The following is a 115,343-nucleotide window of genomic DNA, read 5'->3' on the forward strand; positions in this document are numbered from 1 at the left end:
ATCAATCCTAAACATATCGGGAAAAAGATAAAAATGATAATTCCCCATTGCAAAATGGCATTTGTCCGTTCGATATCTGTATGGGTTAAACTGACCTTATGTATGGCCTGTATGAATAAAAAAGTCATCGCAATTGGTCCCAGGGCCATCCAAACTAATCCTAAAATTCTTTTTAACTTATTCATAATTTAATCGATAACGTTTTCATCTCTTTTATTTGATAAATAAACCGTTCCAATAACCAGGCTGAGGGCTGCGATTCCGATTGGATACCATAAACCAGAAAGTGGTGTAGCCCCTTCAAAACTTGCAATTAGTGTAGCGATAAATGGTACTAAGCCTCCAAATACGCCGTTGCCGATATGATACGGTAAAGACATTGAGGTGTACCGGATTTTTGTTGGGAAAAGTTCAACAAGGAAAGCAGCGATAGGTCCATATACCATCGTTACAAGCAATATTTGAAAAAATATTAAGCCAATAAATTTCCAGAATACTGGCGTTGATAACACTTTATCTTTGATTATGGCCTTTGCTGGTATAGTTCCATATTTTATAGAAATGGTATCTGCCTGTACTTTATTAAATGAAGCCCCATTTTTTAATGTAATCTTCGTTGTTGATGTGTATAAGCTGTCGTTTGTATTAGGAATAAGTTCATGTTTTACCTTCGGCATCTGATAGGTAGCGTTTGTCAAATTTGCTTTTGAAAAGTCTGTATCGTCTAAAAATGTTTGATAAATCGGTCTGTAAAATACTATTCCCAAAAGCATACCTGAAAGCATAATCCACTTTCGGCCAACCTTATCGCTCCATGCTCCAAAAATTACAAAAAATGGTGTAGCAAAGGCAATGCCCCAAGGAGGATGTAACGCGAATCGTTAAAATCGAGTTTGCAGGTGTTTTCTAAAAAGGATTGTGCGTAAAATTGCCCGGTATACCAGATTACGCCTTGCCCCATTGTTGCACCAAAAAGTGCAAGTAAAACCATTTTAAAATTCGCCTTATTATTAAAACTTTCTTTTAATGGATTTTTAGATATTTTCCCCTCCGATTTCAATTTAGTAAACATAGGTGATTCATGCATTTTCATACGAATGTAAATGGACACGCCAACCAATAGAATTGATAATAAGAAAGGAATGCGCCAACCCCATTCGCCAAAAGTTTCCGCGCCTAAAATGTTTTTGGTAATAACGATTATACCCAGAGAAAGAAATAATCCGAGGGTTGCCGTTGTTTGAATCCAGCTGGTAAAAAATCCGCGCCTGTTTTTTGGTGCATGCTCGGCCACATAGGTTGCTGCGCCGCCGTATTCACCCCCAAGAGCCAGGCCCTGTATTAACCGCAAAATTAAAACTAAAATTGGCGCGGCATAACTAATTGTTTTATAAGATGGGATTAAGCCGATTAGGAAGGTAGAACCACCCATTAAAACGAGCGTAAGCAAGAAAGTATATTTTCTTCCGATTAAATCACCAAGCCGACCGAAAACCAATGCGCCGAAAGGACGAACAATAAAGCCCGCAGCAAATATGGCAAGTGTATTTATCAGGGCCGACGCCCCGGCATCTTCAGGAAAAAGTTGGTGGCCTATTATTACAGCCAAACTCCCGAATATGTAAAAATCGTACCATTCTATCAGTGTTCCTAAAGATGATGCGCCTATAACTTTAAAAATACTGGTTTTGGGTAATGCTTCGCTCATAAAGTTAGTGATATTTGGTTTTTCTAAGATAAACATTTAAGGCTTAATCGAAAAGCGCGTTAAATTTTTCTCAAATAAAACATTTCATCATTAGTTTTGTAGTCATACGAAAAATAAATTTATGCTTTTAGTACAGAACATCAGATTATCAAGAATTTTACGGAATACCTGGCATGTAGACCTAATTATGATTGCCTCCTGCACGGTTGCCTATCTGGTTCGGGAATATTTAATTGCGCATCATTTTGAAATTCCATCAATTATACCTACCGTTCTTGGAACTGCAATCGCATTTTTTATAGGTTTTAATAATAATCAGGCCTACGACCGGTGGTGGGAGGCAAGAAAAGTTTGGGGTGCTCTAGTAAACGATTCCCGTTCATTTACAAGAGCCCTAATCAATTATGTGGATGATGACAGCGGCACCGTTAAAAAAATGATTTACCGACATATCGCATTTCTATATGCTTTAAAGGCAAGTTTACGTGGAACTGTTGATGGGATTAACATTAAATACCTCACTGAAGAAGACTTAAAGGAAATTGAAAAGCACAGCAATAAGCATAACGCACTCTTAAACATTCAATCCAGAGACTTACAAATGCTTTCTAAATCGAATGCAGTTGATGGGTTTAGGTTTATAGAAATTAACGAAATGTTAACCCGTTTTTCTGATTCAATGGGTATGAGTGAAAGAATAAAAAACACAATTTTTCCAACTACTTATTCATATTTGACCAAAGTTTTTATCTGGCTCTTTGTTGTGTCATTTACTTTGGTTATCAGCCAGTCTGCAGGTATCGCATCTATATTTCTGGGTTGGATGATTGGTTTCGTGTTCGTTTCTACCCAGGTAAATGGCATGAGCCTAATTAATCCATTTGAAAATAATTCGGCAGGAATTCCCCTAAATCAGATTACGAGAACAATTGAGATTAATTTACTTCAAATGTTAGAAGAAGATGAGATTCCCGAACCAGTTAAGCCCATAAATGAAGAATATGTTCTTTAATTTTTTTTAGGCGTGTTTCTTAATTTAATCGGTTTTTTACTGTTTTTTTTCATTTTGAGGTTAAGCATTTCCACCAAAACAGAAAATGCCATTGCAAAATAAACATAGCCTTTAGGTATATGTTGGTCTAAGCCTTCGGCCAGCAATGAAACACCTATCAATAAAAGAAACGAAAGCGCCAGCATTTTAACTGTCGGATGGTCATTTACAAAGGAACTTATGGCGCCTGCTGAAAACATCATAATAATAACGGCAATAACGACAGCAGCAATCATGATTTCCAGATGTTCTGCCATTCCAACGGCTGTGATTACTGAATCCAGAGAAAATACAATGTCAAGAAGTAAAATTTGAACTATGGTTCCCCAAAACGAATGTGGTTTTAAGTTACCTTCGTCATCTTCTTCACCCTCTAATTTGTTGTGTATCTCATGTGTGCTTTTATAAATCAAAAACAATCCGCCAATTATTAAAATCAAATCGCGGCCGGATATTGCTAATTTTTCAAACCATTCACCACCTTTTATGCCAATCCAGCTTCCAATGTTAAACAATGGAGCGGTAAGACCCATTATCCAGGTTAGTGATAGTAATAGGAGTACCCGGGTGATCATCGCTAAGCCTAAGCCTAGCTGCCTTGCTTTTTTTTGTTGATTTGCCGGAAGTTTACCCGAAAGAATAGAAATAAAAACAATATTATCTATGCCTAAAACGATTTCCAGAACTGTAAGTGTTAGTAATGAAATCCAGGCTTCTGGCGTACTTAAAAAATCCATAGGTTATTTATCTGATGAAGCGAAGATATAAAAAAGCTGTTTGAATTATTCAACACTTTTTTCTTGGCTTTAGTTTTAAAAGCAATATCATTCTTAACTTGTTGAAGCAATTATCAAACAGCTCTTTCTGGCATTCCGCATGCTCAAATGACCAAGCTAAAAGAAAACAGATTTACGAGACAGCCTCTTAAATCTGTTTATTTAAACATATTACTTTGTTTTTTATTTAAATAATTTACGGCCGTATTTAGTGCGGCATCTTTATTATTCATAAAATCCTTAATTGTTGGAATTACTTCAATATCTGGTTTCACCCCGTTCCCTACAAATTCACGCCCGTCTGGGTAGGTGTCCTTTTTAGTACAAACCCTCGCCACGCCACCGCCGGGAAGATCAAAAAGATAAGGCTGGCCGGTACTTCCAAAAGAGCTTTGACCAATTTTAATCATGTGTTTCTGGTTGTCTGCATATATTAAAAAGTCTTCAGCAGCAGATGCTGTATTGTGACCAATTAAAAGCACTGTAGGAATAACCAATCGCTTTTCTGTTAATCGATTTTTTAATGGGGTATAATCAAAGTTATAGAAGTAGTTATCCTGATAGGTCAGGAGCGCTTTTTTATTCCATGCATTATTGATAGTATCTTTTGTTGAAGTATATTTACCCCAAGCTTTAAAAGCAGAATTCAACTGTCGTGTAGCGTATCGCGAGCCATAGAGTAAACTATCATTTGTTAAGTATTTTAAAATGTAACTGCCTATTCCTGTGCTTCCTCCTCCGTTATTTCTTAAATCTACAATTAATGCTTTTGCCTTATATAATTCGGGTAATTTAGAAACGAACATAGAATCGATTTTTTCATCCCCGAAAGAGTTAAGTGAAATATATGCTACACTGTTCGGATACCACTTTAGCTCTAATAAGGATGATTCGCCTGGAAATGCCGGATAGACTTCCTTTTCCTCGGTGCGCTTATGGGTAAGTTTTAATTCTAAAAGCTTTCCGGTAGGTTTTTTAATTTTGACGTCAAACTGCGTGCCCTCAAGTCCTTGTAATAGTTTGCTAACGCTATAATCCAGCAATACATAGTCTGTTGAAGAGGAAATATATGGTGAAACACTTTCGAGAATGTAATCTTTTGTTGATTTACCGTTTATTTCAACGACTTCACTGCCTATAGGTATTTCATTCTTTTTACTAAGATTTACATGTGTAATTATAGCTTTACCTTCAACGTTCTCAATAAAGAGCCTGTAATCACCAAACATAGTATTTAAGGGCTCGAAATCTTTACCACTTGGCATATAAACATTGGAGTGACCGTCCTTCAGCGTAGCACAGAATTTTTGTAGTTCAAGGTAATATTCGTAATCTGATTTAGTTTCTTGAATTGAATTGATTAACGATTTGTATGTGCTATCCCACTTAACACGATCTATTTTGTTTAGATAGACAAAATTATAATTTACTTCTTGCCAGAATTTAGATAGTCCATAAATTTTTTCGGCCTTAGTTAGTTTATTGGATTGAGAAAATGTAACCAATGGTAACATTAAAAATAGGAAAATTTTTTTCATATTAATTTAGTGTGTTTGATAATCCGTCATTCTCAGATTTTATTTCATGGTGAAGAATCCGTCTTAATTTACATGATCCATAATTTACAAAATAAATTAATTATAATCCGAGTTATATGTGCATTTATCGTATATCTGAAAAAATAAAAATCCTGTCAAAACGTTGACAGGATCTGCTAATTTGTTTGGTTTAAATTCTTATTTAAAAGTTACCGCTCCGTATTCCGTTTTTATAATAACGTTAGCCGTCCCCCCGTTTCCAATCTTACCACTATATTTTTTATCCTCGTCGTCGTCGCTTATGAGCCTGGATGTTACATTAGACCCATATTTAAAGCCTGCGTAGGTTGTAGAAACTGTAAAAGTTGCGTTGTAATTGTCGCTGAATCCCAAACCTACACTTGCATATTCTCCTATAAAGTTAAAATTTTTACAGGCAGGTGCGATTTCGTTAATGGTTAGCCGGTTATAGTCCATATCTATCGAAGCATCGCCGTTTAAAGTGCCAAGCGTAACGTTTGTATATTCAGTTTTAAGAGAAAGCTTACCAATGTTTGCTAAAGTTAGGCTACTATAGCTTTGTTTAATAACTGTATTCCCTTTAATATTATTGATATTAACTTTTGCATATTCGCTATTCAACAATAAATTACCGCCGATAGAACCAATCGTTAATCCGCCTCCATATTGAACCTTAATGTTGGCAGATTTTGAAATTGTATTTACGTTTACCGGAACATATTCTGCATCCAATTGCAAGGTGCCTACTGAGCCGATGCTAACACCACCACCATATTCATGTTTAACAACTGCTGTATTTATATTCTGTACGGTCATTTTACCATACTCTACATTGAGATAATTGTTGGTGCTATTCAAATTGCCCGCAGTTAAATTTCCGTATTGAACTTTTAACGAAGTAGGCCCGGAAAAATCGCCAAGGTTTATACTTCCATATTGCTGCTGCGCTGTTAATGGATTTACCGAGGGCATATAAACCACGTAGTTAACTTTAATTTCCCTCCTCCAGGTGGTAACACCATTCCTCAGTTTCCGCCCATAATTGCCATTTCTGTCATTCATATTTGTGCGCACCGAAACCAGATCGCCTGCCTTATTGGCTTCAATACTCACCTCGTCAATCAATTTCTGGACATCATTATCCGAATTGCTGTAAGCTTTAATTTCTACATCAATCTTCACTTCTTTCCTGTCCCAGGTTTTTATTAACATAGAACCATACTGATTGTTAAGACTCACTTTATCAGTGTTATCTACACTAAAGGTTTTACTAAAATTTTTGGTTCGTTCTGCGTCACCAACTACTTTTGTCTCATCCGCAATGCGGGCAAATGTGTTGGTTTTTGAGTTTGTAGTCGTATTAACTGCATAAGTTTCTACAGGCGCGTTAACGACGACACCTTGTTGAGCACTTGTTTCTACGGCGATGAAAGCCATTAAGGCTAAGAATAATTTTATTGTTTTCATGTTTTGTTAGTTGTTAAACATTTAGCTCCTTAAAATCTGCCGGCCGGTTCTAAGTGAAATAAATGTGGTGAGCGCATGTTGTGTTTCGATTCTTATATCTGGTTAACTTTTTTATAATCATCAACCTGGTTTATAATTAATAACTGTTGCTTTAATAAGTTTAGCTGTATTTCACGGTTTTTAACCATTGCCTTAACTACAAAAACCTGATTTGGCGTGGTCGGCAATTCGGCTTTTAACCTTTCATAATCATCATCCAGTTTCTTCAAATCATCGGTAAACTTTTTATACAAATCCGGGTTCGCGGATGCAAAAATTGCAAGGCTGTCTCTCTTCTCGGTAATCAGGCTTGTGAACTGAATTTCTTTTTTTGCCGCCGCTGCATTAACGTCAGCGATTTCTAAATCGTGGTTTCGCGATCTTCCTGCGTAAAACCAAACTAAACCGAAAACAACTATAATAGCCGCTGCTGTACTCATCCATAAATAAAGCTTTATCGACTTTTTTTTACTTTTCCGATCTAACTTCTGTTTGGCATCTAATTCCAGTTCAATTTTTGCCCAAAGGCTTGCCGATGGTTCAAAAACATCGAAATCTTTCCGATTTATTTTAACAAAGGTTTCTAATCTATTATTCATCTCTCATCCCTTTCTGTTCTAAAATACTTTTTAATTTCTTTTTTGCCCGCATGTATTGGGTGCGGCTGGTATTTTCACTTATTTTTAAAATATGTGCAATTTCCTCATGATCGTAGCCTTCTAAAAGGTATAAACTTAACACCACACGGTAACCGTCGGGTAATTGCGTTATGGACTGTCTAATCTCATCAGCCTGTAATTGCACTTCATATATATCTGCGGTAACTTCATCAGGAACTTCCGAAACTTCATCTGTACTCACAAATTCAAACTTTCGTTTACGTAGGTAATTAATAGATTTGTTTATCACAATCTGTTTTAACCAGAGTCCGAAAGTGGTTTCCTGCCTGAAGTCAACAATTCTGGTGAAAGCATCCAAAAATGCTTCCTGTAAAACATCTTCAGCCTCTTCCTCATAATTTAAAATTCGCAGCGCCACATTATACATCGCTTTTGCATACAGTTTATACAATTCAAACTGTGCTGCTCTGCTGCCACGCATGCATTCTTTTACAAGTTCCAGGTTTTTATCTACGTAAACGGCTTCCAAAATTTCGAATATTCTGATTATAAGACATACGGGATTTTCAAACGTTGCATCAAGGTAAAAAAAAATTAAACAAAGTGCTGCGTACTGAGAAGGCTGCGAAATGCTAAATAGATTGTAGCAATACAGCAGTCAATGGGTTCCGGCTACGCTTTTGCTACAATACTTCAAACTTTTCGATAAAAAGCTATGTTATTGTTAAAAATTATTGCCGCTAATCGGGTTAATTTTTAAAGAAAGTTAATCGCAATAAATCAAAACCTCCAGGCGAAATCTATGGAAAGTGATGCGACACTTCATCATAAATTTGAAATCCCTGAAACAAAGGATTAACTTCATACTATGGAAACCGATTTAATAATTTCTACCATTAACGATCTACATAAAAAAGCAAATTCTGCTTTAGAAGATAAGGATGCTGCCAATTATCTATCCGTTTTTGATGATTCACTCCTCTATACGAATGCAGATCAGACTAAGCTGGATAAACAGGCATATTCAAACGAAATAGAAAAATTTTTTAGAAGAACGAAACGAATTGAAACAAGTCAGTATCGCATAAAATCATCGTTTGAAAATGATGTTTTCACCGAAAAAATCGCCCGTAAATCAATAATTATCAAACCAAATTTATTGGTGCTATCTAAAAAGCAAACGATCCAGACAGAAGAAATTTTTCATTGGAAAAACATCAATGGTGAATGGAAAGTTTTTGCGGTTGATATTGTTTTAGAAGAAAAGTATTAATTCGACAACTATCTTTTCGATAGAACTTTCTTAAATCTTCCCTGCCAATCTTTAAAACAAAATCGGTATTTTTGCCGCTTAATCTAGAATTACAATATGTTAAGAACGGTAACCTGCGGTGCATTAAGCCTTGAAAATTTGGGCGACAGTGTAACCCTGTGCGGTTGGGTGCAAAAATCAAGAGATTTAGGCGGTATGACTTTTATAGACATTCGCGATCGTTATGGTATTACTCAGTTGGTTTTTAACATGGATGACAATCGTGCGCTTTGCGAAGCAGCACGTACATTAGGCCGCGAGTTTGTTATTAAAGCCACCGGTATAGTGGTGGAGCGTAGCAACAAAAACCCCAAAATGTCGACTGGTGATGTAGAAATCAAAATTTCGGCATTGGAGGTTCTGAATGCGGCAAAATTACCTCCGTTCTTAATCGATGATGAAACTGATGGAGGTGATGAGTTGAGAATGAAATACCGTTACCTGGATTTACGCCGTAATCCGGTTCGTAATAATTTGGTTTTACGTCATAAAATGGCACAATCGGTTCGACGTTATTTAGATGCTTTGGATTTCATCGAAGTAGAAACACCGGTTTTAATTAAATCTACGCCGGAAGGTGCAAGAGATTTCGTGGTGCCAAGTCGTATGAATGCCGGTGAATTTTATGCTTTACCACAATCACCGCAAACTTTTAAGCAGTTGCTTATGGTTTCCGGTTTCGACAGGTATTTCCAGATTGTTAAATGTTTCAGAGACGAAGATTTAAGAGCCGACCGTCAACCTGAATTCACACAGATTGACTGTGAAATGTCGTTCATCGAACAGGAGGATATCCTGAATACTTTCGAAGGGCTAATCCGTACGCTTTTTAAAGAAGTCCGTAATTACGATTTACCTGAAGTTCCGCGCATGCAATACGCAGATGCCATGCGTTTATATGGCTCTGACAAACCAGATACCCGTTTTGCAATGCAGTTTATAGAGCTTAACGATTTGGTAAAAGGCAAAGGTTTTCCAGTTTTTGATAATGCAGAATTGGTTGTAGGGATTAATGCCAAAGGTGCTGCAAGTTATACCCGTAAACAGTTAGATGAGCTGACTGACTTTATCAAACGGCCTCAAATTGGCGCGACCGGATTAATTTACGCCCGTCATAATGATGATGGAACCATTAAATCTTCTGTGGATAAATTCTTCAATGAAGAAGATTTGAAACAATGGAGCCAGGCTTTCGAAACGGAAAAAGGCGATTTGATTTTAGTACTTGCCGGTTCAACGGATAAAGTACGCAAGCAATTAAATGAACTTCGCTTAGAAATGGGTAACCGTTTAGGCCTGCGCGATAAAAATAAATTCTCTGCGCTTTGGGTTTTAGATTTTCCTCTTTTAGAGTGGGATGAGGAAACTGAACGGTACCATGCCATGCACCATCCCTTCACATCGCCAAAACCAGAAGATATCGCTTTGCTAGATACTGATCCGAAAAATGTTCGGGCGAATGCATACGATATGGTTATCAATGGAACCGAGATTGGTGGTGGCTCCATTCGTATTCACGACAGAGCATTACAGGCTTTAATGTTTAAGCATTTAGGTTTCAGTGCCGAAGAAGCTCAGAAACAATTTGGTTTCTTAATGGATGCTTTCGAGTTTGGCGCGCCTCCGCATGGTGGCATTGCCTTTGGTTTTGACCGTTTAACTTCAATTTTTGCAGGTTTGGATTCAATTCGTGACGTAATTGCATTTCCGAAAAATAACTCAGGAAGAGACGTAATGATTGATAGTCCGAGTAGCATCGATGATAAGCAACTGAAAGAACTTAAAATTAAAACAGATTTATAGTTCAATTATTCGTTAGTCATTGCTCAATGGTTATGGCGTAGATATTATTTTTAAAAAGGCCAGATGTATATAATAAAGCCTCAGGATTTAAAAATCCTGAGGCTTTATTATAATTCATTTTAACGTTTTTCTTAATAGTAATTAAAGAAATGAACCATTGAACTAATAAGTTTCACTATCTGGCGGAATCCCGTAATCAACAAATTTCTTTGCTTTTTTTTCAGTCCTCTTAGTGAAGAATCCTTTTACGGAATTGAAAATTGCAGAGATATGTTCGGCATCTAAAGATTTTCCAACCTTACCGGAAATCAGCCCTACAGCAGCCTTTGTTAAAAAACCCGCACTTCTGAATAAAGTTTTATTCATGAACATCGGTAATAACAGAGACATTGCTGTGCCACTTAAATTCAATTTATCATCGACTTTAAAAAGATTACCTGGTTTAGCGTACTTTTTAATTAGTGCGCCCAATGTAAACTGACGAAAAAAGTTACTGGTATCTGCTTTGAGCATATTCTGTTTAAGTATATACTCAACTTTTAATTCAATTTTTTTTGCCTGCAAATCGTCGAGACTTCTGATGTTTCTATAGTTTTTCATCGTCTTCCTCCTTATCTGCGAGTTTATCAAAATATTTTCTTATCGCCATGTTTATAATAGCCTTCTCTATGTATTTATCCTTAGTAAGGTAAACGATTATGGCCAATAAAATATAAATTAGAGACACACAACCAAATCCTCCAGAATAACTATTAAGCACATCTGATAAATAAAGCGCAAGCGTTACAGAACCAAATAAAAAAGCCAATATAAAGCATACTATAACAAAGGTGTTTGTTACTAAATCCGCGAAAATTTTTGAACCTTTTTCTACGAGATGAAGCCTGGTATATTCCACCCTGGCTTCTAAAAAGCCTTTTGCATCATCTATTAGATCTTCAATACTTTTATCTTTATTTTCCTGCATAATTCGGATGAATTTTAGCTTGCATTCTTTAAGCGATTATTTATTTATGCGTGTTCTACGTCGTCACTGTATTCCTCTTCAACACTTCTTAGCTTGGTTTTAATAGAGTCAACTACCTTATCTTTTAAACTAGAAAGATTATTGATTTCGTCTGCAGCTTTATCTTTTATTGAATCACCCAGATCTTTCAATGATTGACTTAATTTATCACGCGTTTCTTCACCTTTTTCAGGTGCAAATAAAATTCCTAGTGCGGCTCCTGCAGCTAGTCCAGCTAGTAGTGCAACTACAACTTTTGAATTATCGTTCATAATAATGTATTTTAAGGGTTTAATTTTTTTAAGGGTTTTCTATTAACAATAAGCTATAATTATAACTCTTTATATTCGTTATTTGTTTTAATTCTTTCTAATCTTTCTGAAGCAAGCGTACTGGTTTCATAAATTTTAACGAGTAAAATAAAATAAGATAATAAAAGGGGGCCGAAAACTAAACCTAGTATCCCAAATAGTGGAATACCAATAATTACGCCAATTACTGTTATTATCGGATGGATATTGCCAACTTTTTTTGCTATCATAAATCTGAGAACATTATCAATGTTGATTATAACGACAAATCCAAAAATTAACATTGCCCAACCCGCAAAGTTATTTCCATTTGCTATTTGCAATATTGCCGCTGGTACGAACACTACTGGTGGTCCTAATATTGGCACAAAAGAAATGAACGTAGTTATAACGCCCCAAAAAATGGGATCCTTATAGCCAAGGATGAAAAAGGATAAGCTAACCAGAGCGCCTTGAACCAGGCAAATTAAACCTTGTCCAATAACATTTGCGAAAGTCGTATTTCTCATTTCATCACCGAATCGCAATGCATTTTGCTCTCTGAAAGGTGCATATTTAATAAGTGAGGCTTCGAAATTTTTACGCTCTGTAAGCATAAAGTATAGTAAAAAGTACATCACGAGCAAGCTGAGAATAATATTTACCGCACTTGAAATCAGTGATGGAAAAAGTTGAGTGGCCCAGCTACCTAAGCGATTCATACCTTCTTGTATTAAGCTTTCGTTTATTTTTACGGGAATTAAATGCTGAATTTTTACAAGTAAATTTCTAAAGAAAATCTCATTATTTCTTAGCTCAGATATTTTGCTGATAACCATACTGCTCAGCGCATAAAAAGGCAGTACAATTAGAACAATGCTAATTGCTATTAGTAGTATTGCGACTAATTTTCGGCTCCACCCTTTTACTTCTGCCAGATATATATAACCCGGTCGTATAATGGTGTATAAAACGAGTGTGCTTAAAATGGCGCTAAAAATCTCCTGTAGTGAATATGCGATGAGCAGCCCAAGTGCTATTATAATAACAAGATTAATGTTATTTCTTTGTTTATAAGAGAACACCGACATATATAAGTTGCTTGCTGTATATTAATAACAAAATGGTGAATTTTGTTTGGACATCAGTATTAATTATTGTGTTAGCTTTTTTTAGCCTTTATTTTATTATAAAGTGTTTTTCTATCGATACCGAGTATTTTAGCAGCTTTAGTTTTGTTGAAGTTTACTTCTTCTAACACACGTAGGATGGTTTCAAGCTGTGCTTCCTGAGCCACGTTTTTTAAGTCCCTTGGGTTGTCCAGATACTTCAATTTAAACTGGTCAAACGTTTTTTCGCGGTTGTGATTTTTTGCATAGTTTACCAGTTCTAATGGTAAGGCGTCTATTTGAATTTCATCGCTTGTACTCAACAACGCAACTCTTCTAATTACATTTTTAAGTTCACGAACATTTCCCGGCCAACTGTAATTTAGAAGGCAATTTTTAACTTCCTCAGAAAACCCTTTTATATTTTTATTTAATTCATTATTTGTGATGGTCAGAAACTTCTTAGAAAAAATCAAAATATCATTTCCCCTTTTCTTGAGGGGTGGAATGTGGATGGAAAACTCATTAAATCTGTGGTACAAATCTTCCCTGAATGTTCCCTTTTTGATTTTATCAGCTAGATTTTCATTTGTTGCTACAATAATCCTAACATCCAGTTCGATTTCCTTTGTGCTTCCAATTCTTTTTATTTTGCGCTCCTGAACAGCTCTTAACAGAGTTGCCTGGATATCGTAAGTTAAATTTCCGATCTCATCAAGGAATATTGTGCCTCCATTAGCTTGCTCAAAATGACCTATTTTAGTATGTAAAGCGCCTGTGAAAGCCCCTTTTTCATGCCCGAAGAATTCACTTGCGGCAAGTTCTTTTGTTAACGACCCACAATCCATCGCAATGAAAGGTTTGTTTCTTCTCAAGCTATGTAGGTGAATTGTTTTAGCAACATATTCTTTACCAGTACCGCTTTTTCCGGTAAGAATAACACTATATGACGTGGGCGCTATAAGTTCTACTTGTTTTAATAAAATAACGGATACTTCACTTTCACCTTCAACATAATCGGAATGATTGCTATTGTCGGCAGCAGGCAGAATCCTTCCGCTAGAAGAACTGGGCCCATTTAATGGAAAAGGAGTTTCCAACGACCGGTTAATTGTGTTTAAAATCTCATCCGGGTATATTGGTTTTGTAATATAGTCATAAGCACCAAGTTTAATTAATTCTACAGCGATTTTAATATCTGAATAGCGGGTAATTATGATTACACAAGTTTTTACATGGTCTTTTTTTACCTTAATTAGGATTTCTTTTCCATTGGTATCTTTAAGCCGGTAAGCACACAGAATTAAGTCAAATGGCTGTTTGGATAGCATTTCCATTGCGGAATTTCCCGTAGCGGCAGTATCCACTTCAAAACCATTTCGGATCAGGAACTTCGATAATGATAGTCTGATATTGACATCATCATCTATTATGAGAATTTTTTTATTCATTGCGAGAGTCGTTGACTGCATAAATAGATAAAAAAAATCACAACCTGAAATTTCTCTAGCAACAAATTGACTAATTAATTAGACAATTTTATTTTCCAGTAAAAATGGCCTTTCTTTTTTCTACAAAAGCTGATACACCCTCTTTAAAATCAGCAGTTTCGAAACATTTTGCAAATTCTTCGATTTCAATTGCATAGCCATTTTCTTCATTTAAAGAAGCAACTATGGATTTGATTGCTGAAGCGATGGCGAGTGGTGCTCTTTGTTTAATTACATTCAGTATCTCCTCCGCTTTATTGATTAAATCCGCCTGTGGAACAACATAATTTACTAAACCGATCTTTTCGGCTTCTGCTGCCGTTACCATATTTGCAGTCGTAATTATTTCAATTGCTTTTCCTTTTCCAACCAGTTGCGTCAACCTTTGGGTACCTCCATAACCTGGAATCAGCCCTAACGTCACTTCCGGCAAGCCTAATTTAGCATTTTCAGATGCAATTCTGATGTGACAAGCCATCGCCAGTTCCAATCCGCCACCCAGGGCGAAGCCATTTATTGCAGCAATAAAAGGTTTCGGAGAATTTTCTATGGCATTAAAAATATTTTCATGGCCTCTTTTTGCCAGTTCCTCACCTTCTTTTGCATTGTACTCTGAAAATTCCTTAATGTCAGCACCGGCAACAAATGCTTTTTCGCCAGCACCAGTTAAAATTACACCCCTTACCTCATTCGTTTTTCCGGCGAATGCAATAACATCAGCAAGTTCATTAAGCGTGTCCTTATTTAATGCGTTTAGTGCTTTCTCACGATTTATAACAACGTATAAAATATTTTCTTTTAATTCTGATATTAAATTTTGATAAACCATAATTTAAAAAGTTCTGTTTTTTTCGACCCAATTTTGAATGTACTCTACTATGCTCGCCATGGTTGTTCCCGGTGGGAATAATTCTCCCACACCCATCTGGCTAAGTTTTTTCCTGTCGGTCTCCGGTATGATTCCACCACCGGTTAGCAATACATCATCCAGTTGTTTTTCCTTCATAAAATGAATAATTTTTGGGAAAACGGTCATATGAGCGCCTGATAAAATGGAGATTCCAATGGCATCAACATCTTCCTGCAATGCGGTATTAACGACCATTTCCGGTGTTTGGCGAAGGCCAGTGTAAATTACTTCCATGCCTGCATCACGAAGCGAGGTGGCAATAACTTTTGCGCCACGATCGTGACCATCAAGCCCAACTTTTGCCACTAAAACACGTATTGGCCGGTTTAATACTTTGCTCATAATGAATATTAAGTTGATGTAAATGTATCGATTTTTCTTTTACGGGAAATAGAGAATAGGAAACAGGAAATAGAATCCCATCAATTCTCTATATCTGGTTTAACAACCCCTTACATTTATCTTTTAGCTCCTTTTCGTCCCTATTCCCTATTAACCATTATCTATTTACTATTCCTTACATAATTACGCTCAAACTTTTTACATTTGCATTCCTAATTTACAGGTTTTATGAGTGAAGAGAAGTCATTGAACTTTATTGAAGAAATTGTTGAGAACGACTTAAATAGTGGCAAGTATGAAACTTTGGTTACGCGGTTTCCGCCGGAACCTAACGGTTACTTACACATTGGCCATGCTAAAGCAATATGTCTAAACTTCGGACTAACACAAAAATACGGTGGTTACACCAACCTGCGTTTTGATGATACCAATCCGGTTACGGAAAAAACGGAGTACGTAAATAGTCAGCAGGAGGACATTAAATGGTTGGGTTTTAACTGGAAACATGAACTCTATGCATCAGATTATTTTGATCAGCTGTATTCATTTGCCGTGAAACTAATCGAAAAAGGCCTGGCTTATGTTGATGAAAGTTCTGCGGATGAGATTGCTGCACTAAAAGGAACCCCAACAGAACCTGGTCAGGATAGCCCATATCGCAATCGTAGTGTTGAAGAGAATTTAGATATTTTCACCAAAATGAAAAATGGCGATTTTCCTGATGGCGCTTACATTTTAAGAGCGAAAATCGATATGGCCAGTCCGAATATGTTAATGCGTGACCCGATTATCTACCGAATCAAACATGCTGAACACCATCGTACGGGTAATAAATGGTGCATTTATCCAATGTATGATTTTGCTCACGGACAGAGCGATAGTATTGAAAACATTACGCACTCCATCTGTACTTTAGAATACGTTTCCCACCGGGAGTTGTACGATTGGTTTATTGAAAAATTGGAAATTTTTCCATCCAAGCAATATGAATTTGCCCGTTTAAATCTGACTTCCACTGTAATGAGCAAACGTAAGTTGCTGCAGTTAGTTAATGAGAATTTAGTTAGCGGTTGGGACGACCCACGCATGCCGACAATTTCCGGTTTACGGAGAAGGGGTTTTACACCAAAAAGTGTTCGTGAGTTTTGTGAGCGTATTGGCATTGCTAAACGTGAAAATCTAATCGAATTAAGCTTATTGGAATTCTGTATTCGTGAAGATTTAAACAAAACAGCCAATCGTGTGATGGCGGTTTTAGATCCAATTAAATTAATCATCACCAATTACGAAAAAGGTACTGAAGATTTAATCGGTGAAAATAATCCTGAAGCTGAAGATGGGGGTGGTACTCGTATAATTCCTTTTAGCAATGAACTTTGGATTGAACGTGAAGATTTCATGGAAGTTCCTGCGAAAAAGTGGTTCCGTTTGGCACCTGGTGCTATGGTCCGCCTTAAATTCGCTTATATTGTTAAGTGCGAAGATTTCGTAAAAGATGAAAACGGAAACGTAACGGAAATTCACTGTACGTACATTCCTGAATCAATAAGCGGAAGCGATACAAGTGGAATTAACGTAAAAGGAACAATCCATTGGGTTAGTGCACAACATGCAAAAACCGCAGAAATTCGTTTATACGACAGACTATTTACTTCTGAAACACCAGATGCTGAAGAAGGTGATTTCAAGGATTATTTAAACCCTGAAAGTTTAACCATTTTACCAAAGGTTTTCATAGAACCAGCCTTAGCTGAAGCTGATTTAGAAGGTCGATATCAGTTTATTCGTAAAGGGTATTTTTGTTTAGACAGAGATTCTACAGCAGATAAATTGGTTTTCAATAGAACGGTTACGTTAAAAGATACTTTTAAGAAACCGAATTAAAGCCCCACCCAACCCTCCCCAAAAGGGAGGGCTTTGTAAATCATACACACGGATGAAAACCGATTCATCCGTGTTTTTTTATGCTTATTTTGCGAGGCTTGCCACAGAAACACAGAAATCACGGAATATTTAAATCCAGTAAATTCCTTGGCAAACTCTATCCCTAAATTTAACTACGTTAATATTTAGTATAAATATTGTACAACACTAAAATATCTACAGGAGTTAAAGTCTTAGTGATATCTGATTGTATAAAATGAATTTTAAAGGCTTCGATGGCGGCGGGCAGGTTAGCGGTATTGTAACCAATATATTTGAGGGCTTTTTCTGTATCGAAGTCTGCTGGTGGGTTTTTCAGAACCTCATCGTACCAAAATCCAAAACCTTTATCGGCCAATCTTTTCCAGGGAAAATTTTTAGGGTCGTTTTTACGCCCTGGCGCAATATCTGCATGGCCAATAAAATTCGCCGTTGGAATGTTGTATGTTTTTTTCAGGGTTGCCAGCAACTTAATGAGGCTATTAATCTGCGCATCCTGCCATACATCGCCTATTCCATTGTTATCCAGTTCAATCCCAATTGATGAAGAATTCAAATCTGTATCCTTGCCCCATTTGCTTATACCGGCATGGTTAGCCCGAAGATAATCGTTAACCATATGCACTACTTTTCCATCCCGGCCAATTACATAATGAGCACTTGTTCCGGCTCTGGTAGAATGAAATGTTTTTATGGTTTGATTCAAGCTATTCTGAGCAGTATGATGTATAATTACAAAGTTTGGCTTTCGTATCCCAAAATTCACCGAACCGATCCATTGTTGGTTTGCAGCATTTATTGAATCGTAAAGCTGGCCTTCGGGTGGGGCTGCCAGAATAACCTTTGAAAAGCCTTTAGCTTTTTCCTTATAAATTTTTTCTGTAACTGCGTATTTGTTTGTACTGCATGCAGAAACAAATATTGAAAAGATGATTAAGAGCGTTGAATGGTTATTTGAAAAACGATTTAATCGCATAAGGTATTTTTTAATGTGGTGAAGGTACAAAGTTATGGTAAAGTTCAGCCTTTGCATCAAACTTTATACAAAGCTTTCAAATTTTACTAATTTAGTAGCGATATACATCTACAATGAAGAAATTATACAAAGCAAATAGACTATTGACTGCGCTAACATTATCGGCAGGGTTATTTTCAGCCTGCACAAATACAACCAAAACAGCAAATGATAAAACCGCTAATGTTGTCCAAAAAGATAGCTTAATCAACTACGTCGCCCAACGTTTACCAATTTATGAACGGGTTAAATTATCAACGAATTTAAACCAGCTAAGTATAAACGATCGCAAAGTGTTACCACTACTTATTCAGGCGGCCGAAATTATGGATGAGTTGTATTGGAAACAGGCTTATCCTCAAAAAGATAGTTTATTGGCGTCGATTAAGGATGAAAAAACCAGAGATTTCGTAAACATAAATTATGGCCCTTGGGACAGATTAAATAACGATAAACCTTTTGTCGCCGGAATTGGCGCAAAACCGGAAGGTGCATCATTTTATCCTTACGGGATTACTAAAGAAGAAATTGAAAAATCTTCGTTGGCAGACAAATTTGGTGCCTATTCGGTAATTCAAAAAGACAGCACCGGAAAGCTAAGTACCATTCCATATCATGTTTTATTTGCGGCTGAACTTCAAAAAGCATCTTCATTATTAAAACAGGCAGCACTGATAGCTGATGATGCCGGGTTAAAAAAATACCTCAATTTGAGAGCTGATGCTTTGGTGACGGACAATTTTACTGCGAGTGATTATGCATGGTTAGATATGAAATCCAATGGTTTGGATTTAATTATCGGCCCGATTGAAAATTATGAAGATAAGCTCTTCAATGCGAGAACCAGTTATGAAGCTTATGTTTTAATAAAAGACAAAGAATGGAGTAAACGCTTGGCGAAGTATGTAAAACTACTTCCCGAATTGCAAAAGAATTTACCCGTTGCAGCTAAATATAAAACCGAAACACCAGGAACAGATTCTGAGTTAAATGCCTACGATGTTGTTTATTATGCAGGTGATTGCAATGCTGGTTCGAAAACAATTGCAGTAAATCTACCTAACGACGAAAAAATTCAGCAAGAGAAAGGTACCCGCCGATCACAGCTAAAGAATGCCATGCAGGCTAAATTCGAGAAAATTTTAATGCCGATTTCTAAAGAGCTCATCGATGCTGAGCAGCAGAAATACATTAAGTTCGATGCCTTTTTTGCGAACGTGATGTTTCATGAAGTCGCCCATGGTTTAGGCATTAAAAAAACAATTACCGGAAAAGGTTTCGTTCGTGCAGCATTAAAAGAGCAGTACAGCTGGCTTGAAGAAGGCAAAGCGGATGTTTTAGGCTTATATATGGTTACCGGATTGTTGAAAAAGGGCGAATTGCAGGGTGATATAAAAGATTACTACACAACATTTATGGCAGGCATTTTACGTTCTGTACGTTTTGGTGTGTCAGAAGCGCATGGAAAAGCAAATATGCAATGCTTCAACTACTTTAAAGAAAAAGGTGCATTCGAACGTACTGCTAAAGGAACTTATAAAGTGAGCTTCGATAAATTCGCATCTGCGATGAATGATTTAAGTGCTTTCATTATCATGTTGCAAGGTAACGGAGATAAAGCGGCTGTAGAAAAAGCGCAAAAAACGATGGCAGTTATTCCCACAGAACTGCAATCTGATTTAGACAGGTTAACCAGGAAAAACATACCTGTTGATGTTGTTTTTGAACAAGGTGTTGACGTATTGGGGATGAAGTAAAAAATATTTAACTTATAAATAACTAAGCCACAGTCATCTGAGGCTTTTTTTTTGCGAAAAATAATTCTTTAAAAAAATCCTGTAACCTTTCCAAAAAATGGTCGTCTTAATAATAACTAAACGTTGGAAGCCCTTCGTTTCCAAAAACTAAGCTTTAAATAGATAGCAAATTGATTGAAATACATTTTATGTGTTATAGAAATCGTTTTGCCGGAATTTTTAGAACAAAAGACCTAAACAAATGAAAAATTTTTACAAAATAGCACTGATTATCACAGCCATTTTTTCTTCGGCGAGCATTTTTGCACAAACAATAAGCAAAACGAACGTAACAGGTACCATTTTAGATGAAAATAAAAAACCAGCAGATTATGTAACCGTTGTACTTTTAAAAGCTGCCGATTCGAGCGTAGTCAAAACGGCATTAACGGATCAGAATGGGAATTTTGGTTTTACCGTTTCTGATAAAGGAGACTACTTCTACAAAGCAAGCAATATGGGTTACAAAACGATTAAAAGTAAAGTGATATCCATCTCAGAAGAAAATCAAAGAGTAGATTTCGGGTCTGCCCAACTGGTTTCAACTTCACAGAATTTAAAGGAAGTTACCGTTGCAGTAACCAAGCCATTAATCGAAAGGAAAATGGATAAAGTCGTGATGAATGTTTCCAGTAGTGCAGTAATGACAGGTTCCAATGCCCTCGAAGTTTTGCAAAAAGCACCAGGTGTTTCCGTCGATCAGAATGATAATATTTCAATGCAGGGAAAGCAGGGCGTGCTCATTCAGCTAGATGGAAAACAAACCTATATGAGTAGCGCAGACGTTGCGAACTTGCTTCGGAACATGCAAAGTTCTGAAATTGAAACCATCGAATTAATTACCAATCCATCATCAAAGTACGATGCTTCCGGAAACTCGGGAATTATTAATATTAAAACCAAAAAAAGTAAAAGTGGCGGTACAAATGGAAGCGTAAATGCAACCGCTGGTTATGGTAAAAACTTCCGGGGGAATGCTGGTTTAAACTTAAATCACAGAACCCAGAAATTGAATCTTTTCGGCAATTACAATTACGGAAATACGGAGCGGGAAAATCTTATTACAATCGATCGGATTTCGAATGGCACACCAGATACTTATTTCATGCAAGCAGGTACAAGCCGTAGAAAACAACAAAACAACAACTTTAAAGCAGGGTTAGATTTTTTCATCGATAAAAAAAACACAATTGGCTTGTTGGTGAACGGCTATTTTAATCATGGGACTGAAGCATCGATGAACAATACTTTAATTGGCCCGTCATTTCAACAAGTCGATTCTTCTCTAGTTTCAAACAGCCTGCAGACGAATAAATACAACAATCTGTCTTATAACTTAAATTACAAATCGATTCTGGATACTGCAGGTTCCGAACTTTCAATTGATGTAGATTATTCAAAATATGATGGCAACGATGGTTCTGATTATGAAAATGATTATCTGTATGCGAATGGTAGCAGAATCCGTCCGATTAGTTACACCAGGAATAATACACCATCCAAAATTGATATCAAAGCATTCAAAGCTGATTATAATGTTGGCTTGAGCAAAACTGTAAAGCTGGAAGCGGGCGTTAAAAGTAGTTTTGTTAAAACCGACAACGACTTACAAGCAGAAGAATTGGTAAATAGTAACTGGCAGAATGATGTTCGCCGCAGCAACCAGTTCATTTATGATGAAAATGTAAATGCAGCCTACACAAACATTAATAAACAGTTCAAGAATACCAGCATTCAATTCGGCTTAAGGGTAGAGCAAACGAATTCAAAAGGCAATTTAGTTACTACGAATACGGTGGTGAAACGCAGTTACTGGGATTTTTTTCCAACGCTATTTGTACAACAGACACTTTCTAAAAATAACCAGCTTGGTTTTTCATACAGCCGGAGAATTGATCGCCCCAGTTATGATGCTTTAAATCCATTTGTATATTATTTAGACCAGTACACATACAATAAAGGAAATCCATTCCTGAAACCTCAGTATACCAATAATCTCGAGTTAAGTTATACATTCATGCAAAAATATATGCTCTCAGTTGGCTATAGCAGAACAACCGATGTAATCACCGAAGTATTGTTGCCAGATGAGGCACAGAAAGCCTTGTACCAAACCAACGAGAACTTGGCGAAAAACATCAGTTACAATGCGAACTTGAACGTTCCGGTTAAGGTAAATAAATGGTGGTCTATGAATAATAATTTGAATGTTTTTTACTTAAGTTTCGAAGCGCCAGATTTGGCTGGGTCTCCATTAAAAACGGGTAAAACGTCATTCCAGTTTAAGTCTCAACAAAGTTTTACCATTGTAAGTGGTTTTACGGCAGAGTTGAATGGCAGCTATGAATCACCGCTTGATTACGGAACTTTACGGATAAAATCACGTTATTCAATAGATGCAGGTTTGAGCAAGTCGATGATGAATAAAAAGGCAAGTTTAAAACTGGCTTTATCCGATATATTTAACATGTATAAAAATGATTTATCGAGTGGCTACCCGGGTTTGAAATATGAAGTTCATCAAAAAAATGAAAGCCGGATTGGTAGGATTAGTTTTACTTATCGCTTCGGTAAAAATGAAATTAAACCTGCCCGTCGCCGTGCCACCGGTACAGAATCGGAGCAAGGCAGGATGAAGAATTAGATTCAAATTTTTCCACTCTAATATTTTATGCCGTCGGCTTACACCGGCGGCTTTTTATTTATGGAAACGTTCTTTTGAGGGATAATTTATTTTATAAAAATCAATATGAGTGATTTGTAATTATTTCTTTTGCCATACACTACAGTCTTGCCGCGGTTCACCGCCGCCGAAGGGCTCTTTCTTTTTGGCATCAAAAAGATCAGCTTAGCTAGCTTGAACACAAACGAAAAAAAATATAAGCCAGTAAAAAAACAAAAAATGCCGGCTGAAAATTTATTCATGTATTAATATAATTCTTAATGGCATTCATGAGGGCTACGCCGTTTTCTTTTGACGCCAGTTGGGTGGCCGTTGCAGTGCGACCCGAAAGATTTGTTATGCCGGAATATTTCGACTGAATTTATTATTAAATAATATTGTATTCGATAATCTAAAACTTAAATATCACGCTCATTTATTAATTAAATTCGCTCAATAAAGGCAATGGCGTATCCATTAAAACAGTCATCTACACAACCTTTAGGTGTAAAGCCGCACCGGGATATCATTCCGTTGTTTTTGGATTCGAAACTTGTTGCTCCATCATCTCTTTTTATTAAAAATTCAGTTTTAGCTTTTTCATAGATTTCATCCAGCGTTAAAATTACTCCATAATTTTTATGGCTATTTAGTTCTAGTTGATTCTCCACCCATTCTTCATGTATGGTGATTACATTGCCTGGATGTTTAACTGTTTGAGCCACATATGCCCTTTCTATCGCTTTACCACCCTTAACAGTTATAGTAGTTTGTGTAGATAAACCTGTCCATGATTTGGTAACCAATTGATATTTATAATTGTTGTTAGCCGAGGCTTTAAAATCGAGCCAGGTATCAAAGCTTTTATCAAAATCCTTTCTATGTTCAATTGTTTCCTTTTTACAGGCGCTTAGCGTAAATGCTAACAGTAATACGAATACATTCAGGTTCCTTTTCATAGTTGGTTTTACTAATGCAAACGTTAATGCCAGGCATAACGCTACAGGGAAGTTACCTGAGAAAATCGGCGTTAAGAGTTTTTATGATGAGAATATTTATGTTACTTTAGTTTGAAATAATAATCTCTCCTAATCTATGAAACGGTTTCTTCTATTTGCGCTCATATTGAGTTCATGCAAAATCTATGCTCAATTTAATGTAAACGGTAGCTTTGAACAGCTTAATAATAAAGGCGTACCAAAAGGCTGGCTATTTTCCTTTAACGATTTGCAGAAAAAAGCATATCCTGCATTACTGGATAGCAGTCAAAAGGTCGAAGGGAAATATAGTCTTTCAATGGAAAAAAAAGGAACAGAATCTTCCTTTGGAGTTATAGACTATCCGGTCACACAAATTTTCGAAGGCAAAAAAATCGAGCTGAAAGCGTATCTTAAAACAGAAAACGTATCCAAAGGTTATGCCGGTTTGTGGATGCGGCTTGATGATAAAAATGTAAAAGCACTTGCTCTCGATAATATGGATAAAAGGGGCATTACGGGAACTACGGAGTGGAAACAATATGCGATTAAACTTGATTACAATACACAGAAAGTTAGGGCCTTACACTTCGGTGGATTATTGACGGGAGAAGGAAAAGCCTGGTTCGATCATTTCGAAATCTTTATCGATAACAAACCCATCAGCCATGCGCGGTTAAAAAAAGTAATTATCCCTAAAGCTGATCTTGATACTGCTTTTGCAAATGGATCGGGAATAACAAATATTAAGCTTAACGATCAATTACATACAAATTTAATGGTGACAGGCCAGTTTTGGAGCTTTTTGAAATATCACCATCCTGCTGTTGCTAAAGGAGATTATAACTGGGATGCAGAATTATTCAGACTGTTGCCATCAGTTATTCAAGCCAAAAACAAGGATGAGTTAAACCAGTCGCTTGAAGTTTTTTTAGATAAGTTACCGAAACCAGCTCCATGTAAAAACTGTAAATCCATTACCAACGAGGCCTATGAAATAAAACCAGATTATGGGTCACTGTTTGATAAATCCATCATAAAAGAATCGCTTTTGGAAAAACTGATCTTTGTAAGAGATAATCGAAATACAGGTGAACATTATTATGTTGAAATGGCTTCTGGAATTGGTAATCCCGAATTCAAGAATGAAAGGCCTTATCTGAAAATGACTTATCCTGACGCTGGTTATCGATTATTATCGCTCTACCGCTATTGGGCAATGATTAATTATTTTTTCCCTTACAGAGATGTGATTGGCCAGGATTGGAATGGTGTTTTGGGAAAATCAATCCCGGAATTTGTTCAGGCAAAGGATGAATTAGACTATGCGAAAGCATCCTTAAAATTGATAGCATCAGTAAATGATACCCACGCAAACCTTTGGAGTGGCAGCAAAGCATTAAACGATTTCAAGGGGAAGTATGCGGCGCCACTTCAAACCACGTTTGTGGAAAAAAAATTAATAATAACTTCGCTATACAAAGATACGCTTGATGTGAAAAGTAAGTTAAAGGTAGGCGATGAGATTACGGCGATAAGGGGAACAGATGTTAATTTACTTATCAAGGATTTTCTGGCCTTGACACCTGCCTCGAACTATGATACACAACTTCGCGACCTGCCAAACATCTATTTGCTTCGGGGTAATGATGTCAGGACGAAAATTACGGTAAATAGAGATGGTCATCAGTTCGATTACGATTTGCCGATGAGGATGTATGGGCGTGGAGGCAAAGATCCCGATTTTGAAAAAGCGGAAGCCTATAAGCTCATAGATGCAAATATTGGTTACGTTTTTCCCGGAAAATATAAAAATGCAATGCTTCCGGAGATTAAAAAGAAGTTCGAAAACACTAAAGGCATTATTGTAGATATGCGCTGTTATCCATCAGAGTTTATGCCTTTTACTTTTGGCAATTACATCAAGAATTTATCAACGCCTTTCGTGAAATTTACAATGGGAAATGCTGATTACCCTGGTTCGTTTAAGTATGGGCCAACCATAGCCAATGGTAAAAAATCATCTGATAATTACAAAGGTAAAGTGGTGGTTATTGTTAACGCGCTCTCGCAAAGCCAGGCAGAATACACCACAATGGCTTTTCAAAGCTCGCCAAATGTGAAAGTAATTGGTAGCACCACTGCGGGTGCCGACGGTAATGTTTCATACATTGTTTTACCTGGTGGCTTAAACACTATGATTTCAGGAATTGGCGTCTTTTATCCTGATGGTAAGCCAACGCAAAGGATTGGTGTTAAAATCGATGAGGTTGTTTATCCTACAATTAATGGGATTAAACAAGGAAAGGATGAGCTTTTAGACAAAGCGATTGAAATGCTTAATAAAGGCTGGTAGCAAAAAGATCAAACCTCTCAGGTTTCAAAAGCCTGAGAGGTTTATAACCAAAAAGGCCGATGTTAAACATCGGCCTTTCCTGTTATTTACTCAAATACATTGATTTGTCTTTGTAAAGCTTGCGGAAGTATGGGTCTTCCAAATCTTTAATGAAACGAATCGCTTCACCTGTAGATTTCATTTCCGGACCTAATTCTTTAGCAACTTCAGGGAATTTCTCGTAAGAGAACACCGGTTCTTTAATCGCATAACCTTTTAATTTACGTTCGATGGTGAAATCTTTTAGTTTCGCCACACCTAACATAATTTTAGCGGCGATGTTGATATAAGGAACATCATAAGCTTTCGCAATAAAAGGAACCGTACGGGAAGCTCTTGGATTCGCCTCGATTACATAAACCTTTTCATCCTTAATTGCAAACTGGATGTTCAATAAACCACGAACATCTAGCGCCTTTGCAATTTTTATGGAATATTCTTCCATTGCTTTGGTTACCGTTTCCGATAAGCTAAATGTTGGCAAAACAGCGAACGAATCTCCTGAGTGAATACCAGCAGGCTCAATGTGTTCCATCATACCCACGATGTGAACATCTTCGCCATCAGAAATGGAATCAGATTCTGCTTCTTCTGCTCTATCTAAAAAGTGGTCGATTAGCACGCGGTTGCCTGGCAAATCCCCCAATAATTTTACTACCGCTTTTTCTAAATCTTCATCGTTAATAACGATGCTCATGCCTTGTCCACCCAGAACATAACTCGGACGAACCAAAACGGGGTAACCAACTTCGTTTGCAACAACGATTGCTTCTTCAGCATTCTCTGCTACACCATATTTAGGATAAGGAATTTCTAATTCTTTTAACAAGTCAGAGAAACGACCGCGGTCTTCTGCGATATCCATATTCTCGAAAGATGTTCCGATAATTTTGATGCCTTTCTCTGTCAATTTTTCAGCCATTTTCAAAGCTGTTTGTCCACCTAACTGCACAATAACACCAACAGGTTTTTCTAACTCAATAATTTCGCGAACGTGCTCCCAGAAAACCGGCTCGAAATATAATTTATCAGCCATGTTGAAATCGGTAGAAACTGTTTCAGGGTTACAGTTAACCATAATCGCTTCGAAACCTGATTCTTTTGCGGCCAACAAACCGTGTACACAAGAGTAATCGAACTCGATACCCTGACCAATACGATTTGGACCTGAACCTAAAACAATGATTTTTTTCTTATCTGAAGAAACTGATTCATTTTCTTCATCAAATGAGGAATAGTAATATGGTGTTTGAGCCGGGAATTCCGCAGCGCAAGTATCAACCATTTTATAAACCCTGTTTATACCCAAAGCTTTACGTCGGTCGTAAACTTCATCTTCAGTTACATTTCCTAACAACCAGGCAATCTGTATGTCAGAGAAACCTTTTTGTTTCAATGTGAAGAAGAAATCCTGAGGGATGTTATTTAAAGAGTATCTTTTTAGCTCAACTTCCAAAGCAACAAGCTCCTGAATTTGATTTAAGAACCATTTATCAATTTTGGTCACCTTGCGGATAGATTCCAAAGGCACGCCCATTGTCATGGCATCTTTTATTAAAAACAGACGGTTCCATGAAGCATGCTCCAAGCCATCCATAATTTCGTTTATGTTGCGGTTCTGACGGCCATCGGCACCTAAACCTGCGCGACCAATTTCCAAACTCTGACAAGCTTTTTGAAGCGCTTCGATGAAAGTACGACCAATAGCCATTACCTCACCAACAGATTTCATTTGTAAGCCTAATTCTTTGTTGGCACCTTTAAATTTATCGAAATTCCAGCGAGGGATTTTAACGATAACGTAATCTAAAGTAGGCTCGAAATAGGCTGATGTTGTTTTTGTAATCTGATTTTCGATTTCATCCAGGTTGTAACCGATAGCCAGTTTAGCTGCAATTTTAGCAATTGGATAACCTGTTGCTTTACTTGCTAACGCAGATGAACGGGATACACGAGGGTTAATTTCAATAGCGATAATTTCATCATCAGCAGGGTTTACCGAGAACTGAACGTTACAACCGCCGGCAAAATTACCGATAGCGCGCATCATTTTAATTGCCTGGTTACGCATATCCTGGTAACAACGGTCAGACAATGTCATTGCCGGAGCAACTGTAATTGAATCACCTGTATGAATACCCATCGGATCGAAGTTCTCGATCGAGCAGATGATGATTACGTTATCATTACTGTCTCTCAATAACTCTAATTCGTATTCTTTCCAGCCTAAAACTGCTTTTTCCACTAAAACTTCATGCGTAGGCGATGCTTCCAAACCGCGCTTTAATGCTGCGTCGAACTCTTCTTTTTTATGCACAAAACCACCACCGGAGCCACCTAAAGTATATGACGGACGGATAACTAATGGATAGCCGATTTCCTGTGCAGCCTCTTTACCTTCTAAAAATGAATTGGCAATTTTAGATTGCGCTACACCCACGCCTATATCAACCATCAGCTGGCGGAAAGCTTCCCGGTTTTCGGTTTTTTCAATCGCGTCTACATCCACGCCAACCACTTTAACGCCATATTTTTCCCAAACACCCCGTTCTTCTGCTTCTTTACATAAGTTTAGCGCAGTCTGGCCGCCCATTGTTGGTAGCACAGCGTCAATTTTTGGTAAATCCGGCGAGTCGATGTGCTCTTGTAAAATTACCTCTATTGAATCAACAGATAAAGGGCGAAGGTAAACATGGTCGCCGATTACCTTATCCGTCATAATTGTAGCCGGATTGGAGTTGATAATTGAAACGGTTATTCCTTCTTCTTTTAAGGATAACGCCGCTTGTGAACCCGAGTAATCAAATTCGCAGGCCTGACCAATTACAATTGGACCCGATCCGATAATTAATACTGAGCGTATGGAAGTGTCTTTAGGCATGATAAAGCTTAATACAATAATTAAAATTCTAAAGTGTTGGCCTGTTTCAAAGGCAAGAAGCAAGGAGGTTTTTGCTATTATGAAGAAAATCCCAACTGTTCTGTCGGGATGCAAAGATACATCTTTAGAAGTATTTTGAGCCGATTTTTTTAAAATAAAAAAGAGGGTTATTTTGACCCTCTTTTTGAATTTTTCTTTTGTTCAAATCGCTATTGCTGCAATTTTATTTCGCCAAGGTCGGTCACCGAGCTATCTTTTACGGCTACGCGTTCAATAGCGGCATCTTTATAAGGTGAATTGCATTTTATCCAAACCTTATAAACGCCTTCTTTTAAATTTGTGAAAGCAAAAACGCCCTGATTAAGTTCAGCCCTCAATGTATCTGTTCCAGAAACTAACGCTACCGCCGAAACGCCGTTTGCAGGCGTAATTTTGCCGGTAATTCCACCTAGTTGTATGTTCGTAAATGAAAATATAGCAAATGACATTACAACCATGGTGGTCATCGCCACAACAAATTTTTTCATGATGTTAGATTTATAACTAAATATATATTATTAAACTTTAAATGTAAACATTTGATGACTGATAAAGTTTCGTGTGTGAATTTAAAACTGAACAGTGTACGTTTATATGTACACAGTGACTGTCGTTACAACTACATATGTGGATTGTTTAAATTTACAGTCATAAAACAAAACAGGCTCCAGGTCATGTTTACGTCACGAAACCGTGAGGTTATGATTATTGGCAATAATGTTGTAATAAACAATGTGTATTTGCGTTTTGTAAATACTTTAGTTCAATCTAAAGCTTCCTCGCGGAGTAGTTAACCGCAATGAGGATTTCTTCATAAATAGTTTGTTTGGTTTATTATCCGGTCAGAGGAGCCCTCCTCGGCCGGATTTTTTCTTTTATGTGTTTTTGTTTCTACTTTTGATTAGATGTTATCAACAGCCGATTCTTTCATGGAATTTTTAGCCGAACAATTTACCCATACCAGTTTACTCGAATGGCTTGCTGTAAGTACGGGTTTTATTTGTATTTACCTTGCTGCGAAAGAAAGTGTCTGGAATTGGCCTATCTCTATAATTAGCGTGGTCGCTTATGGCTTTCTTTTTTTTAAGGAAGCCATGTACGGTGATATGACGCTACAGATTTATTTTCTTTTTACAGGCTTTTATGGCTGGTATTTCTGGCTTAGCAAGCGGACCGAAAGAAATAAGCCGATTACGTTGCTCACCGTAAAAGGGTGGCTGATTTCAATCGCATCAATCGCGGTACTGAGTTTATGTCTAGGTTGGTTTATGGCTAAGTATACCAACAGTATCGTCCCTTACGCTGACGGTTTTTGTACGTCCGTTAGCTTCATAGCCCAGCTTTTACTTACTCGTAAAATTCTACAGAACTGGTTATTGTGGGTTTTTGCCGATATTTGTTATGTCCCCTTATTTATATATAAACATTTAAACTTGAGTGCCGTTTTATATTTTGTACTCATCGCAATAGCGTATAAAGGATACCTAGACTGGAGAAAAACTTATCGTGAACAAGTCAATTAAAAAAATAGCTGTTGTTGGTCCGGAGAGTACAGGTAAATCGACCATGTCCCAGCTTCTGGCCAAACATTATAAGGTTTCCTGGGTACCTGAATATGCCCGTTACTATTGCGAAAATTTATTTGCCCCTTATACTTTGCAGGATGAAGTAAATATGTATTACGGTCAGCTTGCCTTAGAGGATGCAATTCTTGTTACTACAGACACGGAATTTATTATTTGTGATACAACATTTGTAACCGTAAAAATCTGGAGTGATGAAATGTTGGGTGAGACACCTCAGGTAGTTTTGGATGCCCTGCCAAGAAGGCCTTATGATTTATATCTTTTAATGGACATCGATTTGCCCTGGCAGGACGATCCCCTAAGGGATTTCCCTAACCAGCGCGAATACTTTATGGAAGTTTGGCACAAAGAACTCAAAGCCCTTAATGCAAATTATAAAGTGATTGGCGGCTTAGGCGATGTCCGTTTACAAAATGCAATAGCATCAATTGATGCATTTTTGGCTTTATAATTTTTGGAAAGCAATTGCCTAACATATATTAAAGTTCTTCCCGCCCTCGCTTCTGCCCCAATGAAAAAATTGGGTCATTCGCTAGGGCCGGGTTTAGGTGGCTAACACTAGTCGTAGCGTCTCGCTACGACTTTGCTTTAAATATTTCCATTAAAATTCATCCCGCAGATTACGCTAATTGCGCAGATTACTGTTTTTGCGTTTATCTGTAGGAGACATTTTATTATCACTTGATGACTAGGTGATTTATAAGTTCCCTGCAAATCCCCAAGTGGTCTAAACCCGATTGAAACGGAAAACAAAAGCCCTTTTCTGCTTTTTTTGATTGCAAAGCGGGCAGAACCCAGCCGATAAATGTAGAAACCTGCTTTTCTAAATAAAAAAGCGTCAATATATTTTTTCTGCCTAATTGTTGAAATATTTTCTACATTTGCCCCATCATTAGGGGTGCCTTGTTTTTTAAAAACACAAAAACGGGCTGAGATCATACCCATTTTACGGTGAAAGGTAAAAGGTGAAAGGTAAAAGGTTGTGCATATCGCAGGCCCTAAACCCTAAGCCTTAAAACCCTAAACCTTAAATGCACCTGATCCGGGTAATGCCGGCGTAGGGATTGGAGTTATGGAAGTTTAACTGAAATCGGGAGTACCCCTATTTCCGATGGGTTTAACTAAAACAATCAAAAATTGAAAAAATTACTTTTTGCGGTTTTCACTGCAATGTTGCCATTCTTTGCATTGGCACAAATTTCTATCACCGGAAAGGTGACGGATAACAATCAAAAACCGTTGCCCGGCGCAACAATCAAGGTAAGAAACCAGAAAACAGCTGTTTTGACTAATGTCGATGGAGATTATATTTTGTCGAATTTATCTGCTGGTAATTATACCATCAGCGTAAGTTATCTGGGTTATAAATCTGCCGATAGATCGATTGAACTTAAACAAAGTCAAACTGTAAGTTTTGTGCTTATTCCCCAGGCCTTCTTAGCTGATGAGGTAATTGTACGTGCGACCAGGGCAAATGAAAAGTCGGCAACTACCTACAGAAACGTAACAAAAGCTGAAATTCAGGAGAACAATTTTGGTCAGGATTTGCCTTTCATCCTTCAAAATACACCGGGTGTAGTCGTAAATTCTGATGCAGGCGCAGGCGTTGGGTATACAGGAATTCGTATTCGCGGGAGCGACAACAGCAGGATTAATGTAACGGTAAATGGTATTCCCATTAATGATAGCGAAAGCCAGGGAACATTTTACGTAAACATGCCTGATTTTGCTTCGTCGGTAGACAACATACAAATCCAGCGCGGGGTGGGTACATCGACAAACGGGGCTGGCGCTTTCGGTGCAAGTTTGAATATTCAAACCACAGCGAGCGAAATGGAGCCTTACGCCGAAGTGAACAATACCTACGGAAGTTTCGATACCTGGAAAAATACCATTAAAGTAGGAACAGGCTTAATTAATAATCGGTTTAGCTTCGATGGAAGATTATCACGAATAAGTTCGGATGGCTATGTGGATAGAGGCTCTTCACTTTTAAAGTCTTATTTCATGTCTGGTGCTTACCATGGGAATAAAGATTTGTTGAGAATAAACGTTTTCGCAGGCGCTGAAAAAACGTATCAATCGTGGAATGGCATTCCTGAATCTCGACTAAATAACGATGTTGCAGGCATGCAAGCATACATTGATAGAAATGGCTTGGGCCAGGCTGATGCCGATAACCTTTTGAACTCGGGCAGAACCTACAACAGTTTCTTGTACAATAACCAGACAGATAATTACTGGCAAAACCATTATCAATTGCTTTACGCTCGACAGTTTTCTGATAAATTTAGCTTCAACGGGGCTTTACATTATACACAAGGTGAGGGTTATTATGAAGAATATCGCGAAGCAAATAAGTTAAGTGACTACGGTTTGAGTCCGGTTGTTATTGGCGGAACAACAGTTACGCGTACAGATTTAATTCGCCGGCGCTGGCTGGACAACGATTTCTACGGTGTGACATATGCGTTTAATTATGTGCCGCAGAAAAATTTGAATTTTACTTTGGGCGGCGCCTACAATGAATACAAAGGTGCTCACTTCGGTCAAATCATCTGGGCCCAATATGCATCAAACGGAGCTATCGACAGGCATTACTATGATAATGAAGGTTTCAAGACAGATTTCAATTCTTACGGAAAAGTAAATTACAGTCCTGTTGAGGCTTTAAGTTTATTTGCCGATTTACAATATCGCCGTGTTTATTACGATATTGCTGGTACAGAGAATAAGTTGAACACGCTTGCCATAAATGAAACCCTGAATTTCTTCAATCCTAAATTCGGAGCAACCTATTTTATCAATCCTGAAAGCAATCTTTATGCATCGTTTAGCGTTGCAAACAAAGAGCCAAATCGCGATGACTATACCGACGCTGCGGTAGGTATTTATCCAAAGCCAGAACGATTGAATGATGTTGAGTTAGGTTATCGTTTTAAAGATAAAGCTTTTAATGTAGGTGCGAACGCTTACGGCATGTTCTACAGAAATCAGCTGGTTGTAACCGGAAAAATAAATGATGTTGGTGGCAATTATCGCCAGAATGTGGATAGAAGTTACCGTTTGGGAATTGAATTGGATGGCTCCTACATCATTAACAAATCTATCGCCTTAAATGCAAACGCGGCTTTCAGCAGAAATAAAATCAAAAACTTTACGGAGTATTACGATGATTATGATAACGGCGGGCAGGTTGTGAATAATTACACTTTAACCGATATTTCTTATTCGCCGGCAGCGGTACTTTTTGGTGAATTGGTTTATAAACCAGTTACTGGTTTCGCCATTGCGTTGCAAAGTAAATATGTAAGCAAACAATATATGGACAACACACAAAACAATGACAGAACAATTAATGGTTATTGGGTAAGTAATGCGCGTTTAGGTTACGATTTTAAATTTGCAGGGGTTAAAAATGTAAATTTGGGCTTACTGGTAAATAATCTCTTCGATAAAAAATATGAAAGCAATGGCTACACTTATGGCTATCTTTCCGGTGGTAGCAGAATTACAGAAAATTTCTTTTATCCCCAGGCAGGAACTAACTTTTTGCTAAGTTTAAACGTTAAGTTTTAATAGAGCTTAAAGACTAAAGCAGAAAGCTAAAAAGTATCAAACCAGTTTTTCATTGCGAGAGCGCAAAGCAATCTTAATACGGAATGATTGCTTTGTGCTTCGCAATGACTATTTTTGAATTAGTTGATTTTAGTGTCGATAAATAAATTGACACGCACAAATCCTGGTAATCCTCAGATCTTAAAATCCTGTTCGAATCCTGTTCAAAAATCCTGGTATGAAATACATAGAGAAGCTCCACTACATCACGCAAGACAATCCACATTTAACACATATCGAACAAGTTCAGTTGGCTTGCGAGGCGGGCGCTAAATGGATCCAATACCGCTGTGTAAGCAAAGCTGATGAAGAACTGCTGACCGATATAAATGCGGTTGCAGAAATTTGCGATGATTGGGGAACAACGCTTATTGTAACGAACCATATCCACTTAAACGGTAAAGCCGATATCCAGGGCTTTCATATAGAAGATATGGACGCTGATTTCGCCGCATTGCGTAAACAAGTTGGGGATGATATTACACTTGGTGGTTCGGCACACACACTTGATAATTTAATTCGGATTGCGAAAGAGGGTGCTGATTATGTATTGTTAGGGCCGTTTGCTATAACTGAAAATAAGACAAATGGTTATAATCTTGTTACCGTAGAGAATTATAAAAGCATCATCGATGAGCTGAAAAAATCGGGAGTGGAACTTCCTGTTTTAGCCGTTGGTGGCATAAAAATCTACGATGTGGAAGCATTGATGCAAACAGGAATGTATGGCATAGGTGTTTCAGGAGCAATAAGTTCTGCTGATGATTTTATTGAAGCTTATCAGGACTTTTACGAGGCAGTGAAACTCTAATCTTAATACTCGATACTCCATTCTTGACACTAAAATATTATCTTCGCATTATGTCTTCACACCATATTGTAAAAGAAAAACAAGAGCCGGCTTTATATATTGATGAGCTCGGAAATTTTAATGAAGAATTGTTAGGTCAGCTGTTAGAATGGAGCCCTACGCTTTTGGTAAATGGCGATAATTACGATAAAATCCGTTCTCTAGGGATCAAAGTTGATGTATTAGTAAATGGAAAGGAGGCTGATATCCAGGAAGACACCAAAGTTATTCAAGGTCCTGTAGATGATTTAATGGTTGCCATTAATCATTTATATGAAGAGAAATTTCCGGCAGTTAATGTCATCACCAGAAAATTTGATTTGGAAAAGTTCGCTGGTTTTGAAGATAAAATCAATCTTGTTGTATTTACAGAAAAAGCAAAACATTACCCGATTAAATCTGGTTTTTCAGTTTGGAAACCTGCCGGAAGTGAGTTTTTAATTCATGGAAACCGCTATCTGGAGGTTACAAATCTCACCCAAAATGAGGATGAAGTTTTCGAAGTCGTTAACGATGGTTTTGTAGAATTCACTTTCTCCGGACAACCAATTTATATAAGCGAACCGTTATCATGATTACCCTTAGAAAAGCTAAAGAGGATGATATTGAATTAATTCGTGATATTGCTGCGGCAACCTGGCCATCAGCTTATCTGGAAATAATTGGTCAGAAGCAAATTGACTATATGTTAGATAAAATGTATAGCAGGGGCGAACTGCTTAAGCAATTTATGGATGGGCATATTTTTCTGATTGCCGAAGAAGGTCAAAACCAATATGGTTTTGCCGGCTATTCAATTGTTGGACATGAAGATCGGGTCTATAAACTCCACAAACTTTATGTTATACCATCTGCACATGGCAAAGGAGTTGGCAAAATTTTAATCAACGAAGTTTTTAATCAGGTTAAAGATGCAGGTGGTTCTGCTTTGGAACTCAATGTAAACAAACACAATAAGGCTAAAGATTTCTACACTAAAGCCGGGTTTATTGTAAAGGAATCTGTAAAAATAGATATCGGAGAAGGTTTTTTTATGGATGACTACGTGATGGAATACAAGTTTTAATTTGCGATAGAATCGTATGTTATGTTGCTTTCATTATAAACAAACTCAAGCCTGTTTGGTCTGTGAGACGCAGGCCAAAGCGAAAGATAAAAAATTCGTCATTTCGAGCGCAGCCGAGAAATCTTTGTAGTTAGAAAGTAAATTAATGATTCTTGAGGACACGAACCATGTTTTGGAGAATATAAAAAAGAAAGCCACAGATTATCAGATGGTATATTTTAATCTGGTAATCTGTGGCTTCTATATTAGTACCCCTTTGAAAGCAAGAACTAAAGTTTTTACTGTTTTAACTTCGGTATCCTGGTTGGCGTATCTGTTCCGTTTACAATTGTAGTCGCACTTTTTGCAATGGCTTTAATTGTTGATAAAATATTTTCGACATCCAATGAGCTGTATTCATCTTTGACCGTATGGTACAATTTATCGATATCAATTTTATCGGTACTAATCGTATGGGCCGGAACACCTAAAGCGGCTAATGTCGCATTATCACTCCTGTAGAAAAGATTTTGTTCGGGATATGGGTCGGGGTGAAAAGTAAACTCCGTTCCTGTTAAGTTTTTCTGTAGGATTTTACCAAAATCAGAGCGCTCATAACCTGTAATGAAAGCAGTGTTTTTGCCAAATTTAGAATCTTTTCCTATCATCTCGATGTTAAACATCGTAACAACATCATCCGGATTCAATTTTTCTGAAAAATACCTTGCGCCGAAGCCACCAATCTCTTCAGCAGTAAAAGCTACAAAAATTAAAGTGCGTTCGTTATTCTTTTGTGCTTTATAATATTTTGCTAAAGCAATCATAGCAGTTGTGCCTGAAGCATCATCATCGGCTCCATTTGCAATGCTGTCGCCATCTACTGATTTCATAATGCCTAAATGATCATAGTGACCTGAAAAAACAACCAGTTCTTTTGCTTTCGATTTACCCGGAAGCATACCAGCAACATTGAAAAGTGGTACTTTTTCTGACTTGCTTTTCACTTCCACATTAAATTCCTTTGCTTCATTTATGCCTAATACAAAAATTGTGGCGTCCTGACTTGGATTTTGCAAGTCTTTTTCATCAACAATCGCCGGGCGACCAGAGAAAGATTTATAACGTTTAAAATCCGCAGCAAATTTATTGTCGACCAAAACAATTTTTTTAGTTCCACGAGCCAAAGTACGGTATTGTTGTAAAAAAGCTTTTGCCGTATCTAACTTGATAACTTCAGTGCCAGTTTGATTGAAAGTAACAGAAATTGCCCTTCCTGCAAGCAAAATATTATCCTGTGCAATTGTTTTTCCGTCGATAACTAATTTTACTGGCTCCGGTGTTAATTTGTATCTGTAAAAAGTCTGGCGGAACGTTTTCTCTCCGGTTAAAGGCTGTAAACCAATTTTCTTAAATTCTGATTCAATAAACGTCGCTGCTTTATCAATTCCTGGTGTAAATGTTGCACGACCTTGCATATCATCAGCACTTAGCGTTTTGATAAGATGGTCAGTATATTCACGTGTGATAATTTTATCGATATTTTGAGCGCTTAGCTGCAAAGTTGCCATTCCGGCCAAGGCTAAAAAGAAAAGTTTTTTCATTTGCTATTTTGTTTTCAATTGGGATGAAGCCACCTTTAGCTACTAAAGTGGGCTTTATCGGTTATAGTTTTTTACTTCTGCTAATTTAGCTTTTTTCTTGTGATTCTTATTTTAGTTTCACCTGTGTATTCAACCAGTTATTTCTGAAATTCTGCATCGCATTTGTTAAGCTACCGCCAGTCTTTTCAATAGATACAATTTCTAATGCAGGATCTTCAGCGAAGGCTAGTTTTGTCGATTTTGTCTCACCATGGTGAGTATAAGTTAAATTAACAATGTCCCCAGGATTGTGGGCTTCAGTAACTTTTGTTAAAGCTGCCTGGTCTTTTATTTCGACACCATCCATGGTTAAAAGCACATCACCAACATCTAAACCTGCATTATAAACAGGGGTACCGATAGTAGTTTGAGGTAAAACAGCATTACCATCCGCAAAAGTTAAGCGCATTAAACCAGTGTAAGCCTTGCCTGGATTTGCCTTACGAAGCACAAAACCTGCGTTAAGTAGCAGTTTGGCATAATCATTTTTCTCGGTTCCGTAGATGTATCGTTTGAAAAAATCGGCCGCAAAGGCAGGGTTTTTAGTTAATGAAGCGAGTGTCTTTTCTAAATCAGGAACAGTATATGCGATTTCAGGTTTGCCATAGGCTTTCCATAAAGCACGCATGTAATCATCAAGGGTTAATTTGAAATTAGCACGTAAACGAATATCCAATGCCAAAGCTGTTGCAGCACCATATGTATAGTAAGAAAGGAATATATTGCCTTTATTTGTCTGGTCTATTGCAACCCCCGCATCGGCAAAAACAGCATAGCGGCTGGCTTGAATAGGCGAATAATTTTTAGCGCCGGGCGAATTCAAAACGGCATTCACCAGACCGCTAAAGGTTTGTGATGCATCACCAACTGTTTTAAAACCTGCCCTTGTTAATAACAATGCGCCGTAATATTGAGTAAACCCTTCTGCCAGCCAAAGTTCGTTACTGATATTTGAGTGCGTAAAATTAAATGGTTCTAAAGTTTTTGGCCTAAGTCTTTCCACATTCCAGCTATGAAAATATTCATGAGAAAATGTTCCCAACAAGTTCAATTCATAACCCTCAATTTTCGGTGTGCGCTGAACAATGGATGTCGAATTCCTGTGTTCCATTCCATCGCCCGCGTTATCTGGGTAAACATCATGCAAAAAGTAATAATTTCCGTAATCATAGGTCGGGAATTCACCCCAGACCGCTAAATGTTCATCCACCATTTTCTTAAGCATTACGGCATAGTTATCAATGGTTTTCTGGTCGTCATTGGAATGCGAGACTAAATGTATGGTCTGTATTTTGCCATCTGTATTTTTAACCTGCCAGCTTGCGGATTTATAGTCTGCTATTTCCGTTGGGCTATCCATAAAATACTGAAGATTTGTCGCATAATAGGAATTATTGCCCAGTGGTTTTAATTGCGTGGCCACTTTCCAGTTTTGTTTATCACTGTAATTAAATTTCACCAACCGCGGGCGGTTATCCATTCCAACCGGAAATGCAAATGTTGCCGGAATATTCATATGGGCATGCGTTTCATCGAAACCCGCATAGGTTCCATCGATCCAGTTGCCAAAAATAGTATAAGTAATTTTTACGTTTTTGCCATGATTTGGAATTTCATAAACATCGCCGGCTGACTGATTTAATGCCAATTCTTTTCCCGAACCATCAAAAGCTTTAAGGCTGTAAACGTTTTTGCCAAATTCATGTGTTGCATATCTACCTGGCGAAGAACGGCTCATTCTTACCGTTAAAGTTCCTGACGGAACATTCGGGATTAACATGCTTACTTCCGCTTCGTGATGAATTGCATTGGGGAACGAGACGATATAACTAATTTCATTTTGAGCAAGAGCACTTAATGACAACAAACTAAATAAAGCGGCACCTAAAAATTTCTTCATAAAAAAGATTTAATGGGCTAATTTAATAATAAAGTTAGAGGTATGATGTAAACTATGATTTAATAAGATTAAAGAATTTCAGGATTGAAGTGGCTTGGTCTTCACATCTTACCTGCACCATCTATTTCCCATTTTCCTTTTCCTATGTCCATTTATTCCTTATCCCAGTCGTACTTTTCTAAATCGCGGTAAGCTTTTCCTTTTATAATTTCCTTGCGTTTGGAAGATTCTGAGTCAACCCTCGTTTCTTGAATATTATCGGCCACCTGGAACCTGAAATCTTTATCCTTTTTCGATTCGTAAATGGAGGCTTCATCACCATCAGCAATGACATAATCATATGGTCCGCGGGCACTCATCAGTTTGACAAAAACCGGCAAACATTCGAAAAAGATAAACAGTAAACCAATAAAAGTAACTGCCAGAGCAGTGTTATTGTCGCTGGTTCCATCAGCATTAAACTTCAGCTGGCCTAATGCCCAGTTTCTATCTGCAAAACCTGCAATGTTTGCTAAACTGTCTAATTGTTTATCGGTAAAAAGTTTGGCCGTAAAAAGGCCATCAAACTCTTTGCGTTTATCAATGAAAGATTCTGCTTTATTAATGTTTGCTTTTAAGCTATCCAATTCAGATGTACGTTGCTTGATTTCGGCTTCCTTACGTTTTGCAAATGGCCCGTAACCCAATACCCCGGAAGTTTCTGTCGTTTTATTTCCAAAAATTTCGAAATTCAGTTTTTGCCGGTCGGCCTTAATGCCTTTTTCCAAGGAATCTCTCGTTGCTTTTTGTTGATTCAATCTGCCGAATTCCACCTGATACTTGTTTTCAAATGCCTTGTTCAGTGTATCTATTTTAGAGCGTTGACCGTTCAGATAACTCACTTTTAAACGCTCTTTAATTTCCTTATCAAAAATTTTCAGCTCTATAGGGCGGGAGATAACAATACCAATCATAATTGCCAGCAAGATACGTGGCGTGGCCTGTAAAATCTGTTTGTTTGTAGAGGCGCTTTTATTAATACTGGATACGATGTATCTATCCATATTAAAGATTGCAGCACCCCAAAGAAAACCAAAAATGATAGCGAAAACAATAGCTAAATCATCTCCTTTAAAAACAAAATACATCGCATATCCGCCGGATAATGCAGCGAATAAACCGGTAAAAAAGATAGTGGCACCAATGCCGGTGTATTTATTTTGTTCCGAAGAATACTTTTCCAGTGTAGAGATGTGCGCGCCAGAGCAAAACCAAAAAAATCGGTTCAGTTTATCCATGTGTAATTATTTATAATTAAACGCTTAAGGTAGCAAGTTGTTACAGTTCCTATCAAACTATTTTTTGGATAATTCTTGTTCAAAATAGACATAAAGTGATAATAAACAGCAACTTAAATAAAACCAGAAGCCGTTATTAAATAAAATATAAAGTCACTAAACGGATCGTAACTATTTTTGGATTTTTAAGGATCATAAAATCCATTGTGCAATTATGCTTTGCCAACTGGTTAAGTGTTTTTTGTATATTTGAAAAAATATATTTTACATGAAAGAGATATCAGTACAAGAGCTAAAAGAGAAAATCGATAACAAGGAAGATTTTCAATTGATTGATGTTCGCGAAACATTCGAATATGAAGTTTCCAATCTTGATGGAGAAAACATTCCATTAGGTGGGATTTTGATTGAAGCTGATAAAGTTGCTAAAGACAAGCCTGTAATTATGCAGTGTCGCAGTGGTAAAAGAAGTGCTGCAGCAGTTATGCAATTAGAAGCACAATATGGATTCGATAATTTATATAACTTAAAAGGCGGTATTTTAGCCTGGCAGGAAGCCTTTGATCCAAATATGCCGGTTTATTAGTAATAGTCAATAAACAAAAATCAATTATCAAACTTTGCAAGTTGTGAAAATAATTTCCGATTTTTTACTTCTCTTTAGTTTGATAATTGAATAATTGCGCTTTGGTAATTTATAATAACTTTATCTTAAAATCAATTGTTAAATCGTGGGTAAGAAATTCGCATTAAACATCTTTTATAACCTGGGTGTCATATTGTCTATTTTTGGATTGATATGGTGCTATAATAATGGTAAATACCTGCCAGCTGCATTTCTTGTTGGAACAGCAGCATGTCTTTTTTATTTTAAGATTCAGCTGATGAAAGAAATCAGGAAGTCGTATAAGGAAAAAGATCCTCAGTAACATCTTCCAGTCCCAGGCCGGGTAAAGCTTTTAAAATATACTTTCCATTTTCAAAAGGAGGATTTTCAAAAGGATTATTCTTTGTTAACCACGGTCCATCTAAATCGGCCCAGTTGCATAAAGGCGCAAGAGCAGCCGCGGCTAAGGTTGCGCAACTGGTTTCACTCATACAGCCGATCAAAACTTTCATGCCGAAGGAATGGGCTTTCAAAATCATTTGGTGGCCTTCGTACATCCCGCAGCTTTTCATCAATTTTACATTTATACCGTGGTATGCGCCTTTCAGGCCATCCATATCGGCCAATCGTTGCACAGCTTCATCAGCCAGTAAAGGAATCGGACTTCTTTCGGTTAACCAGGCATTTCCATCAAGGTTATTTTTATCCATTGGCTGCTCTATCAAAACCACGCCTTGATTGTGTAACCAGTAAATTAAATCGATCGATTTGATTTTATCTGTCCAGCCCTGATTTGCGTCCACATATAGCGGTACATTCGTCATGCTGCGAATCGTTTCAATTATCTCTTTATCGTTATCCCTGCCGAGTTTAACTTTTATAACTTTGAAAGCTTCCGCATCTTTTAATTTTTCACGAATAATTTCGGGTTTATCGATGCCAATTGTATAAGAGGTTGCCGGCATTTTAGACGGGTCTGACCCATAAATTTCATAGCATGGCTTATTTAGAATTTTACCATTTATGTCATTCAATGCGATATCAATGGCGGCCTTTATTGCTGGCTGACCAGTTGCCAAGCCATCCAGGTAAGCTATTATTTCTTCAAAATTGAACGGATACTGAATTTTATTCCAGTCTACAAGTTTTAGAAAGGCATTTGCACTCTCATAGCTTTCACCCATGTACGGTACCATTGATGCTTCTCCATAACCTACAATGTCATCATGTTGAATTTTTAAAAGCATTAGCGGCGTGCTGGTGCGGGTAAATTTTGATATCGAAAAAGGGTGTTTTAACTCTAATTCAAACTGCTTGCAACTAATTTTCATTATCAATCGTCTACTAAATAAATAGGCAAATTTGGCCTTTACAATTATATTGTTTAACGCAAACCACTCCTGCCATGAAAAACATTTCAAGATTACGGTATTTTATTTATTTATCCTTCATAATTATCGGAGGATGTACCACAGGAAAAAAAGCCTTACAAAAAGGCGATTATGATGCTTCGGTTTCTAAAGCAGTTAGCCGTTTACAAAATTCACCAAAAAACAGTGAGGCATTGCAGGTTTTATCAACGGCCTATGATTTAGCATTGCAGAATCATTTAAGAAAAATTGAGGAGGCAAAATTATCTAATGATTTATTCAGGTGGGAATCGATAATGTACGATTACCAAAAAATTAACCAGCTGGCTGATGATATTAACAATTGTCCGGCTTGTTTAATTACGGTTCCAAATCCTGCTAAGTATTTAAAAGAATTGACCGATAGCAAGTTAAATGCGGCTGAGGCCAGGTATAATTCGGGAGTAGAATTTTTAAACGCAAACAACCGCCAGTCGGCAAAGAAAGCGTATTATGAATTTGAAAAAGCGCAAAATTTGGCCCCGAATTATAAAGATGTAAAAGCAAAAATGAACGAAGCTTACTGGTCAGCTGTAACCAGGATTGTTGTGCAGCCCATCTACGTAAACAGTGGTTTATACAAGTTGAGTGGCGATTATTTTCAACAACAAATCGACCAGTTTATTGGTAACTATTCGAGAAACAAGTTCGTTATTTTCTATTCGGAGCAGCAAGCTGCCAGTCAGAAAGTTGTTCCTGATCAGGTGCTTAGCTTAAATTTTGATGATTTTGTTGTAGGCCAGACTTATGTGAAAGAGCGCGTTGAAAGATTGAAAAGAGACAGTGTGGTAATTGGGGAAACAAGGGATAGAAAACCGGTTTATGGAACGGTGAAAGCGAGTTTAAGTATTTTTGAGAAAAACATAACATCATCTGGTTTATTGGATATGACCATTATTGATTGGCAAAGCAAAAAGGTAGTTCATCAGCAAAAGTTTCCGGGTACCTATGTTTGGAGGGATGACTGGGCAAGTTATAGAGGAGATGACAGGGCACTGAATAAGCAGCAATTGGCAATGACCAGAAGAAAAGAGGTTTTACCACCACCACCGAATGCTTTATTTTTGGAATTTACAAAGCCAATTTATAGTCAGCTGGTTGATGATATCAGTTATTATTATAACAATTACTAGAATTTTTCCCGCAGATTTAAAAGGATAAGAATCGCAGATTAATGCGGATCAACTAATCCTTTTAAATCTGCGGGCCTTTTCAGCGAATATCTGCGGGAAATAAAAACCTGGTTGTAATCTCAAGGTTAAAATCAAACATCATTGCAACCCCCTTAAAATATAATGGCTAATATTGCAGCGATGAATACTGGTTTATACAATCCTTTCCAAAATTTTGATTTTTTATACAAGAAATGCTTCCTAAGTGGTAACACGTTCAACTCTCCGGTTCTACAAGTTCCTTTAATTCCAAAATGGCTATTAGAGCAGGCCGGCTTAACAGGGGAAGAGCAAATTCAGTTTTTGGATGAAAGTATCCGTGCATACAACACGCTTGTAATTCCGGTTAACAGCGAGGTAAATGAACAATTTTTAAACCCATTGGAAGAAAAAATTGAACAAGCCTTTAAAGCTGGTTTTGATGCCGTATCGACTTTGCCTGAGTTGGATTTATTTAACTGGATCGGTAAGTTCTTATACGGTTTTGTTTACATCGAAATGCATTCGGCTTTGCGCAAAGAAATGACTGCCGATGGTTTAAACATGTCGCAATCTCTAATGATGAAATTTGCCAATCTGAATTTCATGATGCAGAATTTGTACACGAGTCTGGAATTCGAAAATTTTACACCTTGGTCTATAATAGTTGTTAAACTCGAAAATGAAGAAACGCCTTTTAGTTTCCGCGATGAAATAAACACGCTTACCTTCTCGTTGAAGGTAAAGAATTTTGGGATTATTGCCTGCTTACAGGATAATGGAACAAATAAGCGTTATCATCAGGAAATAGTTGATGAAGTTAATGGGAAAGCTTTAACAGCAGAGCAATTTGAGGAGCTTACAGCCCGGTTTTATTATTCTGCTTATCTTTTCAATCGCCTACCTGAATACACTTTTATGCCTGTAGAAGGTACAACCTATATAGAAGCAATTCCTCTTCGTGGTAATATGAGCAAACCACTGTTTGATGTATGGCAGCATAAAATCTACGCCCAGGTTTTAGAGAATTTCTGGAAGCCCTGGGGCTATGTAAAGTTCGAGATTATTAAAAACCCGGATGAACCAATGAGCTTTTTTGAAAAGCCCTGCTTACCTGCCGCCGGTTAAAACCGTAATAAAATTCTGAATAATTCCGGGCACAAAGATAATAGTGAAAATCAGGCCTGTTAAAGCGCCATAAAAATGCGCATCATGGTTTATTCCATCTCTCGAATTTTTTGATGCGTAGGCGCAATAAATTAAGTATAGAAAGCCGAATACTACAGCTGGAATTCCTATAGGAATGAACATGATGTACAATTTCGCCATCGGATTGAATAAAATATAGCTGAAAAGCACGCCACTTATCGCCCCAGAAGCGCCCAAACTATTGTAGTTGAAGCTATCCTTGTATTTAAAAACGGTTGGAATATCACTTAAAATTAGAGATACAAAATAAAGTAAACCAAAGCGCCAGCTGCCCATCATGGTTTCCAGGGTAAATGCAAATGCATAAAATGTAAACATATTAAAGGCCAGGTGCATCCAGTCTGCATGAATTAAGCCGCTCGTTATTAAAGTGTAAACGTTTTTGCCTTTTGAAACGCTGTATGGGTGGAGCATAAATTTGCCATAAAGACTATTATCGTAAAATCCATAAAGACTCGTGATAATTGTAAATACGAAAATCACTGAGGCAACCGGTGCCATATTTAAATATTCCATTTGATTAGTTTAAATCTAGTTTTATACTTGTTAACAAACGCGAAATCGGATACCGATTGTGTGTTTTTTCGTAATAATCGGAATTTCTGTAAATAAATTCCAATTGTGCCGAACCATTTTTTGCAAATGTGCTATCGTTAGATTTTTTTTCTTCCAGTTTCGATTTCAGGCCTGGATATTTTTTTAATAATTGTGCTGCTGTATCTTCAAAAACATAAGCGGAGTAATGTTCTTTCATGTCCAATATCGAATCGAAGAAATTCCAGTTGAAATACGAATCCATTGCCTGAGGCTCCAGGGTTTCAATAATATATCGGTTGCTAACCTGATTTGTATATACAATATAATCGCCGGCGTAATATTTTAAGGTTTGCTCAACTGGATTTACCTTTACACCTGAATGCAAATAGTGGCCTTCATAAGGCCTTGTTCCGGTTTTAAAATCATCAATGTAATAACTTTCTACTTTTAATTTTGCATCCGCTTTAAGTGTGTTTACTTTTACATTATTCAACCTCAGCAAAGCAACAACTTTATCCCACGCCTTCGGGATGATATATGCAATTGGCTTAGTAACGGTTATAGATGGTTCAAATTTATTCCACTCTTTTATGTCTCTGGTAAAAGGTTTCGTTCTGTCGTAAAAAAGCCTGTCGAAGCCGCTAACTTCACTTGGTTTTTTACCCGCTTCAAAACCTTTAAAGGGAATACTATCTATTTCGTTTTTATTAAGAACCCATTCCAAAGGAAATTCTTTTTGGGCAGCAACATATTCATCAGCCCTGAGCTTATTTTCGCCAATAACTTTTGCATCGCGTTGTATAATATTTAAATAGCTTTGCAGAAGTTTATAAGTGGCATCGACCCGCAAATCAAACGATTTCAACATGTGCGTTTCAGGCATAAAACCGATGGTGTTGTGTAAAGTCGTATATCCGGTAGAATAACGTGGCGATTCGATAAACCCAGTAATCCCTGTTTCAGGAGTTTGCCCGATTGAGTTCACATAGGGAACCATAGGGTAGCCTTTTGCAGCCATTTCTTTGTATAAATCAGGGACCAGTGTTTTGGTTAAATAGCCGGAAAGGATGGAATTCAACTTGTCTTTTTGAGTTGGAATAAGTGTCATCACATATTGATAGTCAGCGCCATTGCTGGTATGTGTGTCGACAAAAATTTCTGGTTGCCAGGTATTAAAAATCAATTGAAAGGCAGCGGAATTTTTAGAATCTGTTTTAATGAAGTCACGGTTTAAATCGAGGTTTTTACTATTGCCCCTGAAACCATAAGCAACCGGGCCGTTTTGATTTGCCCGTGAAGTTCCACTTCTATTAAAGCTGCCATCGACATTATAAATAGGAATGATGCAAATTACTACATCTTTTGGAAGCTTGTTACCTTTAAGCAGATCTCTGGCGAGCATCATCGAAGCATCTATACCTTCGGGTTCTCCAGGATGAATGCCATTATTTACAAGGAAAACACGCTTGTTTTGCTTTCTTATTTCTGCCGGATTGAAAACTTTATCCCTTGATAAAACCAACAAGTGAAGTGGTTTTCCAAAATCGGTACTTCCATAAGTCAGCAATTTTGATTGAGGATAAGTTTTGGCTAATGTTTGATAATATGAAATGGCAGCATCGTAGGTAGTGGTCTCTTTCTTACCACTTTTTTCATAAGGGCTTTGTTGAGCCATAGCAGTCAGGTTACAGAAAAGTAACCAAAACATGATGATTTTTTTTATACTGTTGTATGTCAAGTTAATAATAATTAAAGTGTTCTTCGATAAATTCTAGTATTGCCTAAATAGTATTTAAAGCCTATGCTGTAAACGTTATAGACATCTGGATTGTAGTTTTCAAATTTTGTAGGCGGATCATCATATCCATCTAAGCCTTCTCCAAATGTAAAGTTTGTCTGTGCATTAAAATTAAGAACATAACGTATAGCGCCCCACTTATCATTAAAGTGAAAATTGATGCCTAAATTAACCGGTACCCAAAGGCTAACACTTTCATCTTTACCTGGAAAAGGACCGTCGCCCGCGCCGTCGGAATAGCTTGGTCTGTAACGTACGATATCAGTAATCTTATTATCTATAGCACCTAAGCCGGTTCCTAAATAAAGGCCTTTGATTTTATATAAAAAATCAGTCTTATTGTAATCTATAAACTCGCCGAGGCCAATTTTCAAGTTGACATTTATGCCCCTGTATTTATTCACAAACTGCCTGTTGTTCGGATCAGTCACGATATCACCCCCCTGAATCATGCCGTATTGAGCTTCCAGACCCAGTGTTACAAAAGGTGTAAAATGATGGTCGATATTTCCGGTAAATGTATAACCCCAGTTGCCATCAACTACATCTGTCCGGGAATAATTTGCGCCCGCCCCAAAGCCGTAAGACCACTTAAAATAATTGGATTGCGCATTTGAAAAAAAGGTGACGAACAATAAAAAAATGGTTAGGGAAATAACTTTCAGAAATTTATAGTTCATATGTTTACAAAAATAATATGTTTATTGAATATCTATACATTTGCTTTTGGAATTATGACAAAGTACCAAAACTTTAACAATTCGTTGGAAAACAGGTTTATCAAATATGTAACAGTTGATACACAGTCTGATCCCGGATCGCCCACCTGCCCTTCGACAGATAAACAAAAAAAACTGGGATTAGAGCTTGTAGAAGATCTTTTAGAATTGGGGTTACTCGATGCCCATATGGATGAAAATGGATATGTGTACGCAACAGTCCCCGCAGTGACAGACAAAGAAGTGCCGGTGATTTGTTTCTGTTCGCATATGGATACTTCGCCCGATTGTAGTGGCGAAAATGTAAAACCGATCATTCATGCCAATTATCAAGGCGAAGATTTGGTTTTACCTGATGATGAATCGATAATCCTAAAAAAATCTGAACATACAGATTTGCAGTTCCAAATCGGCAACGACATTATAACTGCAAGCGGAACCACTTTACTTGGAGCGGACAATAAGGCAGGCATTGCTGAGATTATGGAAGCTGTAGGTTTTTTTATGCGAAATCCTACGGTTAAACATGGCACTATAAAAGTTTTGTTCACACCCGACGAAGAAATTGGAAGAGGTGTGGATAAGGTTGATTTAAAAAAATTATCGGCAGATTTTGCTTATACGATAGACGGGGAAACGTTAGGTTCGATTGAAGATGAAACCTTTTCTGCTGATGGTGCAACGTTAACAATAAACGGAGTAAGTACCCACCCTGGCTTTGCGAAAGGAAAAATGGAAAGTGCCATAAAAATTCTGGCAGAAATTTTATCCGCTTTACCAAAGGACAAATTAACCCCGGAAACAACGTCGGGCAAAGAAGGCTTCATTCATCCTGTTGGACTAAAAGGACAGGTAGAACAGGCCGAAGCACAATTTATTATTCGTGATTTTACAGATGAAAAATTAGCAGAGCACGAAAATCTGTTAAAGGAAACTGTGGAAAGTGTCATGAAGAATTATCCGAATTCAACTTACAATTTGGAGGTTAAAGTGCAGTACAGAAATATGAAAAAGGTATTGGATAAGAATCCAGAAATTGTGGCATATGGAATTGAAGCTATAGAAAGGGCCGGCGTTAAAGCAAAAAAACAAAGTATTCGTGGCGGAACTGATGGGTCGAGGTTATCGTTTATGGGTTTGCCATGTCCGAATATTTTTGCAGGCGAACACGCATTTCATAGCAAGCAGGAATGGGTAAGTGTTCAGGATATGGAAAAAGCCGTGCAAACAATCATTAATATTGCATGCATCTGGGAAGAACATAGCTAAATATTTATCTAATCATATTTTGACTTCACAGCTTCAATCGAAATAATTATTTCTGCTTAACTCGGTCAATATCCTGAAATTTGTTAATTTAAATGTATGACAACAATAGAAAACTCTTTTATAAAAGTTGAAATCGCAGCAAAGGGTGCTGAGTTGCAGTCCTTATTTAGTAAAGATACCGGAATTGAATACTTGTGGAATGGCGATGCTAATTTTTGGGCTAAACACAGTCCGGTTTTATTTCCTATTGTTGGCTCGCTAAAAAACGACAGCTACATCTACAAAGATAAGACCTATCATTTACCAAGACATGGTTTCGCCCGTGATAATGAGTTTACAGTAGAAAAAATTAGCGATACACAAGCTATTTTCACCCTTAAAGATACGGAGGACACTTTAAAACATTTCCCTTTTCCTTTCGAGCTGAAACTTACTTACCAAATTATTGAACGGAAATTAAGCCTTAGTTACACTGTAATTAATAAAGGCAAGGCGAAGATGTATTTTTCTTTAGGTGCTCACCCCGCCTTCGCGGTTCCCAACACGCCAAACACGAATTACGAGGATTATTACCTTGCTTTTAATGACGATGAAAGGTTAACCTTTTGGAAACTTGAAGAAGGTTTAGTTGCTGATGAGACCGAAACTATAGAACTTAACGGACACAAATTAAATTTAAAACATGCGCTCTTTTACAATGATGCTTTGGTTTTTAAGACACTTCAAAGCGATTGCATCAGTTTGCTAAATACCAAAAATGATTATGGCTTGCATTTCCATTTCGATGATTTCCCTTTCTTCGGAATCTGGGCAGCCAAAGATGCATCCTTTGTATGTTTAGAACCCTGGTGTGGTGTTGCCGATGGTGTCGACCATAATCAACAATTAATTCATAAAGAAGGGATCATAACGCTCGACGAAGGTGAAAAATGGGAGCGGCACTGGGAAGTAGAATGTTTTTAAGAATTTTTGCACATTTATTACCCCTAAAAATGTCTTAAATACACCCATTTAATATTTTCTATGTTGATTAGCTTGGTCTAAACAAAAAGCAAAGCTATGACAAACATGCATCCTTATTTAAACTTCGATGGCCAGGCCGAAGAAGCATTTAGCTTTTACAAATCGATTTTTGGTGGTGAATTTATCGCACTAATGAAAATGAGCGATGCTCCGGGTTCAGAACAATTACCAGAAGAAGAGAAAAACCTGGTCATGCATGTCGCGCTACCCATCAATGAAAATTTAATTTTAATGGCTTCAGACTGTGTCCCATCTGCAGGCCATGTACTGAACAAAGGCAATAGTATGTACATTAGCGTTAGCCCGGATAGCCGGGGAGAAGCAGAGCGCTTGTTTAGTGGCTTATCCGCCGGAGGCGAAATTGAAATGCCTTTGGAAGACCAATTTTGGGGCGATTATTTTGGTAGTTTTAAAGACAAATACGGAATTTGTTGGATGATTAATTTTGGTAGCTACAAGTAGTTATAAAAGAGGATATCATAATAAATTTGAACTATTATCTCGTTGAGCTTGTCGAAACGTTTATTTCTTTGACAAGCTCAGATAACAGATTTGGATTTATGATGCAGCCTTTTTATTTCGTTAATGCATCCCAAATCACTTCATAAACATCAGGTGCCTGGGGCTTCTTGTCTATTTTTGAGTCTGTTATCAGCACTGGTTTGAATGAATCAGGAACCCCAATTCTTCCATGCGAACCTTTAACCAAAGTCGCATCGAGCGGGATAACATCCATTACATACCTGAAACCTGCTTTTTTCCGGAGTAATTTATAACCCGCACGCAGCTTTGACGACATAAACATTTCAACAGGATCATAACCTGGTTTCTTATGAATATCAACACACCTTGCGTAATCTGGTGCCTTTGCATCGTCCAGCCAGAAATAATAAGTGAACCAGCTATTTTCTTTAGCGGTAACAACGAAATCGCCCGAACGTTCGTGGTTAATGTTGTATTTTTCCTGCTCTTTTTTGTCTAGAATCAGATCAACGCCCGGTGTATTTTTAAGCAAATTTTTAACTTTATCAGTTACGCTTTTATCATTTATATAAATATGAGCGATCTGGTGGTCGGCAACGACAAACGCTTTTGAAGCACCCGGATCTAATAGTTCCAGGCCCCGCTCTTCTCTGATTCCAATTAAGCCATTTTCCCTGAAGATTCTGTTCAGGTGGACAGGTTTATTTGCAGGCTCTATACCGTACTCGGAAAGTAAAATGATTTTCGCACCTTTTTTTTCGTAAAAGTTAACCAGTTCTTCAACCACCTGATCTATCTCTTTTAATTGAGTGCTTATATTATCGAAATCAGGACCGAACTTTTGAAGGCAATAATCTAAATGAGGTAGGTAGATCAAGGTAAGCGTTGGGTTGTGTAATTGCTCCGTTTCCATCGCTGCATCGGCGATCCACCTGGTCGATTTAATGTTTGCACCTGGCCCCCAAAATTGAAAAAGAGGAAACTGTCCGAATTTTTTCTGTAAATGATCGCGAAGTTCGGCAGGCTGAGAGTAGCAATCTGGCAGTTTACGCCCGTCCGCAAGGTAATTTGGGCGTGGTGTTACCGAGTAGTCTGCGTTGGAATACATGTTGTACCACCAGAACATATTCGAACAGGTAAAAGACGGATCTTCTTTTTTCGCTCTGTCCCAGATTTTTTCCGCATCAACAAGCTTGTTAGATTGTTTCCAGAATTTAATTTCACTATCCATGTTGTCGTACCAGCCGTTTCCAACAATGCCATTTTCCGAAGGATACTTTCCGGTGAGGTAACTTGATTGAACGCTGGTGGTTACCGCAGGTAACAAAGGTTCAATGTTGGTGAAATTTTTTTCAGCAATGTATTTTTTAAGAAAGGGCGTATGCTCGCCAATTACGGAGGAAGATAGGCCTACAATATCAATAACAACGGTTTTATGCATAATTTAAGATTCTAAAATATTTTTAACCCATTGTAACTCTCGAACGATAGAGTCATTTAATGGCGCTTTTAACGATGCCGGCAACACTTCCCAGGTGTACGTTTCTACCTCAAGATGGTTTGTAAATGGCATGTTTTTGTGATAATCCAGAACCGTTCTGATATCAGATTGGGTGGATTGTATTAAACCCATATCTTCAACAAAAATAGGAACATGAAAGTGTGCCCGCCATTCTGTAGAATCTAAATTTTCCCTGTCTGCCAAAGCATCTGACAGGTCGGGATAACGAACTAACGTTGCGTCATTTTGTTTTGAAATTACCTGGTGTAAATAAGTTGGCTCATCGAAACGAGCCAACGTATCAATTACTGCATTTCTTTCTGAAACTGACGCTGGTAATTTTGCTTTCAAAGCCGCACTGATTTGAAGTTTTCCTATCAAAATACCTTTCTTTTTCAGCTCATCGATAATTTCGGCGTGTGGCTCATAGCCAATTGCGAAATGGCAGACGTCATAACACAAACAGATGTGTTCTTTTATAATTTCCTGGCTTAATTTTTCTGATTTAAGTAAAATATTTTCGTACCAATCGATAAATTCAGGACCTGATTCTAAAAAGCCATCAGGTTCGGGTTCTATATCAAGGTGAAAGGTTTTCCCTGTTCGATCTTTTAATTGTCTTAGTTCTTCAGCTACTTTTAAAATATTTTCAGTTGCCGCAGCTGTTGCAATTTCACGCTCATCTGCACCAGAAAACCAGGGCTTATAACTTAAAGGAGAAGTAGAAATGCTTCCGTTTATACCTTCAGGCAGGATATCGGCGAGAATATTAAATAGTCGAATCGTGTAGTCGAGACGTTCGTTGGTGGTCCAGTCGGGTGCATGGACCTGATCTTTTACCCTCGTATGGTGAAATCCTCCGTAGGGGAATCCATTCATTGTAAAAACGTATCCGCCAACGTCGCTTAGCCACTGTTTGAATTCTTGGAGACGATTGCTTTCCAACAGCTCAATGCTTGCCAAATTCGAAAGGCGAAGGCCAATACCCATAGGTTTTTCGGGCGATAGCTGAGCCTTTAAAACAGGAAAACTATCCTTTAAAACCGCAAAATGTGCAGCCCAGCTTTCGCCCGCGTAAATGTTGGTACAGAAAGTTATATGTGCTGAATTAATTTCCATTGCAGTTTAAATTGTCGATTGAAGATTTGCATATTGATTTAATATTTCTGCAGCTTGTTTCAACAGTTCGGTGTCCATTTCGTGAACTTCTTCACCACTTCCAATCCCAGTTAATAAAGTGATGGTTAATTCACCACCTAAATGCTCCCTAAATTCTTCCAGGCCTCGCAGAATCGGGCTGTTTCCATTACTTACCTGTAACAATGGGTGTGTGAGCTCGAAACCGAATGCTTGAATTAACTTTATTATCCTTTGCGAATCTTCTTCGCTTATTCTTCCGGATAATTGTGAATAAACCGTATCCAGCGCAATGCCCATAGCTACGGCTTCTCCATGCCTGATTTCGAAATTGGTAAGGTATTCAAGCTTATGTGCGCTCCAATGGCCAAAATCAAGCGGACGGGCAGAACCGCTTTCAAAAGGATCGCCGCCTCTGATGTGCTCCATGTGCAATTTTGCACACTTCCATATCTGATAATTCATCGCCTCCATGTTTCTGTTTGACATCGCTTCTGCATTTGCCTCCAGCCATTCAAAAAAATCGCCATCTTTAATCAAAGCTACTTTTATTGCTTCGGCAATACCCGAACGCCAATCGCGATCGGATAAAGTGCTTAAGAATAAATCATCATTAAACACGGCTACTGGTGGTGAAAAGGTACCCAAAAAATTTTTTTTGTTGAAGTAATTGATGCCATTTTTAACGCCAACCCCCGAATCATTTTGCGATAAGACTGTTGTTGGGATGCGGATATGTTTGATGCCGCGATGCGAAATATTTGCGGCGTAGCCAACCATATCCAGCAAAGCACCACCACCGATAGCCGCGATAAAAGAGTGGCGGTCGATGCCATAAGTATTTACAGCTTCCAAAACCCCATCAAAATATTGCGTTTCATTCTTTACGACCTCGCCTCCCGGGATAACCATAATGTCCTGAACGACTTGGATTTCGTTGTATTTATTGAAGTAATTTTTTATGTTTTGATTTAAGTCTGGATGCGCATTTGCAACTCCTTCATCGACTACAAAGAAAATTTTTTTTACCGACTTCGCCGGATTTAAACCTGCCAGAAAACTGCTGAACAAATCATTTTCAACTGAAAAAAGGGCAGAGGTAAAGAAGACGTTAAAGTTGTATTGAACAGTAAAACTTTGTTGTAAGTGTCCCATATAAATTGGATATTCTTTTTGCTAAAATTAAGAAATCAGGTAACCGCGAATAATTTCGAGAGCCAGATAGATAAGGGTAAAAGCGCCGCAATGATAAAGGCGGGAATCAGCGCATCAAAAGTAACCGCCCAGGCGGCGTCCATCAATATTAAAGAGATAACACCAGCTTTTACTGCCCCACCAATATTTTTACCAATTGGGTTTTTTATGGCTTTAGATAAGGGTTTAAATATCATCCAGGCGAAAGGTAAAAGAAAAAGCAGCGACCATAGCAAACGTTCATTTGCGAAAGCAAACCAGGCAATACTGCCGATAACAATTGCATACAAAACCGCAGCCAGGTAAAGGTTTTTAATGTGGCCTCCATGTACTTCCCCTCGACTCGTCATGGTTATTGAAAAGATGTAAATCACTGGAATTATTGCCAGAAAATAGTTATGGTGAAGCATTTCTGGCACAATGCTTAAACCGATTAATAAATTCAAGCCACGGCAAATGCCCATACTCAGCGGACCGAAAAAAGGATGGTGCTTGCCAATTTTATTGTACAAAAGCGCAAAGCAACTCACAGCAAATGCAAGTAAACCTGAGGTTAAGCTGATTAATGATGCAAGCGAAATTCCGGAAACCAGTAAAACCGTTCCTAAAATGGTTGCATTGGTTATACTAATTATCCCACTCGGAATCGCGCGTTCCGGCCTTTCAATTTTATCGAGTTCGGCGTCGAACACATCATTGAAAACAATCCCTCCGCCATACAAACAAGCGGTAGACAGGCAAAGACAAGCGATTTTGAGCCAGGGTGTAGCTATGCTCTCAATCAGGATACCTGAAATAGCAATGCCCGCGAGAATATCAGCAACAGATGTCACAATATTTGCAGGGCGCATAATGCGCAGGTAAGCGAATAATTTTCCCAATGTTATTTAACTGATGATGATTGAAGATTTATCAGTACGCGGTTGTTGTCCACCACGTAAAATGGTATTGCCTTCAAATTTTTCCGTTTGGTCGATGTTTTTTGGCACAGTAAAATCAGCTTCGTCTATTTGTCCGCTTTGCGCAAAAGCCGTAATCGCATTGCGGTACGTTACCAATTCTATATCCGCATCGCTGATGCCCTTCAACTTCATTAAGGCAGCGGTTTTAGGTACTGCCAATGGATCGCTAATGCCCCAATCGGCAGCAGAATTGACCATTATGCGTTCGGAACCATACTGTTTAACGATTTCGACCATCCGCTCGTTGCCCATTTTTGTAAAAGGATAAATGGTAAACGCAGCAAAGAAGCCTCTGTCTAAAACTTCTTTTACGGTCTCTTCGTTATTATGGTCAATGATGATTTGGTAAGGGTCTAAGCCATGTTCCAAAGCAATGTCCATGCTGCGTTGCGTTCCTTTTTTCTTATCGCGGTGCGGGGTATGAATCTGAACCGGTAATCCGGCTTCTTTCGCCAGTTCCAGCTGTAGACGATAATATTTTTCTTCTGCGGCAGTTTGGTCATCAAAACCAACCTCGCCGATACCAACCACGCCTTCCTTGTAAATAAATAAAGGCAGAATTTCCATTACCTGCTCGGCAAGGGCTTCATTATTGGCCTCTCGTGAGTTTAAGCCAATGGTACAATAGTGCTTAATACCAAACTGAGAAGAGCGGAATCTTTCCCAACCGATTAGGCTGCTGTAATAGTCCCTGAAACTATCTAAACCGGTACGCGGCTGCCCCAGCCAGAAAGCCGGCTCAATTAATGCAACAACCCCTGCGTCGGCCATCGCCTGGTAATCATCCGTTGTGCGGGAAGTCATGTGCACATGGGGATCAAAAAAATTCATTCCCTTAACGGCACTTATGTCAAACGCCTCAGGTTCACCCATCGTCGCCTTATCTCTTTCAATTGAATTGCTGCAACACATTTTATAAAATTTAATTTGTAGTCAGATTTTTTGTTCTATTTACTTAGCGTACTAAGTTCGGGAATTTGACTGATATATGCTTTGGCAGGTTCATAATCAGACTCAGAAATGGCAAGCGCAATTGCTTCATGCTCCAATCTATCGTGATTGTTTAAACCGATTTTAATGGCGTCGAAAATCTGCCCGTCTATAAAGGGACCGGCCAAACGCCACAATTGCGGATTTACTTGCCGGCCTGCGGCATAACGCTCGCGGGCATAATCGCTCAGCGTTAAAGCAAGCTGCTTGTTTGCCCGCTCATCTAAGCCGTTTATCTTGCTGATGTTTTTCTCAGTAAAAAAGGCTTTCAGAACCAGCTGGTTCCAGGCGGCTTCATTAAGGTATTTTGAAGGATAAGGATTGTTTTCCATAATGGATTCCAGCACAGAACCAATATTGCTTCTGATACCTTCAGCACATCTTTTTACCCAGGTTTCTGGCTTAGCCAGAAAAGGCAATGCAGAATACAAGGCCTCGGCTTCATTCATTTCAGGAGCTAAAAACAATTGCTCTATAAGCCGATGAGATTTTTCAGCATCAGCAAAACTATGAACGCTGAGCAACCAAACCCTTGCCAGCCGGTCGATTCTCCAATCGGTTACATAACCTATACCCACTTCTTCGGCTCGCAGTTTCTGCAGTTCCGAAATTCGTAGCGTGGTTTTTCCCGTTTTACGGGGAAGCATTACAAAAGCTTGTCCTAATTTACTGATTTCATCTGCCGAAGCAGCCTTTAAAAGCCACTTAAATGCAGTTTCATCTGTGTTATCTTTTATAATGTTCGAAAGCAGTTCGTTTATATTTCCAAAATCATCACCAATCGCCATAAAAAACACATTTTAAGTTATGCAAAGACCGCTGCCGAAAACAAATAATTAATTAGCAAGGCCCCCGCAATAATAAGCAATCCAAAAAACTCTCTGGTTTGCTCTATGTAAGGTTTTGTTGCCTGCATACTTTCTACTAAACTTGGCTTGTTGTATTTTGTAATCCAATCGCGGACACCATCTTTTGCAAAGAAAATTTTAGTCGCGTAAATCAGGTAGAATGCAATTAGGCCCAGGTAAATGTAAGGGTAAAACAAACCCGCAGCAGCCAACCCACAGCAAATCGCGGCAGCCATATAAATGGGAACCCAAAGCCAGGAGTCTTTATCATTAAGGTTAACATATGCAAAACCAATAAAGGAAATGCAGAAAATTACATTGAGTATTATTAAAATCATTTAAATAAATTTATATAGATTAAGCTAAATCGATTTTCTTTGACTAACAAAGTTATTTAATTCGAATACTATTTTGCACTAAAGATTGTAAATTATATATAGCTTTTTATTTTATGACAAAATATCAAGGGCACAATTAAACCCTACAAAAAAAGGAGTGCAGCGACACTCCTTTGTTCTAAAACGTATGAAAGCCCCTAATCTTGGACCTTAATCTCTGTTCTTCTATTTATCATTCGGCCATCTTCGCTATCATTACTACTTATAGGGTCTTTTTCCCCATGACCAACAATCGTGAAGTTGGAAGCATTCAACCCGGCGTTTACAAAATACGATTTAACTGAATTTGCCCTGTCAATAGATAAGGACATATTATGCTCGGGAGTTCCCTCTGCAGATGAATAGCCATTTAATACAAATTTCGTATCAGGCGATTTTTTCATTTCAGCTACCGCTTTATCCAAAATTGAAAAGGATGCAGTTTTTAAAACGGAAGAGTTGAATTCAAACTGAATGTTGTCTAAGCTGAAATTTGGTTTATCTGCTGGAGCAGGTTGTTCAGTTTCTTTTTGAGGAGCAGGTTCTGGCTTTTTCTCTTCAACCCCTGGAGCAGTTTCTGTAACCGAAGCGGGAACAGGCTTAGCAACCATCTTCTTCGCCTTACATGAATACATTGTGATTATCGATAACAAAATTAGTGCGGAAAATAAATAGTTTTTAATAAAATTCATCTTGTGTAGAGTTATGGTTTTTGATTTTTACAATTATAACGGCTTTTTTAGATGATTTGTATTCACACCAATGCCCTATGTCAGGTGGATATAGCATTTGTGTTTTATTAGCGAATTGTTTGAAAATCCCGCTTTTCAGGGGATTACCCATATCCATTATGAAAGGTTTTAATCTGGGTAAATTTTAGCAATAAAAGACATGTTTAAATGTAAAAGTCGCCTGCAGATAGTAAACTTGGCTCTAATTAAAGATAAACCCTCGAATTTGGCATATAAAATGTAAAATGCTGTAAATCATTTATGTAAAATAGAGGAAGTTGAGGCGAATGTTGAAAACTTATGGTAAATTTTAGGGATTCTTAACAAGAAATCCGATTTTTTTTTGAATTTTTGAGATCTAAATAGAGGAGCAAAAATTGTGACTCGTGTAACGTTTTCTAATTGGTCTTAATATGTTAAATTCGGCATTGAAATCGGTAATGTTATTCAGGCTTTCGCCAGAGAAAATCTTAGAATTGGGAAGATTTATTCATTCTGATTCTAACTCCCTTATAGTATTAACATCGGTTAGGGAAATTTCCAGTGGAGCTGTCTTTGAGGAGAAGTCGAGCCTGGAAATTCTTTTTGAACAGTTTGAAAAACATGCTGATTCCTTTCTTCATGCTAACAGATAAATTCCGGGCGTAATTACCTGATGTATCTTTAAGTAAATGAAAATTAATAGGATTTAGGAACGGTTGATAAATAAAAATTTTTGATTGGAAATTCACTTCAGTTGGTCGCGTAAGAAATGTGCAGATGATCGTTATACCTAAATAAAAGCAAAATGGAACCTGTGCGTAACAGATCCCATTTTTATATAACTGGATGGGTTTTCTTATAACCCAAACACTTCATTCGACATCGTAGCAATTTAATTATTTAGCCAAACTGCGCAGGTAAATATTACCATAATTTGAGCTGATGTCATATTCAGGACCTTTACCCGGCACGGCTGTTATAGATGTAAAAAAGCTTTGCTCCTTCTGTTCTGTTGGCTTTAAATTCAGGTTGCTGTAAATTTTTCCGAAACGATTGGTAAGCGTTATTTTACCGATTTTACTTTCCGTTAAACTTGCATCGATACCGCCATATTTTGCATCAACTTTTATAGGCCCATCAAAATTACTTAGTTCTACCATCCCATAAACAGATGCTAAATCGGTAGCTACGTTTGCCGGAACTTTAATATCGAGCGTAATTTCCATATCCTTTGTTTGATAGTAAGAAATTTTATTTAAGCCGTTTTTCTCTTTGCGGTAATTATCCATGTCTGCCTTGCTTGTGAACCGCGTTTTTATACCATTTTCCACTACGAAGTAAGCCTCGGGAATTGCATCCATATCCAGTTTATTACTTATCGTGATTTTGCCATTAGCAGTTGATTCTATAAGACTGAAAGCATTGTTATTTTCGCCCTGATTGATCTTTACGCTAGCCTCTACCGAAACTTCATTTTTATCCCAGGTACTTACCCGAACTACCTTAGGGTAATCAAATCGCAGCTCAACAGTCTGGCCTTTCGCTACCGGATACAACTTGGTAATTTTCGTTTGAGAAAGGGCAATACATGGCATTAAGGCTATAAATAGCCAGATAAATATTACTTTCATGATTTGATGATTTAAAAGTGAACCTGCCCAAAGGCAATACAAGATTACGTTAAAAAAGCGTTTAGGATTGTAATTAAGAGGCTTATTTCTCTCTTAAATAAACATTTTTGTAGTTCGATTTTAATATCACATCCGCACCGCCGCCGTTCAACTTGCCTTTAAGCGTTTCCCTATCTCTGTTGCTGTATGAATTAATGCTAATGATATTTCCTTGTCCATTTGATGAATAACCTGTCGTTGTTGTTGCAATATTTTGTGATGTAGTCGTAAGTGCTCTTATACTCCCTTCGGGAAATGAAGATTCTGTTTTTTCGCTGGCATTCTTATCCATTGCAATTTTAAATCCTTCACCAGCATATAAGTTACCATAACTTGTACCCAGTTCCACATTCGCCTTTGTACTTGCAGGCATCGAAACATCTACATAACCATAAACTGATACTATAGAAACCGGACCTTTAATTTCACCTGAGAAAATTGCATCTACCGAACCGTAAAGGGTTTTTATATTCATTGGTCCCGAGTTGTTTTCCAATTTTATCTTATTGTAACTTACTGAAACTTCGATTTCGTTTTTTAAATTTTTCAGAATCAACTCTTCCTGATTGGTATTTGTGTTATTGAACGCAATTTTAATACTCTGCGGAACCTTAATTGTTATGATACCCAAACGAGTACCTTTACGAACCGGGTTTACATTAATTTCATCGCCTTTTTCAGAAACATCAATACCCATTCCGGTATTATCTACAAAACCCGAACCGCTGATTACGCGAAGTCCCTTTGCGCGCTCATCTACTACATCATTTTCAGATTTTGCCGTACTGAAAATAATTTCATTGCCGTTGTAACCTTCTACAATCGCACCGCTGATGTTAAGGTTTAATTTGCCTGCGCTTTTGGCCAGCTTGTACTCTTTCTGAGCTGAAGCCGACATCGTGATGACCACGAGTGAGAAAAGTAATGCTAGTTGTTTTTTCATTTGTTTGTTTTTATAATTTATCTTCTTTTAATAGTATGCTGTAAGCTTCATCTTTAACGGCATCAAATGTATTTGGGTCGTTAGCGAGGGCATAAAGCTTATCGTTTATGTTTAAGTTTTTCATTTTGCCCAGAATGTTTACCAATCCAAGCTGTACCATTGGGTCGCTTTGTGTGTTTAATGAATGTATCAGCATGGTAGATACATGAGCATCGTAACTGTACTTTTCGAGTACACTTAAAGCAGCCAGCCTCACATTACTATTTTCATCGTGATTTAAGGTTTTAGCTAGTCTATCCAATATATCGTTGCTCATCTGCTTCGATTTTTCGATTTCAAGTATTGCGGCAAGTCTCGTGCTTGAAGAGCTACTATCACTCAAATTCTTATAAAGACCATCAGCGTCAACTTTTCCAGGAAGCTGTCTGAAAACCGGCATTAATTTCTTCGGCGCAACTTTAGCAGCAAAACGATTTTCCTTAGGGACTGAAATCACCTTTTCCGCTTCGGTATTACTCTTGAGAATCTTTTTCTCAGGTTTGGATGTTTTATTCAGTGCCATGTCCGCCGTGGGAGATAACATATTATTTTCCCTGGTTAGCAAAAAAGCTGTGCTAAAAGCAATTAAAACCGAGGCAGCTATCAGCCATTTTGAACCCGGCCAAAGCTTTTTAATTTTTTGTTCCTGTGGAGGATTTAGTTGCGCTTTAAATCTTTCCAGATTAAAAGCAGGTGCTTCAAGTTCATCGAATGCTGCCCTGTTCTGTTCCACAAATTCTTTTAACGGATCATTCATAATAAGACTTGTCTTTTAACTGTGATACTATTTTTTTCTTTGCCCGGTGGTATTGCGTACGCACCGTAGTATGTGAAATTCCAAGCAAAGTTGCAATCTCTTCCTGGCTCATTTTTTCAAAAAGGTAAAGGTTTAAAATTGTTTTGTAGCCATCCGGTAAATCTTCGATACTTCTTTTCACATCCTCAACCTTACACTCAAAAATTTCATTTTCGTCAACATCATATTCAGCTTCAGCTGCAATTTCCATTTCGCTCATATCAGTGAAAGCGATTTTTCGCTTTCTTAAATGGTTAATCGACCTGTTAATTGCCATTCGCCTTACCCAGGCTTCAAAACTTACTAAACCTTTCAGCTTCTCCGGCTCACTAAATACCGTAAAAAACGTCTCCTGAAGGATATCTTCAGCCTCTCCCGTATGCGATACGATGCGGCTGATGGAGTTGTAAATGCGCCTGGCGTAGCGGTTGTAAAGACTGGTATATCCATAATCCTTACCCTGTAGGCACATTACAATCAATTCCTGATCAGTTATCTGTTCTTTAAGTTGCAATGTTATATTGTTAATTAGCGTCGTAAATCAGAGTTCTATCCGTAAGTCGCAGGATAGCAAATAATGTTGCATCATACTAAGAATTTTTTTAAATACTTATTGATACAAGATAACATAAAACATGGAACCTGAAAGGCAGATGTGGCATGAAAAGCTGATTATTTCATTACTTTTGTCGCCATGATTTCATTTTTCGAGGCTTCGCTTAAGCAACTTTCCATCCACCATACCGGCAACAAATTAGTAGAAGAATATTATAAATTATCTGATGCACCATTAAAAATTCAGGATGAGTTGCTTGGGAATTTGCTGATGCAGTTTTTCCTTAAGCCTTTTGAAAAAGTGAATGAAGTTTATCATTTTTACCATCCTAATGATAATTTACAGCTTAATGAAGTGTTCCACTTTGCAACGGAGATTTTTGAAAACAATGAACGTTTTCACGAGGATTCGCAACAATTGGCAAAGCACTTATATGACGTTGCGAACCATCCGAAAATAAAATCGGGAGAGCTTTACGTAGCCTATTTTGAAAAAGTGCAAATTGAAGGGGAGCAGCTTGATGTGATAGGTATTTTCAAATCAGAAACTAAAGATACTTACCTGAAAGTTTATCCTGAACAGGATGGTTTCGGGATGAGTTATGAGCAGGAAGCCATCAGCATTAATAAATTAGATAAAGGCTGTTTGATTTTTAATGTTGATAAGCAAGAAGGTTATAAAGTTGTGGTTTTAGACCAGGCAAAAAGCAGTAATGACAGTGCTGTTTACTGGAAAGACGAGTTCCTTAAATTGAAAATCCGTAACGATAGCTACAACCAGACCAATAATGTTTTAGGTGTTTACAAAAATTTCGTAACACAGAAAATGGATGATGAATACGAAATAAGCAAAGCGGATAAAATAGACTTGCTTAATCGTTCCATGAAGTATTTTAAGGAGAAGGAAACGTTCGATATTGATGAATTCAGTAATGAAGTTATCGGGAATGCTGAAGGAATTGAATCATTTAAAAATTACAAGAAAGATTATGAGCAGGAATATGAGTCGCCGATTGCTGATAGTTTCGAAATTGCTGAGTCAGCCGTAAAAAAGCAGGCTCGTGCGTATAAAAGCGTATTAAAATTGGATAAAAACTTTCACATTTACATCCACGGTAATAAAGATATGATTGAGAAAGGCTACGATGATGATAAATCAATGAATTACTACAAGGTTTATTTCAGAGAAGAAGAGTAGTTCAATCTACAGTTCCCAGTTTACAATTGCCAATTTAAAAAGCATACCACCTACTGAAAATTGAACTAAATTCTTTGTTGTGCTTTGAGGGCCAGATAACGGTTGATACGTCCCTCCCGACCAAGGTCTGTGTCCTCACAGACCTGCTTACTGAATTCTTCAAAAACGTTAGACACCTCATATATTATTCAGAGATTTTTAACATCCTTAAAGTATTTTCTTTAAACACGCTTTTTTTTTCATATTAGATAATAAGGTAAATTGTAAGTATTTTTAAGTCTATGGATAGTGATAAACTTTTCGAGCAAAAACGTTATTCAATAATGGCTATTGGAGAAGTTTATTTTTGGACAGATACGATTAAGGATTGGCAAAATGTATTCACAAGTGAAACTTATGCAAAAATTGTATTAAGTACATTAAAGAATCTCAAGAATAGAAAGTTGATTGTCGTTTATGCATTTGTGCTCATGCCAAATCACCTCCATATTATTTGGAAAATGGCGCAGATGAATGCAAAGGAAATGCCACACGCAAGTTTTAACAAATTTACCTCGCACAAAATATTTGAGGATATGAAAGCTAATGCAATGGGAAATTTGCGAAACTTTGAAGTGCACGATCAAGAACGTAAATTAAGGCTTTGGCAAAGAGATCCATTGGCTACATTGATAGATTCCAAAGAAAAAATTGAGCAAAAGATTGATTATGTCCATCAAAACCCATTACAGGAAAAATGGAATTTGTGCGATACTCCTGAAAATTATAGGTTTTCATCAGCAAAATATTACTTAACAGGCACGGATGAATTCGGTTTTCTTACAGATTACAGAGAGGAGTTTTAGTTTGAATGACGGTCTGTGAGGACACAGACCTAGGACTCGGTTCCCAGTTTACAATTGCCAATTTAGAAAGCATAACGCCAGTTAAAAATTGAACTAAATTCTTTGTTGGGCTTTGAGGGCCAGATAACGGTTGACCACATTTACAGTTAGTTTCTGTGGCGGCGTTAAAATGGAAAGGATTCCGTGTTTATTTAACTCGAGTGTCATTAGCTTTTTCTCATAAATAAATTTCTCTGCAATGGTTTTATGGTAAATGCCTTCTAGATCTTTTGCAGGCTCGCTGCTTAAGATTTTCAGTTCCGTATTTTCGAAAAATACAACCAGCAACAAATGGTATTTTGAAATTCTTTTTAGATAGGGTATTTGCCTTTGCAGGGCAGATAAGCTTTCAAAATTGGTGAAGAAAACGACCAGACTTCGTTGTTTAATTACAGAACGAATGGTAGAATATAGCGCTTCCATATTGCTTTCCAGGTAACGCGTTTTCTCTTTATATAAAACCTGTATGATATGACCAAGTTGAGCTGCTTTCCGCTCCGCGGGAACCACAGTGCCAATTGTTTCAGATAGGGTAATCAATCCGGCTTTATCTTGTTTAAGCATCGCAACTTTTGACAGGGCGACACTTGCGTTTATGGCGTAATCCAATAAACTTAGACCCTCAAAAGGCATACGCATGGTACGGGATTTATCGATTACACAATACACGTTTTGCGAGCGCTCATCGGTATATGTGTTCACCATTAAGCCTCCTTTTCTGGCCGTGGCTTTCCAATTAATCGTTCGAATATCATCACCACCTACATAATTTTTGATTTGATCGAATTCAGAACTTTGACCAACTTTTCTAATCTTCTTAACTCCGAATTCTGTTAAATGATTGGAAACAGCCATAAGCTCATACTGGCCTAAATTTATGAATGAAGGATAAACGGCAAGGATTTTGGCTCCATCGAAATTGTATCGCCTTTTTACCATGCCGATAGAAGAGGCTGTATAAACCCGAATAAAACCAAAATCGTATTCACCGCGTTTTGTAGGGCGTAAATTGTAGTGGATCGATTTTACATCACCGGCTTTGAGGCTCAATCTGAAATCTTTATCGCGGAGTTGAAACTGAAATGGCACTTCATCGATAACCCTTAAATCAATCGCGAATCCATAACGATTTTTAACTTCAATTTGAATTGGATTTTCATCGCCGTTACTTAGCCTTTTGGAAGTTAAACGATGAACTTCAACCCCATTTTTGTTTCGGTATAAAATGAAAATATCTAAAAATAATAAAGAAAATACCAGCCCTGTAGCGATTTCAGGTATTTCGCCAAGCCACCTGAAAAAGAACTTCAAAATAAAAAGTAGTACGCAAAAAGCCAATGCACCAAACAGGCGATCGGATAAAAAAAGGTTTGTGCAATACTGCTGAAAAATCTTTTTCAAATGTTAAACTTATTTAGTACTAACTGGTAACTGAAAATTGATAATTGAAAACAGATCTACCTGGGTATTTCGAGTCTTTTAATAATTTGATTTACGATATCGGTAGTCGTTATGCCTTCCATTTCCTTTTCTGGAGATAGTAAGATCCGATGCGCCAGCACCGGAATGGCCACAGTAATAATGTCATCAGGCGTTACAAAGTCGCGATTTTGAATGGCAGCCAGGGCTTTTGCACTGTGTACAATTGCAAGCGATGCCCTCGGCGATGCACCTAAATAAAGAGATGGATTATTACGGGTTTCATTAACAATCTTTGCAATGAATTCCAGCAGTTTCGGTTCAACAAACAGGTTGCGGATAATGCCACGTGCAGCCTGAATTTGTGCCACCGATAAAACTGGTTTAACCTCTGCCAATAGCGTTTTATTTACCAAAGCATGTTGCGCCATTAGGATTGCTGTTTCTTCTTCAAGTGAAGGGTATTTAATCTCTATTTTAAACAAAAACCTATCTAATTGCGCTTCAGGTAAACGATAAGTTCCCTCCTGCTCAATCGGATTTTGAGTGGCTAAAACCATAAAGGGTTCGTCCATTTGGTAGGTTGTTCCGTCAATGGTAACCTGTCTTTCTTCCATCACTTCGAACAAAGCCGATTGTGTTTTTGCGGGTGCCCTATTAATTTCATCAACTAGAATAATGTTGCCAAATATCGGACCTCGTCTAAACTCAAAATCCCCTGTTTTCGTGTTGAAAATGGGTGTTCCCAATACATCAGAAGGCATTAAATCGGGCGTAAACTGTACCCTAGAAAATTGTGCGTCGATTGATTTTGCCAACAATTTTGCACTTAGGGTTTTAGCAACACCGGGCACACCTTCAATTAAAATATGACCATCGGCGAGCAAGCCTACAATCAAAAAATCGACAACCTGTTTTTGGCCAATGATAATGTTGCCCAGTGCACTTCGAATGTGGGTTACGGCTTCGTTTAGTGCACTTAAATCTGTTCGCGGGTTAAATTGTTGTTGTTCCTGCTCCATTAGGCTTAGTATTTTTGTAAAACTGTTCTATAATATTGTTAAGGCCGATTAATTCTGCATCGCTAAATTCCGTAAAAGTTGGTATTTGCAAAAAATACCTGGTTAAAGTTTTGGCCAGCGTTTCATTAATCCCTGTTTTTAGCTGTAAAGTTTCTGCAAAATCACGCTGAATGTCATTTGTTTTAAGGTAGTAGCGGCTACGCAGGTGTTCCATTAAATAATTAATTTTCTTTTTGGCGATATCAAGGTTATTTCGCTCAGAGTAATATACGCTACCAACAACATGTGCAAATTCGACAGATGTATTTGTATAGGGGTCGGCTATGGGAATAACTCTTTGCCTGCGTTTTATATCATAAAAAACAAAAAGTAGTAAACTGAAAATACATAAGTAATAAGCATATTTCAGTTCAGGGTGTTTAAATAAAACCCGTAATAAATCTGTTTGTCCAGTTTTAGGTGTGGTGAAATATTCATCGTAAATTAAGGTTTTGGTTCCTTGCAAATAGCTGAGTGTTTTTGCAGCATATTCAGCTCCATATTTATCAAGCAAATTGAAATTACTGTAAAATCCTGGTCCGGCCATTAAATAAAGGGCGCCTTTTCCAAAGCTATATTTTACAAAATTGACATGGTTATTTGCATCTATACCTAAAACTGTTGCTTTAGCAGTATCTATTTTACTAAAATATTGATTTCCAATACCTTTCTCAAATCCATAATTAACAACGGTTTTCAAGTTTGGATTGGTAAAATTTACGGAACTTCCATTTGGCGAAAATGAAACGGATCGTTTAAGTTTCAAATCTTTTTCTGCTATCGCTCCTAAATCGTAGCTGGCAATAAAGACATCATTTCCAGCAGTAATGTATTTTTTTAACTGTTCAATATCGGCCTTTTCTATTTTAATTTGTGGTGCAATAATAATGTAGGTGCTGTTTTGATAGCCTTTATTTTTAAAGGTATTATATATAGATGTAGCAGAGGTTTTGATATCTGCTCTTGGTAGGATGTCTTTTATTCTATTATAAAAAATGAAGGTGCCGTAAGGTATTTTGTCTTTCTTGGCATAAGTCGGCGACCAATCTGTTGGGCTTGGCTTGTTGAATTGAGCAACGAGGTACAACAGTATTAATACCAGTCCGATAGCATAATAAACCTTATATCCCTTCATCTAATCTGCGCATTAAAGTGGTTAAAGGATTGGTTAATTGGCTCAAATTTCTGTTCATCAACAGGATAATCCCCATACCAGATGTAATTGAACTGATGAGTTAAATTGCCGAATTCGTTTTTAATTTCAGGCTTTGATATTTCTGTTAAATAGTTGTAATTGGTTTTTTCCGGCTGCCACTGAATGAATTCTGCATCGCTTAATTTTTTTAAAGTCCGCAGATATAAAAGCCTTACGGCAAGCCGGTATTTTCCTTGCTCAATTAGTTTTTGGATTTCAGTCTCGTAATCAATTTCATGGATATTCTCATTTAAAACATCATAAGGGAGAATCGTTTCTTTTGATTTTTTTCTGAAAATATTTTCTGATCCGATTATTTTAATAATAATATAGAGCAAAATAGCAACGCCTGCCCCGATAAAGAAGTACTTTGAAAGGGGGTTTGAAGCCGCGCCTCTAAACAACTCATTTACCATCCTCCAGAATAGCATCCAAAATCGATCCCAAAGCGACAAATCCCGTGTTGCAGCGTCGTCATATTGAAATTCTCTCTGTTCAGCGTAGGTTTCCAGAGCTTCCCTATTAAATTTTGCTGGCCTTATTTTACTGCTATCTATTTTAACGGTTTCTATTTGTTGCGGCTTTAAATATTTTGCATGGCCGTTTATTGTTGCAAAAAGCAAGCAAAAAATAATCAAAAATTTAAAGACAAATTTTGGCATTTTAATATTCTTCCGGTCTGGTATCAATTGCTTTTTCAGTGTTGCCGAAATTAGAAATACGCTCCATCAATCCTATGTTTTCTTTTTCTTCCAGAAGGTTGAAGTAAATTAACGCAACTGTAACCATCGGGATAATTGTAAATGCCTGACAAAGGTATTGAAGTACGGTGGTGAGCATGGTAAACATTAAAGACATTTCTGGTCTACTATGTGAGAAAAGCCCTATCATACTTAGTAATGTTGTGGGTAACACGACAACCGTCATGCAGGCGTAAACTATAATATAAACAACAATCAGAGTTCCAAAGGTTAACCAGAAATTATCCTTAATTAACATAAAGCTTCTGTTAAACGAGTAACCGAAACTTCCGTTTTCCATTATCATTATCGGAAATACAACTGAAGTAAATGGAATAAGCCACAAGCCTGGTAACAAGCAGAATAGCAAACCAACACCAATCATTAAAGATAGCAATAATGAACTTCCAAACACCTTTAAAAAGTAATTTTTAAAATAAGCCCAGACTTCATCTGTTGTAGGTGTTTGATTTCCTTTTTGAATGTATATTGCAATATAGGATAAAATTGCAACCGCTGTGCTTGCATAACCAGCGAGCGAAAACAGAATGGCGAGAATGTATTCAAAACCAAAGCGATCGGTAAAGCTTATATTTCTTCCACCTGAATTAATATCCGTGCCGTTAAACATATTTACCGTTTTGTATTGCTGTAAAAGCATGGAAAGCATTCCACCTAAAACAAAAAGTCCACAAAATATAAGGTATGTGGTCATCAGCGATTTAAAATTCTGGCGGATGAATGTAAATGTGTCATTTATAATCTGACCGAAATCCCTTCGTTTTTTAAATTCTATTTTTAAAAGCATTTTGTTTAAGATGAGTGGTTTTGTCTGTTAATTTTAATTGGATAAATAAATACGTACCAAATAATAAATGCAGCCGAACTGAGCAGGATGAGCCCGCTTAAAATCATAGGCATTTCTGTATGGCGGGTTATAAAACTTTCTAAAAAAGCAGCGACAATGAAAATTGGTAATAGCCCTAAAACTATTTTCAACCCGTTTTTTGCACCTTTTAAAACGGAAGCCTTTCTGGTGTAAGTCTTCGGGAATAATAGGCTGTTGCCTAAAACTAAACCGGCAGCGCCCGCCAATACGATTGCGGAGATTTCGAGCGTACCATGGATCCAGATGACTAAAACCGATTGCAAGCCCAGGCCTTTGCTAAAGAAAAAATATTGAAATGAACCCAGCATTATCCCATTCCTAAACAATGAAACGACTGAGCCAAATGAGAATAGAATACCTAAAACAAATGTGTAAAATGAAACAAAAATATTGTTGCCTGCAATTTGAATAAACATGAGAATGGGATTTTCACGTTTGTAAACACCGAATGGGTCGCCTTTGGAGATGTTATCATTCGTCATATTTACGTAGCCGTCGCCTAAAATTAAACGAATAAAAGTATCGTCATATTTAGCAGAGACGGCTCCAATAGCACATGAAACTAAAAAAAAGGCAAGCGAGTAGATAATCTTTCGTCTGTGTTCGAAAAAAAGGAATGGCAATTCGATTTTCCAGAAATTGACAAATCGATTCGATTTTTCTTTCTTGTTTTTGTAAACCGATTGATGAAGTTTTGAAGCTAAGCCATTTAGATAAGCAGTAGTTTTTGAGTTTGGATAAAAAGTTTTTGAGTAAGCTAAATCGTTAGTTATTTCAATAAACCGGTCTGCAAGTTCATCAGGATTTGACAGGCGCATTTCATCAAAGCGTTTCCACTTTTCAGTATTCTGTTTTACAAATAAGGCTTCTCTCATTTATTACTCAAATCTTTGGTTAAAATAGTTAATTTTTACTGGATACAAAAGATAGCATTTAAAGTTCGCGGGAAAATTTTTGGCTTTGGGCACACTTCGTTTATGACTAAAAAAAATTAAGTTTGAAATATGGAAACCATAAAAATTAGCACGGCTCAAAATGTAGATATTGATTATGAAGTAGCTGGTTTGGGCGAGAGAATTGTAGCCAGGATAATTGATTTAGGCGGATTCATCCTGCTATATATCATTGCTGTAATCCTGATGCTCGTGGCATCGATTAGTCGATCGGAAACATTAATTATTGTTTTAGTTGTGCTTTATGCCGTTATTTTTCTGTTCTATGATTTAGTTTGCGAAATATTTATGGATGGGCAAACCTTTGGTAAGAAAATAATGAAGATTAAGGTGATTAGTTTAGATGGAGGGCAACCGACTTTTGGACAATACCTGATGAGGTGGATATTTAGAATTGTTGATTTCGGTGTTTTCTTCGGCTGGGGGGTTGTCGCATTAATTTGTGTTGCCTCGTCTAAAAATCATCAAAGGCTTGGTGATATGCTGGCCAGAACTACACTCATCAAAACAGTTCCAAGAACGCAAATCGAGAACGTTGCATTTAACGTTAATTTACCCGAAGATTATCAGCCGGTTTTTAAAGAAGTCATTCATCTAAACGATGGTGCGGTGGAGTTAATTTACGAAGTGTTAACAGGTTTTTATCAGACAGGAAATCCGCAGTTAATTTATTCGATGGCAGGGAAAATAAAAGAATACATTACGCCCGCAATTCCCGAAGGCATGAATGATCTGCAGTTCTTAGAAACAGTTATGAAAGATTATAACTACCTAACAGCCACTTCGGCACTTTGATTTTCATATAATTTAGCCTCTTGAGAAAACTGTTGATTATTATTTTACAACGTCCATGATTTTCGGAGAAATTGCATTAACCCAGTTGGCATACATTTTTCCACTAGGGTGTAATCCATCGCTGGCAATTAATGAAACATTATTTGCAGCAGTTCTTGAATCTGGTGTTATGTTGGTAAAACTTACGCCTGCGCCAGTTGTAATTTGCTCTGCTGCGGCATTAAAGGCATCAATTTCCAAGGCAATGGTTTGAGCACTTTTCGAATAATTTTTGGCAAAGGGCGTTACACCCCAATCGGGAATAGAAATAACAAAAACCCTGGCCTTTCTTCCTCCGGCGAAACCGATTGCGGTTTGCAGTAATTCTGAAAATTCTTTTTTGTAGGTATCCAATGGGTAGCCACGATATTGATTATTAACTCCAATTAACAATGTAACGAAATCAAATTTCTGCGTAATTTTTGCTTGTGTAACAGCGCCCTGAAGTTCGTCGGTAGTCCAGCCGGTAACAGCAATAATTTTTGGATCTTCAACATTACGTCCGTTCTTTTTTAAAATAGCCTGAAGCTGGTATGGGAAAGATTCTGCCTGCGTAACGGATGCGCCAATGGTGTAAGAATCGCCTAATGCAAGGTAAGTATAGCTTCCGCCGGTACTGGAAGTGGCAGAATTTGTATCAGTTGTAGCAGCATCAGGCATATTTTTCTCTTTAGTGCAGCCCGAAGATAGTAAAGAAAATAAAGCGATGCAGAATAAAAATTTCATACCTGATTTACGCAAAAAACTTGTGGGTAGATTTTAAATCAAATCCATTTTAAATAAAGCGGCGATGTGATTTTTAAGCTTTTCTTTAACCTCTCCGATATCGGGCTTAAAGCCAAGTTCTTTTTCTAAAGAAGTTACCGCTTTATCGTCAATTCCGCAGGGTATAATGTTTTTAAAATAATCTAAATCTACATTAACATTGAAAGCAAAACCATGCATGGTTACCCAGCGACTGCAGCGAACACCCATCGCGCAAATTTTTCGTGCTTTTTGGTTGTCTGCATCCAGCCAAACCCCTGTGTAACCAGGATAACGGCCCGATTCTATTCCGTAATCTTTTAAAGTAAGCATTACAGCTTCTTCTAAAGTGCGGAGGTATAAATGAATATCGGTAAAAAAATTGTCTAAATCTAAAATTGGGTAGCCAACAATTTGGCCCGGGCCATGATAGGTAATATCACCGCCCCTGTTAATTTTATAATAGCTTGCCTGCTTATTCTTAAGTCCTTGCTCATCCAATAGCAAATTTTCGGGATGACCACTTTTACCTAAAGTATAAACGTGTGGGTGCTCGTTAAAAATCAAGTAATTAGGTGTAGGAAAACGTGTCCCGTTAAGCCTGTTTTCGGTTTTAATGGCCACAGTTTTATTGAGTAAATCTTCTTGTCTGGCCCAGGCTTCCTGATAATCGGTTAAACCCCAGTCAATAAATTGCGTCCTGACGTTTTTTTCGTCAACAACCGGTGCAATATGCTCCTGGTTAATTTCGCTCTGCCTATCGTTGATCATCTGTTTTGTCTTTTATATCGGTGCCTGTACGTAACCAAGCATGTAGCCGTCTTTGGTCTTAAAGTAGTTCACAGTCAATGCTCTTGTGCCTGATGGCAATTCAACAATTGCATTTAAACTTCCTTCATTTTTAAGTTTGAAAGGTTTAATGTGAATATGTTGCCTAAATTCAAGTCCTTTTTTGCCGTGCCACTTATAAATGGCCTCCTTGGCGCACCAGCAAACATATAAACCTTCGATATTATCGCCTATTTGCTTTTGAGCAAGTTCGATATCATTTAAAAACTTATGCTTAATACTTTTTATTTTATGTTTAATCAGTTCGATATCTACGCCAACTGCATGATCTTTACTAATCATAACTGCGGCGTAATCGTAAGAATGACTTAGTGATATTTTGTAATCGAAGTTGGTGAGAAAAGGCTTCCCATCTTCATCAAACTGGCAGTCTATATATTCTTCGGTATTGAGTAAGGTTCTCAATAAAAGCCTTGTACTTAGCCAATGAAGCAACCTTTTCCCGTTATTAAATGACGTAATGATATCCCACTCATGCTGCTTGAGTTGTAAGCCGGCAAGAAGTTCAGCCTCAGTTTCTTCAATCTTCCAAATTGCCAGAACCGAATGCTCATCGATGTTTTTATTATAAATTACTGGCATTTATAAAATTGAGATTTGCATGCAAAATTATCTTAAATAAATGATAATTTAGGCCAAAAATACGCATAAAAATGATATTATCAGATAAAAGGATTTTGGAGGAAATTGATAAGGGAACAATTATAATCGAGCCCTTTGACAGAACTTGTCTGGGTACAAACTCCTACGACGTCCACTTAGGGAAATACCTCGCGACGTACAAAAACCGTGTACTCGATGCCAAGAAACATAATGAAATTGATCATTTCGAAATTCCAAAAGATGGTTTTGTGCTTCAGCCAGGCACGTTATATTTAGGCGTAACTTTAGAATACACAGAAACCCATAGGCATGTTCCTTTTTTGGAAGGTAAAAGCAGTACAGGACGTTTAGGTATTGATATTCACGCTACTGCGGGGAAAGGTGATGTAGGCTTTTGCAATACCTGGACATTGGAAATTTCGGTAGCGCAACCGGTAAAGATTTATGCCGGCATGCCAATAGGGCAGTTAATATACTTTGTTGTTGAGGGAAATATTGAGACCATGTACAATACAAAAGGGAATGCCAAATACAATAATAAAACAACAAAACCGGTTGAAAGTATGATGTGGAAGAATACATTCTAACTTAAATAATTCATTTGATCTTCATACAAATATGCCTCAGTTTTTGTAACTTGAGGCATATTTATTTACACACATCAAATGAAAATCAAAATTTCGCTTGCTCTAAGTTTTCTGGCTGTGCTCATAGGTTTCGCAGCTTTCAGGATTGATGACGATCCTTTTTCACAAATCATTAAAAAACTCGACGAGTATACCACCAAATTTCAACAGGAAAAAGTATATCTGCATTTGGATAAACCATATTATGCCATTGGTGATGATATCTGGTTTAAGGCCTACATAGTAAATAATAAAACACAGGCACCTTCCGAAATAAGCAAAATTCTTTACGTGGAATTAATCAACGAAAAAGATTCGTTAAAAAAGTTAATTAAACTGCCCGTTATGGGCGGAATAACGTGGGGGGATTTTAAACTAGCCGATTCATTAGGTGAAGGAAATTACAGAATCAGAGCCTATACAAATTATATGCGAAACTTCAGTACCGATTTCTTCTTTGATAAAACGATAAAAATTGGAAACAGTTGGGCTAACAAAGTTTTTACTTTTACTGACTATAAATTCAGCACGGAAAATAACTTAGAAACCGTAACGGCAACCATTCATTTTGAAGATAAAAATGGTGTAGCTTACAAAGAAAATGAAGTTAGTTATGAAACTCAACTGGATTTTAAAACTGTAGCAAAAGGGAAAACTAAAACAAATTTAAATGGTGATGCCGTAATTCGTTTTACCAATAGTCAATCTTTCGTAAACAAGAAAGGAAGGATTGTGGCGACCATTACGCTGGATAACAAACAAAAAATTGTAAAGTCAATTCCCATTACTTCAACCAGCAAAGATGTAGATGTGCAGTTTTTGCCTGAAGGCGGAACATTTGTAGAGGAACTACCTCAGAAAATTGCAATTAAAGCAGTAAACGGATCCGGAAATGGAGAAGATATTACAGGTAAAATTGTTGATGACAGCGGAGCAGAAGTCTTGAAAATAGAAACGACTTATCTGGGTATGGGTAACTTTACATTAAATACCCAACCAGGTAAGACTTATACTGCCAAAATCAATTTTAAAGATGGTTCTGAAAAGGATTTTAAACTTCCCATAGCTCAAAAAAGCGGTTATGCGCTGGCCGTAAATAATTTAGATACAGGTAAAGTTGTAGTTAAGCTTATGGCAAGTGCAAGCTTAACTAACGGCGATGAGTTACGGATTGTTGCCCAGCAAGCTGGAAATGTATATTACGTTTCTAAGGCAAAAATCGATAAACAAGTATTGTCGGCCACAATTCCCAGAAATAAACTGCCATCCGGAATTATACAATTTACATTATTCTCGTCGACTAATCAGCCTGTTGCTGAACGATTGATTTTTAATAAAAATAAAGCAGATGTAATAGACGTAAAATTAAACGCTTCTGGCGCATCAGGCTCAAGAAAAGGAAAATCGAGTTTTACATTCGATGCATCAAATAACAATAAACCTGTACTTGGGAGTTTTTCCGTTTCAGTAACAAATGCAACCAAAGTAGTGCCCGATGAAGATAATGAAAGTAACATTTTATCTAGTTTATGGTTGACGTCTGATTTAACCGGGCATGTCGAAAAACCTAACCATTATTTCCTGAACAATGATTTAAAAACTACTCGCGAACTTGATGACCTGATGTTAACGCAAGGCTGGAGAAGATTTTTGTGGAAAAATGTCATTAGCGGTGTCGGACCGACATTGACATACAAGGCGGAACAATCAACATCAATCAGTGGAACAGTTACTAAAGGCGGAAAGCCTGTTCCTAACGGTAAAGTAATGCTAATGTCTACCAAAGGTGGTTTATTTGTTATGGATACCGTAACAAATGCTGACGGGAAATTTAATTTCGATAACCTTGTATTCAATGATAGTACAAAATTTGTGGTTCAGGCAAGAACAAAGGCAGAAAGAAAATTCGTAGAAATCAAAATAGATGTTGTGCCTTACCAGATCGTAACTAAAAATAAAAATAGTGCAGACATAGAAGTAAACGTTAACAACGTTTTAATGAAGTACATTAAAGAAAGCGATAATTATTTTAATGAAATGATGCGGCTAGGACTTTTGGAAAGGACCATCAAACTTGACGAGGTGGTTGTAACTGAAAAAAGAAATCCAATAAAAAATTCATCAAACTTAAACGGAGCGGGGAATGCGGATTATGTTCTGACGGATAAAGATTTATCTAACTGTGTTCAACTTTCCCAGTGTTTAAATGGTCGTATTCCCTTTGTAATATTTAGAGCCGGCATTCCTTATTCCACTCGAAGTCCGAATACGCCAATGTCAGTTATTTTGGATGGAATGCAAGTTGAACCTGAATTTTTAGATAATTTAAATGCCCAGGATATTGAGACAATTGAAGTTTTAAGATCGATTGGTAACACTGCGATTTACGGAAGCCGGGGAGCAGGTGGTGTGTTGGTAATTACAACCAAACGCGGAGGTGGTACAGCATCTTATAATAACTATGCGCCAGGTGTGGTCGTCGTAAATCAAAAGGGATTTTCAGTTTCCCGAGAGTTTTATTCGCCAAAATATGATTCGCAAACAACCAGCAGCAAAGGAGATTACCGAAGTACAATATATTGGAATCCACAGGTTGTTGCTGTCGAAAATGGCCAAGCGAATTTTGATTTTTACAATGCGGATGAGGCTGGAACTTACCGCGTGGTAATAGAAGGAATAGATGCTGAAGGCCATTTAGCAAGAAAGATATTCACTTTTGATGTAAAATAATCATTATAATAACCAGATTTTTTTGAAGTAACTGATATATGCCTCTTGTTTTATTAACTTGAGGCATATTCATTTAAATCTAACCTCTTATGAAAAATCTAATTGCTCGCCTTGTTTTATTCTTAATTTTAATTACAACCGTCTTTGCTTTTAAAATCGACGACGATCCTTTCGCTGCAATGCTTAAAAAGCTTACCGATTATGCAGCCAATAACCCGCACGAAAAAGTATACCTGCATTTAGACAAGCCTTATTATGCTGTCGGTGATGACATCTGGTTTAAGGCCTATGCCACAAATACAACCGTTAAAGGCCTTTCTTTGATGAGTAAAATCATGTGTGTAGAATTGATTAACGAAAAAGATTCCTTGACCAGGCAATTAAAGCTGCCGCTGATGAACGGTGTTAGCTGGGGTAACATTAAAATTGCCGATAGTCTTTTAGAGGGTAACTATAGAATTCGCGCCTATACCAATTATATGAGAAATTTTGGAACAGAATTTTTCTATGACAAGACCATAAAAGTGGGCAACAGCATTTCTAACAGGGTCTTTACCAAAACCAGCTATCAATTTATCAAAGAAGCTAATGTAAATAATATAGCAGCAACCATACATTTTGAAGATAAGAATGGACTACCGTATCGTGAGGATGATATCAGTTATGAAATTCAGATTGATAATAAAACTCAAACAAGAGGAAAAGCCAAAACAGATTTAAATGGCAATGCTAAAATACTTTTTGCAGGTAATCAGTTCAATAAACAGGGTGTAATTTTAGCCACTTTACAACTTCCTGACAAGATAAAGGTCGTAAAATCCATACCAATACTTTCAACTTCCAATCAAGTTGACGTTCAGTTTTTGCCGGAAAGCGGCGTATTGTTAGAAGATTTACCACAAAAAATTGCTATAAAAGCAGTTAATTCATATGGTAAAGGCGAAGATGTAACGGGTTCCATTTTGGATGATAGCGGCAAAGTAATTACAACTTTTAAAACTGAATATTTAGGCATGGGAAGTTTTATAACCAACATGCAGCCAGGTAAAATATATCATGCTCTTATTAAGTTTAAAGACGGCTCGGAAAAGGAATTCAAATTTCCTCAGGCTAGGAAAAAAGGGTATGCAATATCGGTTGAAAATGTAAGTAACGACCAAGTTAAAGTGAAATTATTTGCTACTGAGGATGCTATAAATGGTGAAGAACTTAAAATTGTTGCACAGCAAAACGGCATTATCTACCATGTTTCCCAGGCAAAGCTAACAAAGCAGCTGTTTACAAGTTCTATTGATAGAAATAAATTGCCGATTGGTATTGTTCAGTTTACATTGTTTTCTGGTGATAATCAACCCGTGGCTGAGCGTATGATTTTTATCAAGAACCCAAACAGACAGGTTCATATTGAACTTAAATCTGATTCTGTTTCCCTTAAGAAGAAAAGCAGGTCTGTTTTCGCTTTTAATGCTTCAACAGATCAAAAACCAGCCATTGGTAGCTTTTCTGTATCGGTGGTAAATGTATCTAAAGTAACACCGGATGAGGAAAATGAAAGCAACATCCTAAGTAATTTTCTGCTTACTTCAGATCTCAAAGGTTACGTCGAAAACCCAAATCATTATTTTCTTATGGACGACGCCAAAACCAATAGAGAATTGGATAACCTGATGCTAACGCAAGGATGGAGTCGATTTGTTTGGAAAGATGTAACCAGTAATGTTTTGCCAAAAATTACCTATTCACCTGAGCAATCATTGAGCATAAGCGGAACCATCACTAAAAGAGGCAAACCCGTTGCCGGCGGCAAAGTAATGTTAATGGCAAAAGAATCGAAAGGTTTTGTACTCGATACCATTACCGATGCAAATGGCCGTTTTAGATTTGATAATTTGTTATTTAAAGACAGCACCAAATTTGTTCTGCAGGCAAGAACAAAAAATAATGATAAAAATGTGAATATCATTTTAGATCAATTCCCTAACCAGCTTATCACAACCAGTAAAAATCTTGCGGATGTTGAAGTGAACGTAAATGACGTTATTATGCCCTATATCAAGGCTAACGACAGCTATTTTGATGAAATGAGGCGTCTAGGCTTATTGGAAAAAAGCATTAAATTAAACGAAGTAAATATAGCTGGCAAAAAGAATGTGGTACCCAACTCTTCAAATTATAATGGTCCGGGTATGGCAGATTATATATTGCCTGGCGATAAAATAAAAAATTGCGTTAACTGGGATTGTGTTTGGCGTCAAATACCTGGCGTTATATCGAAAAAGGAGGTGCCTAGTTTAATACGGGGTGCATTCGGTTCAGTGAATCTATCAGCAACGCCAATGCTATATGTTATTGACGGTATCTACCCTGCGGTATTAGATGGATTAATGCCAGCAGATATTGAAAGTATAGAGCTTTTAAAAACGGTTGCACTGACAACGATTTACGGCTTAGATGCTAGTGGAGGCGTACTTGTAATTACAACCAAAAAGGGTGTCAGCGATAAATATCAGGCTGAAGGCATGCTTAGTCTAAATCCCAAAGGGATTTCTATCGCTAAAATATTTTATGTGCCCAAATATGACAATCCTGACCAATTGGACATAAATGATACAAGAAGTACCGTGTATTGGAATCCTGAAATAATTACTGATGATAAAGGTAACGGAACATTCGAATTTTATAATGCTAATGAAGCCGGGGATTATAGAATGATAATAGAAGGCATTGATTTATCTGGTCAATTGGCAAGAAAGGTTTACACTTATAGTGTTAAATAGGAAAAAATAAATAAATTTGAATTAGTATGCATGCATAACTATTGTGCTTGTTATTCCATACTCAAACTAGAAACTATTTAACATGAATACGATAAAAGTTAGTGTTACTGGACGATTGGCTACCATAACTTTAGCCAGGGGAAAATCGAACGCATTAAACCGCGAGTTGATTGCTGAGCTAGATGATATGCTGAAAAATATTGCTTCTGATGATAATATTGGAGGCGTTATTTTAACGGGTTCAGCACCATTTTTTTCTGCAGGTTTAGATTTAATAGAGCTTTACAACTATAATGAAGAAGAAGCCAGGTCTTTCTGGAAGTTATTCTTGGCGTTTACGGCTAACCTGGTTTCGTTCAGAAAACCAATAGTTGCTGCAATCAGTGGACATAGTCCGGCAGGTGGTTGTGTAATGGCTCTGGCTTGCGATTACCGCGTGATGGCAGAAGGTCAATATATTATTGGTTTGAATGAAGTTCCGGTTGGAATCATCGTTCCAAACAGTATTTTCCAACTCTATTCTTTTTGGATTGGTAAGGCCGAAGCGACACAAAGTTTGCTTACCGGAAAGTTATACAATCCTGATGAGGCTTTAAAAGTTGGTTTAATCGATGAATTGGTTAAAGGAGAAAGTTTGCTCACAGCTGCAGAGCGGAAAATTAAAAAGTTTATGGAGCTAGAAAGCAACACCTGGTCGCAAAGTAAATTAAATATTCGTCAGGAATTAATTGCTGCTGTAAGTGCAGATCAGTCGGCTACGCTCGATAAGATGCTTGAGCAGTGGTGGTCGCCAGCTACACGTCATATTTTAAAAACCATTTTGGAAAACCTTCAAAGAAAGTAATGTTCACCGTTAACAATTTCAGTTTTCAGTGGACCTACTCCAATAATTAATCAATTACCATTCAAAATCGCCAGATACTATGTTCGCCTTCAATCAACCAATGCTTAGAGACGGTGCCCTGGAAGGCAAAACCATTGTCGTTACCGGAGGTGGAACCGGCTTGGGAAAAGCTATGGGTATTTACTTTTTAAAGTTAGGTGCAAACCTTGTAATTACCAGTCGTAAGCAGGATGTTTTACAAAAAACTGCTGATGAAATGGAGGAAAAAACCGGTGGAAAGGTCCTTGCAGTCGCCTGTGATGTACGCGAAGTAGAACAGGTTGAAAATGTGCTTGCTAAAACAATCGAAAGGTTTGGGCAGGTTGATGTGCTTTTAAATAACGCTGCAGGTAACTTTATATCACCAACAGAGCGGTTATCAGCCAATGCATTTTCCTCAATTATCGATATTGTTCTCAAAGGAACAGTGAATTGTACGCTTGCTTTCGGCAAACACTGGATAAAAGAAAAACAAAGGGCAACAGTTTTAAACATCGTTACAACTTACGCTTTTACCGGATCAGCTTATGTAGTGCCATCAGCCTGTGCAAAAGGGGGCGTTTTGGCCTTAACCCGATCGCTTGCCGTTGAGTGGGGTAAATACGGTATCCGTACAAACGCAATTGCGCCAGGTCCATTTCCAACAAAAGGCGCCTGGGAAAGGCTTTTGCCCGGAGATTTGGCAAAAAAATTTGATTTCAAGAATCGTGTACCCCTAAAAAGAGTTGGCGAACATCAGGAACTCGCCAATCTGGCTGCATTTTTAGTAAGCGATTTTTCGGGTTACATCAATGGGGAAATCGTTACTATTGACGGGGGAGAATGGTTGCAAGGTGCTGGGCAAATGAACGGGTTAGAAGCAATTCCCAGCGAGATGTGGGATATGTTGGAACAAATGACAAGAAGCGCAAAAGGTAGCTAAACCTTGATGTCTTGCGACTTGATACTCGCTACTTTATAGTAAAATATTATCTTTGCCCATATGAATATCTTATTATTAGGTTCAGGTGGCAGGGAAAGTGCATTCGCCTGGAAAATAAGCCAGTCTCCGCTATGTCATAAATTAATTATTGCTCCCGGAAATGGTGGTACAGGCGCTTTTGGTACCAACATCAACATCAATGTAAACGATTTTGATTCCATCAGGAAAATTGTCCTTGCTGAGAACATTGAAATGGTTGTTGTCGGTCCTGAAGAACCCTTAGTAAACGGCATTCACGATTTTTTCCTGGCGGATAAGGCTATTGCGCATATTCCTGTAATTGGACCAAAAAAAGAAGGTGCAATTTTAGAAGGCAGCAAAGATTTTTCTAAACAATTTATGGAACGCCACGGTATTCCAACAGCGGCTTCGAAATCTTTTACACCAGAAACTTTGGAAGATGGCTTGGCTTACCTTCAAACGCACGCACTTCCAGTTGTTTTAAAAGCCGATGGTTTGGCAGCAGGTAAAGGTGTTTTAATTTGCACAGAAACCATTGAAGCTCAGGAAGAATTAAAACTGATGCTTGGAGGTAAATTTGGTGCTGCAGGTACAACTGTAGTCATCGAAGAATTTCTAAGTGGGATAGAACTCTCAGTTTTTGTTTTAACTGATGGCGAGAATTACATAACACTTCCATCGGCTAAAGACTATAAAAGAATCGGACAGGGCGATACCGGGTTAAATACCGGCGGCATGGGCTCAATTTCACCAGTCCCGTTTGCGACACCAAAGTTTCTGGCAAAAGTTCAAGAAAGAATTATTAAACCTACTGTAGATGGTTTAAAAAAGGACAATATTAATTATACAGGCTTCATCTTTTTTGGACTGATAAAGGTTGGTGAAGAGCCTTATGTAATTGAATACAACGCGCGTATGGGCGATCCGGAAACGGAAAGTGTAATTCCCAGGATTGAAAATGACCTGGTAGAATTGTTTATCGCGACGGCAAACAAGCAACTTAATCAGGTAAATTTGGTTATTTCTGATCAAACCGCGGCTACAGTAATGATTGTTGCTGGGGGTTATCCGGGTGAATATCTAAAAGGGAAAGCCATTTCAGGTATAGAAAACCTTCGCCATTCCAACGCATTCCATGCAGGTACTTTACTTGAGAACGATATTGTTAAAACCAATGGAGGTCGTGTTATCGCTATTACCAGTTTACAAAAGGATATGTTTACAGCATTACAATGTGCAACAGCTGATGCCGGTAGAATTTATTTTGATGGTAAATATTTCAGGGAAGATATTGGTTTCGATCTAATTTAATTTTAAAGCCTGCCAATTTGAAAAAGATACTTAAAAAGATTTCAGAAATAGCCATTAAACAAGGTGAATTTACTTTTACTGACGAGCAAATGAAGTCTAAATGGTTAGGAAACGAGCCAGCCTCCGCAGCTGAAATAAAACAGCTGGAAGAAAGACTACAAATCACCTTACCAAAAGATTATAAAGACTTTCTTACAATTACCAACGGCTTTGCCACACCAAATGAAAATATCGAACCATCCTTTGAATCAACGGAATATGTTGGCTTCCTGAAAGATATCGACCCTGAAGTTATAGAGATTTGGATAAACAATGATGAACTTTTAGATGTCGCAGTTAAACTGGCCCGGAGCATTGTTGTTGGCGGTCGGAATGAAGAGCAATATTTTCTCTTAGTTCCGCCATTGTTAGATGGCGGTAAATGGGAATATTGGAAATTTGCCTCCTGGATTCCCGGTGAAGACCCGTATGAAGGCATGGAAAACTATTTCATCAATGCACTTGATTTCCTAAAGTCGGCATAATAAAATGACAAAAAAATTAAAGCCCCGATTTTTATCGGGGCTTTAATTTTTTAAACGCCTTGAGTGGCAGAAATTAATTATTTTGTTTTGCTACCTAAAAGTTCTTGAAGTTTAGTTTGTAAAGCTTCTTCTCTTAAACCTTTTGCAATTATTTTACCTGTCGGATCAACTAAAAAGTTAGCAGGAATTGAGCGAATGCCATACATTACGGCAACTTCATTACTCCATCCTTGTAAATCAGAAACATGTGTCCATGTTAATTTGTCATCTTCAACTGCTTTTTTCCATGCTTCTTTAGTCGTTTTCGTTGTTCCACCATCTAAAGAAACACCTAAAACTGTAAAGCCTTTGTCTTTAAATTTGTTGTAAGCTACAACTACATTCGGGTTTTCCTGACGGCATGGGCCACACCAGGAAGCCCAGAAATCTACCAACACATACTTGCCTTTAAAATCTGATAATTTCACTGGTTTTCCATCAGGATCATTCTGAGTAAAATCCATTGCCATTACGCCTACAGCGGTTTTTTTAGATGCTTCAAAAGTCTTTGCCAGAGTTGTTCCTGTTTTTGTAGCCCTAAGTTCCGGACTTAAAGTCGGAAAAATTGCTTCAACTTGTGCAACCTGGTCAGGATCACTTGCTAACTGTGCCAAGGACATTAGGCTCACATAAGACTTTGGATTGCTTTTGGCGAATTCTAAATAAATAGGTGTAGTTTCGTCTGCCGCTTTGCCATATCTTTCTCTAATGCTTGCTACAACAGCTTTGTCTTGTTTCTGCGCTTCGCTTAGGTTTTCATATTCCGCATTTATTGCATCCAATTTGGACGTTGCAGGCTTTAAACTTGCTTTAAGTTTAGTGTTATCATTGTTTGCAGGCGTGCCTGTAACCTTAATGGATTTAATTGAGTCTGCCGAGCTTATTATAATGTTTCCCGGCTCAACATATAAACTTGCATAATCCATGTTGCGGGTATTGGTTCCTTTAACGTAAGGATTAATATTTTTAAACAAGTTTCCCATAACCGGATCGGCTGCGGTTCCTTTGAATTCAAATTTACCATTTGCAACAACGGCCGAATCGGTTTTGCGTTCGCTATTTGTGGTATAAACAAAATATATTTTGTCGCCTGTTTTTAAAGCTTTGGCATCACCCTTAATGGTAAATGGCTTTTGAGCTAATGCAGCCAATGGTAATAAGGCCATTGCAGATAAAAGTAATTTTTTCATGGTTGTAATTTAATCGTCTTTCGTAAAGATAAATATTTGTAATATCTTAATGCGTTACTTTCTGTAAAATTATGTTAACTTTTGATAGGTGCGCCACCATAAATCAGGCATATCTCCATTTATTGCAGTTTGATAGTCATCATATCTGCAGGGTACCAGGTGGTATCGCTCATTTTGAGATTGCCCCGTAGGATAAGGAACCTGCATCCACCAGCGATCTGATTTTTTACTCTTTACAAACGTCATTTCGCCCGAACCATCTTTTAAACTGGTTCTGTAGATTATGAATTGAGACTTAGGCGTTAATGGAAAATCCTTCTTGCGGGCGTAGAATCCTTCGATAAAATACCAGACCATTTGTGCCAATAGAAAGGCTGTTTGCCCGTTACGGTCATACGCAGGATTAAATTCATAGAATCCTATTGAGGTCAGCTTATCATTCATCCCGGCATAGCGGGCAATTCTACAGGCCTTTTCTCCATCAAAGCCATTAGGCGTGGTATTGGCATTTGCCACCGCATCCGCAGATCGAATAGCCCCAATGTCAAAGCTCAGCATGTTGGCATTACGGATGATGGGTTCAGTTAAAGTAATGTCCTGGGCGAATTCTCCTAGCCGGTGAACGTCAAAATAAAGCTTATCCATTACGCTTAAACTTTCCTGATTTACAAAATAAGTTTGATAACCAATATTGCTGAAATTGAAAAGATAGTTAGGCTGATGGAGGAAGATTTTATTCAGGTAACAATCAGAACGTGTTGCAATGCCATCATGATTATCATCATCAATGTCAAATTGATTATCCACAATAACCAAATCGACTTTCTGCTCTAAATTTTCATAACCCATATACTGGGCATAAGTTATATCCTGACCACCCCCTATAATTATTGGAATGATGTCGTTTTTTATCAATTCGCTTACGGCCATCTTAACTGCAATGTAAGTGTCGGCAAGGGTTGCACCCGGGCGTATATTCCCCAAATCTACTAAACGGCTCACAAAAGCTCCTTCATTTAGCTTGTAGAACTTTTCCCGAAAATAATCCGGACCAAGTCCGCAACCCTCATTGTTTATCGCGCTGCGTCCGTCAAGTACACCAAAAATGGCAATGTCGAATTTGGTTTCCTCCAAATCGGGAAATGTTTCTATGTAAAATTGTGTCTTTAAACCCAATTGACTGGTGTAAAAACCATCTTTTGGTGTAAACTGTTCGGCATTTAAGGGTGAAAAAAAATCGGTTAATGACATATATTTAAAACTATCGCTTCAAATATCTATTTTTGAATGCGTATTTTCATCTATAGCCTGAAAAAAATAAATGATACTGGTAACCGGAGGCACGGGATTTTTAGGATCTGAATTAATAAAACAGTTAACGGATAGTGGTTTAGCTGTTCGGGCATTAAGGAGAGCAACTTCGAAAGTTCCGTTAATCATCCAAAATAATAAGCTGGTCGATTGGTTCGAAGCCGATATTAATGAGCCTGCAACACTCGATGAGGCTTTTATGGGCATTACCAAAGTGTTTCACTGCGCAGCATTCGTTTCCCTAAATCCGAAGGATAAAAAGCAACTTTTTCATGTTAATATCGATGGCACATCCAATATTGTTAACCTTTGCATAGAAAAAAACTGCCGCTTGTTGCATGTAAGTTCTGTTGCTGCTTTAGGCGACGCTAAAAAAGGTAAGCAGATTACAGAGAAAGACTTTTGGGAGTATGATTCAAAAGCCCATGCCTATGGCTTGTCGAAATATGAATCAGAAATGGAAGTTTGGCGCGGCATTACTGAAGGTTTGAATGCAATAATTGTAAATCCATCAATAATTATTGGAAAAAATGCAGGTTTTGAAGGAAGTGGTGCAATTTTTAAGTTGATAAAAGGCGGCTTTCCTTTCTACACCGACGGTGCTTCTGGCTTTGTTGATGTAGAAGATGTTGCAAAAGCCATGATACTCTTGATGGAAAATCTAACTGTGGGAGAACGATATATTATTTCTTCAGATAATTACCACTATAAAGATTTATTTGCAGCAATCGCAAAAGGTTTTAATGTTGAAGCACCAAAAAAGGAAGCCAAAGCATGGATGCTTGGAATTGCATGGAGGGCGCTGAAGTTCTTTTCAGTCTTTACTGGCAAACAACCCTCAATTACAAAAGATACTGCATCAAGTAGTTTATCGTTAAGTTATTACAGCAACGAAAAAGTAATTGCAGCAACTGGCATCCAGTTTAAACCAATTAATCAGAGCATCCGGGAGATTACAGCTGAGCTGGCCTAATGCATTAGTAGTAGCGTTAAAACAATTAATAGTTTTTTATAGAAAATGAAGGTTATGAAAAAAAGTATTCTTGCAACAAAGTAAGTTTTAATAAATATCAGCAGTCTGCTTTCATCTTGGAAAATTCTCTTAAAAGCAATAAATAGATATGGTATCCAGTAGAGCATATGTACTAATTCAAATTTCGAACCGAAGAAAAATTCTGTAACTGGCCTTACCTCTTCATGGTACAACAGCCAGGTAAACGGCTGAAAAACATTTATTTCATACCTGTATCTAAAAATCGATAACACTGAAAAAACAATCAATTGAAAAGATACGAAATGAGCGGTAAAAACCAGGGCATTTGAGAAATACTTAAACCTGTTCTTGAAAAATAAATAAATTGCTGTTCCTGAAAACGGTATTAGCAATATAATAAAGGATTTGCTGTATATATAACTATTTAACCAAAACCTATTAGCAAACTCATTAACATTTATCCCAAAATGTTCCAGTTTGATGTCTTTTAAAACGCCTATCTGTTTCACAATCCAGTTATCCAAAGGACTAAGCCATTTAAAAATGTAATAACTACTAATTGCGCCAAATTTTTCATCACCAATATTCGGCGTGTAATCGGTTACCCCAATTATATGCGTGATAAAGAAAAACAAAACGTTGGCAAGCAAAAATATTTGCATGGGCTTGGCATATTTAACCCTGATGCCCTGCATATTTTGTTGTGTCAGAAAGCCTGGTTTCGTAAAAATGTACTTTATCGAACGGACAAACTTGCCGTCAAAATGCGTAAAGATATCTACAGTTTGTTCTATAAATTTTTTGATGGTATAATCTTTCTCATGAAATACTTTTTCACCGCAGTTGTGGCAAAACTTACCTTCAAACTTAGTTTTACAGGAAGGACAGGTATTCACCTCATGATTATTATCTTTGCGCATATTAGAAACAAATATATAATTTCAGCTCGACAGTTTATAGCTCCGATTAACAGTTTGCAATGCAGAAAAAAGCCTATTACATCATCGATTTCGACAGTACCTTCACTCAGGTTGAAGCCCTGGACGAACTTGCCAGAATATCGTTAAAAAAACATCCCGAAAAGGAGTCGATCTTCCAAAAAATTGAAGATTATACGAACCAGGCAATGGAAGGTAAACTCTCGTTCTCCGAAAGTTTAGCCCAACGCGTTAAATTATTAGAGGCAAACGAAGATCATTTAAAACAACTGATTAAACACCTGAAGAAAAAGGTCTCGATTTCTTTCTCCCGGAATGCCGAATTCTTTAAAAAACATGCCGATGAGGTTTTAATCGTTTCTGGTGGATTTAAAGAGTTTATAACGCCCGTTGTAAGTCAATATCATATCAAAAAAGAAAATATTTATGCTAATACCTTCGTAACCACAGGTGATGGCAAAATTATAGATTACGACCATGCCAATCCGCTTAGTGAAGAAGGTGGTAAAGTAAAACTTCTTCAGCATTTGAAACTGGAAGGCGAATTATTCGGCATTGGCGACGGATATTCTGATTTTCAGCTTCGCGAAAGCGGAATGATCAATAAGTTTTTTGCTTTTACAGAAAATATTGCAAGGCAGACAATCATCGAAAAAGCTGACCACATCACACCCAGCTTTGATGAATTTTTATATGTTAACAACTTGCCAAGGGCGATTTCTTACCCGAAAAATAGAATTCTTTGCTTGGTTATAGGCGAGGTTGATGCTCACAGCATTGCGTTACTTAAAAATGATGGCTTGTCGATTAGGCATAAATCCTCATTTGAAGAAAAATATGTTAAAGATGTTGGTGTTATTCTTTTGGCAGATGGAGAGAAAATAGAGAAAGAACAGTTAAAAGATGCAATAAAGCTAAAAACGATAGGTTATTTGGGTAACTCTAAAAATAAAGTTGATGCTGCTCTCTGTACCAAAATGGGTATTGTAATTTTTGATGACGTAAAGGCAAATCCACGGAATATTGATTTTATTCCTAAAAGAATGATTGATTTTATGAATACTGGTGCGACTTACCTGAGCAGTAATTATCCTAATCTTCAGTTGCCAAAAATTGATAAATCACATCGCTTAATTCACATTCATAAGAATGTTCCTGGTATAATGGCGCAAATTAATACTGTTTTTGCTAAACATAACATCAATATCGTTGGCCAGTTTTTAATGACGAATACCGAAATTGGCTATGCAATAACGGATATCAATACAGAATATGATAAGCAGCTATTCAAAGCGCTAAAAAAAATTGAGCATACAATTAAGTTCAGAGTTTTATATTAAAACTATGAAGCAGATTTTAATTGTTTTTATTGGTGGTGGCCTTGGAAGTTTAATCCGCTTTCTTACAACCAAAATTTACGCCCATCGCCTTTCCAGCTTTCCATTTGCAACGCTTACGGCTAACGTTTTAAGTTGCTTGTTAATGGGCTTGTTCCTTGGGTTATTTATGCAACGAACGCTTTTGTCAGACAATTTAAAGCTCTTTTTTATAACTGGTTTTTGCGGTGGATTTAGCACTTATTCAACTTATACTTTAGAAACACTTAATCTATATAAAGCTGGAAATATAAACCTTGCGCTTCTGAATATCTTAATAAACTTTTTGCTTTGTACAATTGCCATACTCGGTGGAATGTACTTGGCGAAAGTTAAACTTACCTAACAATTTAAATTTTTTGAATGGAATTTACCAACGATATAAAAGATAAACTCAACCAGCTTCAGGAAAAGTACACCGCAATGGGTCAGGATATGGCCTCGTATCTTGATGGATTATTGTATGCGGATTTTTTAACCTACTGGGATTATATTCATCTGGATACGTTGTTGAGTTTGCAAAGCCCAAAAACCCCGTTTCCTGATGAAGAAATTTTTATCATGTACCATCAGATAACGGAACTATACTTTAAGTTAGCCTTGCACGAATGCAAACAAATTGCAAATCATAAAAATTTAACAATCGATTTTTTTACGGCTCGTGTAAAAAGAATTAATGCTTATTTCAATGCTTTAACAACATCTTTCGAAGTTATGGTCGAGGGAATGGAGAAAGAACAATTTCTAAAATTCAGGATGTCTCTGCTACCAGCCAGTGGTTTTCAATCAGGGCAGTATAGAATGATAGAAATTTGTGCAACGGATTTTATTCGTTTAGTTGATAAAAGTAAAAGAGTAGAATTAAGTACCGCAACTTTAGAAGAGCAGTTCGAAAACATCTATTGGAAGTTTGGGGCTACCGAACTATCGTCAGGTAAAGAAACATTAACTTTAAAACAGTTTATTCAAAAATATTCAGCTCAGTTTTTACAACTCGCAAAAGACAGAATACGCACCAACTTTTCTGCGCTGTACCAGCAATTCCAGGTAAATGGCAGTGATGTTTCTGCTTTGGCCGATGAGCTTCGCAGGCTCGATTTATATATAAATGTGGAGTGGCCGCTGGCTCATTATAAATCTGCTGTTCGCTACCTGGAAAAAGATCCGGTCGACGTTGCTGCCACTGGTGGAACGAACTGGCAGAAATACCTGCCTCCGCGTTTTCAAAAAAGAATTTTCTACCCTTTTTTATGGACAGACGAACAAGTGGAAGAATGGGGTAAGGGCTGGGTAATTAGTGTGCTTAAAACACTAAAGAACAAAGATTAATATCGTTAAAAGCTATAAAAAAACCTCTTTTTTTCTTAATTTGCGAAAAATAATTAAAGACAGAATGAGGGAATTAATGAATTAGAGAATGATAGAGTAAAACACACATTCATTCGATCGTTCATCCATTCAAAATTTAAAATAATGATCGAGACATTAGATATAAAAGTTACCAAAGCGGAAAAGACGCGTTTGTCGGTAACAGATTTTTCGCAATTACCTTTTGGTAAAGTTTTTACCGACCATATGTTCACCGCTGATTACGAAGATGGCGAGTGGAAAAACCTGCAGGTTGCACCTTATGGACCGATTCCAATGAGCCCTGCAATTTCAGCCCTTCATTACGGTCAGGCTATTTTTGAAGGTTTGAAGGCTTACCGCCAACCAGATGGAAAAATTAGTGTTTTTCGTGCAGATAAAAACTTCGAACGTTTTAATAAATCAGCTGCGAGAATGTCTATGCCAACAATACCTGAGGAGATTTTTATGCAAGGTTTAGCAGCATTAATAAATGTTGATGAAAAATGGGTTCCGTCGCGGGAGGATTATGCACTTTATATCCGGCCAGTGATGTTCGCTACAGACCCTTATCTGGGCGTGAAAGCATCTGATACTTATAAATTTGCTTTGCTTACAACACCAACAGGCCCATATTACAGCAGCGCTTTAAAAGTTAAAATAGAAACCGAGTTTACCAGAGCTGATGAAGGAGGTGTAGGTTTTGCTAAAACTGCTGGTAATTATGCCCGTTCACTTTATCCTTTTGAACAAGCCAAAAAAGAGGGTTATGATCAGTTAATTTGGACAGATTCCATCAATCATGAATACATTGAAGAAGCTGGAACAGCAAATTTAATTTTTGTTATTAACGGTAAATTAGTTACACCATCTGTTCGTAGTACAGTTTTAGATGGCGTTACCAGAGATACAATCATTAAACTAGCAACTGCTGCTGGTATTGAAGTGGAAGAGCGTAGAGTGTCGGTTAAAGAGGTAATTGAAGGGATTGAGATCGGTAGTTTGACAGAAGCTTTTGCTGCAGGAACAGCTGCAACTGTTACACATATTGGTGAAATAGGTTATTTAGGTAAAAGTTATAAGCTTACTGATGCGTCAACCAGAACGATTTCTAATGGTATTGCCAAGAAATTAAATGACATCCGTTATGGTTTAACTCCGGATACTTTTGGCTGGAATTGGGTTTTATAGCCGCAAATTGAATTAAAAAAGAATGGCCTAAACTTAAAAAGTTTAGGCCATTTTTACTTTAGTCTCGACACTTATTTATCTAAGATTACAACACCTTTTGCTTCAAAAGCAAGTTCTTTTTTTGGATCTGTAATTTTAGCAACTTCTTCAGGTGTTCTCTTTGCATCCTCCGCGTAGTGACGTAAGGTTTCCACAGATATGGTTTGTTTCTTTGCGATACCGTCTAAAACAACTTTTTTGCCTACAACATCCATCGGCATAAAAAATGCATAATCTTTAAACGTTACACGCATTGGATCGCCATTAGGCATTTCTAATGTCATCCAGCAACCTTTCTTTTTACAAACATCCACAACCTTACCTTCTATTTTCATATCAGAGGTTGTTTTATCACCCATTGAAGATTCCATTTTTGATACAGGTTTAACATTGCCAGGCGTTACATTTTCGCCAAACTTTTGGCCTGTAAACGAAGTTTGTGCAAAAGCGAATGCACAGATTAAGCAAAAACTTAAGCTTAAAATAATTTTTTTCATAGCGGTATTTTATCGTTACTAGTTTCAGTTATTTATCTGACTCAAAGTTATTTAATATTTTTTAATAGTGAAGATAAAAAAATCCTCGCTAGCACTGGCTAACGAGGAGAATCATCCCTATTGTTGTATGTCACATCCCATGACTTACATCATAACAGTTAAGACAAATGTTCTTCCAAAATACGTTTGATGGTTATTAAATTTATAATTATTTGAATATCAGATAATTAAATTATTCCCATGCTCTTAGATTCTAATTTGAATTGGGGAAATAGGGGGAATAATATTTTAAGTGTAGAAATCCGGCTACTATATTCCCCATTTATTTAAGGTGATTTAACCGAAGATAAGACCAAAAACTTCCTCTATTTTACTCACTGCCCTGATTTCGAGGTTATATTTTTCAATATTTATGCCTTTCATATTATACTTTGAAATATAAATAACTTCAAAGCCCAATTTATCAGCTTCTGCAATTCTTTGTTCTATTCTATTTACTGCCCTTATCTCACCTGATAAACCGACTTCTGCTGCAAAGCAATTTTTAGAAGAAACTGGGATGTCCTGATTTGAAGATATAACGGCGATCAGCACAGCCAAATCGATTGCCGGATCTTCAACCTTTATACCCCCGGCAATATTTAAGAAAACGTCTTGGGTGCTTAACCGGAAGCCGCAACGTTTTTCCAAAACAGCTAAAAGCATATTCATTCTTTTCGTGTCAAAGCCGGTAGCAGAGCGTTGTGGTGTGCCATACGCTGCGGCGCTTACCAGGGCTTGTGTTTCGATCAGCATTGGACGAGCGCCTTCAAGCATAGCAGCAATAGCGATGCCGCTAAGTTCTTCATCTCGCTGTGTCAACAATATTTCTGAGGGATTGGATACTTCCCTTAAACCACTTCCCTGCATTTCGTAAATACCCAATTCCGCTGCGGCTCCGAACCGGTTTTTAATAGAACGCAGGATTCGGTAAACATGATGCCTGTCGCCCTCAAACTGGAGAACAGTATCTACCATGTGCTCTAAAATTTTTGGGCCCGCAATGGCGCCATCTTTTGTAATATGTCCGATTAAAAACACAGGAGTGCCGGTTTCTTTCGCAAACCGAAGCAATTCCGCAGTACATTCGCGAACTTGTGAAACACTCCCTGGCGTCGATTCAATGTGAGCAGAATGAAGGGTTTGAATAGAATCAATAACAACAATTTCGGGTTCAAGAATTTCAATCTGTTTGAAAATATTCTGTGTGGATGTTTCTGTTAAAATATAGCAGTCTGCGGATGGCGATTCAGTAATACGCTCTGCTCTCATTTTAATTTGCTGCTCACTTTCTTCACCTGATACATACAAAAGCTTTTTACCCTTTAAGTTTAAAGCCAGCTGTAGCATCAGTGTTGATTTGCCGATTCCAGGTTCGCCACCGATTAAAATTAAAGATCCCTCCACGAGGCCTCCGCCCAGAACGCGATCCAGTTCTTTATCTCCTGTAGGCATTCGGCGTTCAGGAGAACTTTCAATTTCAACGACTTTGCTTGGTTTACTCAACTTTCTTGCAGCAACATTATCATTTTTCCATGTGGGTATGCTAGCAGGATTTTTTTCTACAATTTCTTCTACTAAGGTATTCCATTGATTGCATGAAGGGCATTTACCAAGCCATTTAGCCGATTCATGTCCACAATTCTGGCAGAAATAAGCCGTTTTTGTTTTTGCCAATTTGATTTCAGGTTTAGATCCAATAGGTATCGGATTACGAATTTAAATTTAAAAGGCCGCAAATGCCAAATCATTTTCACAAAAAAAGCCTGATGCCATTATTATCAGCATCAGGCTTTAATTACATAAGCTTAATTTTACAGCTTTATTTCTTCATCTTTTGATGAGATAAAATGAAATTCATTTAAATAATAAGCAGATTTTGCTTTAACTTTTACCCATTGGCCATATTTAAAAAACCACCGGCGTTGTAAGTTAAAAATGCCTTTTGTAATGTAAGCTTCAATGTAAGGATGTACACAAAGCGTAACACCTTTCTCATTTTGTTCTGTTAAAATATAATTAAGGTTGTTTTCAATATCGTCCATAAGAACAATACTTGCTTTTATCTCACCTGTTCCACCGCATGCCGGGCATTTTTCTACAGTAACAATGTTCATTTCCGGGCGGACACGCTGCCGGGTAATTTGAACCAGACCAAACTTACTAGGTGGTAAAATGGTATGTTTTGCACGATCCAGCAACATCAGGTCACGCAGATAATCGAATAATATTTTACGGTTTGCTGGTTTATGCATGTCGATAAAATCGATCACCACAATGCCGCCCATATCGCGTAAACGCAGTTGACGGGCAATCTCTTTTGCCGCCTCCTTATTTACCTGTAAGGCATTTTCCTCCTGATTCTCTTTACTTGCCGTACGATTGCCGCTGTTTACATCAATAACATGCAAGGCTTCGGTATGTTCCACAACTAAATAAGCACCACCAGGAAGGTTCACCGTTTTTCCAAAAGCATTTTTAATCTGCTTTTCAATTCCAAAATGGTCGAAAATAGGCTCTTTATGTTTGTAAAGTTTCACGATTTTTTCCATTTCAGGGGAAATATCGTGTACATAAGACCGGATATCATCGAACAATTCAGGTGTACTTACATAAACATTTGTAAAGTCTGGATTCAGAATATCACGTATTAGCGTAGACGACCTGTCCATCTCACCCCAAACCCGTTTTGAAGGTTCAGTTGAAGGCAATTTTTTAACAAATATCTCCCATTTAGCAACTAGATCCAACAGGTCTTTTTGCATTTCAGCAACACCTCTTCCTTCAGAAACGGTTCTGATAATTACCCCAAAATTTTGGGGTTTAATACTTTCTATAATCTTCTTTAACCGATTACGTTCAGTATTACTTTTTATTTTTTTTGATATGGATATGGTATTGGAGAAGGGCACCAGTACCACATACCTGCCGGCAATTGATAGATCAGAACTCAAACGTGGTCCTTTGGTAGAAATTGGCTCTTTAGCAATTTGTACAGGCAGCAGCACGTTTTTACTAAGCACATCAGAAATTTTACCCGCCTTATTGATGTCAGATTCGAGTTTTAAATTATCTAATAGTGTGCCTGTAACCGAGCCATTACGCTTGATCTTAGTTAGCTTAATTAAAGATTGTACCTGAGGGCCTAAATCAAAATAATGCAGGAACGCATCTTTTTCATAACCAACATCCACAAAAGCAGCATTCAGGCCGGGCATGATTTTTTTAATGCGACCTAAATAAATATCCCCTACGGCATAGTTATTATTGATTTGTTCTTTATGAAGCTCAACAAGTTGTTTGTCTTCAATCAAAGCTATGGTAACTCCGGCAGGAGTCGAATTGATAATTAATTCTTTTACCAACAGCTACAGATTTAAGGCTTTCGCCTATTAACAAATGGATAGTAAAATAAATACAGTGATATAGCCAAAACTTTACGACGGAATTCGTAAATAAGTGTTTAAACCTCATAGCATACGCTACAAGGTTTAAAAGGCTAAATCAAAATAAGAAACTATTTTTTCTTATGTCTGTTTTTTCTTAAACGTTTTTTACGTTTGTGCGTAGCCATTTTATGTCTTTTTCTTTTTTTACCGCTTGGCATAATTTTGAGTTTTAAATGTTTTTATTAATCTGTTAATTAATTTTATTTTTTAGTTCAGCAACCTTTTTATCGATAAATGATGATAAAGTCGGGTTTGCCGCTAATTTTTTGCTTGTTAAATAGGCTTCAACAGCTTCTTTGTTTTTGTTTAAATTCTCCAGGGCCGTAGCCAGGTAGAAATAGGCTTCAGGTGTCGGAGCCGTTGCAATGACCGTATTAAAACGGGGAATTGCCTTGTCGAACTGACCTGATTTAATCGAAAATAAACCTAGGTTCATATTCGCTTTCACGTTCTTAGGATCTTTAGCAACCACTTCAAGCAGCATTGCAATACCTTGCATGGGTGCGCCTAAGCCATTAACTATTGTAACACCCAATCCTGTTTTGGCATCTATATTCTCTTTGTCCAGTGCCAGCGCTTTTGTGAAAGAAGTATTTGCTTTCTGCAATAATGCAGGTTGCGCTAAACTATCTTGTGTACTTTCAAAAGCCTTTAAAAATTTGTTGCCTGATGCTAACCAATTTATTGATGATGGTTTTGCTTCTGCTACAACTTCCAAATATAATGCTGATGGTGTCAACTGTTCAACATCGTCCCATTTTTGAGCCAGTTGTTGCGCAAGTTCAATTTTCTGAGCGCCTGTTGCACCTTTATAACTATTTTCTAAGGCTGTAATGTCAGTTGCTAAATTTTTATTAATTATATTTTTCGCAGCTTCAGACGTTGTTTGAATATTTAGCCCGGAAGAAGCTGCCGATTCAGATACTTGACCTGATGATGGCATTTTGCCGTTTTCTTCGGTTGGTTTTACTAAACCTTTAATATCTCTCGTAAACAGAAAAGCAACAAGCAATAAAATCGCTCCAATAATTATGGTCTGTTTTAATCTGATGCTGCTGTTCACGTGACTAAGTTTAAGCTTCTACTTGGATTTTTTTAGAATTGTTTTTCACTTTATCAACAAATACTTTTGCTGGTTTAAAGCTTGGAACGAAATGTTCAGGTATGATTATCGCAGTGTTTTTAGAGATATTTCTGGCTGTTTTTTGAGCCCTCTTTTTAACAACAAAGCTTCCGAAGCCTCTAACATAAACATTTTCACCGCCAATCATGCTGGTTTTGATCACCTTGAAGAATGCCTCAACGGTTTCCTGCACATCAACCTTCTCTATTCCGGTTTTTGTTGATATTTCTGAAATAATATCTGCCTTAGTCATATTTTATTATTTATTATGTATTGTGTATTAATATTATCAGTGTTTTGGGGTTGCAAAAGTATTGCTTTTTAATGAGATAGGGAAATAAAAGATGATTTTTTTATCTTGGTCCTTATCACCTGATTGCAAGTTTTTTAAAAAACAAATAATTACACCGTAATTTGCATCAATGACATTCCAAAATGAACTTATAAACTGGTACCTGATTAATAAAAGAGATCTTCCATGGCGACACACCAACGATGCTTATATAATATGGCTTTCAGAAATTATTTTACAGCAAACCCGTGTCGAACAGGGTCTGCCTTATTTTAAAAAGTTTTTGGAGAATTTTCCAACTGTGGCAGATTTTGCCGCAGCCGGAGAGGCTAAGGTGCTGAAGCTCTGGCAGGGCCTGGGCTATTATTCACGTGGTAGAAATATGCATAATACAGCTCAAATTGTTGTAAATAATTATAAAGGAATTTTTCCGACGCTGCATGATGATTTGATTAAATTGAAAGGAATTGGAGAATATACCGCTGCCGCCATATCTTCTTTTTCTTCAGGCGAAGCCAGGGCTGTGGTTGATGGAAATGTTTTCCGTGTTCTGGCAAGATACTTTGGTATTGATACGGCAATAAATTCGATCGAAGGGAAAAAACAGTTTTTAATATTAGCGAACGAACTGCTTTTAAAGGATGATCCCGCACTTTACAATCAGGCGATCATGGAATTTGGAGCCATTCAATGTAAACCTAAATCACCTGATTGCAATAACTGCCCGTTGAATACAGGGTGTTATGCACGTAAAAATAATGCCGTTGGCCAATTGCCTGTAAAGCTGGCTAAAGCACCAAAAAAGCACCGTTATTTTAATTACCTGGTTGGTGTTGCCGATGGTAAAGTACTGGTCAGAGAAAGACAGGCAGGCGACATATGGCAGCATCTTTACGACTTTCCTTGTATAGAGGCTATTGGGTTTTCAAAAGAAGAAGATGAAATGCTCGAATTAAAAGTGAAGTCAGCGTTCGGGGAAGAGTCTGAAATTACTCTTATAAGTTACAAAAAGCATATTTTAACACACCAAATTATCCATGTAAGATTTTTTGCTTTAAAAAATTATATATTTAACTTTAATAAACAAAAGGAACTTAATTGGGTTTCTTTAAATGTATTGGATGACTTGCCACAACCTAATGTAATCAGAAATTTTATAGAGGAATATTTTTGATGCTTATGAAGGCGTAACTAACCTTCGCTAAATCATCTCATTTAAGATAAAAACTAACCAAAAAAAAATATTTTATGTCCGGGATTAACAAAGTTATTTTAGTCGGGCACTTGGGTAAAGATCCCGAAGTGCGGCATCTAGATGGAGGCGTCACTGTAGCTAGCTTCCCCTTAGCTACATCAGAAACGTATAATAAAGACGGTAAACGTATTGAACAAACCGAATGGCATAACATAGTTTTATGGAGAGGACTAGCAGAAGTAGCCTCCAAATACCTTCAAAAAGGCAAACTTGTTTATATAGAAGGGAAATTAAGAACCCGCTCTTTTGAAGATAAGGAAAAGGTTAAAAAATATGTAACCGAAATAGTTGCTGAAAATTTTACTATGTTGGGAAGAAAGAGTGATTTCGAACAAGTAAATCCTGCAGGCCAGTCTCAAAATAACGACACTAAAATCGAAGATGAGTTCTCCATCCAGCCAGATGATGCGAATGGAGATTTACCTTTTTAAACCACCGATTAGGTAGTAAAGTCAAGGTCCATTAACCTTGACTTTATTGTATACCTTTATTATTCTACAGTTACCGATTTTGCTAAATTTCTTGGTTGATCCACATTGCAACCGCGCATTACAGCAATATGATAAGATAAGAGTTGTAACGGAATAGTAGCTAATAATGGTAAAAAAGCTTCATCCGAATCCGGAATCTCAATACAATAATCTGCAATTTTGCTAACTTCTGTGTCGCCTTTAGTAACAACTGCTATTACCTTTCCTTTACGCGCCTTAACTTCCTGTATATTACTGATTACTTTTTCGTACGATGAGTTCTGAGTTGCAATGAATACAACGGGCATTTCTTCATCAATTAAAGCTATGGGGCCATGTTTCATTTCTGCAGCGGGATAGCCCTCAGCGTGAATATAAGATATTTCCTTCAGTTTCAGAGCGCCTTCTAAAGCCACAGGAAAGCCACTTCCTCGTCCCAGGAATAAGCAATTTCTTGAATCTTTGATTTTCGAGGCCACTTCTTTAATAATATCATTAGATTCCAATGCCCCCTGAATTTTTTCAGGAATATTGTCTAACTCTGTCAACAGGCTTATCAATTTCGATTGAGTTATTGTCCCTTTTTGTTGTGCCATGTAAAACGCGATTAGCGTTAAAACGGTAACTTGAGCAGTGAATGCTTTCGTAGAAGCAACACCGATTTCCGGTCCTGCGTGTGTATAAACTCCGGCGTGACTTAATCTAGGTATAGAAGCCCCTGCTACATTACAAATGCCGAATATGGTGGCCCCGCGTTCTTTAGCCATCTCTATTGCTGCCATGGTGTCGGCTGTTTCTCCAGATTGTGAAATGGCAATTACCACATCTTTTTCAGTAATAATCGGGTTACGATACCTAAATTCAGAAGCATACTCAACTTCTACAGGAATCCGGGCATATTCTTCAATTAAATATTCACCAACTAAACCTGCATGCCAAGAGGTGCCACAGGCAACTATAATTATTCTATCTATATTTTTAAGTTTTTCGATAAACTCTTTAATTCCACCTAATTGTACTTTTCCTTCTTCGGGATAAATACGCCCGCGCATACAGTCGCGAATTGATCTGGGTTGTTCATAAATTTCCTTAAGCATAAAGTGATCGAAACCACCTTTTTCCAGCATCTCTAATTTGAGTTCTAACTCTTGAATCAGAGGCGTTTGAACTACGTTGTCCAGTCTTTTAACCAATAAATCGTTCTTTGTGATTAGCGCAATTTCATGGTCATTTAAGTAGATTACATTTTTAGTATATTCAATTATAGGCGTCGCATCAGAAGCAATAAAGTATTCTCCTTTACCTACGCCAATAACCATCGGACTACCTTTCCGCGCCGCAATTAAACGATCAGGATTTTCCCGGTCCATAATTACGATTGCATAAGCGCCCATAACTTCTTTTAAGGCTAAACGAACAGCCTCAAGAAGGTCCAATTGTTCTATATTTTGAATTTCTTCAATTAAATGAATTAGAACTTCGGTGTCTGTATCACTTTTAAACTCATGTCCGCGGCCCGAAAGTTCTTCTTTAAGTGTAGCGTAGTTTTCTATGATTCCGTTGTGGATGATAGAAAGCTTTTCATTATTTGACGTGTGTGGATGTGAATTTCTATCTGAAGGTACGCCATGAGTAGCCCAGCGGGTATGGCCCATTGCGATTGTGCCCGTTTTATCTTTGTTTTCAGCAAATGCTTCTAAAGCGGAAACTTTACCAACTTTTTTGTATGTATTTTGGCCTTTACTGTTTATAATCGCGATGCCGGCACTATCGTATCCACGGTATTCTAATCTTTTAAGGCCTTTTAAAACAATTGGCCAAGCCTCTCTATAGCCTATGTAACCTACTATTCCACACATATTTTAATTAAATTATTCTGCCAAATATACTAAACAAACGATTGTTTGCATGTTAAAAAATCTTTTCGGAACTTCTCAAAAAAAAAGCTCCAGCTGCAATGCAGTGGAGCTTTGAATATTTTAAAGTTAAGTTAATTTATCTTCGTATAATAAATATTCAGTTTTAAGCGATTCGTTGCGTTTCCGAAAGAACCGATAACAGCTCTTGCCGCTGATGAAGCTGATGGGAGCACTTCAAATTCTGTGAAAGATGTCGATGCCAAAAAAGTACCGTAATCTACCTTCTTGTTGTCGATTATGTCCTGCACATAAGCACTGACATTAAAAACGTATCTGTTATTCAATGCATCGTAGTAACCCCCAAAAACAGGGTCGGTAAGGGCTCTTGAATCGCCTGCATAACTGGAGCCGGGTTGGTCGTGATCAGGAACATTCATAGGTTGTTCTGCGATATCCCAACGATAAAGCGATAGTCTTTGCGGTGCATTAAATGGATAACCAAACGTTCCCGCACTTAGGTCGACAATTAGTTCAGCCTTATTTATCACTGCTTTACCATAAACAGTAGTGAAATTTTTTAAGTTAGGAAAAGAGATTTTCGTCTTCACACCTGCAAGGGCCTGCAAATAGGTAACATTGTATTGCAATGCCGGATTATCTAACTGGGTTTTCACAGGTGTTCCTGTGTAATCATGTTTAATATTTGCCGTTATTACCTGCCCGCTCGCATTTGCGATTGGAAATTTCTTTGAAAGAGTATCTACACCATTTGACGAATTGGTTTTCTTATAAACCAATTGGAGATAAGAATTTGAACTCGCGAAATCTAAAAATGCAATTCCCCCGGTTCCTGTCGAAGACGCTTTGTTAATTTCAGCGTAAAGGCCTTTAAAGTAGTCTGAGAATTTGATGTTTGTTGCCGTTCCCGTAGTTGGGAGACTTAAAATTGTACTTTGAATAAAAGCCTTATTTAAAGGGATTCGGATTTGCGCTTTCACTGTTTGCAGGGTATCCTTTCCACCGGTAACCACATCTGTTATTTTAATTGGCGTATTTGGGAAAATTTTACTGTTAAAATTTCCAAGGAGTGTGCTGCTATGTGCTTGAACGTCTGATGATTTATACTTTGTAATGGTATTGGCTAACTGATAAACATCAATACTATATTTTGATGATGTCGTATCACCATAGAATTGCGTTCCCAGATTCAGCACCAACACGGCAGAATCTAAAGTCGCTGCCGTAAAATCCAAACTAAGTTCCGGAGGTACTACAGTCATGGCTACACTTGACTCAGTTTTTCCGAAAATGGGGTCTATCATGTACCCCAATGGGTAGCGTGTTAAGTTAGAAGTTATAACATCAGGTTCCTTTACAGTTTGTGAACTTACCAACTGGTCACTAACTAAAGTACCTTGAATAGCTGAATTAGGATCAACATCTAAACCTACACTGGTGGGGTTTTTACAGGAGGCAAAAAGAAAAAGACCTATCAACAGGGTTAATAAGTCTTGTTTTATAAATTTCATATTTAAAAATAATATACCAGATTAAGCAACAGAAACCAATTCTTCATTTGAAATTTCTTCATAAAAAGTATAGAAGTTTTCAAAATTTTCGGTTAAGTTATAAGCTAAAATTGGCTTATTTGAATCTTTAACATATTTTAACACAGCTGCGTCAAGGTTCTCATCTGCCAAAACGACTGCGTCTGAATGGCTTACCGCGCCAATGTGTAAACTATTAACGTCTGCAGCTTCAAATGCTTTTGTATCGTCTTCAGTCATGTTAGCCATTATAGCTTTCTTCGAGAAATTTGCATTTAACTTTTCAGTAAAACCACCTTCATAAATAGAGTAAACAACTCTCGAATTTTTGAAAGTAGGATCATTTTTGTAAGTTGTTTTAATGTAAGCCGGAACTAATGAGCTCATCCAGCCGTGGCAATGAACAATATCAGGTGCCCAGCCCAATTTTTTTACAGTTTCCAATGCACCTTTACAGAAAAAGATTGTGCGTTCATCATTGTCGTCGAAGAATTTTCCACTTGCATCAGCAAATACCTGTTTGCGTTGGAAATATTCTTCATTATCCAAGAAATAAACCTGCATACGTGCAGCCGGGATGGAAGCTACTTTAATAATTAAAGGGTTATCGTTGTCATCAATAATGATGTTCATTCCCGATAAGCGTATTACTTCGTGTAAACGATTTCTTCTCTCGTTAATGTTACCGAATTTTGGCATCAGGATGCGGATTTCGAATCCTTTTTCTTGCATGGCCTGGGGTAACTGGCGAGTAATTTCAGAAATTTTAGTAAGCTCGAGGAAAGGCGACATCTCGTGTGTAACAATCAGCAGCTTCGTTTTTGCCATCTCCATATTCTAAGAAAATATTAAGTTAAATAAAAGATAATGAGCTGCAAAGATAAGAATAATAATACTATTTATCAATATAGCAAGCATTTGTTTGGTTTCATTTAGATTAATTTACACCTTTACGGCTTTAACTCATATTTTCTGTCTTGGAAGTATTTAAAACAAAAGAAGCGCTTAAAGCTTATTTAAAGCCGCTGAAGGCCGCAGGTAAAAAAGTTGCTGTCGTTCCTACCATGGGTGCATTGCATAATGGTCATATTTCGTTAATTAAATTGGCGCAGGAGCACGCAGATGTCATTATCTGTAGCATTTTCGTGAATCCCACTCAATTTACCGACCCGAAAGATTTGGAAAAATACCCACGGCCTATCGACCATGATTTAGCCATGTTGAAAGATGCCGGTTGCGATGGCGTATTTATGCCCGGTGTAGAAGAGATGTATCCGACTGGAGCTGATGAAAACTGGCACATTGACCTAGGTAAAGCTGAATTTTTACTCGAAGGCGAATTTAGAAAAGGACATTATCAGGGTGTAACTCAAATCGTGAAGAAGCTGTTTGATGCCGTTGAGCCTGATATTGCCATGTTCGGCCAGAAAGATTTTCAACAAGTACTGATGATTAAAACCATGGTAGCACATTTTAATTTGCGGGTAAGCATTATAACCTGTCCGATAATTCGTGAAGATGATGGATTAGCCATGAGTAGCCGTAACATTCATTTAACTGCAGCAGATAGGAAAAACGCTTTGGTGTTAAGCAAATCACTGCAATATGTAATTGATAATTTTGATTCTTTTTCCCTTAAAGAACTTGAAGAAAGTGCAAAATCATTTTATAAAAATATTGAAGGTGTAGAACTCGATTATTTTACCATTGCTAACGGCCATAATCTAGAGCCAGCGAAATCAAAAGCGGAAGATAATCTGGTTGCGCTAGCCGCCGCCAAAGTTGGATCAACAAGGCTCATTGATAATATGATTATTAAATAGGATCAAGATTTTACTGTCAAAGTAGCATGATGAATTCTATTCCATAATAATACGAAGCTTACTCTATAAAATGGCCTGGGATTTTTATTTCGCTTTTATTTTTTAGTGTGTAAACCTTCCACCTCAAACCCTTTTACCATCAACCTTTTTATTACTAACTTTGCCAAATGATTATCACGATATTAAAATCAAAAATACACCGTGTCAGGGTAACTCAGGCGGAATTGAATTACGTAGGCAGTATTACGATTGATGAGGACTTAATGGACGCAGCCAACATTATCGCTAATGAAAAGGTGCAAATTGTAAATAATAACAATGGTGCCCGTTTCGAAACCTATGTAATTAAAGGCGAACGTGGAACAGGTACCATCTGTTTAAACGGTGCAACTGCACGTTTAGCTCAACTTGGTGATGTGCTGATCATTATGTCGTACGGTTCTTTACCTATCGATGAAGCAAAAAAATACAATCCGATACTTGTTTTCCCTGACGATAACAATCATTTGCTAAAATAACTTGTGAGATTCTATCCGAAATCAGCGCTTAAGTACATCGTCTTATTTCTATTAGGACTAGGTGTATTATACTTTGCATTTCGAGGACAGGATTTAAATAAGATTTGGCAGGAAATTAGGAATGCAAATTTTTTATGGGTTGCAATTTCTACCATTTCGGTTTGGCTTGCACATGTACTGAGGGCCATGCGCTGGCGAATGTTATATCAATCTATTAACTATAAGGTGAGTTTCTGGCATACTTACCACGCCGTAATCATTGGCTACCTGGCCAATCTTGCATTGCCTCGTTTTGGTGAAATCGGACGCTGTTCAGTTATTTTGAAAACAGAAAAAGTTCCAATGTTTGCTTCAATTGGTACCGTTATTACAGAAAGGTTAGTTGATGTACTGGTTCTGCTTCTGTCAGGTTTGTTATTGCTCACTTTTCAATACGAACTGGTTTCTGATTTTCTTTATAATACCCTTTATAGCAGTACGGCAGATAAGATAAAATCGTTAAATTATTTCTGGATAATTGGCTTATTTGTATTGGTGGTCCTATTGATAACTTTAATGAGTTATTTAATAAGAAAGAAGCTGGGCAGGAAATTTTTGAGAGTTTTTGTAGGATTAAGACAAGGTTTTAATTCTTATAGAAAGCTGAATAACAAACCATTATTTATGATTTACACCTTCGGAATCTGGTTCTTTTATTGGTTATCCTTGTATCTGGCCTTTTCGGCATTTCAAATCACATCTGGTTTAGGTTTTAATGCAGCTTTTACGTCACTCGTATTTTCAAGCTTTGCAATGATAGCGCCTGTCCAGGGCGGAATTGGAGTGTTCCATTGGATGGTTGCGCAAGCTTTAGTTTTATATTCCGTTACATTTAAGGACGGTTTGGCCTATGCAACCATCATTCACTCGTCGCAACTTTTGCTAATTTTAATTTTAGGGGGCTTGAGCTTATTTTCAGTTCTTTTAATGTCAAAGAACAAATAGCCTAAGAATAACTTCCTTGCTTCAGGAACTTTTTAAGCCAGCGCTTTAGTTTCACATCAACTAAAATAATTACTATGCAGCCACAGTAAATTCAAATTGAAATGCTACATTTGAAATACTAACCTTTTATACATAAATGTTATGCATTTTGAATTAAGTGAAGAACAATTAATGATTCAGCAGGCTGCACGCGATTTTGCTAACCAGGAGTTAAAACCAGGTGTAATCGAGCGGGATGAGCACCAGAAATTTCCGGCAGAGCAAGTAAAAAAACTTGGCGAACTTGGATTTTTAGGCATGATGGTTTCTGAAAAATATCACGGAAGCGGCCTGGATGCAATCTCCTATGTGCTTGTAATGGAGGAGCTTTCTAAAATCGATGCTTCCGCATCAGTAGTTGTTTCTGTAAACAATTCTCTGGTTTGTTACGGATTGGAAGCTTATGGAAGCGAAGCTCAGAAAGAAAAATACCTCAAGCCTTTAGCATCGGGTGAAAAAATAGGCGCATTCTGTTTATCAGAGCCTGAAGCGGGTTCTGATGCAACTTCGCAAAGAACAACAGCTGAAGACAAAGGAGATTATTATTTGCTGAACGGCACAAAAAACTGGATTACAAATGGCGGTACCGCTTCAACCTATCTGGTTATTGCACAAACTCATCCCGAATTAAGGCACAAAGGCATCAATGCTTTTATTGTGGAAAAAGGTATGGACGGTTTTACTGTTGGTCCTAAGGAAAATAAATTGGGTATTCGTGGCTCAGACACCCATTCTTTGATGTTTAACGATGTGAAAGTCCCTAAAGAAAATAGAATTGGCGAAGACGGATTCGGATTCAAATTCGCGATGAAAACGCTGGAGGGCGGAAGAATTGGTATTGCCGCGCAGGCCCTGGGTATCGCGCAAGGTGCTTTTGAGCTGGCAACACAATACGCAAAAGAACGTAAATCGTTTGGCAAACCAATTTCAGAGCACCAGGCAATTGCATTTAAACTAGCCGATATGGCTACTCAGATTGAGGCGGCAAGATTACTGGTACATAAAGCAGCATGGCTGAAAGACCAGGGCCTACCTTATACTCAGGCTGGTTCTATGGCAAAATTATTTGCATCAAAAGTTGCTATGGACGTAACCATTGAGGCTGTCCAGGTTCATGGTGGTTATGGCTTTGTTAAAGAATACCATGTTGAAAGATTGATGCGCGATGCTAAAATTACGCAGATCTATGAGGGGACTTCAGAAATACAGAAAATGGTTATTTCGAGAGAAGTTATAAGGTAGTTCGGGGTCCGAAGATAGAAGCTTAACGGCATCGGACTTCTGTCTTCGGAGCCTCTGACTAATTATTCTTTCTCTCCGGCTATTGCGCCAAAAATAGCTTTAATCAAAGCTACGACGATTGCCAAAAACGCTGCCGCTAAAAATCCTGTTGTATTGAAGCTTGTCATCATGCTGTCTACCAATAAAATCATTAAAACCGTAATGATGAATGACATTAAACCTAGTGTAAGAAAGTTAACCGGAAAAGTTAACAGTCTTAATATAAAGCCGATCGTTGCGTTTGCAAGCGCGATTAAAACTGCGGCAATTATAGCGCTTCCATAACTGTCAACGGTTACGCCCGGAACAAGTTTTGCTCCAATGAATACTGCCAGGCCCATTAAAAGGATTTCAATAATTAGTCTCATAATGCTTAATTTAGTAAATGTTTAAATCTTTAAAAAGTTTGATAATATCAATTTGTGTTCTGCTTTTAGCTTCATGCTCCAATACAAACAAAGCACCCGTAATTATGTTTTCAGAAGACAGCACTGCAATTGTAATTAAAAATATTGACGCAACAAGTTTATACGAGCTAAAGAAAGATAACAAGGATCATCCCCACATGCAAAACATTATTTCTGTCGTATTAATGCCAATTGAAACGGACAGTCTCCAGGACGAAAAATTGATTTCAGGTCGTACAATTATTCAGGATAACTTTGTAGTTTTTAAACCGGAATTGCCATTTAACAAAAACGAAACCTATCTGGTAGAAAGTTATATCGGTAGTAAATTCGCCGATAAAAGTAAATTATTTAAAGGGACAGTTAAGTACAACCTTGAACCACAAAAACAACTGTTAAAGCGGTAGTTTTTGATGTAAATTCCTGGATAAGAGTTTGATTATTCATAAAAAATTTATACATTTGCATCGTAATCGAAGAAAAGAGAAGGGGACAATGTCCCCTTTTTCTATGAAATCGGGTTAAAATATGCAGGTAGAAAAGAGAGTTACAGAGCTCGTAGAAGAGAAAATTGCAGATCGACCAGAACTTTTTCTGGTTGAAGTTAAGATGTTGCCAAATAATAAGTTAATAATACATGTTGATGGTGATGAAGGCATAAGCATACAGGATTGTGTGGCAGTAAGCAGGCATGTTGGTTTTCATCTTGAAGAAGAAAATACAATTGAACAGGCTTATAACCTGGAGGTATCATCTCCTGGGGTTGGGGAGCCTTTAAGGCTGATCCGCCAGTATAATAAAAATATTGGCCGCACGGTGAGTGTAAAACTAAGCGGGGGGCAGAAGAAAGAAGGTAAACTTTTAGAAGTTACTGATGGTAATATCCTGATTGAAGAATCAGTGAAAGAAAAAGGAAAAAAGGCGGTAGCGGTGCAAACTGCAATTCCGTTTAATGATATATTGGAAACAACTGTATTAATAAGTTTTAAGTAATGCGATTTGGGATTGAAACGAGGTCGTCTTGTAATCCTGCTAATCTATTTAATCATGATAAAAAATGAGTACTACAACAATTAATTTAATCGACTCTTTTCAGGAGTTTAAAGATTTCAAAAATATAGATCGCCCAACGGTGATTAGTGTGCTGGAAGAAGTTTTTCGTAGCATGTTGCGTAAAAAATACGGAACAGATGAAAACTGTGACGTAATTGTAAATCCCGATAACGGGGATTTGGAGATTTGGAGAACCAGAAAAGTTATGGAAGATGGTTTTTCGGAGGATGATGATTTGGAAATCGAACTTGCTGAGGTAAATAAAATCGACCCGAGTTTAGAGGTTGGTGATGACTACATTGAGCAGATTACATTGGAGAGTTTTGGCCGAAGGGCGATATTAGCTGCCCGTCAAACTTTGGTTTCCAAAGTATTAGAATTAGAGAAAGACGAAATTTTCAAAAAATATAAAGACCGTGTAGGTGAAATCATAACAGGTGAAGTCTACCAGGTTTGGAAAAAAGAAACTTTGGTTTTAGATGATGAGGGTAATGAGCTTTTAATGCCTAAAAATGAACAGATACCTGCAGACTATTTCAAAAAAGGCGATTCTGTGAGAGCAGTAATCTCTAAAGTTGAAATGATTAATGCCAATCCGAAAATTATTATTTCAAGAACGGCACCGGAATTCTTACAACGTTTGTTCGAACAAGAAGTTCCTGAAATTTTCGATGGATTAATTACCATTAAAAAAATCGTTCGTGAACCAGGAGAGCGTGCTAAAGTTGCGGTAGAATCTTACGATGATCGTATCGATCCGGTAGGTGCATGTGTGGGTATGAAAGGCTCACGTATTCATGGTATCGTTCGTGAACTAAAAAATGAGAATATCGATGTGATTAACTTCACCAGCAATATCTCATTATACATTACACGTGCTTTAAGTCCGGCGAAAATCACCTCCATTAAATTGGACGACGACACAAAGCATGCATCAGTTTATTTAAAGCCAGATCAGGTATCGCTTGCAATTGGTCGCGGCGGACATAACATTAAACTTGCCGGAAAATTAACCGGTTATGAAATTGATGTTTACCGTGAAGCGGGTGAAGAAACTGATGAAGACGTTGATTTAGAAGAATTCTCAGATGAGATTGATAGCTGGATCATTGATGAATTAAAGGCTATCGGTTGCGATACTGCTAAGAGTGTTTTAGCACTTACGGTGGAAGATTTGGTGAAACGCACCGACCTTGAAGAAGAAACCATTAAAGAAGTGGTTCAAATTTTGAAGTCAGAATTTGAATAAGTGGTGTAATTGCCAAATAAACACTACTTTTGTATAAATTAAAAACAATAACAGGAGCTAAATGTCAGACGACAAACCAATCATTTTAATTAAAGCTATTAAAGAACTTAATATAGGCATGGGTACGGCCGTAGAGTTTTTAAACAAAAAGGGGTTCTCCGCTGAGAAAAGCCCTATGTTTAAACTTTCGGGTGAAATGTACAATGCTTTATTAAAAGAGTATCAGGGAGATAAGATCGTAAGAGAAGAAGCCAAACAAATAGTGATTGGTAAAATACGTCGTGACGAGCCTGAGACTGAAAAGCCAGCAGAAGCGCCGAAAAAAAATACTGACTTCGAGAAAAACGAAGAGATTTTAATAAAAAATGCTCAAACGTTTAATCCTCCTGCAGAAAAACCTAAAGCGGAGGTGCCAGTAGTTGAAACTAAGCCTGCGCCTGGGGCAGAAACTCCTTTACATGCGGAAAAAAAGGAGGATAAAATTGAAGAAGGAAATTTGCCGGGCGTTAAAGTTGTAGGTAAGATTGATTTAAGCGATCTTAATCCTAAAACCAGACCAGCAAAAAAGGAAGAAATTGCAACACCTGCACCGAAAGTTGAGGAAGCACCAAAACCTGCTGCTGAAGAACCAAAGGTGGAAACCCCTAAGCCTGTTGAGGTTAAAAAGGAAGAAGTTGCAACACCTGCACCGAAAGTTGAGGAAGCACCAAAACCTGTTGCTGAACAACCAAAAGCAGAAGTAACAAAACCAGCTGAAGTAAAACCCGAACCAACAAGTACGGAGCCTGAAGTAATGAAAGCCCGTTCGGTTAAATTAACAGGTCCGAATATTATAGGTAAAATTGTTTTACCGACAACTCCAGACCGAAGAAATGGCCCGGTAGCATCTTCAAGCGATAGTGAAGCGGCAAAACGCAAGCGTAAACGCAAGAAAACACCTGGAGCACCTGGTCAACCAGGGCAGCATGGAACTCAAGGCCAGCAAGGACAAAATCCTGCAGGTCAGGGTCAGGGCGGCGCACCAGGACAACCTCGTCAACCTTATCAGGGTAACAGACCAGGAGGTGGCACACCATACCAGGGCAACAGACCAGCTGGCCAGGGTGGAACGCCTTATCAGGGAAATAGAAATAACAACAGCAGACCAGGTTTCCAAAATAGAAATGCTACACCAAGCGGACCTAAGGAAGAACCTACTGAGAAAGAAATTCAAGATCAAATCAAAGCAACACTTGCCCGTTTAAGTGGTGCAGGTAAGTCTGGTAAATTTGCTCAACGTGCAAAATTACGTCGTCAGAAACGTGATGATGTTGCGTACAATGCAGAAGAAGCTGCAAATGAACTTGAATCGCAATCGAGAATATTAAAAGTAACAGAATTTGTTACGGCCAACGAATTGGCAAGCATGATGGATGTACCGGTTACCAAAATTATTGGTACTTGTATGAGTCTTGGTATGTTCGTTTCAATCAATCAGCGTTTAGATGCTGAAACGTTAACAATCGTTGCGGATGAGTTTGGGTATGAAATTCAATTTGTTAAGCCTGATGAAGATGAAGAAAATGTAATTGAAGAAGAAGATAACGAGGCAGATTTAATCGAAAGAGCTCCGGTTGTTACGATTATGGGTCACGTCGATCACGGTAAGACGTCCTTGCTGGATTACATTCGTAAAGCGAATGTGGTTGCTGGTGAAGCAGGTGGTATTACACAGCACATTGGTGCTTATATGGTAACGACACCAACCGGTAAAAAAGTAACCTTCTTAGATACACCGGGTCACGAAGCCTTTACAGCAATGCGTGCACGTGGAGCTAAGGCGGCAGATATTGCAATTATTGTTATCGCTGCGGACGATGCAGTGATGCCTCAGACAAAAGAGGCGATTAATCATGCGCAGGCCGCAGGCGTACCTTTAGTATTTGCTTTCACGAAAGTAGATAAGCCAGGTGCAAATGCAGATAAAGTACGTGAGCAGTTATCCGTAATGAATATCCTGGTTGAAGATTGGGGTGGTAAATATCAATCACAGGAAATCTCAAGCAAAAGTGGTTTAAACGTAGATTTACTTTTAGATAAAGTATTATTAGAAGCTGAGTTATTAGAACTTAAAGCGAATCCGAATAAGAGGGCTACAGGTACTGTAATTGAATCAGCTTTAGATAAAGGCCGTGGTATTGTAACTACAGTATTGGTTCAGGCCGGTACATTAAGAGTTGGAGACCCGATTTTAGCCGGTAGTTATAGCGGACGTGTTAAAGCGTTAACAAACGAACGTGGCGCTAAAGTAGAATCTGCAGGCCCATCGCAACCGGTACAGGTTTTGGGTATGCAAGGCGCACCAACAGCAGGTGATAGATTCAATGCTTTAGAAAGTGAAACTGAAGCGCGTGATATTGCAAACAAACGTATGCAGTTACAACGCGAACAGGGATTACGTACACAGAAACACATTACGTTGGATGAGATCGGCCGTCGTTTGGCAATTGGTAACTTTAAAGAGCTTAACATTATCGTTAAAGGTGATGTGGATGGTTCTATCGAGGCCTTAGCCGATTCATTATTGAAACTGTCAACTGAGCAAATTCAAATCAACATCATCAGTAAAGGTGTTGGTCAGATTTCTGAATCTGATGTATTGTTGGCTTCGGCTTCTGATGCGATTATCATTGGTTTCCAGGTTCGTCCATCTACAGGTGCACGTAAGCTTGCAGAAGCTGAACAAATCGATATCCGTTTATATTCTATCATTTACGATGCAATCAACGAGATTAAATCGGCAATGGAAGGTATGTTAGACCCAGAATTTGAAGAGAAAATTGTGGCTAACGTAGAGATTCGCGAAACTTTCAAAATTACTAAAGTGGGTACCATTGCAGGTTGTATGGTATTAGATGGTAAAATTACCCGTAATAGCAAAATACGTATCGTTAGAGATGGCGTTGTAATTTATACCGGTGAGCTTGCATCATTAAAACGCTTTAAAGACGATGTTAAAGAAGTAAATAAAGGCTACGAGTGCGGTTTAAACATTCAGAACTTTAACAACATTGAAGTTGGCGATATTGTAGAAGCTTACGAACAAGTTGAAGTAGCAAGGAAACTGTAACTACAGGATATTATAAATCTAAAGTGGCTCCAAAGGCCACTTTTTTTATTTAGCAAAATGTTTCAATCTTAAAATTATCGGATAATATTTAATTTGTGTTTTGAAATTATCGGATAATATTTAGTTAGCATCTTAAAATAACTATATTGTACTGGATATTTTTACTATGGAAAGATCAGCCGCATTAAAATATTTAAAGGAGCATCTGAACAAGCCCCAGCATACTATCATGATAGGCCCGAGGCAGATCGGCAAAACTACGCTGGTTAAACAATTGGCTGAACAGTTAAATCAAGCTAATGAATTGGTTTATTTTCTCACTTTTGAAGATCCAGCTATTTTAGATGCTGTAAATCATCATGCTGAAAATATCTTTAATTATACATTATTACCAGCCGATGTTCCCGCAGATAAAAGATTATATATTATTATCGACGAAGTTCAATATGCAAAAGATCCCAGTAATTTTTTAAAGTTTTTGTATGATAAGTATGCCCCAAAATTAAAAATTATTGCAACTGGTAGCAGCGCATTCTATATTGATAAAAGCTTTAAAGATAGTTTAGCAGGAAGAAAGAAGGTATTTGAATTTTTTCCACTGGCATTTGATGAGTTTCTGCATTTTAAAGGTGAAGATAATTTGATTGCAGAATGGGAAGAAATGATTAAAAGACCTTCCTATCAGGGACTTCAGCGTAATCGCATAAATAGTTTATTTGATGAATACCTGGTTTACGGCGGTTATCCAGCTGTTGTTTTAGCTGATACTGAACAAGAAAAACAGGACATGCTTAAAGAAGTCGTAAACAGCTACATGAAGAAGGATGCCCTGGAGGCGGGTATTAAAGAGGAATTGAAATTTTTTCAATTGGCGCGATTATTAGCTGATCAGACGGGTAACCTCGTTAATAACAACGAATTGGGAAATACTTTACAAATGGCAAGCGCTACAATAGAAAATTATATCTACCTGATGCAGAAAACATTCATTGTTCAGCTGCTTTCTCCTTTTTATGGTAATGTGCGAAAAGAATTAACCAAAATGCCGAAAATTTATTTTAATGATAGCGGTTTGCGTAATGCATTGTTAAATAATTTTTCCAAACTCAATGACAGAGCAGATAAAGGTGCGCTATTGGAAAACTATGTGTATTGCAGGTTAAGGCAATTGCATGATAGAGATAACCTGCATTTCTGGCGAACAGCAGATGGCAATGAAATAGATTTTATTGTAGAACAACAATTAAATAAAGGACTAGCTTACGAGGTAAGATATAATGATGTTCAATTTAAGCCTTCTAAATACAAGAAATTTACAGAAGCTTATCCCGATTTTAATTTGGAATGTGTTTGTAAAATAAAAGCTGGGAATAATTCGATAGAGGGGATTAGGTTATGATTTTAGTATTTAGCCAGGCTCAGCTTCGGTGAGATTGTATCTTATATGGTGTTAAATAAGTATAATTTTATGAAACAGATCTAAATATCCCAAGCTTGCTAAGTTTCAAATTCTAAATTATTTTCGATAAATCCTGCTAACCTTTTTATATCATTCGATTAAATTCTGGTAAATTCGAAAAATAAAAACTGTTGAGTGAATAAAGAAAACAATAACCATCAATCCGATCGCTGCAGGATCTGTAAATCTCCATTTGCTGAATCACTCATCGTGAGGGAAATGATGTTTGGCTTTCGTGACCAATTTACCTATCATCAATGTTCAAATTGCGGGTGCCTACAGATTG

General features: G+C 37.6%; 104 protein-coding genes and 1 pseudogene (2 of these 105 cut by a window edge). 47 read left to right on the top strand and 58 right to left on the bottom strand.

Annotated elements, in window-relative coordinates; genetic code table 11:
* Both ASF92_RS12745 and ASF92_RS12750 read right to left on the bottom strand, forming a co-directional pair.
* Positions 1–185: the 5' portion of a DUF6814 family protein gene (locus ASF92_RS12745; protein WP_056093455.1), read on the bottom strand. The gene continues 52 nt to the left of window position 1, outside the view; the window shows 185 of its 237 coding nt (coding positions 1–185); it begins with the start codon at positions 183–185; its stop codon lies off the left edge, out of view.
* A gap of 3 nt (positions 186–188) precedes the next feature.
* Positions 189–1,708 (bottom strand): annotated as a pseudogene (locus tag ASF92_RS12750) (MFS transporter).
* 121 nt (positions 1,709–1,829) lie between these two features.
* Here ASF92_RS12750 and ASF92_RS12755 point away from each other — a divergent pair.
* Positions 1,830–2,720, top strand: coding sequence for a bestrophin family protein (locus ASF92_RS12755; protein WP_056093457.1), 891 nt, complete (start codon positions 1,830–1,832; stop codon positions 2,718–2,720).
* Here the strand turns inward: ASF92_RS12755 and ASF92_RS12760 are convergent.
* The 5 genes from ASF92_RS12760 to ASF92_RS12780 form a co-directional block, all read right to left on the bottom strand.
* The gene (locus ASF92_RS12760; RefSeq protein ID WP_056093460.1) at positions 2,717–3,496 is read right to left on the bottom strand and encodes a TerC family protein; all 780 of its coding nucleotides are present in this window, start codon (positions 3,494–3,496) and stop codon (positions 2,717–2,719) included. The genes ASF92_RS12755 and ASF92_RS12760 overlap by 4 nt on opposite strands.
* A gap of 197 nt (positions 3,497–3,693) precedes the next feature.
* Positions 3,694–5,073 (bottom strand): S41 family peptidase, encoded by a 1,380-nt coding sequence (locus ASF92_RS12765; protein ID WP_056093463.1) that lies wholly within the window; start codon positions 5,071–5,073, stop codon positions 3,694–3,696.
* Between the two features lie 198 nt (positions 5,074–5,271).
* Positions 5,272–6,561 (bottom strand): hypothetical protein, encoded by a 1,290-nt coding sequence (locus ASF92_RS12770; RefSeq protein WP_231729808.1) that lies wholly within the window; start codon positions 6,559–6,561, stop codon positions 5,272–5,274.
* A gap of 92 nt (positions 6,562–6,653) precedes the next feature.
* Positions 6,654–7,199, bottom strand: coding sequence for a hypothetical protein (locus tag ASF92_RS12775; protein ID WP_056093466.1), 546 nt, complete (start codon positions 7,197–7,199; stop codon positions 6,654–6,656).
* Positions 7,192–7,749: an RNA polymerase sigma factor gene (locus ASF92_RS12780; protein WP_231729809.1), complete on the bottom strand. Its 558-nt coding sequence runs from the start codon at positions 7,747–7,749 to the stop codon at positions 7,192–7,194. Before ASF92_RS12780 ends, ASF92_RS12775 begins: the two co-directional genes overlap by 8 nt.
* A gap of 339 nt (positions 7,750–8,088) precedes the next feature.
* Between ASF92_RS12780 and ASF92_RS12785 the strand changes: the two genes are divergently transcribed.
* Together ASF92_RS12785 and aspS are read left to right on the top strand one after the other, a co-directional pair.
* Positions 8,089–8,493 (top strand): nuclear transport factor 2 family protein, encoded by a 405-nt coding sequence (locus ASF92_RS12785; RefSeq protein ID WP_056093469.1) that lies wholly within the window; start codon positions 8,089–8,091, stop codon positions 8,491–8,493.
* Between the two features lie 96 nt (positions 8,494–8,589).
* Complete coding sequence (gene aspS / locus ASF92_RS12790; RefSeq protein WP_056093473.1) at positions 8,590–10,335, top strand: aspartate--tRNA ligase; 1,746 nt, start codon at positions 8,590–8,592, stop codon at positions 10,333–10,335.
* 162 nt (positions 10,336–10,497) lie between these two features.
* Here aspS and ASF92_RS12795 read toward each other — a convergent pair whose 3' ends face one another.
* The 7 genes from ASF92_RS12795 to ASF92_RS12825 all read right to left on the bottom strand — a co-directional run bounded on the left by ASF92_RS12795 (position 10,498) and on the right by ASF92_RS12825 (position 15,482).
* Positions 10,498–10,935, bottom strand: coding sequence for a hypothetical protein (locus ASF92_RS12795; RefSeq protein ID WP_056093477.1), 438 nt, complete (start codon positions 10,933–10,935; stop codon positions 10,498–10,500).
* Entirely contained in the window at positions 10,922–11,302 is a 381-nt protein-coding gene (locus tag ASF92_RS12800) for a phage holin family protein (protein WP_056093481.1), read from the bottom strand. Before ASF92_RS12800 ends, ASF92_RS12795 begins: the two co-directional genes overlap by 14 nt.
* Before the next feature lie 44 nt (positions 11,303–11,346).
* On the bottom strand, positions 11,347–11,613 hold the full coding sequence (locus tag ASF92_RS12805) for a YtxH domain-containing protein (protein ID WP_056093484.1): 267 nt from the start codon (positions 11,611–11,613) through the stop codon (positions 11,347–11,349).
* Between the two features lie 59 nt (positions 11,614–11,672).
* Positions 11,673–12,722, bottom strand: a complete 1,050-nt coding sequence (locus ASF92_RS12810) for an AI-2E family transporter (protein WP_056093486.1) — start codon at positions 12,720–12,722, stop codon at positions 11,673–11,675.
* A 71-nt stretch (positions 12,723–12,793) separates the two neighbouring features.
* Complete coding sequence (locus ASF92_RS12815; RefSeq protein WP_056093489.1) at positions 12,794–14,191, bottom strand: sigma-54 dependent transcriptional regulator; 1,398 nt, start codon at positions 14,189–14,191, stop codon at positions 12,794–12,796.
* 88 nt (positions 14,192–14,279) lie between these two features.
* Complete coding sequence (locus ASF92_RS12820) at positions 14,280–15,059, bottom strand: enoyl-CoA hydratase/isomerase family protein (protein ID WP_056093492.1); 780 nt, start codon at positions 15,057–15,059, stop codon at positions 14,280–14,282.
* A gap of 3 nt (positions 15,060–15,062) precedes the next feature.
* Entirely contained in the window at positions 15,063–15,482 is a 420-nt protein-coding gene (locus tag ASF92_RS12825) for a cobalamin B12-binding domain-containing protein (RefSeq protein ID WP_056093496.1), read from the bottom strand.
* 228 nt (positions 15,483–15,710) lie between these two features.
* On the opposite strand from ASF92_RS12825, the gene ASF92_RS12830 reads away from it, so the two are divergent.
* Complete coding sequence (locus ASF92_RS12830) at positions 15,711–17,366, top strand: glutamine--tRNA ligase/YqeY domain fusion protein (RefSeq protein ID WP_056093500.1); 1,656 nt, start codon at positions 15,711–15,713, stop codon at positions 17,364–17,366.
* 178 nt (positions 17,367–17,544) lie between these two features.
* Here ASF92_RS12830 and ASF92_RS12835 read toward each other — a convergent pair whose 3' ends face one another.
* The gene (locus tag ASF92_RS12835; RefSeq protein ID WP_056094465.1) at positions 17,545–18,381 is read right to left on the bottom strand and encodes an N-acetylmuramoyl-L-alanine amidase; all 837 of its coding nucleotides are present in this window, start codon (positions 18,379–18,381) and stop codon (positions 17,545–17,547) included.
* Between the two features lie 113 nt (positions 18,382–18,494).
* On the opposite strand from ASF92_RS12835, the gene ASF92_RS12840 reads away from it, so the two are divergent.
* Positions 18,495–20,177 carry a Zn-dependent hydrolase gene (locus tag ASF92_RS12840; protein WP_056093503.1) on the top strand — a complete coding sequence of 561 codons (1,683 nt, stop codon included), beginning with the start codon at positions 18,495–18,497 and terminating at the stop codon, positions 20,175–20,177.
* Positions 20,178–20,418: 241 nt separating this feature from the next.
* A complete protein-coding gene (locus ASF92_RS12845; protein WP_056093508.1) occupies positions 20,419–22,860 on the top strand; it encodes a TonB-dependent receptor domain-containing protein in 2,442 nt (813 codons plus the stop codon).
* Positions 22,861–23,321: 461 nt separating this feature from the next.
* Here the strand turns inward: ASF92_RS12845 and ASF92_RS12850 are convergent, their stop codons facing one another.
* Entirely contained in the window at positions 23,322–23,837 is a 516-nt protein-coding gene (locus ASF92_RS12850; protein WP_056093511.1) for a hypothetical protein, read from the bottom strand.
* Between the two features lie 136 nt (positions 23,838–23,973).
* Between ASF92_RS12850 and ASF92_RS12855 the strand changes: the two genes are divergently transcribed.
* Positions 23,974–26,211, top strand: a complete 2,238-nt coding sequence (locus tag ASF92_RS12855) for a S41 family peptidase (RefSeq protein WP_056093514.1) — start codon at positions 23,974–23,976, stop codon at positions 26,209–26,211.
* 82 nt (positions 26,212–26,293) lie between these two features.
* Here ASF92_RS12855 and carB read toward each other — a convergent pair whose 3' ends face one another.
* Both carB and ASF92_RS12865 read right to left on the bottom strand, forming a co-directional pair.
* Positions 26,294–29,131 (bottom strand): carbamoyl-phosphate synthase large subunit, encoded by a 2,838-nt coding sequence (gene carB / locus ASF92_RS12860; protein WP_056093517.1) that lies wholly within the window; start codon positions 29,129–29,131, stop codon positions 26,294–26,296.
* A 209-nt stretch (positions 29,132–29,340) separates the two neighbouring features.
* Entirely contained in the window at positions 29,341–29,658 is a 318-nt protein-coding gene (locus ASF92_RS12865) for a hypothetical protein (protein WP_056093521.1), read from the bottom strand.
* Positions 29,659–30,099: 441 nt separating this feature from the next.
* Here ASF92_RS12865 and pnuC point away from each other — a divergent pair, with 441 nt between their 5' ends.
* The 6 genes from pnuC (at position 30,100) to ASF92_RS12900 (ending at position 36,290) form a co-directional block, all read left to right on the top strand.
* Complete coding sequence (pnuC, locus tag ASF92_RS12870) at positions 30,100–30,693, top strand: nicotinamide riboside transporter PnuC (protein ID WP_231729810.1); 594 nt, start codon at positions 30,100–30,102, stop codon at positions 30,691–30,693.
* Positions 30,677–31,207, top strand: a complete 531-nt coding sequence (locus tag ASF92_RS12875; protein ID WP_056093528.1) for an AAA family ATPase — start codon at positions 30,677–30,679, stop codon at positions 31,205–31,207. The genes pnuC and ASF92_RS12875 overlap by 17 nt, the downstream gene beginning before the upstream one ends.
* Before the next feature lie 686 nt (positions 31,208–31,893).
* Entirely contained in the window at positions 31,894–34,335 is a 2,442-nt protein-coding gene (locus ASF92_RS12885) for a TonB-dependent receptor (protein WP_369817097.1), read from the top strand.
* Between the two features lie 217 nt (positions 34,336–34,552).
* Positions 34,553–35,185 carry a thiamine phosphate synthase gene (locus ASF92_RS12890; RefSeq protein WP_056093538.1) on the top strand — a complete coding sequence of 211 codons (633 nt, stop codon included), beginning with the start codon at positions 34,553–34,555 and terminating at the stop codon, positions 35,183–35,185.
* A 50-nt stretch (positions 35,186–35,235) separates the two neighbouring features.
* Positions 35,236–35,799, top strand: coding sequence for a hypothetical protein (locus tag ASF92_RS12895; RefSeq protein ID WP_056093541.1), 564 nt, complete (start codon positions 35,236–35,238; stop codon positions 35,797–35,799).
* Complete coding sequence (locus ASF92_RS12900; protein ID WP_056093544.1) at positions 35,796–36,290, top strand: GNAT family N-acetyltransferase; 495 nt, start codon at positions 35,796–35,798, stop codon at positions 36,288–36,290. The genes ASF92_RS12895 and ASF92_RS12900 overlap by 4 nt, the downstream gene beginning before the upstream one ends.
* A 278-nt stretch (positions 36,291–36,568) precedes the next feature.
* Here the strand turns inward: ASF92_RS12900 and ASF92_RS12905 are convergent, their stop codons facing one another.
* From ASF92_RS12905 to ASF92_RS12915, 3 genes are all read right to left on the bottom strand, one after another.
* The gene (locus ASF92_RS12905; protein ID WP_056093547.1) at positions 36,569–37,870 is read right to left on the bottom strand and encodes a M20/M25/M40 family metallo-hydrolase; all 1,302 of its coding nucleotides are present in this window, start codon (positions 37,868–37,870) and stop codon (positions 36,569–36,571) included.
* 106 nt (positions 37,871–37,976) lie between these two features.
* Positions 37,977–39,809 carry a M61 family metallopeptidase gene (locus ASF92_RS12910; RefSeq protein WP_056093550.1) on the bottom strand — a complete coding sequence of 611 codons (1,833 nt, stop codon included), beginning with the start codon at positions 39,807–39,809 and terminating at the stop codon, positions 37,977–37,979.
* A 152-nt stretch (positions 39,810–39,961) separates the two neighbouring features.
* Positions 39,962–41,086: a DUF4407 domain-containing protein gene (locus ASF92_RS12915; RefSeq protein ID WP_056093553.1), complete on the bottom strand. Its 1,125-nt coding sequence runs from the start codon at positions 41,084–41,086 to the stop codon at positions 39,962–39,964.
* A gap of 268 nt (positions 41,087–41,354) precedes the next feature.
* Between ASF92_RS12915 and ASF92_RS12920 the strand changes: the two genes are divergently transcribed.
* Positions 41,355–41,672 (top strand): rhodanese-like domain-containing protein, encoded by a 318-nt coding sequence (locus ASF92_RS12920; protein WP_056093557.1) that lies wholly within the window; start codon positions 41,355–41,357, stop codon positions 41,670–41,672.
* Between the two features lie 145 nt (positions 41,673–41,817).
* Positions 41,818–42,015 carry a DUF6358 family protein gene (locus ASF92_RS21415; protein ID WP_082489556.1) on the top strand — a complete coding sequence of 66 codons (198 nt, stop codon included), beginning with the start codon at positions 41,818–41,820 and terminating at the stop codon, positions 42,013–42,015.
* Here ASF92_RS21415 and ASF92_RS12925 read toward each other — a convergent pair.
* Positions 41,981–43,024 carry a dipeptide epimerase gene (locus ASF92_RS12925; RefSeq protein WP_056093558.1) on the bottom strand — a complete coding sequence of 348 codons (1,044 nt, stop codon included), beginning with the start codon at positions 43,022–43,024 and terminating at the stop codon, positions 41,981–41,983. The two genes, ASF92_RS21415 and ASF92_RS12925, sit on opposite strands and share 35 nt — an antisense overlap.
* Before the next feature lie 74 nt (positions 43,025–43,098).
* On the opposite strand from ASF92_RS12925, the gene ASF92_RS12930 reads away from it, so the two are divergent.
* Positions 43,099–44,235 (top strand): hypothetical protein, encoded by a 1,137-nt coding sequence (locus ASF92_RS12930; RefSeq protein ID WP_056093561.1) that lies wholly within the window; start codon positions 43,099–43,101, stop codon positions 44,233–44,235.
* Between the two features lie 162 nt (positions 44,236–44,397).
* Positions 44,398–45,381: a hypothetical protein gene (locus ASF92_RS12935; RefSeq protein ID WP_082489557.1), complete on the top strand. Its 984-nt coding sequence runs from the start codon at positions 44,398–44,400 to the stop codon at positions 45,379–45,381.
* Here ASF92_RS12935 and ASF92_RS12940 read toward each other — a convergent pair.
* From ASF92_RS12940 to ASF92_RS12950, 3 genes are read right to left on the bottom strand one after another with little or no spacing between them, the layout of a single operon-like run.
* A complete protein-coding gene (locus tag ASF92_RS12940) occupies positions 45,364–45,978 on the bottom strand; it encodes a rhomboid family intramembrane serine protease (RefSeq protein WP_056093564.1) in 615 nt (204 codons plus the stop codon). The genes ASF92_RS12935 and ASF92_RS12940 overlap by 18 nt on opposite strands.
* A 4-nt stretch (positions 45,979–45,982) precedes the next feature.
* Positions 45,983–47,707 carry a M14 family metallopeptidase gene (locus ASF92_RS12945; RefSeq protein WP_231729811.1) on the bottom strand — a complete coding sequence of 575 codons (1,725 nt, stop codon included), beginning with the start codon at positions 47,705–47,707 and terminating at the stop codon, positions 45,983–45,985.
* A gap of 41 nt (positions 47,708–47,748) precedes the next feature.
* Positions 47,749–48,477 carry a hypothetical protein gene (locus tag ASF92_RS12950; protein ID WP_056093573.1) on the bottom strand — a complete coding sequence of 243 codons (729 nt, stop codon included), beginning with the start codon at positions 48,475–48,477 and terminating at the stop codon, positions 47,749–47,751.
* A gap of 54 nt (positions 48,478–48,531) precedes the next feature.
* On the opposite strand from ASF92_RS12950, the gene pepT reads away from it, so the two are divergent.
* The 3 genes from pepT (at position 48,532) to ASF92_RS12965 (ending at position 51,270) form a co-directional block, all read left to right on the top strand.
* The gene (pepT, locus tag ASF92_RS12955) at positions 48,532–49,785 is read left to right on the top strand and encodes a peptidase T (protein WP_056094471.1); all 1,254 of its coding nucleotides are present in this window, start codon (positions 48,532–48,534) and stop codon (positions 49,783–49,785) included.
* A gap of 96 nt (positions 49,786–49,881) precedes the next feature.
* Positions 49,882–50,748, top strand: coding sequence for an aldose 1-epimerase family protein (locus ASF92_RS12960; protein ID WP_056093576.1), 867 nt, complete (start codon positions 49,882–49,884; stop codon positions 50,746–50,748).
* A 96-nt stretch (positions 50,749–50,844) separates the two neighbouring features.
* Complete coding sequence (locus ASF92_RS12965; protein WP_056093580.1) at positions 50,845–51,270, top strand: VOC family protein; 426 nt, start codon at positions 50,845–50,847, stop codon at positions 51,268–51,270.
* A 112-nt stretch (positions 51,271–51,382) separates the two neighbouring features.
* Here ASF92_RS12965 and ASF92_RS12970 read toward each other — a convergent pair whose 3' ends face one another.
* The 12 genes from ASF92_RS12970 to ASF92_RS13030 form a co-directional block, all read right to left on the bottom strand.
* Positions 51,383–52,732: an alkaline phosphatase family protein gene (locus ASF92_RS12970; protein ID WP_056093585.1), complete on the bottom strand. Its 1,350-nt coding sequence runs from the start codon at positions 52,730–52,732 to the stop codon at positions 51,383–51,385.
* Between the two features lie 3 nt (positions 52,733–52,735).
* Positions 52,736–53,911 (bottom strand): metabolite traffic protein EboE, encoded by a 1,176-nt coding sequence (eboE, locus tag ASF92_RS12975; protein WP_056093588.1) that lies wholly within the window; start codon positions 53,909–53,911, stop codon positions 52,736–52,738.
* Between the two features lie 6 nt (positions 53,912–53,917).
* Positions 53,918–55,084: a 3-dehydroquinate synthase gene (locus ASF92_RS12980; protein ID WP_056093591.1), complete on the bottom strand. Its 1,167-nt coding sequence runs from the start codon at positions 55,082–55,084 to the stop codon at positions 53,918–53,920.
* Between the two features lie 35 nt (positions 55,085–55,119).
* A complete protein-coding gene (gene eboC, locus ASF92_RS12985) occupies positions 55,120–56,004 on the bottom strand; it encodes a UbiA-like protein EboC (RefSeq protein ID WP_231729812.1) in 885 nt (294 codons plus the stop codon).
* A 6-nt stretch (positions 56,005–56,010) separates the two neighbouring features.
* Complete coding sequence (locus ASF92_RS12990; RefSeq protein ID WP_056093597.1) at positions 56,011–56,997, bottom strand: TatD family hydrolase; 987 nt, start codon at positions 56,995–56,997, stop codon at positions 56,011–56,013.
* Between the two features lie 35 nt (positions 56,998–57,032).
* On the bottom strand, positions 57,033–57,863 hold the full coding sequence (locus ASF92_RS12995) for an EboA domain-containing protein (protein WP_056093601.1): 831 nt from the start codon (positions 57,861–57,863) through the stop codon (positions 57,033–57,035).
* Between the two features lie 17 nt (positions 57,864–57,880).
* Complete coding sequence (locus ASF92_RS13000; RefSeq protein ID WP_056093605.1) at positions 57,881–58,261, bottom strand: transmembrane 220 family protein; 381 nt, start codon at positions 58,259–58,261, stop codon at positions 57,881–57,883.
* 197 nt (positions 58,262–58,458) lie between these two features.
* A complete protein-coding gene (locus tag ASF92_RS13005) occupies positions 58,459–58,992 on the bottom strand; it encodes an OmpA family protein (RefSeq protein WP_056093607.1) in 534 nt (177 codons plus the stop codon).
* Between the two features lie 917 nt (positions 58,993–59,909).
* On the bottom strand, positions 59,910–60,644 hold the full coding sequence (locus ASF92_RS13015; protein WP_056093615.1) for a hypothetical protein: 735 nt from the start codon (positions 60,642–60,644) through the stop codon (positions 59,910–59,912).
* 82 nt (positions 60,645–60,726) lie between these two features.
* Positions 60,727–61,626 carry a DUF4097 family beta strand repeat-containing protein gene (locus ASF92_RS13020; RefSeq protein ID WP_157263872.1) on the bottom strand — a complete coding sequence of 300 codons (900 nt, stop codon included), beginning with the start codon at positions 61,624–61,626 and terminating at the stop codon, positions 60,727–60,729.
* Positions 61,627–61,636: 10 nt separating this feature from the next.
* Positions 61,637–62,422, bottom strand: coding sequence for a HEAT repeat domain-containing protein (locus tag ASF92_RS13025; RefSeq protein ID WP_056093620.1), 786 nt, complete (start codon positions 62,420–62,422; stop codon positions 61,637–61,639).
* Complete coding sequence (locus ASF92_RS13030) at positions 62,415–62,975, bottom strand: RNA polymerase sigma factor (RefSeq protein ID WP_056093625.1); 561 nt, start codon at positions 62,973–62,975, stop codon at positions 62,415–62,417. The genes ASF92_RS13025 and ASF92_RS13030 overlap by 8 nt, the downstream gene beginning before the upstream one ends.
* 180 nt (positions 62,976–63,155) lie before the next feature.
* On the opposite strand from ASF92_RS13030, the gene ASF92_RS13035 reads away from it, so the two are divergent.
* Entirely contained in the window at positions 63,156–64,214 is a 1,059-nt protein-coding gene (locus tag ASF92_RS13035; protein WP_056093628.1) for a nucleoid-associated protein, read from the top strand.
* Positions 64,215–64,495: 281 nt separating this feature from the next.
* A complete protein-coding gene (locus tag ASF92_RS13040; RefSeq protein WP_197413294.1) occupies positions 64,496–65,059 on the top strand; it encodes a transposase in 564 nt (187 codons plus the stop codon).
* Positions 65,060–65,152: 93 nt separating this feature from the next.
* Here the strand turns inward: ASF92_RS13040 and ASF92_RS13045 are convergent, their stop codons facing one another.
* The 6 genes from ASF92_RS13045 to ASF92_RS13070 are packed head-to-tail and all read right to left on the bottom strand — an operon-like array spanning position 65,153 to position 71,277.
* Positions 65,153–66,499 carry a DUF58 domain-containing protein gene (locus tag ASF92_RS13045; RefSeq protein WP_056093632.1) on the bottom strand — a complete coding sequence of 449 codons (1,347 nt, stop codon included), beginning with the start codon at positions 66,497–66,499 and terminating at the stop codon, positions 65,153–65,155.
* A 56-nt stretch (positions 66,500–66,555) separates the two neighbouring features.
* Positions 66,556–67,539 carry a MoxR family ATPase gene (locus tag ASF92_RS13050; RefSeq protein WP_056093635.1) on the bottom strand — a complete coding sequence of 328 codons (984 nt, stop codon included), beginning with the start codon at positions 67,537–67,539 and terminating at the stop codon, positions 66,556–66,558.
* Positions 67,514–68,713 (bottom strand): DUF4350 domain-containing protein, encoded by a 1,200-nt coding sequence (locus ASF92_RS13055; RefSeq protein WP_056093639.1) that lies wholly within the window; start codon positions 68,711–68,713, stop codon positions 67,514–67,516. The genes ASF92_RS13050 and ASF92_RS13055 overlap by 26 nt, the downstream gene beginning before the upstream one ends.
* Entirely contained in the window at positions 68,710–69,411 is a 702-nt protein-coding gene (locus ASF92_RS13060; protein ID WP_231729813.1) for a DUF4129 domain-containing protein, read from the bottom strand. The genes ASF92_RS13055 and ASF92_RS13060 overlap by 4 nt, the downstream gene beginning before the upstream one ends.
* Positions 69,412–69,436: 25 nt before the next feature.
* Complete coding sequence (locus ASF92_RS13065) at positions 69,437–70,321, bottom strand: hypothetical protein (protein ID WP_056093645.1); 885 nt, start codon at positions 70,319–70,321, stop codon at positions 69,437–69,439.
* Between the two features lie 5 nt (positions 70,322–70,326).
* The gene (locus tag ASF92_RS13070; RefSeq protein WP_056093648.1) at positions 70,327–71,277 is read right to left on the bottom strand and encodes a stage II sporulation protein M; all 951 of its coding nucleotides are present in this window, start codon (positions 71,275–71,277) and stop codon (positions 70,327–70,329) included.
* Between the two features lie 129 nt (positions 71,278–71,406).
* Here ASF92_RS13070 and ASF92_RS13075 point away from each other — a divergent pair, with 129 nt between their 5' ends.
* Positions 71,407–72,150 carry an RDD family protein gene (locus ASF92_RS13075; protein WP_056093651.1) on the top strand — a complete coding sequence of 248 codons (744 nt, stop codon included), beginning with the start codon at positions 71,407–71,409 and terminating at the stop codon, positions 72,148–72,150.
* A 39-nt stretch (positions 72,151–72,189) separates the two neighbouring features.
* On the opposite strand, the gene ASF92_RS13080 is transcribed toward ASF92_RS13075, so the two are convergent.
* Genes ASF92_RS13080 through ASF92_RS13090 form a run of 3 tightly spaced genes read right to left on the bottom strand, consistent with a single transcriptional unit; the run spans position 72,190 to position 74,364 of the window.
* Positions 72,190–72,915: an SGNH/GDSL hydrolase family protein gene (locus tag ASF92_RS13080; RefSeq protein ID WP_082489558.1), complete on the bottom strand. Its 726-nt coding sequence runs from the start codon at positions 72,913–72,915 to the stop codon at positions 72,190–72,192.
* A 33-nt stretch (positions 72,916–72,948) separates the two neighbouring features.
* The gene (gene lipB / locus ASF92_RS13085) at positions 72,949–73,704 is read right to left on the bottom strand and encodes a lipoyl(octanoyl) transferase LipB (protein ID WP_082489559.1); all 756 of its coding nucleotides are present in this window, start codon (positions 73,702–73,704) and stop codon (positions 72,949–72,951) included.
* 12 nt (positions 73,705–73,716) lie between these two features.
* Positions 73,717–74,364: a 4'-phosphopantetheinyl transferase superfamily protein gene (locus ASF92_RS13090; RefSeq protein ID WP_056093654.1), complete on the bottom strand. Its 648-nt coding sequence runs from the start codon at positions 74,362–74,364 to the stop codon at positions 73,717–73,719.
* 71 nt (positions 74,365–74,435) lie between these two features.
* Between ASF92_RS13090 and dcd the strand changes: the two genes are divergently transcribed.
* From dcd to ASF92_RS13125, 7 genes are all read left to right on the top strand, one after another.
* Entirely contained in the window at positions 74,436–74,972 is a 537-nt protein-coding gene (gene dcd, locus ASF92_RS13095; RefSeq protein ID WP_056093658.1) for a dCTP deaminase, read from the top strand.
* A 78-nt stretch (positions 74,973–75,050) separates the two neighbouring features.
* Entirely contained in the window at positions 75,051–77,741 is a 2,691-nt protein-coding gene (locus ASF92_RS13100) for a TonB-dependent receptor plug domain-containing protein (RefSeq protein ID WP_056093661.1), read from the top strand.
* An 89-nt stretch (positions 77,742–77,830) separates the two neighbouring features.
* Positions 77,831–80,518, top strand: a complete 2,688-nt coding sequence (locus ASF92_RS13105) for a carboxypeptidase-like regulatory domain-containing protein (RefSeq protein ID WP_231729814.1) — start codon at positions 77,831–77,833, stop codon at positions 80,516–80,518.
* Between the two features lie 82 nt (positions 80,519–80,600).
* Positions 80,601–81,362 (top strand): enoyl-CoA hydratase/isomerase family protein, encoded by a 762-nt coding sequence (locus ASF92_RS13110; RefSeq protein ID WP_056093664.1) that lies wholly within the window; start codon positions 80,601–80,603, stop codon positions 81,360–81,362.
* 79 nt (positions 81,363–81,441) lie between these two features.
* On the top strand, positions 81,442–82,323 hold the full coding sequence (locus tag ASF92_RS13115) for an SDR family oxidoreductase (RefSeq protein ID WP_056093666.1): 882 nt from the start codon (positions 81,442–81,444) through the stop codon (positions 82,321–82,323).
* Between the two features lie 60 nt (positions 82,324–82,383).
* On the top strand, positions 82,384–83,655 hold the full coding sequence (gene purD / locus ASF92_RS13120) for a phosphoribosylamine--glycine ligase (protein WP_056093669.1): 1,272 nt from the start codon (positions 82,384–82,386) through the stop codon (positions 83,653–83,655).
* A gap of 17 nt (positions 83,656–83,672) precedes the next feature.
* Positions 83,673–84,179, top strand: a complete 507-nt coding sequence (locus tag ASF92_RS13125) for an SMI1/KNR4 family protein (protein WP_056093671.1) — start codon at positions 83,673–83,675, stop codon at positions 84,177–84,179.
* A gap of 77 nt (positions 84,180–84,256) precedes the next feature.
* Here ASF92_RS13125 and ASF92_RS13130 read toward each other — a convergent pair whose 3' ends face one another.
* Positions 84,257–85,408, bottom strand: coding sequence for an AhpC/TSA family protein (locus ASF92_RS13130; RefSeq protein WP_056093673.1), 1,152 nt, complete (start codon positions 85,406–85,408; stop codon positions 84,257–84,259).
* 69 nt (positions 85,409–85,477) lie between these two features.
* Positions 85,478–86,659 carry a formimidoylglutamase gene (locus tag ASF92_RS13135; protein WP_056093675.1) on the bottom strand — a complete coding sequence of 394 codons (1,182 nt, stop codon included), beginning with the start codon at positions 86,657–86,659 and terminating at the stop codon, positions 85,478–85,480.
* Between the two features lie 70 nt (positions 86,660–86,729).
* Here ASF92_RS13135 and ASF92_RS13140 point away from each other — a divergent pair, with 70 nt between their 5' ends.
* Entirely contained in the window at positions 86,730–87,692 is a 963-nt protein-coding gene (locus ASF92_RS13140; RefSeq protein ID WP_056093678.1) for an NAD-dependent epimerase/dehydratase family protein, read from the top strand.
* On the opposite strand, the gene ASF92_RS13145 is transcribed toward ASF92_RS13140, so the two are convergent.
* Positions 87,689–88,633 (bottom strand): DUF3667 domain-containing protein, encoded by a 945-nt coding sequence (locus ASF92_RS13145; RefSeq protein WP_056093680.1) that lies wholly within the window; start codon positions 88,631–88,633, stop codon positions 87,689–87,691. The genes ASF92_RS13140 and ASF92_RS13145 overlap by 4 nt on opposite strands.
* A gap of 59 nt (positions 88,634–88,692) precedes the next feature.
* Between ASF92_RS13145 and ASF92_RS13150 the strand changes: the two genes are divergently transcribed.
* The 4 genes from ASF92_RS13150 to ASF92_RS13165 all read left to right on the top strand — a co-directional run bounded on the left by ASF92_RS13150 (position 88,693) and on the right by ASF92_RS13165 (position 92,565).
* Positions 88,693–89,991, top strand: coding sequence for an HAD-IB family phosphatase (locus ASF92_RS13150; RefSeq protein ID WP_056093683.1), 1,299 nt, complete (start codon positions 88,693–88,695; stop codon positions 89,989–89,991).
* 4 nt (positions 89,992–89,995) lie between these two features.
* The gene (gene crcB / locus ASF92_RS13155) at positions 89,996–90,373 is read left to right on the top strand and encodes a fluoride efflux transporter CrcB (RefSeq protein ID WP_056093686.1); all 378 of its coding nucleotides are present in this window, start codon (positions 89,996–89,998) and stop codon (positions 90,371–90,373) included.
* A gap of 17 nt (positions 90,374–90,390) precedes the next feature.
* Entirely contained in the window at positions 90,391–91,356 is a 966-nt protein-coding gene (locus ASF92_RS13160; RefSeq protein ID WP_056093689.1) for a tryptophan 2,3-dioxygenase family protein, read from the top strand.
* Positions 91,357–91,500: 144 nt separating this feature from the next.
* Positions 91,501–92,565, top strand: a complete 1,065-nt coding sequence (locus tag ASF92_RS13165) for a branched-chain amino acid aminotransferase (protein ID WP_056093691.1) — start codon at positions 91,501–91,503, stop codon at positions 92,563–92,565.
* A gap of 71 nt (positions 92,566–92,636) precedes the next feature.
* Here ASF92_RS13165 and ASF92_RS13170 read toward each other — a convergent pair whose 3' ends face one another.
* From ASF92_RS13170 to ASF92_RS13190, 5 genes are all read right to left on the bottom strand, one after another.
* Entirely contained in the window at positions 92,637–93,101 is a 465-nt protein-coding gene (locus ASF92_RS13170) for a DUF4920 domain-containing protein (protein ID WP_056093694.1), read from the bottom strand.
* Between the two features lie 336 nt (positions 93,102–93,437).
* A complete protein-coding gene (gene radA / locus ASF92_RS13175) occupies positions 93,438–94,817 on the bottom strand; it encodes a DNA repair protein RadA (protein WP_056093697.1) in 1,380 nt (459 codons plus the stop codon).
* Positions 94,818–94,954: 137 nt separating this feature from the next.
* Complete coding sequence (locus tag ASF92_RS13180) at positions 94,955–96,505, bottom strand: Rne/Rng family ribonuclease (RefSeq protein WP_056093699.1); 1,551 nt, start codon at positions 96,503–96,505, stop codon at positions 94,955–94,957.
* Positions 96,506–96,779: 274 nt separating this feature from the next.
* Positions 96,780–97,652, bottom strand: coding sequence for a M48 family metallopeptidase (locus ASF92_RS13185; RefSeq protein WP_056093702.1), 873 nt, complete (start codon positions 97,650–97,652; stop codon positions 96,780–96,782).
* Positions 97,653–97,662: 10 nt separating this feature from the next.
* Positions 97,663–97,965, bottom strand: coding sequence for an HU family DNA-binding protein (locus ASF92_RS13190; RefSeq protein WP_056093708.1), 303 nt, complete (start codon positions 97,963–97,965; stop codon positions 97,663–97,665).
* Between the two features lie 169 nt (positions 97,966–98,134).
* On the opposite strand from ASF92_RS13190, the gene mutY reads away from it, so the two are divergent.
* Positions 98,135–99,178, top strand: coding sequence for an A/G-specific adenine glycosylase (gene mutY / locus ASF92_RS13195; protein ID WP_056093711.1), 1,044 nt, complete (start codon positions 98,135–98,137; stop codon positions 99,176–99,178).
* 74 nt (positions 99,179–99,252) lie between these two features.
* The gene (locus ASF92_RS13200; protein WP_056093713.1) at positions 99,253–99,690 is read left to right on the top strand and encodes a single-stranded DNA-binding protein; all 438 of its coding nucleotides are present in this window, start codon (positions 99,253–99,255) and stop codon (positions 99,688–99,690) included.
* Between the two features lie 59 nt (positions 99,691–99,749).
* Here ASF92_RS13200 and glmS read toward each other — a convergent pair whose 3' ends face one another.
* The 3 genes from glmS to ASF92_RS13215 all read right to left on the bottom strand — a co-directional run bounded on the left by glmS (position 99,750) and on the right by ASF92_RS13215 (position 103,963).
* Positions 99,750–101,588: a glutamine--fructose-6-phosphate transaminase (isomerizing) gene (glmS, locus tag ASF92_RS13205; RefSeq protein WP_056093717.1), complete on the bottom strand. Its 1,839-nt coding sequence runs from the start codon at positions 101,586–101,588 to the stop codon at positions 99,750–99,752.
* Between the two features lie 131 nt (positions 101,589–101,719).
* Complete coding sequence (locus ASF92_RS13210; protein WP_056093720.1) at positions 101,720–103,117, bottom strand: DUF4270 domain-containing protein; 1,398 nt, start codon at positions 103,115–103,117, stop codon at positions 101,720–101,722.
* 21 nt (positions 103,118–103,138) lie between these two features.
* Positions 103,139–103,963 (bottom strand): glycogen/starch synthase, encoded by an 825-nt coding sequence (locus ASF92_RS13215; RefSeq protein ID WP_056094486.1) that lies wholly within the window; start codon positions 103,961–103,963, stop codon positions 103,139–103,141.
* Positions 103,964–104,112: 149 nt separating this feature from the next.
* On the opposite strand from ASF92_RS13215, the gene panC reads away from it, so the two are divergent.
* The 4 genes from panC (at position 104,113) to ASF92_RS13235 (ending at position 107,741) form a co-directional block, all read left to right on the top strand.
* Positions 104,113–104,958 (top strand): pantoate--beta-alanine ligase, encoded by an 846-nt coding sequence (gene panC / locus ASF92_RS13220; protein WP_056093722.1) that lies wholly within the window; start codon positions 104,113–104,115, stop codon positions 104,956–104,958.
* Positions 104,959–105,125: 167 nt separating this feature from the next.
* Complete coding sequence (gene panD, locus ASF92_RS13225; protein ID WP_056093725.1) at positions 105,126–105,476, top strand: aspartate 1-decarboxylase; 351 nt, start codon at positions 105,126–105,128, stop codon at positions 105,474–105,476.
* Between the two features lie 3 nt (positions 105,477–105,479).
* Positions 105,480–106,460, top strand: a complete 981-nt coding sequence (locus tag ASF92_RS13230; RefSeq protein WP_056093728.1) for a lysylphosphatidylglycerol synthase transmembrane domain-containing protein — start codon at positions 105,480–105,482, stop codon at positions 106,458–106,460.
* 141 nt (positions 106,461–106,601) lie between these two features.
* Positions 106,602–107,741, top strand: coding sequence for an acyl-CoA dehydrogenase (locus tag ASF92_RS13235; protein WP_056093731.1), 1,140 nt, complete (start codon positions 106,602–106,604; stop codon positions 107,739–107,741).
* A gap of 62 nt (positions 107,742–107,803) precedes the next feature.
* Here ASF92_RS13235 and ASF92_RS13240 read toward each other — a convergent pair whose 3' ends face one another.
* Positions 107,804–108,148, bottom strand: coding sequence for a phage holin family protein (locus ASF92_RS13240; protein WP_056093734.1), 345 nt, complete (start codon positions 108,146–108,148; stop codon positions 107,804–107,806).
* 104 nt (positions 108,149–108,252) lie between these two features.
* On the opposite strand from ASF92_RS13240, the gene ASF92_RS13245 reads away from it, so the two are divergent.
* The 6 genes from ASF92_RS13245 to ASF92_RS13270 form a co-directional block, all read left to right on the top strand.
* On the top strand, positions 108,253–108,594 hold the full coding sequence (locus ASF92_RS13245; protein WP_157263876.1) for a hypothetical protein: 342 nt from the start codon (positions 108,253–108,255) through the stop codon (positions 108,592–108,594).
* A 121-nt stretch (positions 108,595–108,715) separates the two neighbouring features.
* On the top strand, positions 108,716–109,180 hold the full coding sequence (gene rimP / locus ASF92_RS13250) for a ribosome assembly cofactor RimP (RefSeq protein WP_056093739.1): 465 nt from the start codon (positions 108,716–108,718) through the stop codon (positions 109,178–109,180).
* Positions 109,181–109,244: 64 nt separating this feature from the next.
* Positions 109,245–110,489, top strand: coding sequence for a transcription termination factor NusA (nusA, locus tag ASF92_RS13255; protein ID WP_056093743.1), 1,245 nt, complete (start codon positions 109,245–109,247; stop codon positions 110,487–110,489).
* 61 nt (positions 110,490–110,550) lie between these two features.
* The gene (gene infB / locus ASF92_RS13260) at positions 110,551–113,598 is read left to right on the top strand and encodes a translation initiation factor IF-2 (RefSeq protein ID WP_056093746.1); all 3,048 of its coding nucleotides are present in this window, start codon (positions 110,551–110,553) and stop codon (positions 113,596–113,598) included.
* A gap of 166 nt (positions 113,599–113,764) precedes the next feature.
* A complete protein-coding gene (locus ASF92_RS13265; protein WP_056093749.1) occupies positions 113,765–114,997 on the top strand; it encodes an ATP-binding protein in 1,233 nt (410 codons plus the stop codon).
* A gap of 195 nt (positions 114,998–115,192) precedes the next feature.
* Positions 115,193–115,343, top strand: the 5' end (the start) of a protein-coding gene (locus ASF92_RS13270; protein WP_157263878.1) for a bifunctional 2-polyprenyl-6-hydroxyphenol methylase/3-demethylubiquinol 3-O-methyltransferase UbiG. It continues 806 nt past the right edge of the window; the window shows 151 of its 957 coding nt (coding positions 1–151); it begins with the start codon at positions 115,193–115,195; the stop codon falls past the right edge of the window.

The sequence above is a fragment of the Pedobacter sp. Leaf176 genome, from assembly GCF_001424305.1.
Lineage (GTDB): Bacteria > Bacteroidota > Bacteroidia > Sphingobacteriales > Sphingobacteriaceae > Pedobacter.

Bases quoted from the DNA above. Each gene is read 5' to 3' on its own strand.
- ASF92_RS12760 (WP_056093460.1), bottom strand. From the start codon at position 3,496: ATGGATTTTTTAAGTACGCCAGAAGCCTGGATTTCATTACTAACACTT.
- crcB (WP_056093686.1), top strand. From the start codon at position 89,996: ATGAAGCAGATTTTAATTGTTTTTATTGGTGGTGGCCTTGGAAGTTTA.
- ASF92_RS13200 (WP_056093713.1), top strand. From the start codon at position 99,253: ATGTCCGGGATTAACAAAGTTATTTTAGTCGGGCACTTGGGTAAAGAT.
- ASF92_RS13035 (WP_056093628.1), top strand. From the start codon at position 63,156: ATGATTTCATTTTTCGAGGCTTCGCTTAAGCAACTTTCCATCCACCAT.
- ASF92_RS13245 (WP_157263876.1), top strand. From the start codon at position 108,253: ATGTTTTCAGAAGACAGCACTGCAATTGTAATTAAAAATATTGACGCA.
- ASF92_RS13160 (WP_056093689.1), top strand. From the start codon at position 90,391: ATGGAATTTACCAACGATATAAAAGATAAACTCAACCAGCTTCAGGAA.
- glmS (WP_056093717.1), bottom strand. From the start codon at position 101,588: ATGTGTGGAATAGTAGGTTACATAGGCTATAGAGAGGCTTGGCCAATT.
- ASF92_RS13135 (WP_056093675.1), bottom strand. From the start codon at position 86,659: ATGTCATTAACCGATTTTTTTTCACCCTTAAATGCCGAACAGTTTACA.
- ASF92_RS13235 (WP_056093731.1), top strand. From the start codon at position 106,602: ATGCATTTTGAATTAAGTGAAGAACAATTAATGATTCAGCAGGCTGCA.
- ASF92_RS13190 (WP_056093708.1), bottom strand. From the start codon at position 97,965: ATGACTAAGGCAGATATTATTTCAGAAATATCAACAAAAACCGGAATA.
- ASF92_RS12900 (WP_056093544.1), top strand. From the start codon at position 35,796: ATGATTACCCTTAGAAAAGCTAAAGAGGATGATATTGAATTAATTCGT.
- ASF92_RS12965 (WP_056093580.1), top strand. From the start codon at position 50,845: ATGACAAACATGCATCCTTATTTAAACTTCGATGGCCAGGCCGAAGAA.
- ASF92_RS13040 (WP_197413294.1), top strand. From the start codon at position 64,496: ATGGATAGTGATAAACTTTTCGAGCAAAAACGTTATTCAATAATGGCT.
- ASF92_RS12910 (WP_056093550.1), bottom strand. From the start codon at position 39,809: ATGAAGAAATTTTTAGGTGCCGCTTTATTTAGTTTGTTGTCATTAAGT.
- eboE (WP_056093588.1), bottom strand. From the start codon at position 53,911: ATGGAAATTAATTCAGCACATATAACTTTCTGTACCAACATTTACGCG.
- mutY (WP_056093711.1), top strand. From the start codon at position 98,135: ATGACATTCCAAAATGAACTTATAAACTGGTACCTGATTAATAAAAGA.
- ASF92_RS12970 (WP_056093585.1), bottom strand. From the start codon at position 52,732: ATGCATAAAACCGTTGTTATTGATATTGTAGGCCTATCTTCCTCCGTA.
- infB (WP_056093746.1), top strand. From the start codon at position 110,551: ATGTCAGACGACAAACCAATCATTTTAATTAAAGCTATTAAAGAACTT.
- ASF92_RS13075 (WP_056093651.1), top strand. From the start codon at position 71,407: ATGGAAACCATAAAAATTAGCACGGCTCAAAATGTAGATATTGATTAT.
- ASF92_RS13005 (WP_056093607.1), bottom strand. From the start codon at position 58,992: ATGAATTTTATTAAAAACTATTTATTTTCCGCACTAATTTTGTTATCG.
- ASF92_RS12770 (WP_231729808.1), bottom strand. From the start codon at position 6,561: ATGAAAACAATAAAATTATTCTTAGCCTTAATGGCTTTCATCGCCGTA.
- dcd (WP_056093658.1), top strand. From the start codon at position 74,436: ATGATATTATCAGATAAAAGGATTTTGGAGGAAATTGATAAGGGAACA.
- pnuC (WP_231729810.1), top strand. From the start codon at position 30,100: ATGGAATTTTTAGCCGAACAATTTACCCATACCAGTTTACTCGAATGG.
- ASF92_RS12800 (WP_056093481.1), bottom strand. From the start codon at position 11,302: ATGCAGGAAAATAAAGATAAAAGTATTGAAGATCTAATAGATGATGCA.
- ASF92_RS12785 (WP_056093469.1), top strand. From the start codon at position 8,089: ATGGAAACCGATTTAATAATTTCTACCATTAACGATCTACATAAAAAA.
- ASF92_RS12810 (WP_056093486.1), bottom strand. From the start codon at position 12,722: ATGTCGGTGTTCTCTTATAAACAAAGAAATAACATTAATCTTGTTATT.
- ASF92_RS12865 (WP_056093521.1), bottom strand. From the start codon at position 29,658: ATGAAAAAATTTGTTGTGGCGATGACCACCATGGTTGTAATGTCATTT.
- ASF92_RS12830 (WP_056093500.1), top strand. From the start codon at position 15,711: ATGAGTGAAGAGAAGTCATTGAACTTTATTGAAGAAATTGTTGAGAAC.
- ASF92_RS12905 (WP_056093547.1), bottom strand. From the start codon at position 37,870: ATGAAAAAACTTTTCTTTTTAGCCTTGGCCGGAATGGCAACTTTGCAG.
- ASF92_RS12775 (WP_056093466.1), bottom strand. From the start codon at position 7,199: ATGAATAATAGATTAGAAACCTTTGTTAAAATAAATCGGAAAGATTTC.
- ASF92_RS13100 (WP_056093661.1), top strand. From the start codon at position 75,051: ATGAAAATCAAAATTTCGCTTGCTCTAAGTTTTCTGGCTGTGCTCATA.
- ASF92_RS12895 (WP_056093541.1), top strand. From the start codon at position 35,236: ATGTCTTCACACCATATTGTAAAAGAAAAACAAGAGCCGGCTTTATAT.
- ASF92_RS13115 (WP_056093666.1), top strand. From the start codon at position 81,442: ATGTTCGCCTTCAATCAACCAATGCTTAGAGACGGTGCCCTGGAAGGC.
- ASF92_RS13055 (WP_056093639.1), bottom strand. From the start codon at position 68,713: ATGAAGGGATATAAGGTTTATTATGCTATCGGACTGGTATTAATACTG.
- ASF92_RS13065 (WP_056093645.1), bottom strand. From the start codon at position 70,321: ATGCTTTTAAAAATAGAATTTAAAAAACGAAGGGATTTCGGTCAGATT.
- ASF92_RS13015 (WP_056093615.1), bottom strand. From the start codon at position 60,644: ATGAAAGTAATATTTATCTGGCTATTTATAGCCTTAATGCCATGTATT.
- rimP (WP_056093739.1), top strand. From the start codon at position 108,716: ATGCAGGTAGAAAAGAGAGTTACAGAGCTCGTAGAAGAGAAAATTGCA.
- ASF92_RS12835 (WP_056094465.1), bottom strand. From the start codon at position 18,381: ATGCGATTAAATCGTTTTTCAAATAACCATTCAACGCTCTTAATCATC.
- ASF92_RS13140 (WP_056093678.1), top strand. From the start codon at position 86,730: ATGATACTGGTAACCGGAGGCACGGGATTTTTAGGATCTGAATTAATA.
- pepT (WP_056094471.1), top strand. From the start codon at position 48,532: ATGACAAAGTACCAAAACTTTAACAATTCGTTGGAAAACAGGTTTATC.
- ASF92_RS13025 (WP_056093620.1), bottom strand. From the start codon at position 62,422: ATGAATGATCCGTTAAAAGAATTTGTGGAACAGAACAGGGCAGCATTC.
- ASF92_RS13150 (WP_056093683.1), top strand. From the start codon at position 88,693: ATGCAGAAAAAAGCCTATTACATCATCGATTTCGACAGTACCTTCACT.
- ASF92_RS12990 (WP_056093597.1), bottom strand. From the start codon at position 56,997: ATGTGTTGCAGCAATTCAATTGAAAGAGATAAGGCGACGATGGGTGAA.
- ASF92_RS13165 (WP_056093691.1), top strand. From the start codon at position 91,501: ATGATCGAGACATTAGATATAAAAGTTACCAAAGCGGAAAAGACGCGT.
- ASF92_RS12890 (WP_056093538.1), top strand. From the start codon at position 34,553: ATGAAATACATAGAGAAGCTCCACTACATCACGCAAGACAATCCACAT.
- ASF92_RS12960 (WP_056093576.1), top strand. From the start codon at position 49,882: ATGACAACAATAGAAAACTCTTTTATAAAAGTTGAAATCGCAGCAAAG.
- ASF92_RS13090 (WP_056093654.1), bottom strand. From the start codon at position 74,364: ATGCCAGTAATTTATAATAAAAACATCGATGAGCATTCGGTTCTGGCA.
- ASF92_RS12915 (WP_056093553.1), bottom strand. From the start codon at position 41,086: ATGGATAAACTGAACCGATTTTTTTGGTTTTGCTCTGGCGCGCACATC.
- aspS (WP_056093473.1), top strand. From the start codon at position 8,590: ATGTTAAGAACGGTAACCTGCGGTGCATTAAGCCTTGAAAATTTGGGC.
- ASF92_RS12950 (WP_056093573.1), bottom strand. From the start codon at position 48,477: ATGAACTATAAATTTCTGAAAGTTATTTCCCTAACCATTTTTTTATTG.
- ASF92_RS12825 (WP_056093496.1), bottom strand. From the start codon at position 15,482: ATGAGCAAAGTATTAAACCGGCCAATACGTGTTTTAGTGGCAAAAGTT.
- ASF92_RS13105 (WP_231729814.1), top strand. From the start codon at position 77,831: ATGAAAAATCTAATTGCTCGCCTTGTTTTATTCTTAATTTTAATTACA.
- ASF92_RS13210 (WP_056093720.1), bottom strand. From the start codon at position 103,117: ATGAAATTTATAAAACAAGACTTATTAACCCTGTTGATAGGTCTTTTT.
- ASF92_RS13145 (WP_056093680.1), bottom strand. From the start codon at position 88,633: ATGCGCAAAGATAATAATCATGAGGTGAATACCTGTCCTTCCTGTAAA.
- ASF92_RS13130 (WP_056093673.1), bottom strand. From the start codon at position 85,408: ATGAAAAAATTACTTTTATCTGCAATGGCCTTATTACCATTGGCTGCA.
- panD (WP_056093725.1), top strand. From the start codon at position 105,126: ATGATTATCACGATATTAAAATCAAAAATACACCGTGTCAGGGTAACT.
- ASF92_RS12920 (WP_056093557.1), top strand. From the start codon at position 41,355: ATGAAAGAGATATCAGTACAAGAGCTAAAAGAGAAAATCGATAACAAG.
- ASF92_RS12855 (WP_056093514.1), top strand. From the start codon at position 23,974: ATGAAACGGTTTCTTCTATTTGCGCTCATATTGAGTTCATGCAAAATC.
- ASF92_RS12795 (WP_056093477.1), bottom strand. From the start codon at position 10,935: ATGAAAAACTATAGAAACATCAGAAGTCTCGACGATTTGCAGGCAAAA.
- ASF92_RS12940 (WP_056093564.1), bottom strand. From the start codon at position 45,978: ATGGAATATTTAAATATGGCACCGGTTGCCTCAGTGATTTTCGTATTT.
- ASF92_RS13080 (WP_082489558.1), bottom strand. From the start codon at position 72,915: ATGAAATTTTTATTCTGCATCGCTTTATTTTCTTTACTATCTTCGGGC.
- ASF92_RS13050 (WP_056093635.1), bottom strand. From the start codon at position 67,539: ATGGAGCAGGAACAACAACAATTTAACCCGCGAACAGATTTAAGTGCA.
- ASF92_RS12850 (WP_056093511.1), bottom strand. From the start codon at position 23,837: ATGAAAAGGAACCTGAATGTATTCGTATTACTGTTAGCATTTACGCTA.
- ASF92_RS12930 (WP_056093561.1), top strand. From the start codon at position 43,099: ATGAAAAACATTTCAAGATTACGGTATTTTATTTATTTATCCTTCATA.
- ASF92_RS12945 (WP_231729811.1), bottom strand. From the start codon at position 47,707: ATGTTTTGGTTACTTTTCTGTAACCTGACTGCTATGGCTCAACAAAGC.
- ASF92_RS13265 (WP_056093749.1), top strand. From the start codon at position 113,765: ATGGAAAGATCAGCCGCATTAAAATATTTAAAGGAGCATCTGAACAAG.
- ASF92_RS13000 (WP_056093605.1), bottom strand. From the start codon at position 58,261: ATGATTTTAATAATACTCAATGTAATTTTCTGCATTTCCTTTATTGGT.
- ASF92_RS13240 (WP_056093734.1), bottom strand. From the start codon at position 108,148: ATGAGACTAATTATTGAAATCCTTTTAATGGGCCTGGCAGTATTCATT.
- ASF92_RS12980 (WP_056093591.1), bottom strand. From the start codon at position 55,084: ATGGGACACTTACAACAAAGTTTTACTGTTCAATACAACTTTAACGTC.
- ASF92_RS13215 (WP_056094486.1), bottom strand. From the start codon at position 103,963: ATGGCAAAAACGAAGCTGCTGATTGTTACACACGAGATGTCGCCTTTC.
- ASF92_RS12820 (WP_056093492.1), bottom strand. From the start codon at position 15,059: ATGGTTTATCAAAATTTAATATCAGAATTAAAAGAAAATATTTTATAC.
- ASF92_RS13170 (WP_056093694.1), bottom strand. From the start codon at position 93,101: ATGAAAAAAATTATTTTAAGCTTAAGTTTTTGCTTAATCTGTGCATTC.
- ASF92_RS12845 (WP_056093508.1), top strand. From the start codon at position 20,419: ATGAAAAATTTTTACAAAATAGCACTGATTATCACAGCCATTTTTTCT.
- ASF92_RS12805 (WP_056093484.1), bottom strand. From the start codon at position 11,613: ATGAACGATAATTCAAAAGTTGTAGTTGCACTACTAGCTGGACTAGCT.
- ASF92_RS13070 (WP_056093648.1), bottom strand. From the start codon at position 71,277: ATGAGAGAAGCCTTATTTGTAAAACAGAATACTGAAAAGTGGAAACGC.
- ASF92_RS13020 (WP_157263872.1), bottom strand. From the start codon at position 61,626: ATGAAAAAACAACTAGCATTACTTTTCTCACTCGTGGTCATCACGATG.
- nusA (WP_056093743.1), top strand. From the start codon at position 109,245: ATGAGTACTACAACAATTAATTTAATCGACTCTTTTCAGGAGTTTAAA.
- lipB (WP_082489559.1), bottom strand. From the start codon at position 73,704: ATGATCAACGATAGGCAGAGCGAAATTAACCAGGAGCATATTGCACCG.
- ASF92_RS12840 (WP_056093503.1), top strand. From the start codon at position 18,495: ATGAAGAAATTATACAAAGCAAATAGACTATTGACTGCGCTAACATTA.
- ASF92_RS12755 (WP_056093457.1), top strand. From the start codon at position 1,830: ATGCTTTTAGTACAGAACATCAGATTATCAAGAATTTTACGGAATACC.
- ASF92_RS12765 (WP_056093463.1), bottom strand. From the start codon at position 5,073: ATGAAAAAAATTTTCCTATTTTTAATGTTACCATTGGTTACATTTTCT.
- purD (WP_056093669.1), top strand. From the start codon at position 82,384: ATGAATATCTTATTATTAGGTTCAGGTGGCAGGGAAAGTGCATTCGCC.
- ASF92_RS12815 (WP_056093489.1), bottom strand. From the start codon at position 14,191: ATGAATAAAAAAATTCTCATAATAGATGATGATGTCAATATCAGACTA.
- ASF92_RS13110 (WP_056093664.1), top strand. From the start codon at position 80,601: ATGAATACGATAAAAGTTAGTGTTACTGGACGATTGGCTACCATAACT.
- ASF92_RS12995 (WP_056093601.1), bottom strand. From the start codon at position 57,863: ATGGCGATTGGTGATGATTTTGGAAATATAAACGAACTGCTTTCGAAC.
- carB (WP_056093517.1), bottom strand. From the start codon at position 29,131: ATGCCTAAAGACACTTCCATACGCTCAGTATTAATTATCGGATCGGGT.
- ASF92_RS12935 (WP_082489557.1), top strand. From the start codon at position 44,398: ATGGCTAATATTGCAGCGATGAATACTGGTTTATACAATCCTTTCCAA.
- ASF92_RS12925 (WP_056093558.1), bottom strand. From the start codon at position 43,024: ATGAAAATTAGTTGCAAGCAGTTTGAATTAGAGTTAAAACACCCTTTT.